The sequence below is a fragment of the Pseudomonas sp. URMO17WK12:I9 genome (assembly GCF_900230165.1).
In the GTDB taxonomy this organism is placed as follows: domain Bacteria; phylum Pseudomonadota; class Gammaproteobacteria; order Pseudomonadales; family Pseudomonadaceae; genus Aquipseudomonas; species Aquipseudomonas fulva.
This window is the reverse complement of the sequence record NZ_OCMQ01000001.1, coordinates 1-84,251: the sequence shown is the minus strand read 5'-3', so window position 1 is coordinate 84,251 and position 84,251 is coordinate 1. Positions and strand designations below refer to the sequence as shown.

Here is an 84,251-nt window from a genome sequence, read left to right as displayed (position 1 = left end):
ATCGCCAATGCCGACGGCAGCTTCAGCATCGACCTGAACCCCGCTCAGGCCAATGGCGAACTGCTGGATGTGGTGGCCATCGCCGACGATGTGTCGTCACTGCCCGCTCAAATCACCGCCCCCGATATCACAGCGCCTGCCTCCCCCGCGGAGCTGGCGGTGAGCGCCGACGGCACCGTGGTCACGGGCCGCGCCGAGCCGGGTAGCACCGTGCGTATTCTGGCCGCTGACGGCACCGAGCTGGGCTCGGCGGTCGTCGGCGCTACCGGCGTGTTCAGCATCACCTTGAACCCGGCTCAGGTAGACGGCGAAGTGCTGCAAGCCACTGCCACCGATGCCGCAGGCAATGCATCCCAGGCCAGTTCGGTCACCGCACCGGATATCGATGGCGGTGGCGATACAACGCCGCCTGAAGCGGCTTCCAACCTGGTCGTGGGTGTGGCGGGTACTCAGTTGAGCGGTCGCGGTGAAGCCGGAGCTACCGTCCAAGTGCGTAATGCGGCCGGTGACCTGATTGCAACAGGCACCGTGGCCGCCGATGGCACCTTCACTGTCAACCTGGACCCCGCCGTCAAGGACGGCAGCGACCTGCAGGTCACGCTCACCGATGCCGCGGGGAACGTGTCCCAGCCCGCGACCGTTACCTCCCCTGACCTGATTGCCCCGGCGCAGCCAACCGACCTGGCCTTGGCTGGCGGCGTGACCCTGACCGGTCGCGGTGAAGCGGGTGCCATCGTGCAGGTCCGTACCGCAACCGGTACCGTGATCGGCTCGGCAATCGTGGGTGACGACGGCCTGTTCACGGTCACCCTCTCTCCTGCCCAGGCCAACGGCCAGGCGCTGGACGTGCGCCTGGTAGACGCAGCTGGCAACACGTCTGACCCGTTGCAGTTCGATGCCCCGGACATCACCCCACCCGAAGCCGTGACCAATCTTCTGGTCGGCCAAGGGGGGACCGCACTCAGTGGTCGTGGCGAAGCCGGTGCCACAGTTGAAGTGCGTGACATCGATGGCAATCTGCTAGGTCGCGGCGTAGTCACCGCCAACGGCACATTCCTGGTAAACCTCGACCCTGCCGCGCAGGCCGGTGAGCAACTGAGGCTGATTCAGGTAGACCCCAGCGGCAATGCTTCTATCCCCGTGACAATCGCGGTGCCGGCGACCAATCCACCCGCCAGCCCTGCTGAGCTGGCACTGTCCGAAGACGGTACCGCCCTCACCGGCACCGCCCCGGCAGGCACTCGGGTGGAAGTGCGCGGGGCGGACGGTGCGTTGCTTGGCAGCGCAGTCGCAGGCCCTGACGGCAGCTTCACCGTCGAGCTGGCACCCGCACAAGCCAACGGCGAATTGCTCGATGTGGTCGCGATCGACAGTGCAGGGCTTTCTTCCCTGCCCACCCAGATCATCGCCCCGGACATCACTGCGCCTGCAACGCCAAGCGAACTGGCCATCAATGCCGACGGCACGGTGCTCAGCGGACGTGGCGAACCCGGCAGCACCGTGCGTGTGCTGGCTGCCGATGGCACCACGGTATTGGGCAGCGCAGTGGTCGGCGCCACTGGCCGCTTCAGCATCACATTGAACCCGCCACAGGTCGACGGCGAGGTCTTGCAGGTCACGGCCACCGACGCAGCGGGCAACACCTCTGCTGGGGGTAATGTCACCGCGCCGGATATCGATGCCGTGGACAACACCCCGCCTGCACCTGCCACGGGCCTGACCATCAACCTTGCCGGCGCGCAACTGAACGGGCGCGGTGAAGCTGGCGCTACGGTGCAGGTACGCGATGGCCAAGGCAATCTGCTGGCCAGCGGAACCGTCAATGCCGACGGCACCTTCCAGCTCAACCTGGACCCTGCGGTCAAGGACGGCAGCACCCTGCAAGTCGTGCTCACCGATGCCGCCGGCAACGCCTCCACCCCCGCCACCGTGGTCAGCCCCGACCTGCTGGCGCCCGCCCAGCCAACCGAGCTTGCCCTTGAAGGCGGCATCACGCTTACCGGTCGTGGCGAGCCTGGCGCAACGGTGCAAGTACGCACCGCTGGTGGGGCCGTGATCGGCACCGGCCTGGTGGATGCAAACGGCAACTTCAGTCTCATCCTGGCACCCGCGCAGGCCAACGGCGAAGCACTCGATGTACGCCTGGTGGACGCCGCCGGCAACGCCTCGACCCCGCTGCAGTTCGAAGCACCGGACATCACGCCGCCGGCTGCGGTAAGCAATGTCGTGGTGGGCAACGCCGGCTTGACCGTGGCCGGTCGAGGCGAAGCGGGCGCGCGCGTGGAAGTGCGCGATGCGACCGGCACTGTGATCGGCAGCAGCACCGTGAGTGGCAACGGGACCTTCCTGCTCGAACTCAACCCACCCGCCCAGCCCGGCGCACGCCTGAATCTCGTGCAGACCGACCCCAGCGGCAATGCGTCCGAACCGCTGCTGTTCGACGTCCCCCTTGTTCCGGCCCCGGCCAGCCCGAGCGGTCTGGTGGTGGCCGACGACGGCACCAGCATCAGCGGCACGGCCCCGGCAGGCAGCCAGGTGCAGGTACGTGATGCCGATGGCAACGTAGTCGGCAGTGTGGTGGTAGGTGCCGGTGGCACGTTCACCGTGGTGCTCAACCCGGCTCAGGCCAACGGCGAACTGCTCGACGTGGTGGCCATCGATGGCGCAGCAAACGCCTCCCTGCCTGTGCAGGTGACGGCGCCGGACATCACGCCACCAGCCATCCCCGGCGAGTTGCAAGTCAATGGCGACGGCAGCGTGGTCACGGGGCGCGCCGAAGCAGGCAGCACCGTGCGTGTGCTGGCCGCTGACGGGGTCACTGTGCTGGGGTCAGCCGTGGTGGGTGCAACCGGTGTCTTCAGCATCACCCTGAATCCGCCACAGGTCGACGGCGAGGTCTTGCAGGTCAATGCCACCGATGCCGCCGGCAATGCCTCGTTGCCAGGCTCGGTCACTGCGCCTGTGATTGACAACGGGGGCGACACCACGCCGCCACAACCTGCCACCGACCTTGTGATCAGTGCCAATGGCGCCACCGTTTCCGGGCGCGGCGAAGTCGGCACCACCGTGCAAGTGCGCAATGATCAGGGGCAGCTGCTGGCAAGCGGCACGGTACAAGCCGACGGTACCTTCGTGGTGCAGTTGCAGACGCCGGTGATTGACGGCTCGGCGCTCCAGGTCACCCTTACCGATGCAGCGGGCAACGTCTCGGCGCCAAGCTCGCTGGCCGCGCCTGACCAGGTGGCGCCGCTGCAGCCTGCCAATCTGGCGCTGGAAAACGGCGTGACCTTGAGCGGTACTGCCGAGGCCGGCGCGCGCGTTGAAGTGCGCGACGCCGCTGGCACCCTGATCGGTAGCGCCATCGCCCAGCCCGGCGGCACCTTCAACCTCACACTCGACCCGCCGCAGGCCAACGGTCAGGCCCTGTCCGTGACCGTGACCGACGCTGCGGGTAACAGCTCGGTGCCGCTGGGCTATGTCGCCCCCGACATCACGCCGCCAGTGCCGGTCAGCAACGTGCAAGCAGGTGCGGGAAGCCTCGCCGTCGCAGGCAGGGGTGAACCGGGCGCCACCGTACAGGTGCGCAATGATGAGGGCCTGGTCATCGGCACGGGGACTGTCGCGGTCAACGGCACCTTCGTCGTCAACCTCGATGCGCCGCTGGCGGCCGGCCAGGCCATCTCGCTGGTGCAGACCGACGCAGCTGGCAATACCTCCACGGTGATAGACGTCACCGTTTCGCAAGCCCCTGTACCGGCCAGCCCGACCGATATCGTGGTGGCTGGGGACGGCACCTCGGTCAGTGGCACCGCACCGGGCAACGCTCAGGTTGAAGTACGCGATGCCCAGGGCAATGTCATCGGCACCGTTCAGGCCAACCCTGACGGCAGCTTCACCGTGGGGATCACACCGGCCCAGGCGAACGGCGAAACCCTGGATGTGGTCGCCGTCGACGGCGACGGCACCCCCTCGCTGCCCGTGCAGATCGTCGCTCCCGACATCACGGCCCCCAATGAACCTACCGAGCTGCAGTTGAACACCAATGGCAGCGTATTGACCGGACGGGGCGAGGCAGGAGCCACGGTGCAGGTCACCGATGCCGATGGCAACGTGCTCGGCACGGCTCAAATCGGTGCCAACGGCGTTATCAGCGTGCAGCTGACGCCACCACAAACCGATGGCCAGACCCTGGAAGTCACCGTGCGCGATGGCGCCGGCAACACCTCCAGCGCCACCCTCACGGCGCCTGATCTGGACGGCCCGCTGCAGCCTTCTGCGTTGGCCATCGACACGGCGGGTATCCACCTCACCGGCGTGGGTCAGGTCGGCTCGATCATCACCGTCCGCGACGCAGACGGCGCTGTGTTGGGCAGCGCAACCGTGGGCGCTGACGGACGCTTCGACGTCACCCTGTCCGCTGCCCAGCGCAACGGCGAAAGCTTGAGCGTGGAAGCCACCGACAACCTGGGCAACAGCGCAGGGCCTGTACCCTTCACGGCGCCGGATACCACGCCACCTCAGCAGGTTACCGATGCGGTCATCAACGGCGCAGGCAGCGCGGTGAGCGGTACTGGCGAAGCCGGCGCCACGGTGACCGTACGCGCGCCGAACGGCGCCGTGCTGGGCTTCGCCCAGGTAGGCGGCAATGGCGCCTTCTCGGTCACGCTCGACCCCGCGCAGACCAATGGCCAAGTGCTGAGTGTCGAACAGCGTGATGCTGCCGGCAACCTGTCCCAAGCCGTCGATCTGACTGCACCGGACAACGAACCGCCTGCCCTACCCGGCACCCTGCTGGTATCAGCCGATGGCACCCTCGTGACCGGCACGGGCGAGCCTGGCGCACAAGTCACGGTGACCGGTGTGGCTGGCATCGTGCTGGGCACTGCCGAGGTTCAAGCCGATGGCAATTTCAGCGTCACCCTGGTACCCGCGCAGCTCGGTGGCCAGGACCTGTCGATCATACAGACCGACCCTGCCGGCAACCCGTCCCCTGCGGGCACCGTGACGGCGCCCGACCTCGCACCGCCTCTGGCGGCTGTTGGCCTCTCGCTCAATGACGCCGGGAACGTACTGAGCGGTCAAGGTGAGGCCGGGACCACTGTCGAGGTGCGCGATGCCGCTGGCAATGTGCTGGGCAGCGTCGAAGTAGGGGTAGATGGCAACTTCGAAGTCCCTCTCACCCCAGCGCAAACCAATGGCGAAGTGCTGTCGGTGATCCTCATCGACGCACAGGGCAACCTGTCGCCTGCAACCACGCTCACGGCTGACGACAGCACACCACCGGCAACCGCTACGGGTCTTGTCATCACCCCGGGCGGCACTGCCATCCAGGGCGTTGGCGAGCCCGGCGCCACGGTGGAAGTACGGGGCGCTGGCGGCGCCGTGCTGGGCAGTATCCTGGTGCCTGAGGGTGGTAATTTCACCGTACCCGTGTCACCTGCGCAGCTCGATGGCCAGGTGCTGGATGTCGTACTGATCGACGGCGCCGGCAACGCCTCCTCGCCAGGACGGGTCACCGCGCCGGACATCACCCCACCTGCGCAACCCACCGGCGTGGTGGTCAGCGAAGACGGCACCACTGTGACCGGTAACGCGCCTGGCGCCCAGACCGTCACGGTACGCGACAGTGCCGGCGGTGAAGTCACTGTCCCGGTAGACGCCGACGGCGGCTTCAGCGTGACGCTGCCCACCGCGCAAAACAATGGGGAGACCGTCACCGTCGTGGTCACCGACCCGACCGGCAATGCATCGGCGCCGATCAGCGTGACAGCACCGGACAACACCGATCCGCTGCCAGCTACCAACGTCAGTGTGAGCCCCGATGGTACGACGGTCGGCGGCACGGCCGAACCTGGCAGCACGGTGGTCATCCGCAACCCGGATGGCTCCGAGCGCGGCAGTGATACGGCCGGCCCGGACGGCACCTTCGTGATCCCGGTCGACCCGCCCCTGAGCACGGGCGAAACGGTCGACGTGGTCGTGATCGACCCGTCCGGCAACGCCTCCACCGACGTGCAGCTGCAGGGCCCGACCGGTAACGAAGTGGCGGCCCCTAGCAACCTGGCGATCAGCGAAGACGGCTTCCTCCTGACCGGCCAGGGCACCGTCGGTACCTTGATTACCGTGACATCCGCCGGTACCACATTGGGCACGGCGACGGTTGGCACCGACGGCATCTTCCGCGTGTTCTTCCTCAATGCCCAGCTCAATGCGCAGAAATTGCAGGTCACCGCGCGAGCCACGGCAGGCGGCCAACCCTCGGTGCCAGCCACCGTGGTTGCCGAAGACACCACGCCGCCTGATGCACCGACAGGCGTGGCCATCGACCGTATCGGCAGCACCTTGACCGGCCAGGGGGAAGTGGGCGCTACCGTGCGTGTCAGCGATAGCTTGGGCAACTTCCTGGGCAGCGCGACCGTAGGCAGCAATGGCTTGTTCACGGTCAACTTCGTCCCGGCAGTGGCCAACGCCCAGAACCTCATCGTGACCCAGGCGGACGCGGCCGGTAATGTGTCATTGGCTGCGACCTTGCAGGCCCCCGATCTGCAGGCGCCTCTGGCTGCCAACAACCTGAGCTTGAACAACGCAGCCACGGTCGTCACCGGCCAGGGTGAAGCCGGGGCGCTGGTGACGATTCGCGATGCCAGCGGCGCGGTACTGGCCACCGGCACCGTCAACCAGAGTGGCCAGTTCCAGATCACCCTGCCCAGTGCCCAGACCACCGGCAGCGCGCTGCAGGTCACCCTCAGCGACGTAGCCGGCAACGTGTCGGCGCCGGCCAGCCTCGCGACCCCAGACCGCACACCGCCAGCGGCAGTGATCGACGCGCAGTTGAGCGGCGATGGCCGGCAGCTGTCCGGCAGCGGTGAACCCGGCGCCACCGTGCAGGTGCGCAACGCTTCCGGCACCGTGCTGGGAACCGCGACGGTGGGTGTGGATGGCCGCTTTACCGTGGTGTTCGATACGCCCCAGGCCAATGGCCAGGCCATCGGCGTCACCCAGGTCGATGCCGCCGGCAATACCTCGGTCGCCGTCAACCTCACCACGCCAGACCTCACGCCCCCTGCCGCCCTGACCAACGTGGTGCTTAACAACAACGGCCTGACCCTGACCGGCTTGGGCGAAGCAGGCGCCACCGTCAGCGTGCGCGGGGTCGACGGCACTATCCTCGGTACAGGACTGGTCGCGGCCAATGGCAGCTTTACCCTGACCCTGAACAGCGCCCAGCTCAACGCGCAGCGCCTGAGCGTCACCCAGACCGATGCGGGCAACAACACATCGGTGGCGGTTGCCGTGACTGCGCCGGACTTCACCGCCCCCGACGCGCCGGTCAACCTGCTGCTCGCCCCGTCGGGCCTGCAGATGACCGGCAGCGCCGAAGCAAACAGCACGGTGACCGTGCGTGACGACGCCGGCAACGTGCTGGGCACGGCAGTCGCCGCCGCCAATGGTACCTTCCAGGTAACCCTCAACGCGCCCCAAACCAACGGGCAGGCCCTGCAGGTGACCGCCACCGACGCTGCCGGCAACGTTTCGACCGCTGCGCCCTATACCGCAGCGGACAGCACGCCGCCAGCCGCCGTCAGCAACCTGGCCGTGTCCGCCGACGGCGCAAGCCTGGTGGGTAGCGGTGAGGCCGGTGCCACAGTGCGCGTCAGTGCAGCCGATGGCAGCCTGTTGGGCACAGCAGTGGTCGCAGCCGACGGTCGCTTCAACGTCAGCCTCAGCCCTGCGGCACTGGTGGGTGAAACCTTGAGCGTGGTGCAAGCCGACGCAGCACAGAACGTCTCGCCTGCCCAATCGATCAACGCCCCTGGGCCTTTGGCACCGGCAACCCCGGCAGACTTGGTCCTGGCCGCCGACGGCCTGTCGGTCTCGGGAACGGCAGCCAGCGGCACCACCGTCAACGTGTACGGCACCAATGGGCAACTCCTGGGCAGCAGCCCGGTGGCCAATGACGGCAGTTTCACGGTCAACCTTGGCAGCCCGCAGGCCAACGGCGAAGTGCTGCTGATCGCCGCTACTGGCACCGACGGCGCGGTATCGCTACCTGCCACGCTGCAGGCGCCGGATACCACGGCGCCGCTGCTGTTCACCGGCCTGGTGCTGTCTGGCGACGGCCTGGTCGTGACCGGCCGCGGCGAACCGGGCGCTACCGTGACCATCACTGGCGAAGGTGGTGTCGAACTCGGCACCGCCGTGGTCGATGCCGCTGGCAACTTCAGCGCCACGCTGGCCACGGCACAACTGGACGGCGAGCTGCTCAATGCCAGCCAGGCCGATGTGGCCGGTAACGAATCGAACAGCGTCAGCCTTACCGCGCCAGACCGCACCGCGCCAACACCTGCACAGGACTTGGCCTTCGCTGGCGGTGGCAGCCTGCTCAACGGGACAGGCGAGCCAGGCGTCACCGTGCGGGTGATCGCTGCCGACGGCAGTGTGCTGGGCACCGACACCGTGCGTGTCGATGGCACCTTCCAGGTCAACCTCTCTGCGCCTCAGGCCAACGGGCAACAGGTGCAGGTGCTGCTGACCGACGCCGCCGGCAACCAATCGGGCGCCAGCGTCATCACCGCGCCCGATACCACGCCGCCAACCGCACCGGCAGAGCTGGCGGTTTCCAGTGACGGCGTCACCATCACAGGGCGCGGCGAAGCCGGCGCAGCAGTGACCGTCACCAATGCAGCGGGTGAGGACATCGGCAGCGCCATTGTCGATGCCAGCGGCAACTTCACGCTGACCCTCGACCCGCCGCTCACCAACGCCGAAGTGCTGAGCTTCACCCAGGCCGATGCGGCCGGTAATGTCTCGCCGGTCGCCACCTTGCAAACGCCTGATTTCACCCCACCAGAGCCATTGACGCAGGTAGTGATCAACGCCGATGGCAGCGTGGTCACCGGCTTTGGTGAGTCGGGATCAACGGTAACCGTCAGGGATGCAGCGGGCGTGACGCTGGGTACGGGCACGGTCCTGGCCGACGGCAGCTTCCGTGTGGACCTGTCGCCGGCTCAGATCGATAACCAAGTGCTTTCCGTGCTGCAGGCCGACCCACCCGGCAACGTCAGCGAGGCGGTCACGGTGCAGGCGCCAGACCTGACGCCGCCAGCAGCGGCGACCGAGTTGCGGCTCAATGCGGCCGGCGACACCCTCGGTGGCGTCGGCGAAGTGGGCGCCACCGTGCGGGTGTTCGTGGGCACGACACAGATCGGCACGGGTGTGGTGAACGCCGCAGGCACCTTCACCATCGCCCTGCAAACCCCGCAGCTCAATGGCGAGCGCTTGCAGGTGACCCTGACCGATGCTGCCCAGAACGTCTCGCCGGTCAGCACCCTGACCGCACTGGACATCACGCCCCCTGAAGCAGTGGTGGCGACCATCAACAGCAGCGGCACCCAATTGGTCGGCACAGCCGAAGTCGGGGCGCGCGTGACGGTGCTCAACAGCCAGGGCGATCTGGTAGGCCAGGTTGTCGTCGCCGCTGACGGCCGTTTCGTGGTGGCACTGACGCCGGCACAGATCAACGGTGAAGTGCTGACCCTCATCGCCCAGGACGCCACCGGCAACCCATCGCCGGGGGTGCAATTGCAAGCGCCTGACCTCACCCCACCGGTGCAGCCGGGCGACCTGGTGCTCGATGCCACCGGCCAGACCCTCACCGGCACGGCCGAAGCCGGCACCACCATCAGCGTGCGCGGGCCGGACGGTGTCGAAGTCGGCACTGTGCAGGTGGCGGCGGGCGGTGCCTTCACGATCGCCCTGGATCCAGCCCAGGACAACGGCCAGCTTCTGACCGTCGTCTCCATCGACGCAGCAGGCAACACCTCACTCCCGGCCACCTTGCTGGCCCGGGATACCTCGCCGCCCGATGCCGTCACAGACCTGGCGGTGGACAACACCTTCACCGTGATCACGGGCCGTGGCGAGCCAGGCGCAACCGTTACCATCAGCAAAAACGGGACGGTGATCGGTACCGGTGAAGTCAGCGAGGCCGGGACCTTCCAGATCGTCACCAGTCCGCCTGCCGGCTCGGTGGCGTCGCTGGTGGTCTACCAGACCGATGCGGCGGCCAATACGTCTGCCAGCATCACCTTTGTCACGCCGTTGGCACCCCCTCCTGTACCACCTACCAATGTCGTGCTGGCCAGCGATGGCCTGACTTTGTCGGGCAATGCGCCTTCGGGAACAGGCATTCGGGTATATGACGCGGCAGGCAATCAGATTGGTGTCGGCGGCGCCACCTTGAACGGTACGTTCAGCCTGCAACTGACGACTGCACAGCTCAACGGGCAGCAACTGACCGTCACGGCCGTTGCCTTGGTTGGCGGCGAATCGCAGCCGACCTTCGTGGTGGCGGCAGACATCACCCCGCCTGCAAACCCTGTCATCGCCGCGCTGTCGACCAATGGCCTGGTACTGACCGGCACCGGCGAAGCGGGCGCAACCGTGACCGTGCGCAGCGCCGGCAATGCGGTGCTGGGCACCGGGCAGGTCAACGCCGCAGGCGAGTTCAGCATCAACCTCAATGCACCGCAGTTGAATGGCCAGGTGCTGAACGTCAGCCAGACCGACGGGGCGGGCAACGCCTCTGGCAGCACGGCCTTCACCGCGCCTGACCTCCAACCACCGGCTGCGCCGACCAACGTGACGGTCAACGGTGCAGGCACCGTGCTGACCGGCAACGGCGAAGCAGGCGCTACCGTTACCGTGCAAGGCCCAGGTGGCCAGGTCGGTACCGGTGTGGTGCAGGCCAACGGCACCTTCACCATCGCCCTGACCTCGCCGCAGAACGATGGGCAACTGCTGGTGGTGCGCCAGACCGATGCCGCCGGCAACCTGTCCGGCAGCGCCAGTGTGCTCGCACCCGATACTACGCCGCCTGCCGCGCCGATTGCCACCATCAACCCCACCGGCACCGCCGTCAGCGGCTCGGGCCAGGTCGGCAGTACGGTACAAGTGCGCAACGGCGCCGGTACGGTGCTGGGCACCGCCACGGTCGGCAGCAACGGCCTGTTCGTGGTCAGCCTGGCGGCCGCGCAGATCGACAACCAGGCGTTGTCGATCACGCTCACGGACGCGGCAGGCAACGTTTCGACGCCCACCGCGTTGACCGCGCCGGACTTCACCCCGCCAGCGGTCGCCGGCAACCTGCAGGTCAATGCCGACGGTACCAGCCTGACCGGTACCGGCGAGCCCGGCGCCACCGTCACCGTGCGCAGCGCAACCGGCACGGTGCTGCAAACCGGTACCGTGCAGCCTAACGGCAGCTTCACCGTGGCCTTGAACCCACCACAGGACAATGGCCAGCTGCTGTCGATCACCCTGAGCGACCCACGCGGCAACGTGTCGGGCAACGTCACCGTCACCGCGCCCGATGTGGACGCCGATGCGCCGGTCATCGCCAGCGACAACCTGGCGACCGCCGTGGTCAACCTTGCGCCCGTCGTCAGCAGCCGTACCTACCAGGACTCGTTCAGCACCCTGCTGGCGGGCTTCAGCAAGACCTTTACCTGGACAGTGGGAGCAGGCACAACGGCGGATCCAACGCTGACGCTCAACACGGGCAGTGCCCTGGCCCTGCTGGACAACGCCACCTTCACCTTGCAGGTGAAAAATGCCAGCGGCGCCTGGGTGACGCTGGCGACCGGTAACAGCCAGGGCTTGCTCGACCTGGTATTGCTGCCGCTGGGCCAAGGCCTGCGCGTGGACATTGGCGAGCTGCGTGCCGGTGACTACCGGCTGACCGTGGGCAGCGGCGGTATCGGCCTGCTGACCACGGTCAACACCACGTTGCAGGTCGATACCACCAGCCTGACCCAGTTCACCGGTACGGGCGCAGCGACGTCCGGCAACGTCGTCACCGATGTGGGTATCGACGGCACGACCGATGCGCGTGGGCCGGACAGCGACGCGGTGCTGCAAGTGCTCAAGGGCGGGAGCTACGTGACCGCTGGCAGCGCTACCACCGTGCAGGGCCAGTACGGGACCCTGGTAATACGGGGCGATGGCAGCTACACCTATACCCCCAACGGCAGCCCGAGCAGCGTCGGCAAGGTGGATGTGTTCAGCTATCAGCTGGTGCATCCGAACGGCAAGTCCGACACGGCCAACCTGTACGTGCGCATCGACAGCCCACAAGCCACCGAGGTGTGGAGCAACACCAACTATGCAGCGCCCGCCACCGTAGTGGACGCGGTGAATGACGTCGACAACACCAACATCAGCCTGGTGAACCTGCAAACCAGCAGCACCACCACGTTCTCACCGCTGTCCTTGCCGGTGCTCGGTACCCGCTCGGCCACGTACACCACTACCGTGGCAGCCAACACCACCGCTGATGTACAGGTAGTGCTCAATTCTGCCAACCTGCTGACCCTGCTCAACGGCACCACGCTCGAGCTGCTCAAGCTCAACCCGGCCACAGGGCAGTACGTGACGGTGCAGACCGTCGGCGGTGGTTCACTGGTCACTCTGCTGGGCGGGGGAGCGGGCTACACCTTCCAGAACCAGGGCGCCGGCACCTACCACGTGCGGGTCACCGCAGGCGGCATTGGACTACTCAGCTCGCTGACCACCACGGTCAATGCCACGGCCACTCACCTCAATGAGTTCGTGGTAGGCAGCTATACGCCGGTCACCGGCAACCTGCTGACCGACGGCGCGGGCGCCGACAACCTGGGCTCGCCCCTGACGGTGCTGAGCGTGCTGACGGCGGCGAACACCTTCACCATCCCGGGCTACAACGGGGCCATCGTCCAGGGCAGCTACGGGACCTTGGTGGTGCAGGCCGATGGCAGCTACGCCTATACCCTCGATGCCGGCCTCAGTTCGTCGGTGATCGGGCAACAAGAGGTGTTCACTTACGAGCTGACCCACCCCAACGGCACTACCGACACCGCCACGCTCACCATCAACCTCGACCCGGTCACAGGCTTTGCCGCCACCGCTGCGATCATGGCGGACACCGGTGACGAGGGCGCGGCGCTGGCCGGTGTCGCCACGGTCGCTGCCAGTGAGGTGATCGCCGGCACCGATGGCGATGACACGCTGGTGGCCAGTGCCGGTAGCGCGGTCACGCTCGACGGAGGCGCCGGTAACGATACTCTGGTGATCAGCGACCAGGGCTTTGCCAGCCTCAACGGGGGAAGCGGTAGCGACACGCTGCTCTGGAATGGCGGTGATGCCAGCATCGACCTGGGCAACCTGGTCGGTCGGGTGCACGAGATCGACACCATCGACCTCAACGACACCAGCGCAGTGACTCTCACATTGACCCTGGCCGACGTGGTGGCGGTTACCGACAGCGCCAGCGACACGCTGATCATCAAGGGGGATGACAGTGACTCGGTTCACATGACCGACACCTGGAGCAAGGTGGGGAACCAAACTGCCGACGGTATCGACTATAACCAGTACACGGCTCAGGAGGATCCGAGTCACCATTTGTGGGTGCAAAGCGGTATCCATGTGGTCTGAGGCCGCTGCAAACCCGCCGGGTACATCCCCGGGGGCAAGGACGATGATCAGCAGTAAGGACACTCTGTGAAACCAAGCAGTACGCTGTCACCGTGGTTGCTGGGAGCCTTCGGGCTCCTGGTCTTGAATTTTCAACCGGCGGCCCAGGCCGCCGATGACATAGACCCCGCATTACGCCAGATCGGGCCGTCCCTGCTCAGGGACGCGCCTGAAGCGGTACCGGCAAGGCCTGCCGTGGGCATGGCCCCGGTAGCCGGCGCGCAGGCCTTGGGGTTGTCCGAGGCCGTGTTGCAGGCCGCGCAATGGCACCCCAGCATCGCCGAGGCCATCGGTAACCTGTACAAGCAAGGCGAAGGTATCAACGTCGCCCGTGCAGGTTATTACCCGCATATCTCCGGTGGGCTGCGTACCGGCTATGACACCGGGTACGGCGGTGACCGCAGCAGCCAGGCCATCAACCTGTCGCTCAAGCAGATGCTGTACGACTTCGGCAAGGTCGATCATGCGGTCAGCGCTGCCCAGGCCGCAGCCGCCCGGGCCCAGGCCAATATTTTGCTGGTGGTCGATGACCTGGCCCGCGACACGGCCTATGCCTGGATCGAAACGCGCCGCTATGAGCAGCTGATCGGCATTGCCCGTGACCAGATCCGCGGGGTGGGCGACATTGCCAACATGGCTCGCCAGCGCAGCGACATGGGCGCCAGCACCCGCTCTGACGTGGTCCAGGCAGAATCGCGGGTACAAAGCGCCCGCGCCGTGCTGGAGGAATACAGCGCCCAGTACGAGCGCTGGCGCTCGACCCTGGCGGCCTTGCTCGGACGTGCCACGCCGGTCTCTCTGGACGAACGACCGCCTCAGGAACTGGCCCAGGCCTGCAAGCGCCCGAGTCAGGGCGACGAGCGCCTGCCAGCGGTACTGATGGCGCTTGCCCAACGTGCCCAGGGCCAGGCCGAACTGGCCCAGGCCAAGGCCGAGGCCTACCCCACCGTGTCGTTGCAGCCGCAGGTCAACCATTACCTGGACAACGACTACAACCGTGACAACTCGCGCCTGGACCGTACCCAGGCCGGTATCTACCTCAACGTGGAGGTACCCATCTACCAGGGCGGCTCCATCAGTGCCCGCAGCCGCGCGGCCGGCTATGCCCTGACGGCCGCCGATTCGGCCGAGGATGCCGCGCGCCTGCAGGCCCGTCGCGGCCTGGCCGAGGCCACCGCACAAACAGCGGGCCTGGGGCGCCGCCTGAACTCGCTCGAGGCCCGCCAGGACAGCATCCAGGAAGCGCGAATGCTTTATGGCCGCCAGTACCTGGACCTGGGCACGCGCCCCCTGCTCGACTTGCTCAATGCCGAGCAGGAAATCTACCAGTCGCGCTTCGAACTGGCCGGCACCCGTTCCGACCTGCTGCGTCTGGACGTGGACTGCCTCTACAACACGGGCGCCCTGCGGGCGGCCTTCGGCCTCGAGGGGCGTAACCTGCAAGGTGTGGAGATTCAGCCATGAGCGATCCGGTCAATGTGACGCTGCCCGAACCGGCCCAGGCCCCGGCGCCTGCCACCAGCGCGCGCGCTGACCTCGGCCCTTGGCTGGAGGTGATGCTGCAGGTCGCGCACCATTATCGTCTGGACGTGTCACCCCAGCGCATCCGCCTGGCCGCCGATGAGGATGCCCGCCCCCTGGACGAAATCCTGCGCCACATGGCCCGACAAGCCGGCCTGGCCTTGCGCTTCGTGCGTTTCGACGCAAAAGGCTTGCGGCAATGGCGCACGCCGCTGGTGTTGGAGCTCGATGACGGCCAACTGGCGGTGGTCGAGTCGGTGACCCAGGAGGACGACCTGGCGGTGGTCTTCGCAGGCGATCAAGGGCTGACCTCGCGCCTGCCCCGCGATGCGCTGCAAGGCAGGATCACCCGCGTTGCACTGCTGCGCCCCGCACGGCCACTGCGCGATGTGCGCACCGATGACTACACCGCCCCGTACGACCGGCACTGGTTCGCCCGTATCGTACTGCGCGATCTGCGCCCGTACGGGCAAGTGATGATCGCCTCACTGGTCGCCAACGTACTGGCGCTGGCCGGGGTGCTGTTCTCGATGCAGGTCTACGACCGCGTGATTCCGGCTGAATCACTGCCGACCTTGTATGTGCTGTTTGGCGGCGTGGTGCTGGCGTTGGTGTTCGACTTCAGCATGCGCCTGCTGCGTCTCAAGGTCACCGACCTGTTGGGCAAGCGGGCCGACCTGCGCGTCAGCGACCTGGTCTATGGCCACGCCCTGCGCCTGCGCAACTCGGTGCGGCCCAAGTCCACCGGCTCGTTCATTTCGCAGTTGCGCGAGCTGGAGTCGATCCGCGACCTGATCACCTCCAGCACCGCGACGGCACTGGCCGACCTGCCCTTCTTCCTGCTGTTCCTGTTCGTGTTCTGGCTGATCGGCGGCGTGCTGGTGTTCGTGCCGATCGTGGCCCTGGTGGCGATGGTGGTGCCGGGCTTGCTCGCGCAGCGGCGCCTGGCACGGTTGGCCAATGCCTCGATGCGTGAGTCCTCGTTGCGCAATGCCATGCTGGTCGAGAGCATCCAGGGCCTGGACGAGATCAAGGCCCTGCAAGCCGAAGCGCGTTTCGAGCGGCAATGGAACCAGTACAACGCCGCCTGCGCCCACACCAACCTGCGCCTGCGCACCCTCACCAACGGGCTGGTGGCCTGGACGCAGAATGTGCAAGGGGCCGTATTCGCCGTGGTCATCGTGATCGGCGCGCCCATGGTGATCGCCGGCGACCTGACCACCGGCAGCCTGGTGGCCGCCTCCATGCTGGCCTCGCGCATGATGGCGCCGCTGGCCCAACTGACCCATGTACTGACCCGCTGGCAGCAGGCCAAGGTGGCCCTGCAAGGGCTGGACAAGCTGATGCAGTCGCCAGTGGACCACCCCGAAGGCGAGGCACGGGTGCACATGCCTGCCCTGCGTGGTGAATACCGCTTGCGCCAGGCCACCTTCCGCTACAGCGAAGAGGCGCCGCCTGTGCTCAACATCGCGCAGCTGGACATTCGCTCGGGCGAGCGCATTGCCGTGCTCGGCCGCAACGGCGCTGGCAAGTCGACCTTGCTGCAGGCGCTGGCCGGTAGCATGGACCTGATGCAGGGGGAGGTGAGCCTGGACGGTATCGCCATGGCGCACCTGGACCCGGCCGACCTGCGCCGTGACGTGGGCTTGCTGGCCCAGTACGCCAGGCTGTTCCACGGCACCCTGCGCGAGAACCTGACCCTGGGCGCCGGCCAGGCCAGCGATCAGGAGCTGGTGGCGGCGCTGTCGGCCACCGGTGCGCTGGACTTCGTGCGTCGCCTGCCCAAAGGCATGGATCACCTGATCCTCGAAGGCGGCCTGGGCCTGTCCGGTGGGCAGCGCCAGGCCCTGGTGCTGTCGCGGCTGCTGGTGCGTCAGCCGCAGGTGCTGCTGCTGGACGAGCCCACCGCTTCGCTCGATGACATCACCGAGCGCCGGTTGCTGGATAACCTGGATCGCTTCTGCCAGGGCCGCACCTTGGTGATCGCCACCCACCGGTTGAGCGTGCTGCAGCGGGTGGACCGCATCCTGGTGCTCGACGGCGGCCGTATCGTGATCGACGACGCACGCGACGCCGCGTTGGCCAAACTGCAAGGAGCGCAGGCATGAGCAACCATGAACTTCCCGCCTCTTACCTCGATGGTCAGGATGACCAGGCGGTGTTTCGGGCTGGGCGCCTGATCACCCTGTGCGCGGTGATGCTGGCGGCATTCCTGGCCTGGGCGGCCTGGTTCGAGGTGACCGAGGTGTCCACCGGCACGGGCAAGGTCATCCCCAGCTCCCGTGAGCAGGTGATCCAGTCGTTCGAAGGTGGGATCGTCGCGCAGATGAGCGTGGCCGAAGGAGATCTGGTCGAGCGCGGCCAGGTCCTGGCCCAGCTCGATCCGACCAAGACATCATCAAGCGTGGGCGAAAGCGAAGCCAAGTACCGCGCCGCCAAGGCCAGCCAGGCGCGCCTGCAGGCAGAGGTCACGGGCAAGCCGTTGAAATTCCCGGCTAGTCTGCGCGAGTCGCCCGAGCTGATCGAGGCGGAGACGGCGCTGTACACCACCCGCCGCCGTGGTCTTGAGCAGACGCTGGCCGGTATCGAGGACTCGCTGCGGCTGGTGCGCAGCGAGCTCAAGATCACCGAAAACCTGGCGAAGATGGGCGCTTCCAGCCGCGTCGAGGTCATCCGCCTGAACCGCCAGCGCTCGGAACTGGAGCTCAAGGCCACCGAGGCACGCTCGGAGTATCTGGTGCGGGCCAGGGAGGAACTGGCCAAGGCCAGTGCCGAGGCCGACAGCCTGTCGGAGGTAATCCGTGGCCGCAGCGACTCATTGACGCGCCTGACCTTGCGCTCGCCGGTGCGGGGTATCGTCAAGGACATCGAGGTCAACACCCTGGGCGGTGTGGTGCAGCCAGGTGGCCAGGTGATGAAGATCGTGCCGATGGATGAGCGCCTGCTGATCGAGACCCGCATCGCGCCACGGGACATTGCCTTCATTCACCCCGATCAGGCCGCCAAAGTGAAGATCAGCGCCTACGACTACTCGGTGTATGGCGGCTTGGACGGCAAGGTGGTGGGGATTTCGCCGGATACTCTGCAAGACGAGGTCAAACCTGAAATCTACTATTACCGGGTGTTCATTCGCACCGAACAGGACAGCCTGCAGAACAAGGCCGGCAAGCAGTTTGCAATCGTGCCAGGGATGATCGCCACGGTGGATATTCGCACCGGGGAGAAGACGATACTCGACTACCTCATCAAACCCCTGAACCGAGCCAAGGAAGCCTTGCGCGAGCGTTAGCGCAAGCGCCCCTAAAGCCTTTACGGAACAGGCCGATAACCTGTCATCCCCTGTTCCCCACCGAAGGTCACCATGGCCAAGCAAAATGCCCGCGCGGACGCGTTGTCCCTGCTGTTGTTCACCCTGCGCAGCGGCAAGCTGATGGCAATCAACCTGCTCAAGGTCAGCGAAATCATTCCGTGCCCGGCGCTGACCAAGCTTCCCGAGTCCCACCCGCATGTCAAAGGCGTGGCGACCTTGCGCGGGCATCCGCTGTCGGTGATCGACCTGTCCCGCGCCATTGGCGAGCAACCGCTGGCCGACCCCAACGGCGGGTGTTTGATCGTCACCGAGATCAGCCGCTCACGCCAGGGCCTGCACGTGCAAGCGGTCAGCCGCATCGTGCACTGCCTGAGCACCGACATCAAACCGCCGCCGTACGGTGCGGGCAAACAGTCGTTCATCACGGGCGTCACCCGCGTGGACAACACCTTGGTGCAGGTGCTCGACATCGAGAAGGTCATTCACGGCATCGCCCCGCCCCCCGTCGAATTGCCCGCCAGTGGCCTGAGCGTCGAGGACGCCAGCCTGCTGGCTGCCGCCAACATCCTGGTGGTCGACGACAGCAACGTCGCCCTGCAACAGTCGGTGCATACCCTGCGCAACCTGGGGATCGAATGCCGCACCGCCCGCAGTGCCAAGGACGCCATCGGCATTCTGCTGGAGCTGCAAGGCACGGCGCAGGAGATCAATGTCATCGTCTCGGACATCGAGATGAGCGAGATGGACGGCTATGCCTTCACCCGCAGCCTGCGCGAAAGCCCGGATTTCCAGCACGTGTATGTGCTGCTGCACACCTCGCTGGACAGCGCCATGAGCAGCGAAAAGGCGACCCAGGCCGGGGCCAATGCCATCTTGACCAAGTTCTCGTCCCCGGAGTTGACCGACTGCCTGGTGGTGGCGGCGCGGGCGGTGGTCTTCGCCGAGCGCTGACCTGCCCACACGGCAGCGGGTTTGCCCCTCGGACTGACTGGGGCATACTTCCATACCCCTTTCGCAACCAACAGGAAGCCACGCATGAAACGTATCAGCCTCATCCTGATCAGTTGCGCCCTGTTCAGCGGCCTCGTCCAGGCTTCCAGCAACCAGGCCTGGAACGAGCACCGCCAGCAAATGCTCAAGGCCTGCCTGGCTGCCAGCCAGTTCAAGAACGCCCATGCCCGTAGCAAGCCCGCCGAATTCGACGACCAGACCGGCATGAGCGCCCTGCTGGTCGAAGGCCTGTACCCGCAAAAGCACATGAAGCAGCGAACCGGTACCGAGTTGTGCCTGTATGACCGCAAGCAACAGCGGGCGTATGTGAGTGAATGGAGCCCGCAAACCAAGTGAGCGATAGCCTGCGTTTCGCCTGCACCGGCTGCGGCAAGTGCTGCAGCGGCCACCATGTGCCCCTGACCCTGGCCGAGTCGCAGCGCTGGGCCCGTGACGGCGGGCAGGTGATAGTGCTGTTAGAGGCATTCGTGGTGGACGGCCCTGGCATGCCCCCTGAGCAACGCGAACATGTGCTGTTGCGCTCTCATGCCGTGCCCAGTGCCGACGGCCAGGTCCGGGTGTCGGTGACCTTCGCGGCCTTCAACCCTGGCCGTTGCCGCTACCTGGACGACAACGACCTGTGCGCCATTTACGACCAGCGCCCACTGGTGTGCAGGATCTATCCGGTTGAAATCAACCCGCACATTCCCTTGCGGCCCGAGAGCAAGGATTGCCCACCCGAGGCCTGGCAACAGGGGCCTGAGCTGATTCACGGCACACAGCTGGTCGATGCCGAGTTGCAGGCGCTGGTGCAGGCCTCTCGGCAGGCAGACAGGGAAGACATTGCGGCCAAGGTGGCGGTCTGCCAAGCACTGGGCATGACCACCAGCGCGCTCAAGGGCAACGGCTTCACGGCCTACCTGCCTGACATGCAGGCATTTGCCACAGCCCTTGCAGAGCATCCTCAGGACACAGGGGGGTCTTGGGCTCTGCATGTCGAAGACGCTGTATTGCAGGCCCAGTTACAGGCACTTGGGGTGCAGGTGACTGACCAGCCACCGGTTTATTACGCCTTTATCGGGTTCTAGGGGCAGGACGGGTGATGTTGGCTTGAACACCGTCAGCCCGTTTTACCCGGTCAGGGGCGCCGCTGCGGCTGTAGTGGCCTACGCAGTGGCCGTGCCACACAGCTTCGCGACTCACAAGGTTCGGTGATCCTTTCACAGGGTGTGTTCACACCGCCCACTGAGCGCCTTGTCTTTCGTCACGCTACAAGGCTCTAAACCGGGCATTTCAACGACAATCTGCGCCATTCCAGCCCCGATACTTACCTTTTACGCAACAGTGCTTATCCAACTTCGCTCTGTTTAAACTGCCTTCACACGACTAACTTTACCCCTGTCCTCATTAGCACTTGCACCGCAAGAAGGTAGTTAGAAATGTCCAACAGTATGGGTATTGCCAGCGTGTTCGTCCTGTCGTCCCTGTTGTTGTCCCCCCTGGCCATGGCCGAAGAGTCGCCTGCATTCGTGGCCCGCAACGCCGAGTTCGCAGCGGCCCATCAGGACGCCCGCGAAACAGTGACCGCCCAGCATGCCGAGACGGTCAAAGCCTCGCAGCAGACAGCGTCCAAAGCGGTTGTCGATACCGACGCCGACAGCTGAGCCTACGCCTCGGCGCGTTCAACATGCGCCATGGGATTCATCTGTTTCAATATGTTAGCCTCTAAAAAGCCGCTGCCCTATCAGCGGCTTTTTTTCGTATGCGCTGGGTTTTCCCCTGGCAGATTCGTCATGCAACAAGCATGACCATCTCCTACAACAAGCACTGCCCCGCCTACCGATCAAGGAGTCAATACCGGTGTCTTTCGCGTTTCGCTTCACCCCGCTTTTCATTGCGCTCAGTGCAAGTATTCCCGTCACGGCCCAGGCCACCGATGACAATGCCGAGGGTTTCATAGCGGGTTCGTCGTTGAACCTGCACCTGCGCAATGCTTATTTCAACCGCGACTCCCACAATCAGGGTGCACGCGATACGCGGGAATGGGGTCAAGGGGCAGTGGCGCGCTTCGAATCCGGTTACACGCCAGGCATTGTCGGTTTCGGTCTCGACGCGCACGCCATGCTGGGGGTTAAGCTGGACGGTGGCGGTGGTCATGCAGGCACCAGCATTCTGCCTACACATGTGAAAGGCGACGGCGAACTGGGCGCTGCCCCGCATTCGTTTTCCACAGCAGGCGCGGCGCTCAAGCTCAAGGCGCTGGATACCGAGTTCAAGGCCGGCGACCTGTTCTTGACCAACCCCGTGATCGCCGGTGGCGAAACCCGCATGCTGCCGCAGACGTTCCGGGGTATCAGCCTGATCAACACCAGCGTCGAGGGGCTGCTGCTTGAGGGTGGCAAGGTCAGTTTCACCAAGCCCTACAACCAAAGCGGCCACCGCCGTATCGATACCTACTATGGCTCGCTGGATGAGCGCGGCAAGAGCAAGCACCTGAGCTGGGCGGGCGCAGCCTGGAGCGGTACACCCAACATCACTACCAGCGTGTATGCGGCCGAACTGAAGGACATCTGGAACCAGTACTACGCCGACTTCGACTACACCTACGTGGTCAACGAGCAGGTCAGCCTCAACCCTGGCGCCCACTTTTATCACACGCAAGACACAGGCCGGGCCTTGCTGGGCAGCATCGACAACAATACCTACAGCCTTCACCTGACACTCAATGCGGGCGCCCATACCGTGACGGCCGCCTATCAGCGGGTCAACGGCGATACCCCGTTCGACTACATCAACCTCGGTGACAGCGTCTACCTGGACAACTCGCGCATGTATTCGGACTTCAACGCGCCGAACGAGCGGTCCTGGAAACTTCAGTACGGGTACGACTTCGCCGGCCTCGACTTGCCCGGCTTGAGCGCATCGCTGTCTTACTCGCGGGGCAAGGCCGACCTGACCAAGGCCGCCCAGGGCAACAGCCACTACGATTACTACCGGGCCGATGGCAAGGATGCCCAGCACTGGGAACGCGACCTGGACATCAAGTACGTGTTCCAGGAAGGCGACCTCAAAGACCTCTCGGTACTGGTACGGTATGCCACGCACCGCGGCGGCCAGGGCTACGCCTCGATTGACGGCAACAGCAACAACGACGAGATGCGCGTGATTGTCGACTATCCCTTGAACGTGTTCTGACAGTCACTGCAATCACTGGCTGATCAGCGCGGCAGGGGAACCCCTGCCGCACGGTAATTCCGTCGGGCGAACTTGTCCGACAATCTTCACTTGCCTAGAATGTCGCCGCCGCAAATGGCCCCCAGCAGTCGCGACCATGCCTACCTCACCGTTACGCCTCCCCCCTTCCCGGTCGCACCCCGAACTTGCTCTCGTGCTGGGCAGTTGCCTGGCCGTGTTCGCCATCGTGGCCATCGTCAGCTACTTGCTGATGCGCGAGCGTGAAAGCGTGGAGCAATCGGCCGTACGCTCGGCCAACAACATCGTGCAATTGATCGAAAGTGACATTTTGCGCAATGTCGAGCTTTACGATCAGGCCCTGCAAAGGCTGATCTGGGCGGTAGGCCGCAAGGAGCTGCCCTCCGTACCCGGCCCCCTGCGCCAGCGGCTGCTGTTCGATGACACCTTCGCCGACCGCAAGCGTGGGGATGTACTGTGGCTGAACAGCAACGGTGACGTGGTAGGCGATTCGACCAGCAGCGTACCGCGCAAGGCCAACTTCCGGGACACAGGCGTGTTCCAGACCCATTTGCACAACCCCAACACCACCCTGCTGGTGGGGCCGCCGTTCAAGGCCCGATTGGGCGACCTGGACTGGTGCACCAGTTTCAGCCGGCGCATCACCGACCCGAACGGTGATTTCGCAGGCATCGCGGCTGGCGCGCTGCGCCTTGGCTACGTTACCGATCTGTTCAAACGCCTGGATATCGGCGCCAACAGCAGCGTGAACCTGCTCAACGTCGAAGGCCAGCTTCTGGCCCGCCAGCCCATGGGCCCCTCCGATCCATCGGTCGGTAGCCAGCATGCCGGCAAACCCAATTTCCAGCGAATACTCGGGCAGCAGAGTGGCAGCTTCGTCGCGGCCTCCGCCGGGGATGACGGCGAGCGCATGTATACCTTTGCCCGCGTGGGCGACTTGCCGCTGATCGTGCTGGTGGTACATGCCACCGACGAGGTGTTCGCGTCCTGGCGCCGTACGGCACTGCTGGTCAGCGTTGCCACCGGGCTGCTGTGTGCGGGCATCATCTGGTTGACCTGGCTGCTCAGTCGCGAGCTGCGTCGCCGTTTCCAGGCTGAACAGCGCCTGGCGACCTTGGCCGCGACCGACAGCCTGACCGGCCTGGCCAACCGCCGGCACCTGGACCAAGTGCTGCGCCTTGAATGGGCACGTGCACAGCGTACGCGCCAACCACTGACGGTGCTGATGGTGGATATGGATCATTTCAAGGCGTTCAATCAGCGCCACGGCCATGCGGGCGGTGACCATGTACTGCGCGAAGTGGCCAAGGCCATCGAGGCCTGTATCCGTCGGCCGGCCGATCTGGCCGCCCGGTATGGCGGGGAGGAATTTCAGGTGGTACTGCCGGAAACCGACGTGGAAGGGGCACGGATGCTGGCGGAACGAATATGCCGCAGCGTCGCACGACTCGCACCTTTTGGTGACGATACCCAACCGGTCACGGTGAGCATCGGTATTGGCAGCCTCAACGCACACACCCAGCAAGACCTTGCAGCCATGCTGGATGGGGCGGATGAAGCGCTCTACCGGGCAAAGGCCAACGGCCGCAACCGGGTAGAAGGCCCGGTCACTTAGGAATGAGCGCGGACCTTGTCACGCAGCGCCTTTACTTCATCATGATTTTGCTGCACGCCTTGGAGCTGACGATCGACCAGGTCCAGGCTGCTTGCTGCGGCAGGGACGTTGAGCTTGACGAGCTTTTCACGGGCTTGACGGTACGCCTTCAGGGCATAGTCCTGGCCACGCTCGGTCTCGTTCATCACCGCCTCGTCATCATGGCTGGTGAAGGCTGTCTTAAGTTCGATCCAGGCACGGTGCAGGTCACCGGTGAAGCTGGTGGACGTCTCCGGGTCACCGCCCAATTTACGGACCTCGTCCTGAAGCTCCTTAACAGCTTTGCCGCAACCAGTGGCGCGCTCGGTCAGGAAGCCTTTGAGGTATTGATTCTTGACGTCTTCTGCCGATTTCAGAAAGCCTTTCTGGCCATCTTTGCTGTATTCGATCAGGTCGTTGAGAATATCGATCACGTCTTTATTGGTATCGCTCATGACTCAAACTCCTTGAGGGTTGATAAGTAGACAGGAGCAGCCTTCGTGCCAGCTTTCCAAAAAAAATAAAGTCTTTTAAATCAGCAGCTTAAAAGATAAAGGCAAATTGCCATGCATCGCGTTCTGCATGATCTGCCTAGGTGGGTCGTGCAGTTTGCAGTATGGTGGGCGTCTTTATGACGAGTACGAAAATGTTCAACCCGGAACGTCTCGAACTGCTGGTGACCCGCAGCATGCCGTTCGGCAAATACCAAGGCAGGATCATTGCCGACCTGCCGGGCGATTACCTGGCGTGGTTTGCGCGCAAGGGCTTTCCCACAGGAGAGCTAGGGGAGTTGCTGGCGTTGATGCATGAGGTCGATCATAACGGCCTGGCTGACCTGCTGGCGCCGTTGCGGCGCAAGCATGGCTGTTGAGCGGGTTGGCCGACCGCGCCCTCACGGGACGGCACGGTGTAGCGCTGACTCCGCTCCCTGTAGGAGCGCCCCGGCAAGGCCGCTCCCACAGTGATCGCGTAATGTCGGAGTTGACGTATTCATCGGATCGCCTTGCACTTCATGTGCAAGCCAGCAAGCCCGATGAACGGCATCCGTAGCCGAGAAGGCTTGCCGCTGAGCAACCCTACCCCTTGGCCGGCGCCACCATCAACTCGACGTTTTCATTCTTCTTGATCAGCGCATACACCACCGCCGTCAGCAAGCTGCCTGCGACAATCGCCAACAGGTACAACGCGGCATGGTTGATGGCGTTCGGGATCAGCAGAACGAACAGGCCACCGTGTGGCGCCATGAGCTTGCAACCAAAGTACATGGACAACGCTCCGGTCAGCGCGCCCCCTGCCAGGCTCGCCGGGATCACTCGAAGCGGGTCCTTGGCGGCGAATGGAATGGCCCCTTCGGAAATGAAGCACAGCCCCAGCGCCAACGCTGCCTTGCCTGCCTCCCGCTCGCTCTGGGCGAATTTGCGCCTGGCCAGGAACGTGGCAAGGCCCAGGCCGATCGGCGGCACCATGCCAGCGGCCATGGTGGCCGCCATCGGGGCATAGCTCGAAGAGGCCAGCAACCCTACCGAGAACGCATAGGCGGCCTTGTTGATCGGCCCGCCGAGGTCGATGCACATCATGCCACCGAGCAGCAGCCCCAGCAGGATCGCGTTGGTAGTGCCCATGCTGTCGAGAAACCGCGTAAGGCCTTCAAGCATGGCCGCCACGGGCTGCCCCACCACGTAGATCATCACCAGCCCGGTGAACAGGCTCGCCAGCAAAGGAATGATCAGGATCGGTTTGAGCGCCTCCAGGCTGGTGGGCAGCTTCGCCCAGCGGGCAATGGCCTTGGCGCTGTAGCCGGCCAGAAAGCCTGCCACGATGCCGCCAATGAAGCCGGCGCCCAGGGTGCTGGCCAGCAGACCGCCGATCATGCCTGGGGCCAACCCTGGCCGATCAGCGATGGACCAGGCGATATAGCCTGCCAGCAGTGGCACCATCAGTTTGAACGCCGCTTCGCCGCCGATCTGCATCAGCGCAGCCGGTAGCGTCCCCGCTTCCTTGTAAGCTTCGATGCCGAACACGAACGACAAGGCGATCAGCAGGCCCCCGGCCACGACCATGGGCAGCATGAACGAGACACCGGTCAGCAGGTGCTTGTAGACGCCGGTCTTTTCGCCCTTGCTGGCGGCGGCGCTGGCCGAAGCAGCCCCACCCTCCTCCACCTTGGCTTCGGCCAGCGCCTTGTCCAGGGTGGCGCGGGCCTGCTTGAGCGCAATGCCAGTACCGCAGCGGTAGATGCGCTTGCCCGCAAAGCGCGCGGCGGGCACCTCGATGTCAGCGGCCAGCAGCACCACGTCGGCCGCTGCGATGGCTTCGGCCGAAAGCGGGTTGCGTGCCCCGACCGAGCCTTGGGTTTCAACGGTGAGCTGGTACCCCATCTGCTGCGCGGCCTGTTGCAGGGCTTCGGCCGCCATGAAGGTGTGGGCGACGCCAGTCGGGCACGCAGTGACTGCAACGATACGCACTTCATCGCGGGTAGCGACATCCGGTGCTACGGCCGTCAGCGGCTGCGCATTGGCGGCTGCTTCGTCGAGAAAGCCTTCGCGGTCAGCCAATGCCTGGGACGGCGTGCTCTGATACACACGCTTGCCGACAAAACGGCTCAGGTCCACCGGGCCGGTGCTGACCACCAGCACCCAGTCGGCGGCAGCGATCTGTGCTGCGTCGAGCTGTCGTTCGGGATGCTCGGCATCCTGCACCTCGACCTGGGTGGTCCAGCCACGGCGCTGGGCCGCAGCCGCCAGCAGGCGAGCGCTGAGTACGCTCGATACCTGGCCATTGGGGCAGGCGGTGAGAATGACAATGTTCATTGGCAACCCTCTTGTTGTTCTGTCAGGCTCACGGCGGCTTGCAGGCGGGCCAACTGGTCATGGTCATTGATGCCGAAACCCACCTGGGTGACGGCCTGTGCGGCGATGGCGGTGGCGCGGGCCAAGGTGCGCGACGCGGCCTCACCCTGCAACAGCCCGTGGACCATGCCGGCCACGAGAGAGTCCCCGGCACCGACCGTGCTGGCCACGTTCACCTTGGGCGGTACCGCCACCAGGGTGAAGTTCCGGGCGAACCAGCGCACCCCGTGCTCGCCGGCCGACACCACCACATGCTCGACGCCCTCGTCCAGTAGCTGGCGGGCAGCCAGTCGCTGTTGGCCGACATCGTCCACGGGCGTGCCCAGGGCTTCGCCCAATTCTTCGGTATTGGGCTTGACCAGCCATGGCAGGCTTTGCAGACCGACGCGCAGCGCCTGGCCGCTGGTGTCGAGCGCCACTTTCAAACCCATCGCCTTGAGTTCATCGAGCAAGTCACCAAACCATTGAGGGCTGATCCCGCGTGGCAGGCTGCCAGCAACGACCACGGCATCGTGCCCCGGCGCGTGCTGGCGCAACAGGCGCAGCAAGGCATCGCAAGCGGCCGCGTCCACTTCCGGGCCCAAACCGTTGATGTCGGTGACGCGGCCATCGGCCTCGACCAGCTTGAGGTTGCTGCGGGTTTCCCCAGGCACGCGCACGAAGCAATCGCAGAAGCCGCGCCAGTCGATCAGCGCTTCGAACGCCGGCAGGTTGTCCTGCCCGAGAAAGCCACTGACGGTCACGCTATGGCCCAGGTCGGCCAGCACCTGGGCGACGTTCAGGCCCTTGCCAGCCGCGTGACTGTGCTGGGCCTGGCTGCGGTTGACGTGACCGGGGCGCAGGCTGTCGAGCCCGATGGTGATGTCCACGGCGGGGTTAAGGGTCAGGGTCAGGATCTTGGCCATTCAATAACGCTCCACCAGCGCGCGAACCGCGGCGGCGCTGTCTTGTTGCAAGGCCTCACGCGCCAAGGCGCGGGCTGTACGGGAATCGGCCTGGCGCACCAGGGCCTTGACTTCGGCAACGCTGCGCGATGCCACGCTCAGCTCGTCCACTTCAAGCCCCAGCAGCACCGCGACGGCCTGCGGGTCAGCCGCCAGTTCGCCGCACACTCCCACCCACTTGCCATGGGCGTGGGCGGCGCGCACCGTCATGTCGATCAGGCTGAGGACCGAAGGGTGCAGCCCATCGGCCTGGGCGGACAGGCTGGGGTGGCCACGGTCGATGGCCAGGGTGTATTGGGTCAGGTCATTGGTGCCGATGCTGAAGAAGTCCACCTCGCGCGCCAGTTGCGGCGCCAGCAGGGCTGCCGAGGGCACCTCGACCATGATGCCCACCTGCAGGTCTGCCACGGGTATTTCCGTGCGCAGGCGCTCGACCATCGCACGGGCCTCGCGCCACTCGTGCATCTGCCCGACCATGGGGAACATGATGCGCAAAGGGCGTTGATCGGCGGCGCGCAGCAGGGCCCGCAGTTGGTCTTCCATCACCTGCGGGCGCTGCAGGGTCAGACGCACGCCGCGCACGCCGAGGAACGGGTTCTCTTCTGCGGCGATCGGCCAGTACGGCAGCGGTTTGTCGCCGCCTACGTCCAGGGTTCGCACCACCAGCGGGCGCCCGTCCAGGCCATCGAGCACGCGGCGGTACTCGGCTTCTTGGGTGGCCACATCCGGCGCCTGAGAGTGGGCCATGAAAATCAGTTCGGTGCGCAACAGGCCGACGCCTTCGGCCCCCTGCTCCACCACCTTGTCGATACCGCTGCTTTCACCGATGTTGGCGAAGACCTCAATGGCATGGCCATCACGGGTCACTGCCGGGTCGAAACGGTTGGCCCAGGCGGCTTGCAGACGCTGCTCGCGCACGTCACGCTCGGCCAGGGCACGCTGCAGCTCTTCGGCTGGCGGCGCGACGTTGACCACACCGCGTTGGCCGTCGAGCAGCAGCGGTGTGCCATTCTCGAGCAGCAGCACGCCGGGGCCTGCTCCGACTACGGCAGGAATACCCAGCGCCCGGGCGACGATGGCGCTGTGCGCGGTGGCGCCACCCTGGGCTGTAACAATACCGGCAACCCGCGCCGGGTCGAGCCTGGCGACATCGGAGGGTCCAACCTCGCTCATCACCAGCACGTAAGGTTGGTCAGGCTCGCTCTGCGTCTGGACGCCGCACAGCTGGGCCAATACGCGGCGACCCACATCGCGCAGGTCAGCGGCCCGTTCGGCCAGCAACGCGTCGTGCAGCGCTTCTTGCTGGCTGGCCGCTGATTCGATCACCGCCATCCACGCGGCGGCGGCACTTTCCCCTTGGGCCAGGCGCTGCTCGACGTCGTCGGTCAGGGCCGGGTCGGCCAGCATTTCCTGATGGGTGACGAAAATCTCGCCGATGGCCGCGTCGCTGCGCTGCACCAGCACCTGAAGGTCGGCACTGACGGTAGCCACGGCCTTGGTCAGTTTGTATCGTTCCTGATCGTACGACTCGCCGCGCAGCGGGTAGTCGAACGTGCGTTCGGTCACAACGTGGGCAGGGCCGCATGCGATACCTGGGGCAGCGCCCACACCCTGCACGCGGCTGCCGGCCGCCGGCGCCTTCGCCGTTTCGACTGCTGGCTGCGCAGGGGCCTCTGCAACAAGCGGCAGCGCTTCCACCTCCTCACCCAAACCCTGCTCGATGGCTGCCAGCAACGCAGGCAGGGCATCGGCGGCGATAGCAGGCTCGGCCACCAGCTCCAGTTCCTGGCCGCGGCGCGCGCCAAGGCTCAACAGCTTGCTCAGGCTTTTCACCGACACGCCAGGCTGACCGCTGTCGACCACGCGGACGCGAATGTCGCCCTCGAAACGTTTGGCCAGCTGCGCCAGCACCTTGGCTGGGCGAGCATGCAGGCCGTGGGCGTTGGCCAGCAGGATGCGCGCGCTCGGCCAGTCGGCAGGCGCCTCGCCGCCGAGCACTTCGAGCACGGCGCGGCTGCTGGTAGCCTGGTAAAGCATCTGCCCACGGCCTTCGATCAACACTTCGCACAACCGTTCGAGCAAGGCCTGGTGGGCAGCCCCCAGGCTGGCCAGGCAGAACAGACCCGTCAGGGGTTGATCGCGGTAGCGCACAGGTTGTGCCGGGGTGACGAAGGCCAGCCCTGGCTGGCGAACCTGACGTTCGCTGTGCAGCCACCACAAACCCTCTCCCAGCGGCAGCGGCTCTGCCTGTTGCAGTACGGCAGCAAAGCCGCTGTCCACGCAGTTGGCGCGCTGCAACAAGCGCGCACCGCGCCAGGCCAGCTCATCGAAATCTTCGGCTGGAAGGTTCAAGGCGACCAACTGCGCATCGAGCGCCAACTCCTGCGGTGCACCCTGCAGCAGTTTGAGCAAGGCCTCGGCCGAGCCCGCACGGCGCAGGGCCTCGGCCAGATCGGTTTCGCCCAGGGCGCGGGTCAGTAATTGCAGCAGGCGCAAGTGCTCGTCAGAGCGCGCAGCGATACCAATGGCCAAGTACACAATCTGCCCATCGCCCCAGTCCACACCCTCGGGAAACTGCAACAGACGCACGCCTGTGGTGTGCACCAGGTCGCGGGTCTGCGGCGTACCGTGAGGGATGGCGATGCCCTGGCCAAGGAACGTGGAACCTTGCGCCTCGCGGTCCTGCAACCCTTGCAGGTAGCCCTCGGCGACCAGTCCGTCGGCGACCAGGCGATCCGCCAGCAGGCGCAATGCGTGCGCCTTGTCGGGGGCCGTCTGGCCCATGGCTATCTGCTCCTTGGCGAGCTCGAGCATGACCTTCTCCCTTTGCAGTTCCCGGATGGGTACTGGAGTATTGTTGTGAAATTCACGGAAATGGCCAGTTCAACCGCCTTGCACAGGGGGCAGCAGATGCAGAAAATCAGGAGGCTGAAACGTTTAATCTGACCAGGCGGCCACGTTACTCGATAATCTGCTGATGAAAAAGCCCCATCCTGTCGGACAATTGCGACAATGGTCGCCTGCGCTCGCTGGGGTATCAGGGTCAAACTGCCTGGTCATCGCCCATAGCCAGCTTTGGTCATAACAAGGAAAACTCGGTGAAACTCAGCGATATCGCCCGTCTGGCCGGTGTGTCCGTCACCACCGCCAGTTACGTCATCAATGGCAAGGCCGAACAGCAACGCATCAGCAACAGCACCGTGGAGCGCGTGCAGGCGGTGGTGCAGGCCCATGGCTTCACGCCCAACCCCCAGGCCGCTGGTTTGCGCAGCCGGCACACCCGTACGCTCGGCTTCATTCTCCCGGACCTTGAGAACCCCAGCTATGCGCGTATTGCCAAGCGCCTTGAGCAAGGCGCCCGGGCCCGGGGCTATCAGTTGCTGATCGCCAGCAGTGACGACCAGCCCGACAGCGAACGCCAGTTGCAGCAGCTGTTCCGGGCACGCCGCTGCGATGCCTTGTTCGTCGCCAGCTGCCTACCGCCGCAAGACCAGAGCTACCGCGAACTGCAAGACAAGGGCCTGCCGGTCATCGCCATCGACCGCGGCCTGGACCCCCGGTATTTTTGCTCGGTGATCAGCGATGACCATGATGCCAGTCGTCGTCTGGCGGCCAGCCTGTTGAGCACCGCGCCAAGCAGCATCGCCTTGATCGGCGCACGCCCTGAACTGTCGGTCAGCCAGGCCCGCGCCGGTGGTTTCGACGATGCGCTGCAGGGCTTTGCCGGTGAGGTGCGCCGCTACCAGGGCGAAGCGTTCAGCCGAGAGTGCGGGCAGCGGCTCATGCAGCAATTGATCGATGAGCTGGGCCACCTGCCCGATGCCTTGATCACCACCTCGTACGTGCTCCTGCAGGGGGTGTTCGACGCGCTGCACGCCCAGCCCATCGAATCGCGCCGGTTGCAGCTGGGCACTTTCGGCGACAACCAACTGCTCGATTTCTTGCCGCTGCCGGTCAATGCCATGGCCCAGCGTCATGGTGACATGGCCGCCAAGGCACTGGAGCTGGCACTTGCCGCAATCGAAGACAAACGCTATGAACCCGGCGTGCATGCGGTAGCGCGTACCTTCAAGCAGCGAATCGACGCGCCATGAACCTGCGCCTGATCGACACCCACACGCACCTGGACTTCCCTGACTTCGACGCCGACCGCCCGAGCCTGATGGCCCGCGCAAGCGCGCGAGGCGTCGAGCGAATGGTGGTGCTGGGGGTTCATCAGGCCAACTTTCAGCGGGTATGGGACCTGGCCTGCAGCGACTCGCGCCTGGCGGCGGCGCTTGGCCTGCACCCGGTCTATCTTGAAGAGCATCAACCCAGCCACATCGAGCAGTTGCGTGCCTGGTTGGAGCGCTTGCGTGGCGACGGCCGTCTGTGTGCGGTGGGCGAGTTCGGACTGGATTACTACCTGCCTGAACTGGACAAGGTCCGTCAGCAACGGTTGTTCGAGGCACAGTTGCAAATGGCGTGCGATTTCCAGTTACCGGCCCTGCTGCACGTACGCCGCAGCCACGCCCAGGTGATTGCCGCCCTCAAGCGCTACAGGCCGATGCGGGCGGGTATCATCCATGCGTTCGCCGGCAGTTACGAAGAGGCACGTGAGTACATCAAGCTAGGCTTTCGGCTTGGGCTGGGCGGCGCGGCGACCTGGCCCCAGGCCGTGCGGCTGCGCCGTACGGTTGCCCGCTTACCGCTCGACAGCGTGGTGCTGGAGACCGACGCACCGGACATGGCGCCGGTCATGCATCCTGGGGTGCGCAACAGTCCCGAGCACCTGCCAGACATCGCACACTCGCTGGCCGAGTCGATGGGCGTGCCCGTCGAGCAATTGGCCGAAGCGAGCACGCGCAACGCCTGCGAGCTGTTTGGTTGGCAAGCCCTGGGCTGACTCGCACAGGCCCGGCCTACGTGGTCAGGCCAACACGGTCCACAACGCGAAAGCGGCATACCACAGCACACCACAACGCAGCACCAGGTCCCACAGGCTGTCCAGGCGCCGCGCCCCACCTTCATTGTCGCCGGCAGTGCCGGCATGACTGCCGTCATCTGCAATGCGCCCGATGCGGGCCACCAGGTGCGCGGCGCTGATATGCCAGTTCAACAGTTCGTGCAACATTTCGCGGGCAACGGCGACGAAGTTGCCGACCAAAGCAAAGCTCAATGCCACCACCCTGACCGGCACCCAGTCCATGAGGTGGCGAAGCTGCTCGGCACGTTGCTGGAGTGCGGGTCGCTGACTGTGCGCTTGGCACAACGCCAGAAGGCGGTAAGCTAGCGCGACGGCCGGGCCCAGTAGGAAGTACCAGAAGATGACGGCGAAAAAACCCTGATAGGCCTCCCACAGCAGCCTGCTTTGCAGGCGTTCGCGCAGGCTGCGTGGCCCATCGGCCACGACCCCCAGGTCACGTGCGGCCACGTGCAGCGCGGCCTGTTCATCGCCCCTGTGCCAGGCGTCACGCAAAGGCCCGAGGGAAGCCTTGGCATCGCCACGCCCCAGGCTATAGACCAGCACCAGAAGATGCACTGGCAAGGCCAGCAGGCCGTAGGCAACGGGCTCAAGCACATGCAACAGCAGTGACAGCACCACCACCGGCGCCAGCACCACAGCGGCCAGCACCCACCCTGCAGGCAGCCCACCTCTGCGCTCAAGGCGCGCCAGTTCGCCAAGGAAGAAACCGTCACGCTGGACCAGATGGCGCAAGCCCGAAAACTTCTCGAACCACAGCACCAGGATCAATACCAGAAAACTCATACTTCAGCCCTCATTGCGCTGTAACGCCTGGCGGTACCGCTCCCAGTCGAAGGCAGGGCCGGGGTCGGTCTTGCGCTGGGGGGCGATGTCGCTGTGCCCTTGAATACGCTCGGGGGTAATGGCCGGCCAGGCCTTACGGATGTGACGCGTCAAGCGGTCGAGGGTCAGGTACTGCGCCTCGGTATAGGGTATCTGGTCAGTGCCCTCGAGCTCGATGCCGATCGAGAAGTCGTTGCATCCCTCACGGCCGTCGAAACAGGAGACGCCCGCATGCCAGGCGCGGTCGTGCAACGAGACGAACTGGGTCACCGCGCCTCCACGCTCGATGAACAGGTGCGCAGATACCTTCAGGTGCTCGATGGTGGCGAAATAGGGGTGTGCGTTCGGATCGAGCCGGTTCTGGAAGAACGCCTGGACGTAACCGCCGCCGAAGTTGGCCGGCGGCAAGCTGATGTTGTGAAGCACCAGCAGAGAAATGTGCTCACCTTGCGGGCGAACATTGAAATTCGGTGAGGGGCAGTGGGTGATTCCGTCTCCGTGGAACCAGCCAGTGGCACGGTCCAATTGCATGGGGCCTGTCCTGAAAAGTGCTGCACAGAGCGTCAGTATGCCCTGCCGCCGCTGTCGTTGACACGGTAATCGTCACAAAGCGGCCTGCCCGCTCCTGCGTAAAGTCTCTATGACCGCTTCCAGGGCGCGCTCGAATAAAGGGCCGTCATCCAGTACGCGGACAGTGCCGGCTTCCAGGGCCTGGTCAAGGCCGGCGCCACTCCACTCCCGCACTTTCATGCCGCTGCGATTGGCAAAGACGAGCTTGTCGCAGCTGTCCAGGCGAGCCACTAACTTGCAGCGCTGGATGCCACCGTCATCGGACACTTCAATCCAGGTGCCCATGCGCAAGCGTTGCACCTTCTGCGAGACCTTGCCCTGCTCACCGGCCGGTTGCAGCCCAGGCCCGTCTGCCTCTTCGGCCAACGTCACCAGGATGTCCTGGGTAACCAGGATGTCGTCCTCGTCTATCTCGGCGTCACCTGCATAAGCACGTAGGTGCAGTTGTTGGAGTTTGCGGAAAAATTCACGGGTCACCAGCGAATCGGTGCCAACACTGGCCAGCCCATCGCGCAGTGACTTGAGCAACGGCGGTACCTGATGCATCAGGACCTGCGGCGCAAGCGATGGCATCACACTGGCCAGCAACGTATCGAGGGTCTGCAGAGCATTGCGCCAGCCCAGAGAGGTTTCTCCGTGCCTGAGCCAGGCCAGCATCATGACCTGGCTCCAGTTGTTGCTCAGCATCTGTACCACTGCCTGCGGCCACACACGTCCGCGCAGACGCTGGCTGAGCACCTGTTGCACCTGTCGCCTGGCGAGCGAGGCATTGGCCCGCCCTTCTTCGGCGTCCCGAGTGCGCTGCTCGAACAGCTCGGTACGCCGCCGTTCATGCTGGGTCTGCCCGAGAAAGTCCTCGAGCAGCTCACCGAACAGACGCGAGTCTTCGGCAAAATCGATGAGCAAGCGCTGAACCACATGTTCTGCGCGCAGTTGCAAGGCATCACCCTGCCCTTGCTCGCCCGGGTCGCAGCCGAGCCCCGCCGCCGCCAATTCGTTGAGCAGCCGTCGGGCGGGATGGCTGGCGCGGCTGAGCAGCCCCCTGTCCAGCAGCGCCACCTTGAGCAGCGGGATCTGCAGGCGCGCCAGCACTGCTCGCAGGCAAATGGGCAGATTGTCATCACTTGCAATGAACCTGAACACCTGCTCGATCAGGTTGATCATGTCTTCGTCGTCACCGCCAATGAAGCGGCGGGTACCGCTACGCACGCTGATGGTCAGCAGCAACTGCTCCAGTTGCTGGCCAAGGACGAAGTCATCAGCCGCGCCGGGCTCCGGCACATAGTGCTGCAGGTGTGAAAGCAACCGCAGCAGATCGGCCCTGCTGACCTGCTGGGCGCCGGCCGGTGCACCCAGGCGAGGCGCCAACACCCCACGTGTCGATCGCAGAAGCGGCTGCAGGGAGGCGAACAAGGCCTCGCCTGCGGTATCGTCGGCCGCTTCAGGCTCATGATAGGAACGCTCGTCCGGCTCCGCCAGCAAGCAACTGTCTCCAGCTCGTCGGCAAGGCGTCGGTGGCAGCTGCCCCAGCACACCTGCCGCAATCAGTACCCTGTTGGCTTCGCCATAGATGACTTGCGCGTCGCACAGCACGTACCGTTCGAACAGCTTGAGCAGCACCAGCTTTACGCGCGGTCCTACACCCAGGCTTTGCCCGGCTTCGAGAAAGCAGCGGCACAGGGCAATAGGGTTCAGGGGGTTGCACTGCTCAGGCACATGACGTTCGAGCAGCGTCTGCAAGCGCAGGCCCAGTTGCTGCAAGGCGACGCCATCACGGGCCTTCACTCTGGCAACCATCGCTTCCACCGCTACTGCGCGCTCGGACTGACCGGGGGTAGAAGACAAGGCGTGAACGATGGTTGCCGGGGCACGTTCAGGCTCAGGCTCGACCAAGCGCGCGAAGGCTTCATGGACGGTATCGAGAAACAGCCGCTCGATGCTCTTGCGTTTGAGCCGCAAGTCGCGCATGGCTTCGAAATACAGGTGCTGAGCGAACCGGTCAGCGGCCTTGTCCGCCATTTCGAACAGCGTATCGTCGGCATTGTCGAACAGCGCCTGCAAACCCTGACGCAGCTGCAAGGCGGCCTGATCGCGCACCTGCAGCAGCGCAATGGGCAGACTCGAAGGGGGCGTGCGCCGTCCATGTTCAGCCGCCGCCAAGGGCACTACCTTGCCCTCTTTGTGCATCCTGTACTCCTTGCAGGGTGTCGGGCCCAGATACGGCCGATTTCGCCAATAGCATGACGCCAAATATCAGACAGCATTATCGGGAATAATTCCTTTTACTGCCAGATACGTTTCCCTTGGTAAGTCTTGACCCTGAATAGGCAGTGGTTGCTCAACCCGCTGCGTCATGGCAACCGACCACCGGCTGTACACACCTGCGCCCTGCCCTATAATCGCGGGCATCTCGCTTGTGGAGCCAACCATGCCTAACCTACGCCTTGCCGACCTCACCGCCGAAATCGAAGCCAACGTGCGCCGCGCGTTGCTGGAGGACATCGGTAGCGGCGACATCACCGCCCAGCTCATCCCGGCCGAGCGGCTGGCCAAGGCAACGATCATTACTCGCGAAGGGTGTGTGGTAGCCGGTACGGCTTGGGTCGATGCGGTGTTTCGTCAACTCGACCCACGCGTAGCCGTGCACTGGCAGGTGGTCGACGGCGATCGCGCCCAGCCCAACCAGCCGCTGTTTCATCTGGAAGGCCCGGCGCGGGCGCTGCTCAGCGGCGAGCGCAGTGCGCTCAATTTCCTGCAGATGCTGTCCGGGGTTGCCACGCGTGCGCGCACATTGGCGGATCTGGTCGAAGGCACGCAGGTACGGTTGCTGGACACCCGCAAGACTTTGCCTGGCTTGCGCCTGGCGCAAAAATACGCAGTGACCTGTGGCGGCTGCTACAACCACCGCATAGGCCTGTATGACGCTTTCCTGATCAAGGAAAACCATATTGCAGCCTGTGGTGGCGTCGCTGAAGCGGTACACGCCGCCCACCGCATCGCCCCCGGCAAGCCGGTGGAAATCGAGGTGGAAAGCATGGAGGAATTGCATCAGGCGCTGAGCGCTGGCGCCGACATCATCATGCTCGATGAGCTGACGCTCGATGAGATGAAGCAAGCCGTCGGCATCACAGCCGGCAAGGCGAAGCTGGAGGCCAGCGGCGGCGTCAGCGAAACGACCCTGCGGGCCATTGCCGAAACCGGTGTGGATTACATCTCGATAGGTTCGATGACCAAGGATGTGCGAGCGGTCGACCTGTCGATGCGCCTTAGCTTGTAACACGGGGCCGCCAGGCGGCCCCGATCGAAGGATCAGAACGAGGCGTTGGCCAGGCCGTCCAGATAGCGCTCGACGTCCAGCGCAGCCATGCAGCCCGCACCGGCCGAGGTGATGGCCTGACGGTAGACATGGTCGGCCACGTCACCTGCGGCGAATACGCCCGCGACGTTGGTGGCAGTGGCGTTGCCTTCACGGCCGCCGCTGACCACCAGGTAGCCGTCCTTGAGGGTCAGCTGGCCTTCGAACAGCGAGGTATTCGGGGTGTGGCCGATGGCGATGAACACGCCGTCTACCTTGATCTCGTCGCTGCTGCCATCGTTGTTCTTCAAGCGCGCGCCGGTCACACCCATGTTGTCGCCCAGGACTTCATCCAGGGTAGCGTTCAGCTTGAGCTCGATCTTGCCTTCGGCAACGCGGGCATGCAGCTTGTCGATCAGGATCTTCTCGGCGCGGAAGGTATCGCGGCGGTGCACCAGGGTTACCTTGCTGGCGATGTTGGCCAGGTACAGCGCCTCTTCAACGGCCGTGTTGCCGCCGCCAACCACCGCGACCGGCTTGTTGCGGTAGAAGAAGCCATCGCAGGTGGCGCAGGCCGATACACCCTTGCCCATGAACGCTTCTTCCGACGGCAGGCCCAGGTAACGAGCGCTGGCGCCAGTGGCCACGATCAGGGCGTCGCAGGTGTAGGTGCCGCTGTCGCCGGTCAACGTGAACGGCTTGTTGGCCAGGTCTACGGCGTTGATGTGGTCGAAGACGATTTCAGTTTCGAAACGCTCGGCGTGTTCCTGCATGCGTTGCATCAGTGCAGGGCCGGTCAGGCCGTGCGGGTCGCCCGGCCAGTTGTCGACTTCGGTGGTGGTGGTCAACTGGCCACCGGCCTGCATGCCAGTGATCAGCAGCGGCTTGAGGTTGGCACGGGCCGCGTAGACCGCTGCGCTGTAACCGGCAGGGCCGGAGCCCAGAATGATGACGCGCGAATGACGTGCTTCGGACATGTCGAACTCCTGTCGAGCGGGCTGTAAGGGCCAGCTGTGCAAATGAAGTAGGGCCTACACCACGGGCAGGCCTGTGACGCTGAAATATGAGCGCACTGTAGCGAGGTGGCAAAGAGTAAGGAAATATCCTTAGACAATCCACCTCATAGCCATCGTCTATGCGCGTCTTTGCGTTGGCAGGGTCGAACCTTGGCTTTTGTTACCGCCGGTTTCACCCAGATGGCGCAGCTTCCGCATCACCCCGAAACTCGGTAATGTCTGCCGACTACCTTTTCTGCGGAGTGATACATGCAAGCCCCCGTTCTTTCCGGGCCGCAGTACCTGCGCGAAGGCCTGAAGCTGATCCTGAGCCCTGGCCTGCGCTTGTTCGTGCTGCTGCCGCTGACCATCAACCTGCTGCTGTTCGGTGGTCTCATCTATTTTGCCGGCCACCAGTTCAGCCAGTGGCTGGACGCGCTGGTGCCCACGCTGCCAAGCTGGCTGAGCTTCCTGACCTACATCCTCTGGCCCTTGTTCGTGGTGCTGCTGGTGTTGATGGTGTTCTTCACCTTCACCCTGGTGGCCAACATCATCGCGGCGCCGTTCAATGGCTTCTTGGCTGAAAAGGTGGAAGTGGTGGTGCGCGGCGACGATCATTTCCCGGCCTTCAGCTGGGCAGAGCTGCTGGCGATGATCCCCCGCACACTGGGCCGCGAAATGCGCAAGCTCGGCTACTTCCTGCCACGCGCCACGGCCTTGTTCATCCTGTCGTTGATCCCGGTGGTCAACGTGGTCGCCGCGCCGCTTTGGCTGATTTTCGGCGTATGGATGATGGCCATCCAGTACATCGACTACCCGGCCGACAACAACAAGATGAGCTGGCAAGACATGCTCGCCTGGCTGCGGGAGAAGCGCTGGCAGTCCCTGGGCTTTGGCGGGGTGACCTACCTGGCGTTGCTGATCCCGGGGGTGAACGTGGTGATGATGCCGGCGGCGGTGGCGGGGGCGACGTTGTTCTGGGTGCGCGAGAACGGCAATGCGCGGGTCGTGAACACACCTACGCATCGAGCCTGAGCCTGCCCCAGGCGTAACCCTACCCCATCTACAGGAGCAGACCATGAACCGCTTCAGCCCCGCCAAACTAAAGCTGTCGAAATGGACCGCAACGCAGCCGGTAAACCGTGAAAAGCACTTCCTGGTCACCGACCTGGAGCATGACGAAGCGGGCGTGCTGCTGCGCGTGGAACTGCAGGCGGTGCACAGTGGGCGCAGCGAGTGGCTGGATTGGCGGGTGCTGCGCGACGCCCAGGTGTGGGCGATGGGCTGGCGGTGAGCGCGTAAACCGGCCGCGTGCCTTTCAGGCAGCGGCTAACCTTGTACGTCTCCAAGCAGACGGCTGCGTGTCGCTTGGTTCAGGGTCACCACTGGCCTGCAAAACTGCCCAGCATCACTGCCCCAGGCGGCTGGAGAACTGCCCCACCACATCCACCACCCGCCTGGCCCCTTCCTGGATTTCCTCGATCACGCTTCCGGTCTGGTCCGCCAGCGCGCGGCCTTCTTCGGCCTGACGCTTGCTGGTGTCGATGATCGACACCGCAGCCTGGGCCAACTGCTCGTTTTGCTGCACCACACGGGCTATTTCCTCGGTAGCCGTACTGGTGCGCGAGGCCAGTTGACGCACCTCATCGGCCACCACCGCAAAGCCCCGCCCCTGCTCGCCAGCGCGGGCGGCTTCGATGGCGGCGTTGAGCGCCAGCAGGTTGGTCTGCCCGGCGATATCGCTGATGGTCTTGATGATCGAACCAATGACCCGCGACTGGGTGTCCAGCGCCTGGATGCCGTCGGCAGCCTGAAGCATCGAGGCTTCCAGCCCGCGCATGACGCTGACGCTCTGCCCGACCACCTCGGTGGCCCGGCGGGCGCTGGTGTCCGTTTCCCGCGAGGTGTTGTAGGCAACGTCCGCCGCCTGGGCCACTGCTTGCTCCTGGTTCACCTGTTCGGTGATGACCGTGGCGAACTTGACCACTTTGTAGAGCTCATCGTGGGCGTTGAAGATCGGGTTGTAGGACGCTTCCAGCCAGATTACCCGGCCGTGAGCATCGATCCGCCGAAAGCGCTCGGCAATGTATTCACCGCGACGAAGCTTGTCCCAGAATGCCTGGTAGCCCGGTGCATTGACCTCGGCAGGTTCGCAGAACATACGGTGGTGCTTGCCACGGATTTGATCCAGCCGGTACCCCACTGCCGACAGGAAGCGTTCGTTGGCGGTCAGGATCATGCCATCGAGGTCGAACTCGATGACCGCCGTCGAGCGCATCAACGCCTTGATCAGGCTCTCGTGCTCGCGGGAGGTGACGATGGTGCGGGTCAGGTCGCTCGAATGCAGGGTGAAATACTTGATGCGCCCGTCGCTACCCTTCACAGGTTGCAGGATCGTACGCAGCCAGGCTTCCTGGCCGTCCCCGCGCAGCAGGCGAAACGCGCCATTGAAATGCTCGCCCCGGCTGATGGCATTTTTCATGCGCTGGTGAAAATCCAGCGACTTGACGTGGGCAGGCACGATGTCTTCGATGTTGCGCCCAAGCAATTGGTCGGTCCTATACAGCATCTCGGTTTCGAAATTGCCATTGACCAGTTCGATCCGACCGGCCGGATCGAGTTGCAGCACCAGCATTTCGCTGTCAAGGCTGCTCTTGATCTGGTCGATGATCATCAGTTCTTCACGCAACTGCCGGATTTCTTGCTTGAGCTTGTTGTTGAACATCACCGCTCTCCTGGAGCGTGGGGGCGAATGCAACTGCATCGGCGGGGAACTGCGCCTCTTGAGTGCAGCCTCGATGAATATTCGTGCGCGTCATCGGCCGTCGTGAGCCATGCATCATGCAGGCGTCACCTCGCCGTCATACCCCGGCAATGCAGCAAGTGGATAGTCAGTTCATGAACACACCTGCTCTGCACATCTGCCTCGTCAGCGACACCTTCGCCCCGCACATCAACGGCGTGGCCTGCATTCTTTTGAACCTGAGCGAAGGGCTGCGCCTGCGTGGCCATCAGGTCAGCGTCGTCCGCCCTCGCCAGCCAGGGGAGCAGGCTTCGAGCCACAACCCTGGCGTGAGACTGTGGCGCGACTGGCCACTGCCCGGCTACCCGGGGTTGCAACGGAGTAGGGTGTCCCTGCATACGCTAACAAGGCACTGGCGCCGGCAACGGCCTGATGTCATCTACATCGCCACTGAAGGCCCCGTGGGGCTGAGCGCATTGCGCACCGCTCGGCGGTTAGGGATCGCCGTTGTCAGCGGATTGCATACCCACGTTGCGCACCCTTCAGGGCAATACGGCATGGGCGTGGTAGCACGCCTGCTAAGCCTTTACCTGCGCTGGTTTCATCACCGGGCCGTCTTGACCCTCGTGCCCAGCTTGAACCAACAGCGTTGGCTCGAGCGCCGCGGCTTCGAGCGGCTGGTGCACATGGAGCGCGGCGTAGATGCGGAGCTGTTCAACCCGGCTCGTCGCAGCCAGGCGCTGCGCGAACGCTGGGGGCTGGGCCACGATGATATCGCCGTCCTGCATGTGGGACGGTTGGCACCGGAGAAAAACCTGGGGCTTTTGCAAAGCTGTTTCGAAGCTCTGCAGCGGGCTCTGCCACAGCGAAGATTACGCCTGATCCTGGTGGGGGACGGGCCACTGCGGGGGAAGCTGCTGCAGCAGGTCCCCGAGGCTGTCTTATGCGGGGTCCAGCGAGGCGAACAACTGGCCGAGCACTATGCCAGCAGTGATCTGTTTCTGTTTCCGAGCCTGACCGAGACGTTTGGCAATGTGGTGCTCGAAGCCATGGCGTCAGGGTTGGCGGTGGTCGCTTATGACCAGGCAACGGCCGCGCAGCACATCGGCCATGGCCACAATGGTGCGCTGGCCATGCCAGGCGACGTGGCAGCATTCATCGATGCTGCTTGCTGGCTGCTGCAAGACAGCGAGACCCTGCGGCGGGTGAGGCTCAATGCGCGGCAGCATGCCAGCCATCAGGGGTGGTCGAAAATCGTCGATCAGTTCGAAGCGCACCTGCTCAGCGCCTCACTGAGCACTCATGGGCGCCAAGCTACCTCGATGCAGCCACTGCCGCCGCTGTGAAGCCACCGCCGCGGCCAAGGCGAGCACCCGGTGCGTGATTAGCCAAGGGCCTTCTCGATGGCCTGGACCACCGCAGGATCATCCGGCGCCGTGCGTGGGGAGAAGCGCGCCAATACCCGCCCGTCCTTGCCCACCAGGAATTTCTCGAAATTCCAGGTGATGTCCCCCGGAAACTCCGCGCCCTCGCCCGCCAGAAGGCGATACATCGAGTGACGCTGGGGCCCATTCACATCGAGCTTGGCGCTCAGCGGAAAGCTCACGCCATAGTTCACGCGGCAGAACGCCTGGATCTGCGCTTCGCTGCCCGGCTCCTGCCCTGCGAACTGATTGCAGGGCAGGCCAAGGACCGTGAAACCTTTGTCCTTGTACGTTTGGTAGAGCTGCTCAAGCGCCGCGTACTGAGGTGTCAGGCCGCACTTGGAGGCCACGTTGACCACCAGCACTACCTGCCCCTTGTACGGTTTCAAGGACAGATCGCCACCGTCAAGCGCGTTCAACTTCAGGTCGTGAAATGCACTCATGCTGTAATCCCCTTTTCAGGTCGCCGACGGCACCTGGGCAAATTGCGCCCACTAAAAAGGCGTTCGTTCAAGCCGTCGCCTTCCTTGGGAAGGCAGGGCGGCTTGCCCGAACGCCTGGCGACTTTCTGAGCTTAGCGCAGAAAGATCAGTGGTGATGGCCACCTTCACCGTGGATGTGACGGTGAGCAATTTCTTCTTCGCTGGCGTCACGCACGTTAACGACCTTGACCTGGAAGTTCAGGCGCTGGCCGGCCAGTGGGTGGTTGCCATCGACGGTCACGTCGTCGCCGTCCACGTCACGGATGGTCACGATCTGCATCTGGCCATCGGGGGCCGATGCGTGGAACTGCATGCCCACTTCCAGCTCGTCGACGCCTTCGAACAGGCTGCGGTTCAGGGTGCTGACCAGCTCGGCCAGGTATTCGCCGTAGGCGTCTTCAGGCTCGATGGAAACGGTCAGCTCGTCGCCGGCCTGCTTGCCTTCCAGGGCCTTTTCCAGGCCTGGGATGATGTTGCCGGCACCTTGCAGGTAAACCAGCGGCGCGCCACCGGCGGAGCTGTCGATGGTCTCCCCGGCGTCGTTAGTCAGGGTATAGTCGATGGAGACAGCCTTGTTGGCGGCGATCAGCATGGGGCAAGACCTTTTGCAAAAGAATGTAGAACGCACAAGTGTAACCAAGCCATCGCCCGATTGCGAACCTCGCCTGGATCCGCCCATGTCCATCAGTCGGATCATCGGTTTTTCCCAGGATGCCGAAGGCCACTGGTTCGTCCAGTTGAGCTGTGGCCACACCCAGCACCTGCGCCACGTGCCGCCCTGGCAACTGCGCCCATGGGTGCTCGACCCCGAACAGCGTGCGCAGCGCATCGGCCAGGCGTTCCCGTGCGGTTGGTGCGCACAGGGTCCCGATAGCGCTACCCTTGATCGCTGATCCCTTGCACCGCTTATTTCGAGAAGCACGCATGCAGACTTTTTTCATCGCACCAACCGACTTTGGCGTCGGCCTTACGTCCATCAGCCTGGGCCTTGTGCGCACGCTGGAGCGCGCCGGCCTGAAAGTGGGCTTCTTCAAGCCTGTTGCCCAGCCCCACCCAGGCGACACCGGCCCGGAGCGCTCCACCGAGCTGATCGCACGTACCCATGGCATCATGCCGCCGACGCCGTTGAGCCTTGCCCAGGTCGAACGGATGCTGGGCGATGGCCAGCTGGACGAACTGCTCGAGTCGATCGTTCGCTTGTACCAGCAGGCGTGTGTGGGCAACGACGTGGTCGTGGTCGAGGGCATGGTCCCTACCCGTCACGCCAGCTACGCAGCACGCGTAAACCTGCACCTTGCCAAGAGCCTGGATGCCGAAGTGATCCTGGTATCTGCCGCCGAACAGGAAGTGCTCAGTGAACTGTCCGGCAGGGTCGAGCTACAGGCCCAGCTGTTCGGAGGTCCGCGCGACCCCAAGGTGCTGGGCGTGATTCTGAACAAGGTGCGCACCGACCAGAGCATGGAGCAATTCTCGACGCGCCTGCGTGAGCACTCGCCGCTGCTGCGCGGCGATGACTTCCGCTTGATCGGCTGCATTCCCTATCAACCAGAGCTCAACGCCCCGCGCACGCGCGATGTGGCAGAGCTGCTCGGGGCCCAGGTCCTCAATGCCGGTGACTACGAACAGCGGCGCATGACCAAGATCATCATCTGCGCCCGCACGGTGGCCAACACCGTACCGCTGCTGACATCCGGGACCTTGGTGGTGACGCCCGGCGATCGCGACGACATCATCCTTGCCGTGAGCCTGGCAGCCATCAACGGCGTGCCGTTGGCAGGCCTGCTGCTGACCAGCGACAGCAAGCCCGATGCGCGTATCCTGGGGCTGTGCCGCGGAGCGCTGCAGGCCGGGTTGCCGATCCTGTCGGTCAGCACAGGGTCCTACGACACCGCAAACCAGCTCAATGCCCTGAACCGGGAAATCCCGGTCGATGACCGCGAGCGTGCCGAGTTCATCACCGACTTCGTGGCCAGCCACCTCGACGGCGCCTGGTTGAGCCAGCGCTGCGGCGCGCCGCGCGAGATGCGCCTGTCGCCAGCCGTGTTCCGCTATCAACTGATCCAGCGCGCGCAGCAGGCCAACAAACGTATCGTCCTGCCCGAAGGTGCCGAGCCGCTGCTGGTGCAGGCAGCGGCCATCTGCCAGGCTCGCGGCATTGCCCGCTGCGTGCTGCTCGCCAAGCCTGAAGCGGTCGATGCCGTGGCCCGCGCACAGGGCATCACCCTGCCCGAAGGGTTGGAAGTTTTGGACCCGGACCTGATCCGCCAGCGCTATGTCGAGCCCATGGTGGCGCTGCGCAAAAGCAAGAACCTCAACGCACCGATGGCCGAGCAACAGCTCGAAGACCCGGTGGTCATCGGCACCATGATGCTAGCCCTGGATGAAGTCGATGGCCTGGTCTCGGGCCTGGTGCACTCGACGGCCAACACCATCCGCCCTGCATTGCAGTTGATCAAGACCGCACCGGGCGCCAGCCTGGTCTCTTCGGTCTTCTTCATGTTGTTCCCGGACCAAGTGCTGGTCTACGGCGACTGCGTGATGAACCCCCACCCCAATGCCGCCGAACTCGCCGAGATCGCGCGCCAGAGCGCTGCATCGGCGCTCACCTTCGGTATCACGCCACGGGTAGCGATGATCAGCTATTCGAGCGATTCGGCAAGCGACGAGGAAGTGGAAAAGGTGCGCGAGGCCACACGCATGGCCAGGGATGGCGGCGAGCAACTGATGATCGACGGGCCGCTGCAATACGATGCGGCCGTGAACCCTGCCGTTGCACGCGACCTGGCGCCGGGCAGTCAGGTGGCCGGCCGCGCCACGGTGTTCGTGTTTCCGGACCTGAACACCGGCAATACCACGCACAAGGCGGTGCAGCGCAGCACCGACGGCGTGAGCCTAGGGCCCATGCTGCAGGGGCTGCGCAAGCCAGTGAACGATCTACCGCGCGGGGCGCAGGTCGATGACATCGTGCACACCATTGCCCTGACCGCCATCCAGGCGAGCGAAGTGCGCTGAATGCGGGGGGCCATCAAGCGCCCCCCCAACTCGGTCAGGGATACTGCTGAACCTGGCCTTGCTGCTGGTCGTATTGCTGGCCAGGGATAGGCTTGAGGTTCACTTCCACGCGGCGATTCTGCGCGCGGCCATTGGCATCGGCGTTGCTGGCGATGGGTTGATCCGGGCCCATGCCACGCACGGTGACCCGCGAGGCGTCCACACCCTGGGAGGTCAGGTAGCTGCTGACTGCCTGGGCACGGCGCTGGGACAGGTCCATGTTGTGCTGGCGGCTACCGGTGCTGTCGGTGAAGCCCACCACTTCGATGTTGTTCTGGTTGAACTGCTTGAACGAGCCGGCCAGGTTGTTCAGCGGCGCGTAGAAGCTCGGCGAGATGTCGGCCGAGTCAGTGGCGAAGGTGATGTTGCCGGGCATGATCAGTTTGATCTGATCGCCCTGGCGCTGAACCTCGACACCGGTATTGGCCATTTTCGCGCGCAGTTCGGCTTCCTGCTTGTCGGCGTAGTAGCCGTAGCCGGCCGCCGCGGCGCCAATGGCCGCAGCGCCGATCAGTGCGCCCTTGCCACGGTGGTTGTGATCGATCGCGGCGCCGGCCACGGCACCGGCCAGGGCACCCAGGCCACCGTACTTGGCGGTCTTGCTCATGCCGCCGCCATCTTGCCCCTGGTTCTCATAGGGGTTCTGCCCCGCACAGCCGGTCATCAGGGCAGCAGTGGTTGCGACGATAATCAGGCGACGCATGGTGAACATGGGCAAGCTCCTCGTATTGATCATGTAGGCCGTAGGTCTGGAACGGCTCTATGTCAGGCTTGGAGTGTCTTGCCGGGTGAAAATTCCGCACCCGCCTGCGCATTTCTGCACCGCCCTGCTCACTCCTCAGGGCAAGTACAACCGGAATAGGCCGCCTCCAAGCGCACCCCCGTTGGAGATGTCGATGCGGCCCTGTACGCCGCCGCTTTCATGCAAGGCCGCAATACGCGCAGCGAAATACAAGCCAAGGCCCGTGCTACCACTGGTGGAGTCGATGCCCTGGATGTATTCCTGTTGCCGTTCGATCATGCGCGCCGGGTAGCCGGGCCCGTCATCGTTGATGCAGATGACCAGTTGGTTGTCTGCCTCTTCGATGGTAATCAGCAGGGCCTTTTCGGCGAACCGCGTGGCATTGGTGATGACGTTGGTCACCACCGAGGCCACCAGTTCGCGGTCGAAGAAGCCCAGGGGATTATCGGTATCGATGCGCCAGTTCGCCTCGATGGCATTGTGTTGCAGCACTTCTTCATGGGCCGCCAACTGCGCTTCGATGAAGTCGTCGAGTTCGTGGTAGTCCGGGCACACCGGCAGTTGATTAACGCCGAGCTTGTACAAGCCCAGCAACTGCACCAGCATGCCATTAAGGTGCCGGAACTCATGTTCCATCACCCCCTGTTCCGCGCCACCGCGCAGCTCTTCAGGCAAGCGCTGGACCCACTGGCTGTGGGACTGGATCAGTGCCGAGAGCGAATTCTTCAGGTCGTGCACGGTGGAGGCGATCACCGTGGAAAAATCCAGCCCCTGATTATCAAGATTCATGCGCCGAACACCCGGGTATGCAGTTTGCGGTAGCGGTCATAGCGATTATCGCTGGCGGGGATACCGGCCACGCTCGTCAAGGCGTCGCGGCACTCCTGCATGATCGCAGGCTGAGGATTCTCTCCGCCAATGCGCAGCAGCGCCTGGGCGGTATTGAGGGCGATACTGATGTTCCTGGGCTGCAGGCCCAACGCTTTACGGAACAGCTGCAACGCCTCGCCGAGCTGACCTCCCTGGTAACTGCGCACGCCCTGACGATTGAGCGTGACGGCTTCGGTAATGGCGTTCAGCACGCTGGGGTCATCCGTCAGCTGGCCTACTCGTTCCATGACCTTGGGGTCGTCGCCATAACTCTCCACACAGCTTCTGAGCACGCCGATGGCCGCGGCATCCTGCCCCGATGCCTGTAATTGCCGAGCAACGGTCAGGGCCGCATCGACCGAGAAGAACTGGTTCATCTTTTCCAGGCGCTGGACGGCCTGGTCGGTCAGCTTGGCAGCGGTCTCCGGGTCACCGGCCTGCTGCAGGCTGGCGGCTTTCATCATGCGGGCACGCACTTGAAGGCCCTGGTCTTCCGGGTTTTCCTTGGCCACTTCGCTGAGCGTGGTGTTGATCTCGACCCGGGTGCGCGCGTCCAGGCCAAAGCCTGCATTGCGGCTCATCAACGCCTGCACCAGGCCCAGGTTATTCTCGGCGTCCTTGTAGCGTGAGCTCTGCCCTTGATTCACGGCATGCCGGAACGCCTTGGACGCGCTGTCGAAGTCTTCGTTGGCCAACGCCAGCTTGCCCAGCTTCGATTGGCGCCGAACCGATAACGGCGAGAGGCGCACGGCCTCTTCCAACAGCCCTTGGGCGCGCTTGGTTTCGCCTTGCGCCTCCAGCACATCGGCCATGCCATCGTAGAGACTGGGCATGATCGGGAAGGCCTTGAGCGCCTGCTCGTAGACGGCCTGGGCCTGGGCAAGCTGCCCGCGCTTGTGCATCAAGCTGCCCAATGCCGCGTACACCCAGGGCTGCGGGCGGCTGGCGAGAATGGCCTTGAGAAACTTCTCGAGTTCTTCGAAGCGGTTGAGGTTGCGCAGCGCATCGGCCCGGTAGCGCAGGCACAGCGGCGCCAGGCGCGGGTCGCGCTTGCACAGCTCGGCGCAGGCTGCCAGCACTTCACCAGGGCGATTGCGGTCCAGCGCCTGGAGGATCGGCTTTAGCAGTGCCTTGCGTTGGTAGAGTTTTTCCACCCGCTGGGCAAGGCCTACCCGGTTGAAGGGCTTGGTCAGGTAGGCGTCGGGCTCGTGCTCGATGGCGCTGAGCACAATGGCCTGGCTGCTTTCGGCGGTGACCATGATGAACACGCATTCGTGGCTGATGTGCTTGTCGATGATCAGGTCTTCGAGCACCTGCTGGCCGTTTTTCTTGCCATCGCCCAAGTGAAAGTCTTGCAGGATGCAGTCATAACGCTTCTGGGCGCACATGCGCAGCGCCTGCTCGCCACTGTCGGCGGTGTCCACGTCGCGAACGCCCAGCTCGCGCAGCATGGAGCGGGTCGACGTGCGAAAGTCGGTGAAGTCGTCAACGATCAGAAAACTCTTTTGCCCGAACTGCAGCATCAACACGACCTGCCCTGGAAGAAATGGAAAGATGGCACGAGGCGAACCACCGAACGCTGTATCGGCAGGCGGTCGGAAAAGATAAGCGAGGTGTACGCGCCACTTGCAAGATGGCATCAGGCCAGCATTTTAGCTACCCGCCGCACGCCCTGCCACTCTCACTCCAGCAAGCCAAGCGCCTTGGCCCTGGCCACGGCTTGGGTGCGGCGCTCGACCCCCAGCTTGCTGTTGATGTGGCTGGCGTGCGTCTTGACCGTGTGCAGCGAAATGAACAGCCGCTCGCTGATCTGCTGGTTCGACCAGCCCTGGGCGATCAGCTCCAGCACTGCCCGCTCGCGGCTACTGAGCGCATCAGCACTGGCGCTGGTGCATGGCAAGCCGGGCAAGCGCTCGAGCAACTGGGCCCGAACTGGACAGTTTTCGCTGCTCTGGACCTGCTCGCGCAGCCACTGCGGGTAGCGTTGCAGCAGCTCCTGAAACGGCTGCAACACACCGCCCCTGGCCGCCTGCAGCAGTGTCGGCAGCAAGCGTGCTGCCTGCGCCTGATGCCCCTGATCCAGGTGCAAGGCGATCAAGGGGCACAAGGCGCTGACCGTCAACATCATGCCCCCACAACCCTGGCCGCGCTCGGCAAGCTGTTCAAGGTTGCGCGCCGCCTCTGCTTCACGCCCCTGAATGCGGTCGAGCGCGGCTTGCTGCAAAGCGACATGGCAGGGCAACAACGGGTGAAATTCGGGCGCCAGTGCCGCCTGCGCGCCGCCGTAGGTCTGCCCCAGGCGCGACAGCCAGGATTCGGCGAGGTCCATGCGCCCTTGCGCGAGCCAGAGCTCGCATTTGACCAGGGTGATCATCGCCAGGTAGTACACCGGGGGCACATCCCAGATATGCATCAGACGTTCGGCTTCGGCGAGTTCCGTGAACGCCTCGGCAAAGCGCCCTTCCCGGCCGTCGAGCATGGCAATCACGCAATGACCGATGAGCACACTGATGTCGCGGCAGGCACGTGCCTCGCCCAGGCCACCACGCAGCCGAGCAAGCCCCTGCTCCGGGCACAGGTGTGCGACCAGCAGATACCCTTCGTACAAGGTCAGCCGCGCCCGGATCGCATACAACCGCTGTGCGGACAACCCGTGCAAACGCTGTAGCCCTTCGCGCACTTCGCCCAGTGCACGCACAACCTCGCCTCGGGCGTGCAATACCCGGGCCCTGTCATAGTGGGCCAAGGCCTCGAACAATGGGTTGCCCACGCGCTGCGCCAGCTCCAGCGCTTCTCGGTTCCAACCGCGCGCACGCCAGAAGTCGCCCTCGGCGATTGCCAGGTTCGACAATGTCGACAGGCACACCAGGCGCTGGCCATACCGTTTGCAGGGCAGGCTCTGCAGTGCTTCGGTGCAGCAAGTCAGGGTGCGTTCACGATCGCCTCGGCCTCTGGCGATCACGCCGCTCAGTGCCAGCCACTGGGCGAGCATGGACTTCTGGGCAGTGGCAGAAGGCGCCGGCAGAAAGCGCCCCAGATGGCTTGCCAGTTCCTCGGCAGCGTCGAGCTGGCACGCCAGGCCAAGGGCCCAGCTGTACAACACGATCAGGCGCGGTGTGCTGACCAGCAGGCTGTCAGGCAGGTCCATTTTCCAACGCAGCAACATGGCGACGTTCTGCTCGGCCAGCAACTGCTCTTCGGACAGGCTTTGCACGAGGTCGGCCGCCGCGTTCAGGTCGCCCCCGCGCAACGCCTGCTCCACCGCCTCATCCAGCAAGCCTTGGGCCTGGAACCAGCAAGAGGCACGCAGGTGCCGCTCGGTCAAAGGCTCGCGTGCCTGGCGGCTGCGAAGCAGATCGGAGAACAGGTGGTGGTAGCGAAACCACCGGCCATGCTCATCCAGTGGCACCAGAAACACCTGGTGCGATTGCAGAAAATCCAGGATTGCGTTGCTGTCCTGTTGCAGCCGTACCGCGTCGCATAGAGGCGCGCAGAAGCGTTCCAGGCACGCCGTCTCGTCGAGAAAGCGCTGCACAGGCGCAGGCAGTATGTCGATCACTTCTTCGAGCAGATAATCGCGGATCAGGCCTTCGCCACCGTGCAACGCCTGGGGCAGAACGTTTTCATCGCTCGACTCGCTGGCGGCCAACTGCCAGAAACGCAGCCCGGCCACCCAGCCATCGCTGCGCTGGATGAGGTTGTCCAGCGCTTGGCCACGCAGGCCAGTGGGCCTGCGCCCCAGCACCGCCAGCGACTCCTCGGCGGTCAGTCGCAGGTCCTGCTCGTTCAGTTCGGCCAATTGCCGGCAGAGGCGAAGGCGTGCCAGGTGCCAGTCCGGGCGCTGACGACTGGTCACCAGCAACACAAGGCCTGCGGGCAAGTGGTTCAGGAAGAATTGCAGGCAGTGGTCCAGGACGGGCCCCTGGGCAAGGTGGTAATCGTCCAGCACCACCAGCAAGGGCGACTCACTGCGCAGGTTCAGCGCCAACGCGTCGAGCACCGTGCCAAGCCACGGCTCGAACGCGAACGGCTGGTGGCGCTGGCGCATCTTCAACAGCGCCATCGCCTGCCCATCCATGGCTGGGCAGTGCTGCTGCAACCCGTCGAGCAGACGCTCCAGAAAGCGCCCGGGATCGGCATCTCGCTGGCTCAAGCCCAACCACAGCGTGCGCCAGTGGGCAGGCAGCGTCTCGCAGAACTCGATGGCCAGTGAACTCTTGCCGAAGCCCGCGGGCGCACTGATCAGCAGCAACCGCCCGCCCAGCCCGGCTTGCAGGCGCTGGCACAGACGCTGACGCGGGACATGGCCGTCGGGCAAGGGCGGTCGAAAGAAATGCTCGTCCATCAGGCCCACGGCCTGGCTGGTGCATCCATGCGTACGGGACAGATCTGTCATGGCCGGCTCGTTCTGGGTGGAAAAATACGGCGTAAGGGTGGTTGCGAGACTAGCGGTTAACGCCCTGCATTTGAAGTTGGCGGGGAGACTGCGTCGGAAAAAGACTACGACAAAAAGCAACAGCGCCGGTCGACGCAGGCTGGGATGGGGGCTTTGGCGGGGTATTCAGACGGTTTATCGCACCGGCCTGGCGCATCTGCTGGGACTGGCACCCTTGCATGGGCGCGATGGGGCCACCGAGCGTGGCCCCATCATTTTATGGCTTCGCTGTCAGCGGATGCCCGACTGACGCAAGGCCGCAGGCTGGAAGTCGGCCTTGCTGGCAGTAAAGTTGAAGTTGTAGGCACGCTTTTCTTCGTTCTTCATGCCCAAGGCCAGGTAGCGCCCCGATTGCAGGTCATAGATGGCTTCCAGGGTGATCCATGGTACCTCGACGTTGTAGTACGGCTGCGAATGGGCTTCAGAGACGCGCCACAGCTGGTTGCGCCCGTCATACTGGTCGATCACGGCAGCTTGCCAGGTGTCTTCGTCGATGTAGAAGTCACGCTTGGCGTAGATATGTCGCTGGCCGGGCTTGAGTGTGGCCACCACATGCCAGACGCGGCGCAGCTCGTAGCGGGCCAGGTCCTGGTTGATGTGCCCTGCCTTGATGATGTCGGCGTACTTGAGCTTCGGGTCGTCGAGCTTGAAGGCGTTGGAGGCGATGTACAGCTCCTTTTTGCCTTCGAGCTTCCAGTCATAGCGGTCCGGAGCGCCGTTGAACATGTCCAGGTTATCGGAGGTGCGCAGGCCGTCGGCAGCCGTCCCCGGGCCGTCGTACGACACCTGCGGCGCCTGACGTACGCGGCGTTGGCCGGCGTTGTAGATCCATGCCTTGCGCGGTTCCTTGACCTGGTCGAGGGTTTCGTGAACGAGCAGCACGGTGCCTGCAAGGCGTGCCGGCGCGGTCACTTCCTGCTTGAAGTAGAACAGGATGTTGCCTGGATTGTTGGGGTCGTAGTCTTTCATCCGATCACGGAACACGAACTGATCAGAGAAAGACACCGGGTTGAAGGAACCATTCTGCTGCGGGGTCGCCTGGATGACCTGGCGGCTCACACTGCCACCGCGGTAGCGAGTGATGTGGTTCCAGATCACTTCCAGCCCATTCTGTGGGATGGGGAACGGCACTGCCGTGCGGAAGTTGTTCAGGCCGTTACCACCTTCCACCAGGGTTGCCTGGGTGGCGTTTTCCTTGATTGCAGCGAACACCTCGGCCGGTACCGTTGACCCACGGTGCGTCTTGTAGACAGGCAACTTGTAGGTGTCCGGGTAGCGCTTGAGCATGGCCATCTGGCCTGGAGACAGTTTGTCCTTGTACTGGTCGGCGTTCTGCGCGGTGATGGTGAACAGCGGTTGCTCGGTACCGTAGGGGTCGGCGAGGAAACCTTTGCCATCGACGCTGCCGGCCGTCTTCGAAAGCGGCTGCCAGGGCCCGATGGAGCCATCGGCGTTGCCGGCCTTTTCTGCGCCCATGGGGGTCAGGGTGTTGCCCAATTTGGCCGCTTCGCCGGCCGGTACTGCCGCCATCACGCTGGTTGCCAGCAGGGACAGGCCCAGCACACCGGCTTGCAGCAGACTTCTGGTGTTGTTCATGTCGTGTCGTCCTGGATCCGTATGCTTAGAAGTTCACGCCGAAGCTGAGGGCGAGGAAGTCGCGGTCATCCACGGTGCTGTACTTGCCGTCGAAGAAATTGGTGTACGACAGGCTGGCGGTGTAGGTGTTCTGGTACTCGGCATCGAGCCCCAGGCTGACGGCCTTGCGGCCCTCCTCGAAGTTGCCGCCTGGGCCTGGCGAGTAACCGGAGACGTCATGAGACCAGGCCACGCTCGGCTTGAGGTTGACGCCTGCGAACACATCGTTGTAGTCCCAGATGACCCGGGCGCGGTAGCCCCACGAGGTGCTGGTGGTGTAGCCGTCGTTCTCGCACTTGCGGTTCAGGTTGGCCGTCGAGGCACCGGCACCTGCGCCAGCAATGGTGCTGGTGTTGAGCGCCTGGCAGGTATTGGCCCCACCGGTGGCGGGCAACGGGCCAGGGCCGAACACCGGATCGCGGCCGTAGCGTGTGTCGTAGGCGCTTTCCAGGCCGCCCACATGGGTCACGCCCAGCTCGCCCACCACGGTCATGCGGCTGGCGCCCATCACCTGGTCGAAGAAGTGGGTCAGGGTGGTCTGGAACTGAGTGACTTCCTTGCGCCGGTAGCCATGCAGGTCCTGACCAGGCACGCCATCGAGCAGCGACGCGTTGCTCAAGGCGCCGCCCAGCGGGCGCACACCGGCGAACAGGATGTCGGTGGTGTTGAGCTGCACAGGTGCGTTGGGGCGGTAGCTGATTTCACCGCTCCAGGCGGTGCCGGTGGGCAGCGTGGTGGAGAAGCTCAGGCCATACAGGCGAATGTCTTCGGGGTACTCGACGAAGTACTTGGAGTTGCCAGCCACGATCAACGGTGCCAGTGCACGCAACTGCGCTGGAAGGGCCGGGATGGCGGAGAAGACCGAAGGCGATGCGCCGGTTGCGCTGAAGATCGGCGCACGGCTGTGGTAGTTCATGAAGTAGGCGCCAAACTCGGTGTCCAGCGGTTCGAACATGTAGCGCATGGCCACGCCGAACTGACCGCTGTCACGGGCATCGCGGTCGCCGCCACGGCGCACCATCACCCCTTCTTCGTTGATGTTGACGCCGCGGGTGGCCAGGAACTGGCGAGCGGCGGCAGGCACGGTACGGCTGCTGTTGAGCACGCGCAGGTTGTCGGTGCAGCCGTCGGCAATGATGTCTGGCTGTGAGAAGAAGGTGCCGCAGTTGTCGACGACGGTCTGGTCCCACTCGAGCTGGTAGAAGGCCTCGGCCGACAGGTTGTCGGTCAGGCTCTGGGACACATAGAACATGTTGACCGGAATCAGGCCTTCCTTGATCTCGGCCCCAGGCCGGCGAAACGCCGACACGTCGATCGGGTTGATGGCATTGATGCCGCTGCCGATGAAGGTGCTCTCGCCCCAGCTGACCACTTGCTTGCCCAGGCGCACCGAGCCCGGCTGATCGCCGATGGAGTAGTTGTGGTAGACGAAGGCGTCGAGCAGCTCGGCACCCGAGGACTTGGCCCCTTCCTTGCGGTTGGAGTCGCTGATGTCCTTGAACCGCCGGCCCTCGTCCTTGAGTTCGAAGTCGTACCAGTACTTGCCGCGCACGAAGATGCCGGTATCGCCGTACTTGAGCTCCAGGTCGTGGATGCCCTTGAAGATCTTGGAGAAGGTCTCGCCCTTCTTGAAGTTGAGGTGGCCGTCGTCGGACGTTTGCGAAAGGCCCTTGCCGCCGTTGTTGACTCCGATCAGGTTGCGGTTGGGGTTGGCCGTGGACCAACTGGCGCCGATGGAGAGCGACGAGTCGAACTGGCCTTCGATTTCACCGATGTTGAAACTGACCGCGAAAGCGGGACTGGCAAGGGTGGACGCCAGGCTTACAGCCATGGGCAACCTGGCCCTGCGCCAGAACGGGTTTGCAGATTTCATCGACGCTACTCCATGTTCTTTTTTGTTATGGCAGTGGTGCTTCAAGGAATGGCCCGAACGACCGGTGTGCAAGCCTGCGCCTGCTCACCCTCCCCTCCCGAAAGCCCCTGGCCCCGACTATAGCCAGCAAGGCACAGGCGCTCGATCCCTCTAAAGTGTGATTTGCGCTCCGTGCCGCCAGGGCGGTGCTGTGTGCTCCGACTGCGCCCCGGCCGTGCCGAAGAATGGCGCATTTGCGCAATTTGGCAAGCACTGCACCGCTCTGGCATGCGGGTTGGCCCGGGACAGATTGCCGCATGCCCGCTTTCACAGGGTGGACAGAAAGGCACTGTTACCGGCCTGCCACTCGATAATGTCCTGGCGGATGCGTTTCTTGTCGAGCTTGCCGACACTGGTCTTGGGAATTTCAGTAACAAGGGCGACCTGACTGGGGATGGCCCACTTATTGATGCGCCCTTGCTCCACGAACGGCTTGAGGTGCTCCTTGAGTGCCTTGGCGTCGATCGCCTGGCCTTCGCGCACCACCACCAGGGCAAAGGGGCGCTCGCCCCACTGCGGGTCGGCAGCCCCGACCACCGCCACTTCCCGCACAGCCGGATGCGCGCTGATCATGTCTTCCAAATCCAGCGAAGACAGCCATTCGCCGCCGGTCTTGATCACATCCTTGATGCGATCGCGGATGTCGATGAAACCCATGCTGTCGAGCGTGGCGACGTCGCCGGTGTGCAGCCAGCCGTTCTCCCACAAGGCCTGGCTCTTTTCCGGCTCTTTGAAATAGCCCTGCGTCAACCATGGCGCGCGCAGCACCAGTTCACCCTGGCTTTCACCGTCGGCGGGCAGGAAACGCCCTTGTGCATCGATGATGGCCGCCTCCACCAGCGGCACCGGTACACCGGCCTTGATGCGGTAACTGATGCGCTCATCTTCGGTGCCGGCCTGCAGCTCGTCGTTGAGGTGCGCGGCACTGATCAACGGGCACGTCTCGGACATGCCATAGGCCGCTGTCAGCTGAATGCCGCGGGCGTAGGCCGCATCGTAGAGCGAACGGTTCAGCGCACTGCCGCCGATGATGATTTTCCAACCGCCGAAATCCACACCTTTGCCGTGAGGGCAGTTGAGCAGCATCTGCAGGATGGTGGGCACGCAGTGGGAGAAGGTGACCCGCTCTTCGCGCCACAGCTTGAGCAGCATCTCGGGCTCGTAACGCCCCGGGTACACCTGCTTGACGCCCAGCATGGTCGCAACGTACGGAATACCCCAGGCATGTACGTGGAACATGGGGGTGATGGGCATGTACACGTCATCGCTACCCAGCAGCCGCACACTGTCAATGCTGCCCATGACCGAGGCTTCGGCCAGCGTATGCAGGACCAGTTGCCGATGGGTGAAATACACCCCCTTGGGGTTGCCCGTGGTGCCTGTGGTGTAGAAGGTGGTGGCGACCGAGTGTTCGTCGAAGTCGGGGAAATCGTACTGCGTGCTCGCGCCAGCCAACAGCTGTTCATACTCGCCAACCAGGTTAGGCAAGGCCGCCTGGGTGTCCGCCCCATCGGTCAGCAGCACGGTGCGCTCGACCGTGGTCAGCTGGCCGGCAATGGACTGGTACAACTCGATGAAGTCGCTGTTGACCAGCACCAGCCGGTCTTCGGCATGATTCATGGTGTAAAGAATCTGGTCGGGCGAGAGGCGCACGTTGATGGTATGCACCACCGCCCCGATCATCGGGATGGCGAACATACACTCAAGGTAGCGGTGGCTGTCCCAGTCCATCACTGCCACGGTGTCACCGGCCTTGACCCCAGCTTCGCTCAGCACGTTGGCCAACTGCGCGATGCGCTGGTTCAACTGGGCGTAGGTCAGCCGCACCTGGTCCCGGTAGACGATCTCACGGGTTTTTTCGTAGCGGCTGGCCGACATCAGCAGGCGCTTGATCAGCAGGGGGTAGGCATAGGCGTCGTCGGCGGGCTTGAGGAGACGGGTCTGCAGCATAAATATCCCTTTTATTGAGGCGAGGGCTTGCAAGGCGTGGCGTCACTGTAGTGTGCGACTGCGCCGGTCAAATCAGCCGAAGGAATGATTTGGCCAATGCAGCCTTAGGCGCCAGGCGTTGACGGGCGGCAAGCAGGGGCTGGACACTGGTCCACAGGCGTCAACCAGACCTTCATCCCCCCTTCTCTGTAACCGGAGCCCATCTATGCCCAGCTCGCGCCACGCCGTTTTTCTCGACCACGACTCCCTGGACCTGGGCGACCTGGACCTGACACCGCTGCATCAGTCGTTCGATTCACTGGCGCTGTTCGCTGCCACGACGCCAGAACAGGTGGCGGAACGTCTTCAGGGTGCTGTTGCGGTGATCAGTAACAAGGTGGTGCTCGACGCCGCCTGCCTCGAAGCGAACCCACAGCTCAAGCTGATCCTGGTGGCCGCCACCGGCACCAACAACGTCGACCTGGCTGCCGCACGGGCGCAAGGCATCACGGTCTGCAACTGCCAGGGCTACGGCACACCTTCGGTGGCCCAGCACACCCTGGGCCTGCTGCTGGCGCTGGCCACGCGCCTGTGTGATTACAACCAGGCGGTGGCCGAGGGGCGATGGGCCAAAGCTAGCCAGTTCTGCCTGTTGGACTATCCAATCGTCGAGCTGGAGGGCAAGACCCTCGGCTTGCTGGGCCATGGCGAACTGGGCGGTGCAGTGGCGCGCCTGGCCGAAGCCTTCGGCATGCGCGTGCTGAGCGGGCAGATTCCAGGCCGGCCGAGCCGTGCCGACCGCCTGCCCCTGGATGAACTGCTGCCACAGGTCGACGCCCTGACCTTGCATTGCCCCCTGAATGAGCACACCCGGCACATGATCGGCGAGCGCGAGCTGGCCTTGCTCAAGCCCGGTGCACTGGTGGTCAATACCGCCCGTGGCGGGCTGATCGATGAACAGGCGCTGGCCGATGCATTGCGCAGCGGCCACCTGGGCGGGGCTGCAACCGACGTATTGAGCGTCGAGCCTCCGGTTGACGGCAACCCCCTGCTCGAACCTGGCATCGAGCGCCTGATCGTTACCCCTCACAGCGCCTGGGGCGCGGTCGAGGCGCGCCAGCGGATCGTGGGCCAACTGGCGGAAAACGCCCAGGCGTACTTTGCCGGGCAGGCACGCCGCGTGGTCGGCTGAGGCGCAAGCGCGGCTCTGCTACACTGCGCGATTTTTCGGAGGCGTCGTCCATGGACCCGCGCAGTGAAGTGTTGCTCCGCCAGGCAGAGCTGTTCCAGGGCCCGCTGCTGATTGCAGGGGCCCCAGCCGATGGCCTGTTGGCTCAACTGCCCCAGGCTCATGCCTGGACCTGGCACGCAGGCGATCACGCCCTGCTCGAAAGCCGCTTTGCCGGCCGCTGCCATTGCGCGGTGGAGCCTCCAGCGGTGGACGTGCCCACTGCCGTGCTGTTTCTTCCCAAGTCGCGCGAGCTGGCGGCCTACCTGCTCACCACCCTGGCCGCACGCCTGCAAGGCGGCACGTTGTATGTGGTGGGTGAAAAGCGCGGGGGGATCGAAAGCGTCGCACGGCACCTCCAGGCATTGGGCAAGCCGCGCAAACTCGACAGCGCCCGGCACTGCCAACTGTGGCAGGTCAGCATCGAGCAGGCGCCGGAGGCAGTCGCGCTGCACACGTTGGCCAAGCAGTTCGAGCTGGTTCTGCCAGAGGGTCCCTTGCAGGTGGTGAGCCTGCCGGGGGTCTTCAGCCACGGCCGCCTCGACCGAGGCACGGCGGTGCTGCTGCGCCACCTGGAGGCGCTGCCCGAAGGTCATGTGCTGGACTTCGGCTGCGGCGCTGGCGTGCTGGGGACGGCAGTGAAGCGGCGCTACCCAGACAGCCGGGTAACGATGCTCGATGTGGATGCCTTCGCCGTGGTCGCCAGCCGTCTGACCCTGGCGGCCAACGGCCTGGAAGCCGACGTCGTGCAAGGTGACGGTATCGATGCAGCACCTTTGGACCTGGACGTGATACTGAGCAACCCGCCGTTTCACACCGGGGTCCATACCGATTACCAGGCATCGGAGAACCTGCTGCAAAAATCTGCCGTTCATCTGCGAAAAGGCGGCCAAATACGCTTGGTAGCCAACACCTTCCTGCGCTACAAACCGATCATCGAAGCAGCGTTGGGCAACTGTCAGGTCCTGGAGGAAGCCGACGGGTTCAGGATCTACCAGGCAACACGCTGATAAAAACAGCGCTTGCCGAAACCGTTTCGCCTAGGCAGAATCCGCACCGTCCTAGGGGAGTAGTCTCCCGCGAGCGCCACGCTCGCCCGGTACGCGTCAACATACTTGGTCCACAGACCATGGCGCGTGCGACCCACCATGCAAACCTGCATGGCCAGGCCTGCACAGACAGGCCCGGGGTTTGACAAGACCTATGACACGCACACCTTACCCGGGGCGGGGAGGTCGTACGTGTCATAGCCGTGTCGACCCGCCCCCGTAGGAATCCTGATGCTGGAATCTCTGCTGGTCCCCACCGCAATCGTTGCCCTGGCCGAAATCGGCGACAAGACGCAGCTGCTCGCGCTCATCCTCGCTGCCCGCTTTCGCAAGCCCTGGCCCATCATTGCCGGCATCGTCGCGGCCACGCTGGCCAACCATGCCGCAGCAGGTGCCGTGGGCGCCTGGTTCGGCAGTTTCTTCAGCGACGCTGCGCTGCATTGGATCCTGGCCGCCAGCTTCACCGCCACGGCCCTGTGGACGCTGGTGCCGGACAAAATGGACGACGACGAAAACCCTGCGCGCCGCTTCGGGCCGTTCCTGACCACGCTGATCGCGTTCTTCCTTGCCGAGATCGGGGACAAGACCCAGGTCGCCACGGTCATGCTGGCTGCGCAGTACCCACACCTGATCATGGTCATCGTCGGTACCACGCTGGGCATGCTGATCGCCAACGTGCCCGTGGTGCTGGCGGGTAATTTCGCCGCCGACAAACTGCCGCTGACGCTGATTCGCCGCCTGGCGGCCGCCGCGTTCTTCGTGCTCGCGATCGTTGCGGTCTACACGGCCATGAAGGCCAGCGGTTGGGTGGGTTGACGCACCGGCGGGCAGACCGGCGCCTTCATGGCGCCAGCTTGCCCACTTGCAGCCGGCCTCAGGGCTTGGCCGCTGCCTGATACAGTGGCATGACTTTGGGAATGGCTGCCTGCAAGGCGGCAATACGGCTGGCCGAGGCCGGGTGCGTACTCATGAACTCCGGTGGCGCCCCTTCCGAGGCCTTGCTCATCTTGTTCCACAGGGTAATGGCCGCGTTCGGGTCGTAGCCTGCACGTGCCGAGAGCTCAAGACCGATCAGGTCTGCTTCGTTCTCGTTGGCCCGGCTGTTGGGCAAGGTCATGGCGTAGTTCACCACGGTGTCGGCCAGCGCCATGCTGTCCTGACCCAGGCCGAAGATGGCGCCGGCCCCCTGGCGCGCCATTTCCACGCCGTAGGCCTTGGACATGGCTTCACGGCTGTGCTCGCGCAAGGCGTGGGCGATTTCGTGACCCACGACGGCCGCGATCTCGGCGTCGTTGAGCTTGAGCTGATCGATCAGGCCCGTGTAGACGATGATCTTGCCGCCTGGTCCGCAGTTGGCATTGAGCTCATCGCTCTTGATCACGTTGACCTCCCACTTCCACTGCGCAGCGTCCGGCCGGAACTGGGGCGCTTGGGCAATCAATCGGTTGGCAATGGCCTGTACGCGCCTGGCATCGGCACTGGATTTGTCGAGCAAGCCTTTGCTGGACGCCTCGCCCAGGGTCTGCTGGTACGACTGGGCGTACATCGTGTTGACCTCGTCCGGCGACAGCATGCTGAACATGTACTGCTTGCGCTCAACGCCCACTGCACCGCCGCTGGTGGTGTTCACCCCTTGGCAGCCGGCGAGCAGGATGCCAGCGCTCAATAGGCTGATGACAAAAGACTTACGCATGGAAACACTCCTTTTTACATGCGCCGTATCCTAGGATGACTCATGGGTAGGCCGCCATAGCCGCAGGGAAGATTTTGCACACCCGTGCCCTCTGCGCGGCGCGCCACAAAGCATGGACAGGCACTCAGGCCGGGGTGAGGCACTCGGGAGCGTCCAGTTTCGGGTCGTTCACGAAAGGCGCCAGTGCCCGCTCGCGCAACGTCACCGAGGGGCTGGCCAGCAATTCCTGCAAACGGATCAGCGGCGTTTGCGGATCCAGCCAGGCAGCCTGCCCTGCCTCATCCAGAATCAGGGGCCTGCGTTGGTTCATCGCCGCCTGGGTGACCACGGCGCAACTGAGCCAGACCTGCTCCTGTACGGCATAAGCCTCCCACACAGCGGCGAAATACAGCGATGCCCCCTCCCCCGGGGTCAGCCAGAAGGGCCGTTTGCGCACACTGCCCCGCCACTCATAGAACCCGTTGGCCGGTATCAGGCAGCGTCGTTGGCGAAACGCTTCGCGAAACATCGGCTGCTCGGCCAGCGTTTCGGCGCGGGCGTGCGCGGGAGTGCGGGAAAGGTCGGTGAGCCACGGCGGCGTCAGCCCCCAGCGTGCCTTGGCCACTTGCAGCTGCCCATCCAGCTGGCGCTGGATAAGGACAGTATTGCCGGGCGAAATATTCCACTGGGCGGGTTGCCCGGCGGGAAAGCCAGGCAGGTTGGCCAATGCCTGGGACCAGCGGAACAGGGCGTAACGTCCACACATGAGGTAATTCTGAACCTAGCAGATCAAGGTACCGGGGAAGCTCTCCGGCTCGTCGCCAACCAGTGGCTGGGCGTCATTGTACGCATCGATCAACTGCCGTGCGTATTCGGCCTGCTCATCGGCCACCGACAAGCCCAGCAGACCGTGCAGAGGCAATTCGCCGGTCGCCCCGACAAGATCGCGGCCCACCAGGTGCGCCTGCACCCCTTCGCTGGCAAGCATACCGGCCAGCATCTCAGCCTCGAGCAGGCTTTCAGGTTCGTAGATACGCCTCATCACGCATCGTCCTCACGTCTGACATCGAGCATCCATTCGTCGTCATGCACCTGCAGCACGAACACGATCGGCCGGCAGCACACCTGACAGTCTTCGGTGTAGACCTGATCGCCGCCGGACAGATCGACGTAGGTTTCCACCCGTTCGCCACAATAAGGGCAATCGTAGAACTCTGTTTCCAGCATCAGGGCCTCCACGACGAGTTATGCGTATAATTGCCGCTCTGTTTACAGGGCCACGTGCGTCCGAGCCGTTTTTCGGAGCCTGCCCGTACTTCATTATTACCCTAGCCGTTTCCAACAAGAGAGCATGATGGGCGAATTCGATGCCATCCGACCATACGACGACGCTGAGGTCCCTGGAGTTCTGGCACGCTTGCTCAGCGACCCGGCATTCCTCGATATCCTGACTCATTTCCGCTTCCCGCGCGCAGCCGGTGCCTTTGGCTGGCTGCTGAAACCGCTGATTGCCCGGCGCCTGCGCCAGGAGTTCGCTGGCGTGACCTGTGTATCGACCCTGCAGGACAAGGTCGAGCACTACGTTGATCGCACCATCGACCGCGCCACCGATGGCGTGACCTATTCGGGTGTGGAGCAGCTCAAGGCCGGCACGGCTTATCTGTTCCTGGCCAATCACCGTGACATCGTCATGGACCCGGCATTCGTCAACTACGCGGTGTACCACGCCGGCCTGCCCACCCCGCGCATCGCCATCGGCGACAACCTGCTGCAAAAACCCTTCGTCAGCGACCTCATGCGGCTCAACAAGAGCTTCATCGTGCACCGCTCGATCACCGGCCGTCGCGAGAAACTGGCCGCCTACCAGCTACTGTCGGCCTATATCAGTCACTCCATCATCAACGACAGCACCTCCATCTGGATCGCCCAGGCCGAAGGCCGGGCCAAGGATGGCGACGACCGCACCGATTCGGCCATCCTCAAGATGTTCCACATGAGCCGCAAGGACGAGGCATTCGGCGCGGTCATCCAGAGCCTGAACCTGACGCCGGTATCGATCAGCTACGAATACGACCCCTGCGACCAGGCCAAGGCCCGTGAGTTGTACATCCGCGCCACCACCGGTACTTACCAGAAGGCGCCGGGAGAGGACGATCACAGCATCGCCAAGGGCATTACCGGCTACAAGGGCCGCGTGCACATCAACTTTGCACCGCCAGTGACCCAGTACTACGAGGACACCAAGCAGCTGGCAGCGGAAATCGACCGGCAGATCCTCGGCGGTTATCGACTGTTCCCCGTGCATTACCTGGCCTATGCGATGTGGGCCGAGCAGGATGACACGCTGCAGGTGCCAAGCGCCGAGCAGGTGTTCCCAGCCGATGAACTGGCCAAGGCCAAGGAAGAATGGCAGCGCCGTCTGGATGCCTGCCCTGAAGAGCAGCGGCCTTACCTGGTGTTGCAATACGCGACGCCGGTGCGCAATCAGTATCAGGTCAGGCAGCAGGCACCGCTTGCTTGAGCATCAAGGGGGCGCTGTTGAACGCGAGCCTCGCGTTCGGCCTGAGCCCCCGATTGTGCTCAGGCCCAGGTGCTGACCCACGACAGCACCAGCGCAATGGCCAGGCAGGCGAAGCCCAGGCTGTAGCGCTGCCTGGGCACCCACCCAGCGAATCGCGCAAACGTCCTCGGCTGCGCCCCCAACCCTAGCCGTGCATCGGCCGCCTCACGCCTGGCGCTGTGCAACAGCAGGCCGCCCGGACACGTCAGCAGCAAGGCCAGCACATTGATGAGCTTGGTGGGATGGGCGGCAATCAGCCCCCAGAGCATGTGCATGGACATCGCGTTACCTCGCGTAGACCTGAACAAAAGCCAGCATTCTACCCAAGCCACCTGGCACTGCCTGCACGGCGGCGACCGGGTGTCATTTAATTTCATCTGTCATCGGTTCGTCATCAGAACAGGCCACCCTGTCGTCCTTCCTCGAACCGGAGCTCGTTCATGCTGCATGCCGAAAACCAGGACCGCCTCTACCTCGTTGCCCAGAGTGATGAGCAACAGGCGCTCATCGATGGTTTGGCCATCAATGTCCAAGACCGCCAATGGCTGGTCTACTGCGCCTTGGGCGGGCATGCCCATGAGCACTGGCCCGAGGTGGACACCCAGACCGGGATCAGCCTGCTGGACCTGCGCATCGCGACGGCATGATACCGGCACGCGGCATGAAAAAACCGCTGGCCGTCACCGGGCAGCGGTTTGAGTGAAGCATTGAACGTTACTGCGCCAGCACCTGACCGATGCTTGGGTCCTTGAACAACCGGGTCAGTGCGTCGCTCAACACATCGCTGACCAACTGGGTGTTGGTGTCCTGGTTTGGCGCCATGCCAAAGCGCTGATCCAGCGAAGCGCCATAGCGACCGGTGTAGCGGCGGCCGTTGTTGGCGACGTCAGCACGGAAGGTAGCGCCAATGGTGGCTTCGGTCACGTACAGCTTGTCCTTGGGCGACTGGTACTTCAGCTCGGCCAGGGTAACGGTCAACTGGGGCGCGTTGCCTGCGGTGGTGGGCGTGAAGCCCAGCAGGCGCACGGCAGCCTCGGCCTGGGCCTGCAGCTTGGGCACCACCTGGTTGCCGCTGACACTGATGGTGCTGGTTTCCGGGTACATGCCACCGCGGGTGCCCAGCGACGGTGAAGGCCTGCCGTCTACCACTCGCACCACCACCGGCTGGCCCTGCCCCACCGGGGTGAGTTGCGCCGTGAGCTTGGGCTGCGGATTGAGTTGTTGCGGGCTGTGGGCACAACCGACCAGGCTGAGGCTGGCTACGGTGATCAAACCGAACAACAGTCGTTGCAACATGCGCGATTCTCCAGAAAATGCGGCGATGGCGCACAGTATACCCAGCGGCAAGGGCCTGGCTACAAGCGGCTTGCACCGCTTGCGCCCGGTAGGCCCGGGGTTGTCACAAACGCTTAACCGGCGACACTTAAGGTGGCAGCACGTTCACCTGCACAGGACATCTGCCATGGCCTCGCTTTTGCACCTGCTGTTGCCTGCTCCTCGCCACACCGCCTACGCCCTGCTCGACGCGAATGGCACGTGCCTGGCCTTCAAGCATTGCTCGCAAGCACCCGAGGGCGATGGCTGGGTGCAGGTGCAAGAGGTGCAGCTTGCCTGGCTGGGTCATGCACTGCCGGACGATGCCCGGGTTTGCAAGCCGACAAGTCGTCGTTGGCACCAACGCATCCTGGCTGCCTGAAAAACCCCGCAATAAAACCGCGAAATGGCGACATTTCTGGCTGCGACATCGCTATAATCTCCCCCCGATTATAAGGACGTCTCCTGATCGGGCCCCGCATCCGCCGTCTGACCACGGCAAATCTACCCGCCTCGCCCACAGAGAGCCTTCCACTCAGGTCTTGCATCGGCTGTCGTGCCTGCTTCCATGGCCGTCACACTGCAAAGAACGTGTGGGTTGCCATCGCGCAGTCCCCTTTTGAGGTTCACGTCTCCAAAAGAGCGTGAAAAAACGGTTTTCACTACTTCACAAGAGTGTGGCGAGCAAATGAACAATCTGGCATGTGCAAAAGCGGCAGGTGTGTCCCCTACAGCCCTGAACAGGCGGCAAATGGCCCCAAGCTGGATGCGTGTCTGAGCGGCTTGCGTAGCGCATCCGACGGTCGTTGACCATAAGTCGAATTGCCGCACCTGGGGCAAACAGGGTTCAATAGGCGAACCCAAAGACTGGTTGGCGGTGTCCGCGGACGTTGCATGAACTGCGAAAAGTCGGACATGGCGATCCTGGAGAACCCGGTGATCCTGTGCTGTCAATTAGGTAGCTGTAGATTGTGGAGACGCGTTAAATGGCGCAGAACGAATCGGTTGATGTAGTACTGGTAGGCGCAGGCATCATGAGTGCCACCCTGGCCGTACTGCTCAAGGAGCTCGACCCGACCCTGAAACTCGAAGTGGTCGAGGCGATGGATTCCGGGGCCGCAGAGAGTTCCAACCCCTGGAACAACGCAGGCACCGGCCACGCCGGCTTGTGCGAGCTGAACTACACGCCCCAGGCCGCTGATGGCAGCATCGACATCAAGAAGGCCGTGCACATCAATACCCAGTTCGAGGTGTCTCGCCAGTTCTGGGCCTACTTGAGCAAGAAAGGCAACTTCGGCCCGGCGCGGGCGTTCATCAACCCGGTACCGCACCTGAGCTACGTCGAGGGTGACAAGGGCATCGCCTTCCTGAAAAAGCGCTATGAACTGCTCAAGCAGCATCACGCCTTTGCCGAGATGGAGTACACCGACGACAAGGCCGTGATGAACGAGTGGATGCCGCTGATGATGCCGGGCCGCCCGGCTGACCAGCACATTGCCGCCACCCGGGTGCTCAAGGGGACCGACGTCAATTTCGGGGCCCTGACCAACAAACTGCTCAAGTTGCTGGGCGACGCGCCCGACGCGCAGGTCAAGTATTGCAAGAAGGTCGTGGGCCTGCGTCGCAACGGCGCCGGCTGGACGGTCAGCATCAAGGACGTCAACAGCGGCGGCAGCCGCGAAGTGGACGCCCGTTTCGTGTTTCTCGGCGCCGGCGGCGCTGCCCTGCCGCTGCTGCAGGCCTCCGGCATCCCGGAAAGCAAGGGCTTTGGCGGCTTCCCGGTCAGTGGCCAGTGGCTGCGTTGCGACAATCCGGAAATCGTCAGTCAGCATCAGGCCAAGGTCTACAGCCAGGCCGCCGTTGGCGCGCCGCCCATGTCCGTGCCGCACCTGGACACGCGCGTGGTCGACGGCAAGAAATCCCTGCTGTTCGGGCCGTATGCCGGCTTTACCACCAAGTTCCTCAAGCACGGTTCGCTGCTGGACCTGCCCCTGTCGGTACGCCTGGGCAACCTTGGCCCGATGCTGGCGGTGGCCCGAGACAACATGGACCTGACCAAGTATCTGGTCAGTGAGGTGATGCAGTCGATGGAGCAGCGCCTGGAATCCCTGCGCCGCTTCTACCCCGAGGCCAAGGCCGAAGACTGGCGCCTGGAAGTGGCTGGCCAGCGTGTGCAGATCATCAAGAAGGACCCGAAGAAAGGCGGCGTTCTACAGTTCGGTACCGAGTTGGTGTCTGCCCAGGACGGCAGCCTGGCGGCGCTGCTGGGCGCATCGCCTGGTGCTTCGGTGACGGTCTCGATCATGCTGGAACTGATCGAGCGCTGCTTCCCGGAGCAGGCAAAAGGTGCCTGGGCAGCCAAGCTCAAGGAGATCTTCCCGGCGCGCGAGAAGACCCTGGCCACCGACGCTGCGCTTTACCAGAAGATCAGCGCCGACAACGATGCGGCACTGGATCTGGTGCAAAGCAGCCCGGCAGCCAAGCATTACGCCTAAGCCGCCCGGCCAGTGAAAAACGCCCCTCGGGGCGTTTTTTCATGCCCGTGAGCGGGCGTTTTCGATGATTTCGATGTACTCCTCGCCATTGCGCTGATCGGCGATCTGCTCGGCGAACGTCTTGCCGTGCTCGTCCTTGCCATCGAGGTCCAAGCCTGCTTCGACGAAGAAGCCAACGAAACGCCGGAAGTCATCCACGCGCAAGCCGCGGTAAGCCTTTACCAGCTTGTGCAGCGAGGGCGAGGTGACCTCATCGGCGGGCTCGAACTGGAGAAACGCCTTGATGTAGTCGTCGCTGATTTCGTCACCGATTACCTGTTTCTTGTCTTTACGCATTGCCGACTCCAACTGGACCATCACGATGTTCAAAGGGCGGCAGTGTACCTTCCGCCACGCGCGAGCCTCAACGCGTACGTACGGTGCCGGTGTGCAGGTCCGCCCAGATGTGCCCGTTGGCATAGGTGAGAAACTGCACATACAGGGTCTCGTTGCGCAGCAGGTCCATGATGACCCGGTAATCGCTGAGCGGGTAATTCAAGCTCAGCGTGCGTGTCTTCTCGTCGTACAGCGGCTTTTTCAGGCTCTTGGCCGCCTCGCCGTCGAAGGTCAGCAGCACCTGGGTGATGCTGGCCGCCTTGCTCAGAGGCTTGCCTTTGAGGCGCACCTGCAAGGAAGAGGTGATCGGAATGGGTTGCTGGTCCGATTGGCGCTGGGCGCCGACCACCACGGTGTAGTCGGTGACCTGAAGGAGCTGCTGGGCGGTGGGCGCTGCCTGGCGCAGGGACTGGTCGTCGGGCGGCAAGAATTGGCTGTGCACCGGCGCGGCAGCCAGGGGCAGGCTGACTGCCAGCAGGAACGGGATGAACGCACGCATGTGAGGCTCCTTGGCTTGAAGGAGCACTCTAGCATGCTGCACGCGGGCGGCAGGCAGGCTGCGCTCAGAGCCCTTTGACGGCGAAGATGCCGTTGGCGTTGCGCCAGTAGCCCTTGTAGTCCATGCCATAGCCGAAGATGTAACGATCGATGCACGGCAAGCCCACGTAGTTGGCCTTGAGGTCCGGGCTGGCCTTGCGGTCGTGGTCCTTGTCGATCAGCACGGCCGTGTGCACGGCGCGGGCGCCGGCATGCTTGCAGAAGTCGATGATAGCGCTGAGGGTGTGGCCCTCGTCGAGAATGTCATCGACAATCAGCACATCGCGGTCGATGAACGAGACTTCCGGCTTGGCCTTCCAGAACAGCTCGCCGCCACTGGTCTGGTTGCGGTAACGGGTGGCGTGCAGGTACGAGGCTTCCAGCGGGAACTGCAGGTGGGTCAACAGCTTGCCAGCAAAGATCAGGCCGCCGTTCATCACGCAGAACACCACGGGGTTCTTGTCGTGCAGTTCTTGGCAGATCTGCTCGCCGACCTTGGCGATGGCCGCTTCGACTTCGGCTTCGGTGTACAGGCAGTCTGCTTCACGCATGACTTGACGGATATGCTCGAGATCGGCGGACATGGCGCTCTCCAGGAGGTGCATTTTGGAAAAGCGGGCAAAGGTACGCATCCGCTCGTCACAGATCAAGCGTTTATGGACTAACGTGCAAAATGATCAGACGACAGCACAGGCTGAATAGATTAATCTAGCGCGGTTTTTTTGCCCGCCTTTCGGAGCCCCCCCTATGCCCACTCGTGAGATCCGCCATCCGCTGATCCGCCACAAGCTCGGCCTGATGCGCCGTGCTGATATCAGCACCAAGAATTTTCGCGAACTTGCCCAGGAAGTCGGCGCCCTGTTGACGTATGAGGCCACCCAGGACCTGCCACTGGAAACCTACGAAATCGACGGCTGGTGCGGCAAGGTTGCCGTGGAAAAGATCGCCGGCAAGAAGATCACGGTCGTGCCAATCCTGCGCGCAGGCATCGGCATGCTCGACGGCGTGCTCAGCCTGGTGCCGGGTGCCAAGGTCAGCGCGGTGGGCGTGGCCCGCAACGAAGAGACGCTTGAGGCCCACACTTACCTGGAAAAGCTCGCGCCGGACATCAATCAGCGCCTGGCACTGATCATCGATCCGATGCTGGCCACCGGCGCCTCGATGGTCGCCACCATCGACCTGCTGAAAAAGGCCGGTTGCCGGGAAATCCGCGCCATGGTCCTGGTTGCTGCCCCAGAGGGCATTGACGTGGTACACAAGGCCCACCCGGATGTGCAGATCTACACGGCCTCCATCGACCAGCGCCTGAACGAACATGGCTACATCGTCCCAGGCCTGGGTGATGCCGGCGACAAGATCTTCGGCACCAAGCAAAAGGACGCCTGACCATGCAGGACGGCTACAACGACCCGCTCTGGCGTCAGGTCGTTTCAGGCGCGCAGATGCTCTTCGTGGCATTTGGCGCGCTGGTGCTGATGCCCTTGATTACCGGCCTGGACCCTAACGTCGCGCTGTTCACCGCAGGCCTTGGCACCTTGCTGTTTCAGCTGGTGACCGGGCGTCAGGTGCCGGTCTTCCTGGCATCGAGCTTTGCCTTCATCACCCCGATCATTCTCGCCAAGGGCCAGTTCGGTCTGGCAGAAACCATGGGTGGCGTCATGGCCGCCGGGTTCGTCTACACCTTCATGGGCCTGATGGTGAAGATCAAGGGCACAGGCTTCATCGACCGTATGCTGCCCCCGGTGGTGATCGGCCCGGTGATCATCTCCATCGGCCTGGCCATGGCACCGATCGCGGCCAACATGGCGATGGGCAAGGCTGGCGATGGTAGCGTGCTGCTGCCCTACAGCACCGCCATGCTGATTTCCATGCCGGCCCTGCTGACGACGCTGATCGTGGCCGTGTTCGGCAAAGGCATCTTCCGCCTGGTGCCGATCATCGCCGGCGTGCTGGTGGGTTTTGCCCTGTCGTTCGCTTTCGGGGTGGTCGACACGGCGAAGATTGCAGCGGCGCCCTGGCTGGAATTGCCCAACTTCACCGCCCCTGCCTTCAACTGGCAGGCCATCCTGTTCATCGTGCCCGTGGCCTTGGCGCCGGCCATCGAGCATATCGGCGGGGTCATCGCGGTGGGCAGCGTGACGGGACGGGACTACCTGAAGACACCGGGCCTGCACCGCACGCTGCTGGGTGACGGCATCGCCACGACGGCAGCCGGCCTGTTCGGCGGACCGCCCAACACTACCTACGCCGAGGTGACCGGCGCGGTGATGCTGACCAAGAACTACAACCCGAAGATCATGACCTGGGCTGCGGTGTTCGCCATCACCCTGGCCTTCATCGGCAAGTTCGGCGCCCTGCTGCAGAGCATTCCGGTGCCTGTGATGGGTGGCATCCTCTGTCTGCTGTTCGGCTCGATCGCAGCCGTCGGGCTCAATACCATGATCCGCCACAAGGTCGACCTCGCCGAAGCGCGGAACCTGGTGATCGTGTCGGTGACCCTGGTATTCGGTATCGGCGGCGTGCTGGTCGGCAGCGGTGACGGTCCCGACGACTGGGGCCTGAAGGGCATCGCGTTGTGCGCCATCGTGGCGATCGCGCTCAACCTCATCCTGCCAGGCAACGATGCCTGGAAGCACAAGCAGCAGGATGATCAGTTGCCTTGACGCCTGAGTCGCCTGGTCTGGCGCCGTCCTCGACGGGGCCAGACCAGGCGGGCCATCAAGCGTTTTCGCAGAGCTTGGCCAGCACCCTCACCCATTCCGGGTGTTCGTTCATGCAGGGCACCAGCACCAGCTCCTGACCACCGGCTTCGACGAATTGCTCGCTGCCGCGCATGCCGATTTCCTCGAGCGTCTCGATGCAGTCAGCCACGAAGGCCGGGCACATCACCAGCAACTTCTTCACCCCGGCCTGGGCGATTTCGTCCAGCCGCGCTTCGGTATAGGGTTCGATCCACTTGTCCCGGCCCAGCCGCGACTGGAAGGAGACCGACCACTTGCCCGCTGGTATGCCCAGCTTCGTCGCGAACGCCCTGGCCGTAGCCAGGCACTGCCCGCGGTAACACACGGCACGCACTTGGGCGCTGGCACCTTCGCAGCACTCGGGCGCTCGCAGGTCATGCCTCGTACCGCTGGGGAAGAGTTTCTTCAAATGGCGTTCGGGCAAGCCATGGAAGCTGAGCAGCAGGTGGTCATAGTCCTGCTCCAAATAGGGCCGGGCACTGGCGACCAATGCGTCGATGTAGTCTGGATCATCGTAGAACGGTTGCAGCACGCGCATCTGCAGCGGCAGTTGCTGCTCGGTGATGGTCTGCCGGGCGAGCTCCACGACGGTCGTTACTGTGCTGTCGGCAAATTGTGGGTACAGGGGCGCCAGGGTGACCTTGCGTATACCCTGCGCCGCAAGCCGCTCCAGTACCTGGGGCAAGGCTGGCTCACCGTAGCGCATGGCGATTTCCACCGGCCCGTGAGGCCAGTGATCGACCATGGCCGCTTGCAGGCGACGGGTAAGCACCACCAGCGGCGAGCCCTCGTCCCACCAGATCGAGGCATAGGCGTGGGCGGACTGCTCGGGACGCTTGATCAGTATCAACGACACCAACAGGCGCCGGATGGGCCAGGGCAAGTCGACCACATAGGGGTCCATGAGAAACTGATTGAGGTAGCGGCGAACATCGGCTACCGACGTGGAGGCCGGTGAACCCAGGTTGACCAGCAGCAAAGCGTGATCGGTCATGCAGCATCCTATGTCAGAGGCGGCTGGACAAATTGCCCAGCGCCGATTGCAGATCGTTGAAGCGGAACGTGAACCCGGCTGCCAGCAACCGCGTGGGGTAGGCGCGCTGGCCACCGAGCAGCAGGTTCGACATCTCGCCCAGGCCAGCTTTCAGCAGCAACCCAGGCAGGGGTATCACGGCAGGTCGGTGCAGCGCCCTGCCCAGCTGCTTGGCAAATTCACGGTTACGCACAGGCTCAGGTGCACAGGCATTGTAAGGGCCGCTGGCGTCGGTGCGCTGCAAGAGAAAATCAATCAGGGCGATCTGGTCGTCTATGTGGATCCAGGGCATCCACTGCCGACCGTTGCCTATCGGCCCACCTAATCCCAACTTGAAGGGCAAGCGCAGGCGAGACAGGAAGCCGCCGTCGCTGGCCAGCACCAGCCCTGTACGCACCAGCACCACCCGAATGCCCTGCGCTTGTGCACGGCACGCCGTTTCCTCCCAGGCGATGCACAGTTGGCTGGCGAAGTCTTCGACCACCGGCGGGGCGTCTTCGGTCAACTCACGTTCGCCGCCGTCACCGTACCATCCCACGGCCGAACCTGAGATCAGCACGCCCGGACGCTGCTCACGCCTGCCCAGCCATGCCAGCAATTGCTCCGTAAGGGCGATGCGGCTTGACCACAGCAGGTTGCGCCGAGAGGCCGTCCAGGGTCGATCGGCAATCGGCGCACCGGCCAGATTCACCACGGCATCAATGGGGTCGGCCGCTTCCAGTTCATTGAGCTCGGCAATGCCTCTGACACCGTCGCCGCAAAGCGTCGCCACCGCCTCGGGACGTCGACTCCACACGGTGAGCCGATGCCCTTGAGCAAGCCAGTGACGGCACAAGTGCCGGCCTATCAATCCGGTGCCGCCTGTCAGCAGGATGTGCATGGCAGTGTCCTCATGGAATAAGGCAGTGGTCTATTTTTAACATCAAGGCACTTTCTAGCGCCCATGCTCTCCGATAAACATAGGCCAACCAATCGTTACTTGCGGAATATACTTATACATATTTTTATGATTGTACAGGTTTGCCTGACAGCGTAATCTGCGCATAGCAAGGTTTTAAGAGGCCATCATGACCATACCTATTGCCATCATCGGGGCTGGCATTGCCGGCCTGTCAGCCGCCCAGGCACTGCAGAGCGCCGGGCAGACCGTGCACCTTTTCGACAAGGGCCATGGCAGCGGCGGGCGCATGGCCAGCAAACGCAGCGAAGCCGGTGCACTGGACTTGGGGGCGCAGTATTTCACCGCCCGTGACCGCCGCTTCGTCGAAGAACTGCAGCACTGGGTAGCCGCCGGCTGGGCGGCGCAGTGGAAACCACAGCTGTACAACTACCGCGACGGGTCACTCACCCCCTCCCCCGATGAACAGACCCGCTGGGTGGGCGTGCCACGCATGAGCGCCATCACCCGCGGCCTGCTCAAGGACATGACCGTAAGCTTCGCCTGCCGTATTACCGAGGTCTTTCGCGGCAAGGACTACTGGCACCTGCAGGACACCGAGGGCTGCAGCCATGGTCCATTCCGCCGTGTGGTGGTTGCCGTACCGGCGCCACAGGCAACGCCCCTGCTGGCAGCCACGCCAAAGCTCGCAGCCGTGGCCGCCGGGGTGCAGATGGAGCCAACCTGGGCGGTGGCGCTGGGCTTTAAGGCCCCTCTGGATACGCCCATGCAAGGCTGCTTCGTCCAGGAAAGCCCGCTTGACTGGCTGGCACGCAACCGCAGCAAGCCGGGGCGCGACGAGACGCTGGACACGTGGGTACTGCACGCCACTTCCAACTGGAGCCGACAACACATCGACCTGTCCAAGGACGACGTCGTCGAGCACCTGCGCGGCGAGTTCGCCGAACTGGTCGGTTGCGCCGTGCCTGAGCCCGCGTTTGCCCTGGCCCACCGCTGGTTGTACGCCCGCCCCGGCAGCCATCACGAATTCGGCGCCCTGGCCGATGCCGACCAAGGGTTATATGCCTGCGGGGACTGGTGCCTGTCCGGACGGGTGGAAGGTGCCTGGTTGAGTGGACAAGAGGCCGCGCGCCGTTTACTTGAACACTTGGACTGATCGGCTATCTACACCTTAAGGGTTCGCACCGGACCCACTATGTGCTGGAATATTCCTGTACATGACTGATAAGTTGTACAGGTTTACGGAGGCAGCTATGCACGACCCTGCAGTTCACCACAAGCCGCGCATCGCTATCAGTGCCTGCCTGACCGGGCATAACGTGCGTTACAACGGTGGGCACAAGTCCTCGGACCTGTGCCGCACCCAACTGGAAGAACATTTCGAATGGACGACGGTGTGCCCAGAAATGGCCATTGGCCTGGGTGTACCGCGCGATCCAATCCGGCTGGTGGGCGACCCTGAACATCCTGAAGTCGTGGGCACGCGCAACCCTGACCTGGACTATACGGGTCCGCTGCGTGATTACGGTAAACAGATGGCCGCCGAACTTGATGATGTTTGCGGCTACATCTTCATGCAGAAGTCGCCCTCGTGCGGTCTTGAGCGTGTCAAGGTCTACCAGGACAATGGTCACCCGGCCATCAACCGCGGTCGCGGCGCCTATGCGCAGGCTTTTTGCGAGCTAAGGCCAGACCTGCCGGTCGAAGAGGAAGGCCGCCTGCACGACCCTGTGCTGCGCGAAAACTTCATCAGCCGCGTGTACGCGTACGCCGATTGGCAACATCTGCTTGAGCAAGGCTTGAGTCGCCATGCGCTGCTGGCTTTCCACTCCCGCTACAAGTACCTGCTGATGGCGAACAACCCGCAGGCTTATCGCACCTTGGGGCGCATGCTCGGCAGCATGAGCAAGGACGACGATACGGCCGTTGTCGCCCCCCGCTATTTCTCGGAGCTGATGCAGGCTTTGCGCCGCTGTGCCAGCCGTGGCACACACGGCAATGTGTTGCAGCATCTGAGCGGCTACTTCAAAAACGCCCTGACCCCTGCCGACAAAGCCGAGCTGCAGACGTTGATCGGACAGTACCAGCAAGGGGTCGTGCCTTTGATCGTACCGCTGACCCTGCTCAAGCATCATCTGCGCAACCACCCTGACCCCTACCTGCTGCAACAAGCCTACTTGCAGCCTCATCCTGAACGCCTGGGACTACGTAATGCGGTCTGAGATTCTTCTACCAATTGGTGAGCTGGCCCGGCGCACGGGCGTCAACCCGGTCACCCTGCGCGCATGGGAGCGGCGCTACGGGCTGCTCAAGCCACAGCGCACACCCAAGGGGCATCGACTGTACCCGGTCGAACAGGTCGAGAGAGTGGAAGCGATCCTGGCCTGGTTGCAGCGTGGTGCATCGGTCAGCCAGGTGGGGGATTTGCTGGACAAGCCACTCAGCACCCCACCCACCGGGGATTGGCAAACCCGTCAGTTCCAGATGCTCGAAGCCATCGCCAACTTGTCGCAACGGGCGCTGGATCATCAGTTGAACCAGGCCATGGCGCTCTACCCTGCCGTCACGTTATGCGAGCAGTTGCTGCTGCCTTTGCTGGACCTGCTGGAACTGCGCTGGCGCAATTACTTCAACGCCCGGCTTGAGCAGGTGTTCTTCCATACGTGGTTGCGCAGCAAACTGGGCGCGCGGGTGTATCACGACAATCAGCTGCTACAGGGCCCACCGGTTCTGCTTGCCGAAGACAGTGACCGAGGCTTCGACCCTGGCCTGTGGCTCTGCGCATGGCTGTTCACCAGCAATGGCTTTGCGGTGGAAATCCTCGAGCAAGCCGTGGCCGGTGCGCAGTTGCAGAGTGCAGCTGCGGCCTTGAAGCCGCGCGCGGTGCTCCTGAACCTCGGCCCGCGCATCGACACCCGCGCGTTGCAGCGCACGCTCCAGAACCTGCAGCTGCCCACCCTTGCCGGGGGAGCCTTGCTGGCGCTGCATCAGGCCCAACTGGGCTCGCTCGACCTGCCTCACCTGCACACCTTCGATACCCCTCAAGCGGCCTTGCAGTTACTGCAAGGCCTGTGACTGCCAGCCTGGAGAGATTCCGATTTCATGCATTTGACCTGGCTTCGCAGTGACCTACGCGTTACCGACAACACCGCCCTGAGCGCCGCCAGTGAACGTGGCCCAACCCTGGCCCTGTGGCTTATCAGCCCTGGTCAATGGCAGGCCCATGACGATGCGGCCTGCAAAGTGGATTTCTGGCTACGCAACCTGCGCGAGGTGCGCCAGTCGCTTGATGCGCTCAACATCCCATTGCTCATACGCACGATAGACACCTGGGATGATGCGCCTCAGGCTGTGCTCGACGTCTGCCGGAAGCATCATGTCCAGAGCGTTCACTGGAACGAGGAATACGGCATCAACGAGGCCCGCCGCGACACGGCCACGCGCCAATTGCTCGAAGCCTCCGAGGTTCAGGTTCACAGCCACCTCGACCAGCTCCTGTTCCGGCCCGGAACGGTGCTGACCCGCAGTGGCGGCTACTTCCAGGTGTTCGGCCAATTCAAGAAAAACTGCCTGGAACACTTGCACCGCAGCCTGCCCTCAATGGCCTCACCGGTTAAACGTCAAGCCCCGACATCAATCAAGAGCGACCCGATTGCGCACCATGTCGACCCCTTCGAAAAGCCCGCAGACGCGCTGCGCAAGCATTGGCCTGCTGGCGAGCAGGAGGCTCAGGCAAGGCTTGCCCGATTCACCGACGAGGTCATCGACGATTACGAGACGTTGCGTGATCTTCCTGCTCGCGAGGGCACCAGTCAGCTGTCAGCCTACCTTGCAGCGGGGGTCATCTCACCCCGCCAATGCCTGCATGCCGCGCTGGCCCACAACCGAGGCGAGTTCGACAGCGGCAGCAGCGGCGTCCAGACCTGGATCAACGAGCTGCTCTGGCGCGAATTCTACAAGCACATCTTGACGGGCTATCCCCAGGTGTCTCGGCATCGTGCCTTCCGTGCGCACACCGAGGCGTTGCCGTGGCGTAAGGCACCCAAGGAATTCGAAGCCTGGCAGCAGGGCCGAACCGGCTTCCCGATCATTGATGCGGCCATGCGCCAGATGCTGGCCACCGGCTGGATGCACAACCGGCTACGCATGCTGACCGCCATGTTCCTGAGCAAGAACCTGTTGATCGACTGGCGGCTGGGGGAACGTCACTTCATGCGCCATCTGATCGACGGCGATCTGGCGGCCAATAACGGCGGCTGGCAGTGGAGCGCATCCACCGGCACCGACTCGGTCCCCTACTTCAGGATCTTCAACCCCGTGTCGCAGTCCCAACGTTTTGACCCCAAGGGCCGCTTCATTCGTCAGTGGGTACCTGAATTGCAGGGCATTGACGACAAAAATATCCACGACCCCGGAAAATGCCACGGCTTGATTGATGCTAACCTCTATCCCACTCCTATCGTCGATCTTCACAGTAGTCGACAGCGGGCGCTCCAGGCTTTCAAGGAGTTGCCCCGCTAGTCGTGTATAGAGGGCAATGCCGTGGGTGGCTCACGCAGTTTTTGGGTTACGGGCGCAACGGATGGGCTGGGCCTGGCACTGGTCCGCAATCTTTTAGCTAATGGGCAGCGGGTCGCCGCCAGTGCAGGTGCAAGCGAGGAACTCGATCGCTTGTGCTTGCACCATGGCGATCGCTTGCTGCGGCTTCCAGGCCAGTTACATCAGCAGCCCGATGCTGACGAGGCAGGCCGCATGATCGGCGACGCCTGGGGCTCATTGGATGGCTTGATCCTGAATGCCGCCACCTGTGATTACGTGCTCCCTGGTACCTCGGACAGCGAGTTGTTCGAGCATCTGATCACCACCAACCTTCAGGCGGCACAGCACTGCCTCGAGTACGCCACGCCCTTGCTGGCCAAGGGCGATACGCCCCAGATAATGGCGGTTTTCAGCCGCTACTCCGCCACGCAGCTCTACGCGCCGACGCAGTTTCCTGCCGGCTGGAACAACGCCGTGCAGTGGGTAAGGGAGCAGCGTTCATCGTTGCTCGCCAACGGCATAGCGCTGACAGTGGTAGCGCCGCAGTCCCTGAAAAACCCTGTGACGGCTGCCAGCGCGGTGCCGGAAGACTGGACCGCCGACACAGCGGCGCTGGAGCTTCTGGCGCGCTTGCCTGCACGTGAGCCTGAGCTGGTGCTCGAGACGCTGAACCCGTCGAATCTCTGGCCGCTGCCGCAGCACTAGCTGCGAGGCTCAACACACCGTGCAGTCATGCAGTGCAGCGTGCTCAGGACGTGAAACGTTCCACGTCTTGAGAGGTATGCCACAGCACCGGAAGGATATCCATCAACGCGCGTGGATCGCCGCTGGTCCAGAACCGCGTTGGCCGAGCCGGGCCGGGTGCCAGCAGATCAGCACCCGCGAGCAGGCGTTCGAGTTGGCGCGCCACGGCTGCGCCCGTATCGATGACGGCCACGTGGGACGGCACCGTTTCAGCCAGCAAGGGTTTCAGGAACGGATAATGCGTGCAGCCCAGTATCAAGGTATCGCAGCCCGCCGCCAGAAGCGGTTCAACGTACCTGCCCAGCAACGTGCGTAACACCGGGCTGTTCAGGTCTCCCGTTTCGATCAGTTCGACAAGCCCGGGGCAAGGCTGGGTGATCACCTGCACGTTGCTGGCAAAGCGATCGAGCAAGGCGGCGAACTTGGCACTTTGCAAGGTTCCGGTCGTGGCCAGCACGCCGACTATCCCTGAACGGGTGGCCGCTGCGGCAGGCTTGACCGCCGGCTCCATGCCCACGATCAGCCAGTGAGGATAGTGCGCGCGCAGATCAGCCACCGCAGCCACGGTAGCCGTGTTGCAGGCCAGTACCATGGCCTTGGCGCCTTGTTGATGCAAGAAGGCGGCGATGTGGCGGCAGCGTTCACGAATGTAGTCCGGGGACTTTTCCCCGTACGGCACATGGCCACAATCCGCGAGGTAGTGGAGCGTTTCGTTGGGCAAGCGTTGACGAATCTCGGCAAGCACCGACAGCCCCCCCACCCCGGAGTCCATCACCCCGACCGGCCCCTCGCGCTCAGCCATCGCGCTTGCCACACACCGCGCAGCCAGGGTCGCGTTTGACCCGCAACTCACGGATGCGCGTGCCCAAGGCGTCGATCAGCAACAGTCGCCCTACCAAGGGTTCGCCAAAGCCGGCCAGCAGCTTCATGGCCTCCAGCGCCTGCAAGCTGCCCACCAGACCCACCAAGGGGCCGATCACGCCAGCCTCGCTGCAGGTCAGCTCGGCCTCGCTGCCATGGCCATACAGGCAGTGATAGCAGGGGCTGTAGTCCCGGCGCGGGTCGAACACCGACAGCTGGCCTTCCAGGCGTATTGCGGCGCCACTGACCAAGGGCTTCGCGGCCGCCACGCAGGCCGCGTTGACCGCCTCACGTGTACCGAAGTTATCCGAGCAGTCCAGGACCAGGTCCACTGCCGATACGGCAGCGGCCAGTGAGTCTTCATCCAGCGCCTGGCGGTGGGCGACCAGGTCGATTTCCGGGTTGATCGCCTGCAAACGTTGCAGGGCCGAGTCGACCTTGCTCATGCCCACGCTGGCACTGTCATGGATGACCTGGCGCTGCAGGTTCGTCAGGTCGACCGTATCGAAATCCGCCAGGTGCAGCTCGCCAACGCCGGCAGCTGCCAGATACAGCGCCACAGGCGAGCCCAGGCCACCGAGTCCGACGATCAGGGCCTTGCTCTGCTTGAGGCGCAGCTGGCCGTCGATGTCGATCTGGGACAGCAATACCTGCCGACTGTAGCGCAGCAGCTCCTGGTCGCTCAGCATGGCAAGCGCCCCACGGTGATGCGCTGGTGACCGCCCAGGTCGATGCGGCTGCCCACCTCGACAAAGCCGTTTTCCCGCAACAGCACCTGGACGGCATCAGCCTGGTCGTAACCATGCTCGAGCAGAAGCCAACCGCCAGGGGTGAGGTGGCTCGGCGCCTGGGCGGCGATGACCCGCAGGTCGTCAAGACCGTCGACCCCGGCTACCAGCGCGCTGCTGGGCTCGAAGCGCACGTCACCGTCGACCAGATGCGGGTCTGAAGCCGCGATGTAGGGTGGGTTACTGACGATCAGGTCGAAGCGCTCGTCGGCAAGCCCCTCAAGCCAGTGGCTGACCTGGATGCGGACGTTGGCCAGGCCAAGCCGCTGGCGATTGCGCTCGGCCAACGCGGCGGCCTCGGGCACGCGATCCACCGCCGTTACCTGCCACGCCGGTCGCTCGCTGGCCAGCGCCAGGGCAATTGCACCGGTGCCGGTCCCCAGGTCGAGCACCCTGGCCGGCAGCGCAGGCTGCAACTCCAGTGCCGTCTCGACCAGCAGTTCGGTGTCCGGGCGCGGGATGAGCGTATGCGGGGCCACTTCCAGATCGATCTTCCAGAAGCCCTGCTGGCCCAGGATATAGGCCACAGGCTCCCCTTCCCTGCGCCGCTGCAGGTAGCCGGCGTAGGTCTGGGCAGCTTCGCTGCTGACGATGCGCTCTGGCCATGTGTGCAAATAACTGCGCGACTTGCCAAGCGCCGCCGCCAGCAGCAGCTCGGCATCCAGGCGCTCGGTAGGCGAGTCGGGTAACTGCGCGTTGCGCAGCAGGCTGGCGATGATGGTCATCAGTCCCCCAGTGCAGCCAGTTGGTCGGCCTGGTATTCGGCCAGCAGGGGCTCGATCACCGCATCGACCCCACCGGCCAGCACGTCGTCCAGCGAGTACAAGGTCAGGTTGATGCGATGGTCCGTGACCCGACCCTGTGGATAATTGTAGGTGCGGATGCGTTCGGAGCGATCCCCGGAGCCCACCAGCAGTTTGCGCTCACTGGCGATGGCGTTCTGAGCGGCGCTGGTCTGCATGTCGTTCAACTTCGCCGATAACCAGGACAAGGCGCGCGCACGGTTCTTGTGCTGGGAACGCTCTTCCTGGCATTCGACGACAATGCCTGTGGGCAAGTGCGTGATGCGGATGGCCGAGTCGGTCTTGTTCACGTGCTGACCGCCCGCGCCGGACGCGCGGTAGGTGTCCACGCGCAAGTCGGCTGGGTTGATCTCGATGGCCGCTTGTTCATCCGGCTCCGGCAAAACCGCCACGGTGCAGGCCGAGGTGTGGATGCGGCCCTGGGATTCGGTTTCAGGGACGCGCTGTACACGGTGCGCGCCGGACTCGAACTTGAGCTTGCCGTACACGTTCTCGCCCTCGACGCGGGCGATGATTTCCTTGTACCCGCCGTGCTCGCCTTCGTTCTCGGAAAGGATCTCCAGCCGCCAGCCGCGCTTTTCCGCGTAGCGCGAATACATGCGAAACAGATCGCCCGAAAAGATCGCCGCTTCGTCGCCACCCGTTCCAGCGCGAATCTCGAGAAACACGTTGCGCCCGTCGTTGGGGTCCTTGGGCAGCAACATGCGCTGCAGTTGCGACTCCAACGCCACCAACTGGTCCTTGGCCTCACGCACTTCCTCCACGGCCATTTCACGCATGTCCGGGTCGCTGTCCTTGAGCAGCGCCTGGGCGCTTTCAAGATCATCCTGGACCTTGCGCCATTGCTGATAGGCCGTGTGCACCGGCTCGACTTCGGCATATTCGCGGGAATAGGCGCGAAAACGTGTCTGGTCGGAAATGACCTCGGCATCACCGAGCAAGGCGGTGAGTTCTTCGAAGCGGTCTTGGAGAATGTCCAGTTTATTGAGCAGCGACGCTTTCATTGCAGGGATTTGTCCGTGGAGCCCTCGTCGAGGGCAAAGAGTTCCTGGGCCATGGCCAGCGCATCGAGGCGGCCCTCGGCCGAGAGCTTTTTCAGCTGCACGCTGGGCGCATGCAGGAGCTTGTTGGTCAGGCCGCGCGCCAATTGGGCCAATACGTCTTCAGGGTTGCCACCATTGGCCAGCAAGCGCTGGGCCTTTTGCAGTTCTTCATCGCGCAGTCGCTCGCTTTGCTGGCGGTAGGCCCGGAGCACATCGACAGCGGCCAGCTCTCGCAGGCGCACCATGAAATCCTCGGCCCCCACCGCCACCAGTTCTTCGGCGGCCTGGGCAGCGCCCTGGCGGCTCTTGAGGTTTTCGGCAACCACGTCATGCAGGTCGTCGACGGTATACAGGTACACATCGTCGAGCTCGCCCACTTCGGTCTCGATGTCGCGCGGGACGGCGATATCGACCATGAAGATGGGTTTGTGTCGGCGCTGCTTGAGGGCGCTTTCGACGGCGCCCTTGCCCAGAATCGGCAACTGGCTGGCGGTGGAGCTGATGACGATATCGCTGTTGGCGAGTTCCTGGGGGATATCGGCGAGCAGCACGGCATGTGCGCCGAACTGTTCGGCCAGGGTGCTGGCGCGCTCGAGCGTACGGTTGGCCACCACGATGCGGCGTACGCCCTGCTCGTGCAGGTGGCGAGCGACCAGGGTGATGGTCTCGCCGGCGCCGATCAGCAGTGCCTGGCTGCGGGCGAGGTCGCTGAAGATCTGTTTGGCCAGACTGACGGCCGCGAAAGCGACCGACACGGGGTTTTCGCCGATGGCGGTGTCGGTACGGACCTGTTTGGCGGCGCTGAACGTGGCCTGGAACAGGCGCCCGAGCAGCGGCCCGACGGTGCCGGCCTCGCGGGCAACGGCATAGGCGGATTTCATCTGGCCGAGGATCTGCGGTTCGCCGAGCACCAGTGAGTCGAGGCCGGAGGCGACGCGCATCATGTGCCGGACGGCGTCGTGTTCTTCATGCACGTAGGCGCTGGCACGCAGTTCGTCGAGGCTGAGGCGGTGATAGTCGGCCAGCCACTGGAGCACGGCATCGGCCGACAGTTGGTCCTGCTCGATGTAGAGCTCGCTGCGGTTGCAGGTGGACAGGATTGCTGCCTCGCGACTGGTGGTGAGGCGGCAGAGCTGCTGCAGGGCGTCCACCAGCTGCTCCGGGGTAAACGCCACGCGCTCGCGTACGTCTACCGAGGCAGTCTTATGGTTGATACCAAGTGCAAGAAAGGCCATGCAAGATCGCTGGTTGTGACAGGAAGCCGATAATTGTCCTCTTTCGCAGGTTGCAGGACAACCACCGTTCGCTATCGAGGCGATAGTGTGGCGGGGTCGAGGTGATCTTGCCGATACGCTGTGGACTTCCGGCGCTGGCCTCCAAGGTTGTAGTTATTCAGCTATTACCCGCCCCTTGATGGGGCGCTCAAGGCGACAGTACGCGCGCCTGACTTGCACCGAGCTACAACTTCTTCACGTTCAAGGTCGCTATCGGGCCTTGCGCTGCGTACGTGCTTCCAACACAACCTCTCATGACTCTTGAGTTCAATACTGACTCCCCCTTACTCCATAGCGTTTAATCTTGCTTTTGATCTTGCTTTTGATCTTGCTTTTGATCTTGATCTTGATCTTGCTTTTGATCTTCGCGACTTCAGAAGGCCGAACGCAGGTCTTGCGGAGGGAGGTGACAGGCATGGATGCCTGTCAAGCGCTGGGCCCCAGGATGGGGCCT

General features: G+C 63.8%; 66 protein-coding genes, 1 pseudogene and 1 riboswitch. Of the genes and pseudogenes, 33 read left to right on the top strand and 34 right to left on the bottom strand.

Annotated elements, in window-relative coordinates; all coding sequences use genetic code 11:
- From CRP40_RS00335 to CRP40_RS00290, 10 genes are all read left to right on the top strand, one after another.
- On the top strand, positions 1 to 13,473 hold a 13,473-nt coding region (locus CRP40_RS00335; protein ID WP_239930188.1), incomplete at its 5' end, for a BapA/Bap/LapF family large adhesin.
- A 66-nt stretch (positions 13,474 to 13,539) separates the two neighbouring features.
- Positions 13,540 to 14,976 carry a TolC family outer membrane protein gene (locus CRP40_RS00330; protein ID WP_027916570.1) on the top strand — a complete coding sequence of 479 codons (1,437 nt, stop codon included), beginning with the start codon at positions 13,540 to 13,542 and terminating at the stop codon, positions 14,974 to 14,976.
- Positions 14,973 to 17,141: a type I secretion system permease/ATPase gene (locus CRP40_RS00325; protein ID WP_027916571.1), complete on the top strand. Its 2,169-nt coding sequence runs from the start codon at positions 14,973 to 14,975 to the stop codon at positions 17,139 to 17,141. The genes CRP40_RS00330 and CRP40_RS00325 overlap by 4 nt, the downstream gene beginning before the upstream one ends.
- The gene (locus CRP40_RS00320; protein ID WP_023534727.1) at positions 17,138 to 18,322 is read left to right on the top strand and encodes an HlyD family type I secretion periplasmic adaptor subunit; all 1,185 of its coding nucleotides are present in this window, start codon (positions 17,138 to 17,140) and stop codon (positions 18,320 to 18,322) included. The genes CRP40_RS00325 and CRP40_RS00320 overlap by 4 nt, the downstream gene beginning before the upstream one ends.
- 72 nt (positions 18,323 to 18,394) lie before the next feature.
- Positions 18,395 to 19,294, top strand: coding sequence for a chemotaxis protein (locus CRP40_RS00315; RefSeq protein WP_027916572.1), 900 nt, complete (start codon positions 18,395 to 18,397; stop codon positions 19,292 to 19,294).
- Between the two features lie 84 nt (positions 19,295 to 19,378).
- Positions 19,379 to 19,690, top strand: a complete 312-nt coding sequence (locus CRP40_RS00310; protein WP_027916573.1) for a hypothetical protein — start codon at positions 19,379 to 19,381, stop codon at positions 19,688 to 19,690.
- Complete coding sequence (locus CRP40_RS00305; protein WP_027916574.1) at positions 19,687 to 20,421, top strand: YkgJ family cysteine cluster protein; 735 nt, start codon at positions 19,687 to 19,689, stop codon at positions 20,419 to 20,421. Before CRP40_RS00310 ends, CRP40_RS00305 begins: the two co-directional genes overlap by 4 nt.
- Positions 20,422 to 20,772: 351 nt before the next feature.
- Positions 20,773 to 20,997 carry a hypothetical protein gene (locus CRP40_RS00300; RefSeq protein WP_027916575.1) on the top strand — a complete coding sequence of 75 codons (225 nt, stop codon included), beginning with the start codon at positions 20,773 to 20,775 and terminating at the stop codon, positions 20,995 to 20,997.
- A gap of 196 nt (positions 20,998 to 21,193) precedes the next feature.
- The gene (locus tag CRP40_RS00295; RefSeq protein ID WP_027916576.1) at positions 21,194 to 22,528 is read left to right on the top strand and encodes an OprD family porin; all 1,335 of its coding nucleotides are present in this window, start codon (positions 21,194 to 21,196) and stop codon (positions 22,526 to 22,528) included.
- Positions 22,529 to 22,664: 136 nt separating this feature from the next.
- Positions 22,665 to 24,161: a diguanylate cyclase gene (locus tag CRP40_RS00290; protein ID WP_027916577.1), complete on the top strand. Its 1,497-nt coding sequence runs from the start codon at positions 22,665 to 22,667 to the stop codon at positions 24,159 to 24,161.
- Here CRP40_RS00290 and CRP40_RS00285 read toward each other — a convergent pair.
- On the bottom strand, positions 24,158 to 24,634 hold the full coding sequence (locus CRP40_RS00285; protein ID WP_027916578.1) for a PA2169 family four-helix-bundle protein: 477 nt from the start codon (positions 24,632 to 24,634) through the stop codon (positions 24,158 to 24,160). The genes CRP40_RS00290 and CRP40_RS00285 overlap by 4 nt on opposite strands.
- A gap of 191 nt (positions 24,635 to 24,825) precedes the next feature.
- On the opposite strand from CRP40_RS00285, the gene CRP40_RS00280 reads away from it, so the two are divergent.
- Complete coding sequence (locus CRP40_RS00280) at positions 24,826 to 25,050, top strand: DUF3820 family protein (protein WP_027916579.1); 225 nt, start codon at positions 24,826 to 24,828, stop codon at positions 25,048 to 25,050.
- Positions 25,051 to 25,255: 205 nt separating this feature from the next.
- Here CRP40_RS00280 and CRP40_RS00275 read toward each other — a convergent pair whose 3' ends face one another.
- From CRP40_RS00275 to ptsP, 3 genes are read right to left on the bottom strand one after another with little or no spacing between them, the layout of a single operon-like run.
- Positions 25,256 to 26,989: a PTS fructose-like transporter subunit IIB gene (locus CRP40_RS00275; RefSeq protein ID WP_027916580.1), complete on the bottom strand. Its 1,734-nt coding sequence runs from the start codon at positions 26,987 to 26,989 to the stop codon at positions 25,256 to 25,258.
- Positions 26,986 to 27,933, bottom strand: coding sequence for a 1-phosphofructokinase (gene pfkB / locus CRP40_RS00270; protein ID WP_027916581.1), 948 nt, complete (start codon positions 27,931 to 27,933; stop codon positions 26,986 to 26,988). The genes CRP40_RS00275 and pfkB overlap by 4 nt, the downstream gene beginning before the upstream one ends.
- Positions 27,934 to 30,786 (bottom strand): phosphoenolpyruvate--protein phosphotransferase, encoded by a 2,853-nt coding sequence (gene ptsP / locus CRP40_RS00265; RefSeq protein WP_027916582.1) that lies wholly within the window; start codon positions 30,784 to 30,786, stop codon positions 27,934 to 27,936.
- A 284-nt stretch (positions 30,787 to 31,070) separates the two neighbouring features.
- Between ptsP and cra the strand changes: the two genes are divergently transcribed.
- A complete protein-coding gene (cra, locus tag CRP40_RS00260; protein ID WP_023534675.1) occupies positions 31,071 to 32,066 on the top strand; it encodes a catabolite repressor/activator in 996 nt (331 codons plus the stop codon).
- Positions 32,067 to 32,068: 2 nt separating this feature from the next.
- Entirely contained in the window at positions 32,069 to 32,857 is a 789-nt protein-coding gene (locus CRP40_RS00255) for a TatD family hydrolase (protein ID WP_027916583.1), read from the top strand.
- Between the two features lie 24 nt (positions 32,858 to 32,881).
- Here CRP40_RS00255 and ampE read toward each other — a convergent pair whose 3' ends face one another.
- From ampE to CRP40_RS00240, 3 genes are all read right to left on the bottom strand, one after another.
- The gene (gene ampE / locus CRP40_RS00250) at positions 32,882 to 33,721 is read right to left on the bottom strand and encodes a regulatory signaling modulator protein AmpE (protein ID WP_027916584.1); all 840 of its coding nucleotides are present in this window, start codon (positions 33,719 to 33,721) and stop codon (positions 32,882 to 32,884) included.
- A 3-nt stretch (positions 33,722 to 33,724) separates the two neighbouring features.
- Positions 33,725 to 34,291 (bottom strand): 1,6-anhydro-N-acetylmuramyl-L-alanine amidase AmpD, encoded by a 567-nt coding sequence (gene ampD / locus CRP40_RS00245; protein ID WP_027916585.1) that lies wholly within the window; start codon positions 34,289 to 34,291, stop codon positions 33,725 to 33,727.
- Between the two features lie 72 nt (positions 34,292 to 34,363).
- On the bottom strand, positions 34,364 to 36,517 hold the full coding sequence (locus CRP40_RS00240; protein WP_027916586.1) for a DUF1631 domain-containing protein: 2,154 nt from the start codon (positions 36,515 to 36,517) through the stop codon (positions 34,364 to 34,366).
- Between the two features lie 241 nt (positions 36,518 to 36,758).
- On the opposite strand from CRP40_RS00240, the gene nadC reads away from it, so the two are divergent.
- Positions 36,759 to 37,607: a carboxylating nicotinate-nucleotide diphosphorylase gene (nadC, locus tag CRP40_RS00235; protein ID WP_027916587.1), complete on the top strand. Its 849-nt coding sequence runs from the start codon at positions 36,759 to 36,761 to the stop codon at positions 37,605 to 37,607.
- Between the two features lie 32 nt (positions 37,608 to 37,639).
- On the opposite strand, the gene trxB is transcribed toward nadC, so the two are convergent.
- Positions 37,640 to 38,602, bottom strand: coding sequence for a thioredoxin-disulfide reductase (trxB, locus tag CRP40_RS00230; protein WP_027916588.1), 963 nt, complete (start codon positions 38,600 to 38,602; stop codon positions 37,640 to 37,642).
- Between the two features lie 288 nt (positions 38,603 to 38,890).
- Here trxB and cysZ point away from each other — a divergent pair, with 288 nt between their 5' ends.
- Together cysZ and CRP40_RS00220 are read left to right on the top strand one after the other, a co-directional pair.
- Positions 38,891 to 39,655, top strand: coding sequence for a sulfate transporter CysZ (gene cysZ / locus CRP40_RS00225; protein WP_027916589.1), 765 nt, complete (start codon positions 38,891 to 38,893; stop codon positions 39,653 to 39,655).
- Positions 39,656 to 39,698: 43 nt separating this feature from the next.
- Positions 39,699 to 39,914, top strand: coding sequence for a TIGR02450 family Trp-rich protein (locus tag CRP40_RS00220; RefSeq protein ID WP_023534670.1), 216 nt, complete (start codon positions 39,699 to 39,701; stop codon positions 39,912 to 39,914).
- 114 nt (positions 39,915 to 40,028) lie between these two features.
- On the opposite strand, the gene CRP40_RS00215 is transcribed toward CRP40_RS00220, so the two are convergent.
- Positions 40,029 to 41,345, bottom strand: a complete 1,317-nt coding sequence (locus tag CRP40_RS00215) for a PAS domain-containing methyl-accepting chemotaxis protein (protein ID WP_027916590.1) — start codon at positions 41,343 to 41,345, stop codon at positions 40,029 to 40,031.
- 173 nt (positions 41,346 to 41,518) lie between these two features.
- On the opposite strand from CRP40_RS00215, the gene CRP40_RS00210 reads away from it, so the two are divergent.
- Positions 41,519 to 42,709, top strand: a complete 1,191-nt coding sequence (locus CRP40_RS00210; RefSeq protein ID WP_027916591.1) for a glycosyltransferase family 1 protein — start codon at positions 41,519 to 41,521, stop codon at positions 42,707 to 42,709.
- Positions 42,710 to 42,747: 38 nt separating this feature from the next.
- Here CRP40_RS00210 and CRP40_RS00205 read toward each other — a convergent pair whose 3' ends face one another.
- Together CRP40_RS00205 and CRP40_RS00200 are read right to left on the bottom strand one after the other, a co-directional pair.
- Positions 42,748 to 43,230 carry a glutathione peroxidase gene (locus CRP40_RS00205; protein WP_027916592.1) on the bottom strand — a complete coding sequence of 161 codons (483 nt, stop codon included), beginning with the start codon at positions 43,228 to 43,230 and terminating at the stop codon, positions 42,748 to 42,750.
- 145 nt (positions 43,231 to 43,375) lie between these two features.
- Complete coding sequence (locus CRP40_RS00200) at positions 43,376 to 43,861, bottom strand: peptidylprolyl isomerase (protein ID WP_027916593.1); 486 nt, start codon at positions 43,859 to 43,861, stop codon at positions 43,376 to 43,378.
- Between CRP40_RS00200 and CRP40_RS00195 the strand changes: the two genes are divergently transcribed.
- On the top strand, positions 43,860 to 44,162 hold the full coding sequence (locus tag CRP40_RS00195) for a DUF3565 domain-containing protein (RefSeq protein WP_027916594.1): 303 nt from the start codon (positions 43,860 to 43,862) through the stop codon (positions 44,160 to 44,162). The genes CRP40_RS00200 and CRP40_RS00195 overlap by 2 nt on opposite strands.
- A gap of 31 nt (positions 44,163 to 44,193) precedes the next feature.
- Positions 44,194 to 46,281: a phosphate acetyltransferase gene (pta, locus tag CRP40_RS00190; protein ID WP_027916595.1), complete on the top strand. Its 2,088-nt coding sequence runs from the start codon at positions 44,194 to 44,196 to the stop codon at positions 46,279 to 46,281.
- A 34-nt stretch (positions 46,282 to 46,315) separates the two neighbouring features.
- On the opposite strand, the gene CRP40_RS00185 is transcribed toward pta, so the two are convergent.
- From CRP40_RS00185 to CRP40_RS00155, 7 genes are all read right to left on the bottom strand, one after another.
- A complete protein-coding gene (locus tag CRP40_RS00185) occupies positions 46,316 to 47,032 on the bottom strand; it encodes an OmpA family protein (protein WP_027916596.1) in 717 nt (238 codons plus the stop codon).
- A 126-nt stretch (positions 47,033 to 47,158) separates the two neighbouring features.
- Positions 47,159 to 47,851: a HAMP domain-containing sensor histidine kinase gene (locus tag CRP40_RS00180; protein WP_027916597.1), complete on the bottom strand. Its 693-nt coding sequence runs from the start codon at positions 47,849 to 47,851 to the stop codon at positions 47,159 to 47,161.
- Positions 47,848 to 49,455, bottom strand: coding sequence for a tetratricopeptide repeat-containing response regulator (locus CRP40_RS00175; RefSeq protein WP_027916598.1), 1,608 nt, complete (start codon positions 49,453 to 49,455; stop codon positions 47,848 to 47,850). The genes CRP40_RS00180 and CRP40_RS00175 overlap by 4 nt, the downstream gene beginning before the upstream one ends.
- A gap of 158 nt (positions 49,456 to 49,613) precedes the next feature.
- Complete coding sequence (locus tag CRP40_RS00170) at positions 49,614 to 52,328, bottom strand: LuxR C-terminal-related transcriptional regulator (protein ID WP_027916599.1); 2,715 nt, start codon at positions 52,326 to 52,328, stop codon at positions 49,614 to 49,616.
- 270 nt (positions 52,329 to 52,598) lie between these two features.
- Positions 52,599 to 53,963 carry a DUF1329 domain-containing protein gene (locus CRP40_RS00165; protein ID WP_027916600.1) on the bottom strand — a complete coding sequence of 455 codons (1,365 nt, stop codon included), beginning with the start codon at positions 53,961 to 53,963 and terminating at the stop codon, positions 52,599 to 52,601.
- A 25-nt stretch (positions 53,964 to 53,988) separates the two neighbouring features.
- Positions 53,989 to 55,875, bottom strand: coding sequence for a DUF1302 domain-containing protein (locus tag CRP40_RS00160; protein WP_027916601.1), 1,887 nt, complete (start codon positions 55,873 to 55,875; stop codon positions 53,989 to 53,991).
- Positions 55,876 to 56,181: 306 nt separating this feature from the next.
- Entirely contained in the window at positions 56,182 to 57,864 is a 1,683-nt protein-coding gene (locus CRP40_RS00155) for a fatty acid--CoA ligase (RefSeq protein ID WP_027916602.1), read from the bottom strand.
- A gap of 205 nt (positions 57,865 to 58,069) precedes the next feature.
- On the opposite strand from CRP40_RS00155, the gene CRP40_RS00150 reads away from it, so the two are divergent.
- The 3 genes from CRP40_RS00150 to CRP40_RS00140 all read left to right on the top strand — a co-directional run bounded on the left by CRP40_RS00150 (position 58,070) and on the right by CRP40_RS00140 (position 60,936).
- Positions 58,070 to 59,035, top strand: a complete 966-nt coding sequence (locus tag CRP40_RS00150; protein ID WP_027916603.1) for a 2-hydroxyacid dehydrogenase — start codon at positions 58,070 to 58,072, stop codon at positions 59,033 to 59,035.
- A gap of 50 nt (positions 59,036 to 59,085) precedes the next feature.
- Positions 59,086 to 60,081, top strand: a complete 996-nt coding sequence (locus CRP40_RS00145) for a class I SAM-dependent methyltransferase (RefSeq protein WP_027916604.1) — start codon at positions 59,086 to 59,088, stop codon at positions 60,079 to 60,081.
- Positions 60,082 to 60,123: 42 nt separating this feature from the next.
- Positions 60,124 to 60,263, top strand: a riboswitch (yybP-ykoY riboswitch).
- 88 nt (positions 60,264 to 60,351) lie between these two features.
- Positions 60,352 to 60,936, top strand: coding sequence for a TMEM165/GDT1 family protein (locus tag CRP40_RS00140; RefSeq protein WP_023534668.1), 585 nt, complete (start codon positions 60,352 to 60,354; stop codon positions 60,934 to 60,936).
- 58 nt (positions 60,937 to 60,994) lie between these two features.
- Here CRP40_RS00140 and CRP40_RS00135 read toward each other — a convergent pair whose 3' ends face one another.
- The 4 genes from CRP40_RS00135 to CRP40_RS00120 all read right to left on the bottom strand — a co-directional run bounded on the left by CRP40_RS00135 (position 60,995) and on the right by CRP40_RS00120 (position 63,019).
- Complete coding sequence (locus tag CRP40_RS00135) at positions 60,995 to 61,813, bottom strand: M48 family metallopeptidase (RefSeq protein WP_023534677.1); 819 nt, start codon at positions 61,811 to 61,813, stop codon at positions 60,995 to 60,997.
- A 124-nt stretch (positions 61,814 to 61,937) separates the two neighbouring features.
- Positions 61,938 to 62,558 carry an SOS response-associated peptidase gene (locus CRP40_RS00130; protein WP_027916605.1) on the bottom strand — a complete coding sequence of 207 codons (621 nt, stop codon included), beginning with the start codon at positions 62,556 to 62,558 and terminating at the stop codon, positions 61,938 to 61,940.
- 15 nt (positions 62,559 to 62,573) lie between these two features.
- A complete protein-coding gene (locus CRP40_RS00125; RefSeq protein WP_027916606.1) occupies positions 62,574 to 62,834 on the bottom strand; it encodes a DUF2007 domain-containing protein in 261 nt (86 codons plus the stop codon).
- Positions 62,834 to 63,019: a CPXCG motif-containing cysteine-rich protein gene (locus CRP40_RS00120; protein WP_023534664.1), complete on the bottom strand. Its 186-nt coding sequence runs from the start codon at positions 63,017 to 63,019 to the stop codon at positions 62,834 to 62,836. The genes CRP40_RS00125 and CRP40_RS00120 overlap by 1 nt, the downstream gene beginning before the upstream one ends.
- Before the next feature lie 127 nt (positions 63,020 to 63,146).
- Between CRP40_RS00120 and CRP40_RS00115 the strand changes: the two genes are divergently transcribed.
- Complete coding sequence (locus tag CRP40_RS00115; RefSeq protein WP_027916607.1) at positions 63,147 to 64,313, top strand: 1-acyl-sn-glycerol-3-phosphate acyltransferase; 1,167 nt, start codon at positions 63,147 to 63,149, stop codon at positions 64,311 to 64,313.
- Positions 64,314 to 64,372: 59 nt separating this feature from the next.
- Here CRP40_RS00115 and CRP40_RS00110 read toward each other — a convergent pair whose 3' ends face one another.
- On the bottom strand, positions 64,373 to 64,633 hold the full coding sequence (locus CRP40_RS00110) for a hypothetical protein (protein ID WP_027916608.1): 261 nt from the start codon (positions 64,631 to 64,633) through the stop codon (positions 64,373 to 64,375).
- Between the two features lie 159 nt (positions 64,634 to 64,792).
- On the opposite strand from CRP40_RS00110, the gene CRP40_RS00105 reads away from it, so the two are divergent.
- Positions 64,793 to 64,999 carry a hypothetical protein gene (locus CRP40_RS00105; RefSeq protein ID WP_027916609.1) on the top strand — a complete coding sequence of 69 codons (207 nt, stop codon included), beginning with the start codon at positions 64,793 to 64,795 and terminating at the stop codon, positions 64,997 to 64,999.
- 67 nt (positions 65,000 to 65,066) lie between these two features.
- Here CRP40_RS00105 and CRP40_RS00100 read toward each other — a convergent pair whose 3' ends face one another.
- A complete protein-coding gene (locus CRP40_RS00100; RefSeq protein ID WP_023534676.1) occupies positions 65,067 to 65,648 on the bottom strand; it encodes a YajG family lipoprotein in 582 nt (193 codons plus the stop codon).
- 166 nt (positions 65,649 to 65,814) lie between these two features.
- Between CRP40_RS00100 and CRP40_RS00095 the strand changes: the two genes are divergently transcribed.
- Both CRP40_RS00095 and mqo read left to right on the top strand, forming a co-directional pair.
- Positions 65,815 to 66,048 carry a hypothetical protein gene (locus CRP40_RS00095; protein WP_027916610.1) on the top strand — a complete coding sequence of 78 codons (234 nt, stop codon included), beginning with the start codon at positions 65,815 to 65,817 and terminating at the stop codon, positions 66,046 to 66,048.
- A gap of 604 nt (positions 66,049 to 66,652) precedes the next feature.
- Positions 66,653 to 68,161, top strand: a complete 1,509-nt coding sequence (mqo, locus tag CRP40_RS00090; protein WP_023534698.1) for a malate dehydrogenase (quinone) — start codon at positions 66,653 to 66,655, stop codon at positions 68,159 to 68,161.
- 39 nt (positions 68,162 to 68,200) lie between these two features.
- On the opposite strand, the gene CRP40_RS00085 is transcribed toward mqo, so the two are convergent.
- From CRP40_RS00085 to CRP40_RS00075, 3 genes are all read right to left on the bottom strand, one after another.
- Positions 68,201 to 68,497, bottom strand: a complete 297-nt coding sequence (locus CRP40_RS00085; RefSeq protein ID WP_027916611.1) for a PA4642 family protein — start codon at positions 68,495 to 68,497, stop codon at positions 68,201 to 68,203.
- 67 nt (positions 68,498 to 68,564) lie between these two features.
- Positions 68,565 to 69,035, bottom strand: a complete 471-nt coding sequence (locus CRP40_RS00080; RefSeq protein WP_027916612.1) for a hypothetical protein — start codon at positions 69,033 to 69,035, stop codon at positions 68,565 to 68,567.
- Between the two features lie 64 nt (positions 69,036 to 69,099).
- On the bottom strand, positions 69,100 to 69,657 hold the full coding sequence (locus CRP40_RS00075) for a hypoxanthine-guanine phosphoribosyltransferase (RefSeq protein ID WP_027916613.1): 558 nt from the start codon (positions 69,655 to 69,657) through the stop codon (positions 69,100 to 69,102).
- 163 nt (positions 69,658 to 69,820) lie between these two features.
- Between CRP40_RS00075 and upp the strand changes: the two genes are divergently transcribed.
- Both upp and CRP40_RS00065 read left to right on the top strand, forming a co-directional pair.
- Positions 69,821 to 70,459: a uracil phosphoribosyltransferase gene (upp, locus tag CRP40_RS00070; RefSeq protein ID WP_027916614.1), complete on the top strand. Its 639-nt coding sequence runs from the start codon at positions 69,821 to 69,823 to the stop codon at positions 70,457 to 70,459.
- A gap of 2 nt (positions 70,460 to 70,461) precedes the next feature.
- Positions 70,462 to 71,736: a uracil-xanthine permease family protein gene (locus CRP40_RS00065; protein WP_023534705.1), complete on the top strand. Its 1,275-nt coding sequence runs from the start codon at positions 70,462 to 70,464 to the stop codon at positions 71,734 to 71,736.
- A gap of 55 nt (positions 71,737 to 71,791) precedes the next feature.
- On the opposite strand, the gene hemH is transcribed toward CRP40_RS00065, so the two are convergent.
- Together hemH and CRP40_RS00055 are read right to left on the bottom strand one after the other, a co-directional pair.
- Positions 71,792 to 72,808 (bottom strand): ferrochelatase, encoded by a 1,017-nt coding sequence (gene hemH / locus CRP40_RS00060; protein ID WP_027916615.1) that lies wholly within the window; start codon positions 72,806 to 72,808, stop codon positions 71,792 to 71,794.
- A gap of 13 nt (positions 72,809 to 72,821) precedes the next feature.
- Positions 72,822 to 73,727: a TIGR01777 family oxidoreductase gene (locus CRP40_RS00055; RefSeq protein WP_027916616.1), complete on the bottom strand. Its 906-nt coding sequence runs from the start codon at positions 73,725 to 73,727 to the stop codon at positions 72,822 to 72,824.
- A gap of 187 nt (positions 73,728 to 73,914) precedes the next feature.
- On the opposite strand from CRP40_RS00055, the gene CRP40_RS00050 reads away from it, so the two are divergent.
- The 5 genes and pseudogenes from CRP40_RS00050 to CRP40_RS00030 all read left to right on the top strand — a co-directional run bounded on the left by CRP40_RS00050 (position 73,915) and on the right by CRP40_RS00030 (position 78,989).
- Entirely contained in the window at positions 73,915 to 74,901 is a 987-nt protein-coding gene (locus tag CRP40_RS00050) for an NAD(P)/FAD-dependent oxidoreductase (protein WP_027916617.1), read from the top strand.
- A gap of 97 nt (positions 74,902 to 74,998) precedes the next feature.
- The gene (locus CRP40_RS00045; RefSeq protein ID WP_027916618.1) at positions 74,999 to 75,967 is read left to right on the top strand and encodes a DUF523 and DUF1722 domain-containing protein; all 969 of its coding nucleotides are present in this window, start codon (positions 74,999 to 75,001) and stop codon (positions 75,965 to 75,967) included.
- A pseudogene (locus CRP40_RS00040) lies at positions 75,957 to 76,857 on the top strand (MerR family transcriptional regulator). Before CRP40_RS00045 ends, CRP40_RS00040 begins: the two are co-directional and overlap by 11 nt.
- Entirely contained in the window at positions 76,848 to 78,266 is a 1,419-nt protein-coding gene (phrB, locus tag CRP40_RS00035) for a deoxyribodipyrimidine photo-lyase (protein WP_027916619.1), read from the top strand. The pseudogene CRP40_RS00040 and the gene phrB overlap by 10 nt, the downstream one beginning before the upstream one ends.
- Before the next feature lie 21 nt (positions 78,267 to 78,287).
- Complete coding sequence (locus CRP40_RS00030) at positions 78,288 to 78,989, top strand: SDR family oxidoreductase (protein ID WP_033695226.1); 702 nt, start codon at positions 78,288 to 78,290, stop codon at positions 78,987 to 78,989.
- 43 nt (positions 78,990 to 79,032) lie between these two features.
- Here CRP40_RS00030 and murI read toward each other — a convergent pair whose 3' ends face one another.
- The 5 genes from murI to hemA are packed head-to-tail and all read right to left on the bottom strand — an operon-like array spanning position 79,033 to position 83,758.
- Entirely contained in the window at positions 79,033 to 79,830 is a 798-nt protein-coding gene (murI, locus tag CRP40_RS00025; RefSeq protein ID WP_027916621.1) for a glutamate racemase, read from the bottom strand.
- Positions 79,823 to 80,578, bottom strand: a complete 756-nt coding sequence (locus CRP40_RS00020) for a molybdopterin-synthase adenylyltransferase MoeB (protein WP_027916622.1) — start codon at positions 80,576 to 80,578, stop codon at positions 79,823 to 79,825. The genes murI and CRP40_RS00020 overlap by 8 nt, the downstream gene beginning before the upstream one ends.
- Positions 80,572 to 81,402, bottom strand: coding sequence for a peptide chain release factor N(5)-glutamine methyltransferase (gene prmC / locus CRP40_RS00015; RefSeq protein ID WP_027916623.1), 831 nt, complete (start codon positions 81,400 to 81,402; stop codon positions 80,572 to 80,574). The genes CRP40_RS00020 and prmC overlap by 7 nt, the downstream gene beginning before the upstream one ends.
- Entirely contained in the window at positions 81,402 to 82,484 is a 1,083-nt protein-coding gene (gene prfA, locus CRP40_RS00010) for a peptide chain release factor 1 (RefSeq protein ID WP_027916624.1), read from the bottom strand. The genes prmC and prfA overlap by 1 nt, the downstream gene beginning before the upstream one ends.
- Positions 82,481 to 83,758, bottom strand: a complete 1,278-nt coding sequence (gene hemA / locus CRP40_RS00005) for a glutamyl-tRNA reductase (RefSeq protein ID WP_027916625.1) — start codon at positions 83,756 to 83,758, stop codon at positions 82,481 to 82,483. Before hemA ends, prfA begins: the two co-directional genes overlap by 4 nt.
- Positions 83,759 to 84,251 lie beyond the last annotated feature (493 nt).

Bases quoted from the DNA above. Each gene is read 5' to 3' on its own strand.
- hemH (WP_027916615.1), bottom strand. From the start codon at position 72,808: ATGACCGATCACGCTTTGCTGCTGGTCAACCTGGGTTCACCGGCCTCC.
- CRP40_RS00200 (WP_027916593.1), bottom strand. From the start codon at position 43,861: ATGCTGATCGCCGCCAACAAGGCTGTCTCCATCGACTATACCCTGACT.
- upp (WP_027916614.1), top strand. From the start codon at position 69,821: ATGCCCACTCGTGAGATCCGCCATCCGCTGATCCGCCACAAGCTCGGC.
- CRP40_RS00075 (WP_027916613.1), bottom strand. From the start codon at position 69,657: ATGTCCGCCGATCTCGAGCATATCCGTCAAGTCATGCGTGAAGCAGAC.
- CRP40_RS00195 (WP_027916594.1), top strand. From the start codon at position 43,860: ATGGGGCAAGACCTTTTGCAAAAGAATGTAGAACGCACAAGTGTAACC.
- CRP40_RS00205 (WP_027916592.1), bottom strand. From the start codon at position 43,230: ATGAGTGCATTTCACGACCTGAAGTTGAACGCGCTTGACGGTGGCGAT.
- pta (WP_027916595.1), top strand. From the start codon at position 44,194: ATGCAGACTTTTTTCATCGCACCAACCGACTTTGGCGTCGGCCTTACG.
- CRP40_RS00165 (WP_027916600.1), bottom strand. From the start codon at position 53,963: ATGAACAACACCAGAAGTCTGCTGCAAGCCGGTGTGCTGGGCCTGTCC.
- CRP40_RS00100 (WP_023534676.1), bottom strand. From the start codon at position 65,648: ATGTTGCAACGACTGTTGTTCGGTTTGATCACCGTAGCCAGCCTCAGC.
- cysZ (WP_027916589.1), top strand. From the start codon at position 38,891: ATGCAAGCCCCCGTTCTTTCCGGGCCGCAGTACCTGCGCGAAGGCCTG.
- CRP40_RS00310 (WP_027916573.1), top strand. From the start codon at position 19,379: ATGAAACGTATCAGCCTCATCCTGATCAGTTGCGCCCTGTTCAGCGGC.
- CRP40_RS00215 (WP_027916590.1), bottom strand. From the start codon at position 41,345: ATGTTCAACAACAAGCTCAAGCAAGAAATCCGGCAGTTGCGTGAAGAA.
- ampD (WP_027916585.1), bottom strand. From the start codon at position 34,291: ATGCAATTGGACCGTGCCACTGGCTGGTTCCACGGAGACGGAATCACC.
- CRP40_RS00125 (WP_027916606.1), bottom strand. From the start codon at position 62,834: ATGAGGCGTATCTACGAACCTGAAAGCCTGCTCGAGGCTGAGATGCTG.
- phrB (WP_027916619.1), top strand. From the start codon at position 76,848: ATGCATTTGACCTGGCTTCGCAGTGACCTACGCGTTACCGACAACACC.
- hemA (WP_027916625.1), bottom strand. From the start codon at position 83,758: ATGGCCTTTCTTGCACTTGGTATCAACCATAAGACTGCCTCGGTAGAC.
- prmC (WP_027916623.1), bottom strand. From the start codon at position 81,402: ATGACCATCATCGCCAGCCTGCTGCGCAACGCGCAGTTACCCGACTCG.
- CRP40_RS00160 (WP_027916601.1), bottom strand. From the start codon at position 55,875: ATGAAATCTGCAAACCCGTTCTGGCGCAGGGCCAGGTTGCCCATGGCT.
- CRP40_RS00325 (WP_027916571.1), top strand. From the start codon at position 14,973: ATGAGCGATCCGGTCAATGTGACGCTGCCCGAACCGGCCCAGGCCCCG.
- mqo (WP_023534698.1), top strand. From the start codon at position 66,653: ATGGCGCAGAACGAATCGGTTGATGTAGTACTGGTAGGCGCAGGCATC.
- CRP40_RS00145 (WP_027916604.1), top strand. From the start codon at position 59,086: ATGGACCCGCGCAGTGAAGTGTTGCTCCGCCAGGCAGAGCTGTTCCAG.
- CRP40_RS00300 (WP_027916575.1), top strand. From the start codon at position 20,773: ATGTCCAACAGTATGGGTATTGCCAGCGTGTTCGTCCTGTCGTCCCTG.
- CRP40_RS00080 (WP_027916612.1), bottom strand. From the start codon at position 69,035: ATGCGTGCGTTCATCCCGTTCCTGCTGGCAGTCAGCCTGCCCCTGGCT.
- CRP40_RS00020 (WP_027916622.1), bottom strand. From the start codon at position 80,578: ATGCTGAGCGACCAGGAGCTGCTGCGCTACAGTCGGCAGGTATTGCTG.
- CRP40_RS00220 (WP_023534670.1), top strand. From the start codon at position 39,699: ATGAACCGCTTCAGCCCCGCCAAACTAAAGCTGTCGAAATGGACCGCA.
- CRP40_RS00280 (WP_027916579.1), top strand. From the start codon at position 24,826: ATGTTCAACCCGGAACGTCTCGAACTGCTGGTGACCCGCAGCATGCCG.
- CRP40_RS00170 (WP_027916599.1), bottom strand. From the start codon at position 52,328: ATGACAGATCTGTCCCGTACGCATGGATGCACCAGCCAGGCCGTGGGC.
- CRP40_RS00140 (WP_023534668.1), top strand. From the start codon at position 60,352: ATGCTGGAATCTCTGCTGGTCCCCACCGCAATCGTTGCCCTGGCCGAA.
- CRP40_RS00180 (WP_027916597.1), bottom strand. From the start codon at position 47,851: ATGAATCTTGATAATCAGGGGCTGGATTTTTCCACGGTGATCGCCTCC.
- CRP40_RS00185 (WP_027916596.1), bottom strand. From the start codon at position 47,032: ATGTTCACCATGCGTCGCCTGATTATCGTCGCAACCACTGCTGCCCTG.
- pfkB (WP_027916581.1), bottom strand. From the start codon at position 27,933: ATGGCCAAGATCCTGACCCTGACCCTTAACCCCGCCGTGGACATCACC.
- trxB (WP_027916588.1), bottom strand. From the start codon at position 38,602: ATGTCCGAAGCACGTCATTCGCGCGTCATCATTCTGGGCTCCGGCCCT.
- CRP40_RS00135 (WP_023534677.1), bottom strand. From the start codon at position 61,813: ATGCGTAAGTCTTTTGTCATCAGCCTATTGAGCGCTGGCATCCTGCTC.
- CRP40_RS00055 (WP_027916616.1), bottom strand. From the start codon at position 73,727: ATGCACATCCTGCTGACAGGCGGCACCGGATTGATAGGCCGGCACTTG.
- CRP40_RS00150 (WP_027916603.1), top strand. From the start codon at position 58,070: ATGCCCAGCTCGCGCCACGCCGTTTTTCTCGACCACGACTCCCTGGAC.
- CRP40_RS00130 (WP_027916605.1), bottom strand. From the start codon at position 62,558: ATGTGTGGACGTTACGCCCTGTTCCGCTGGTCCCAGGCATTGGCCAAC.
- CRP40_RS00290 (WP_027916577.1), top strand. From the start codon at position 22,665: ATGCCTACCTCACCGTTACGCCTCCCCCCTTCCCGGTCGCACCCCGAA.
- CRP40_RS00095 (WP_027916610.1), top strand. From the start codon at position 65,815: ATGGCCTCGCTTTTGCACCTGCTGTTGCCTGCTCCTCGCCACACCGCC.
- CRP40_RS00115 (WP_027916607.1), top strand. From the start codon at position 63,147: ATGGGCGAATTCGATGCCATCCGACCATACGACGACGCTGAGGTCCCT.
- CRP40_RS00320 (WP_023534727.1), top strand. From the start codon at position 17,138: ATGAGCAACCATGAACTTCCCGCCTCTTACCTCGATGGTCAGGATGAC.
- CRP40_RS00065 (WP_023534705.1), top strand. From the start codon at position 70,462: ATGCAGGACGGCTACAACGACCCGCTCTGGCGTCAGGTCGTTTCAGGC.
- CRP40_RS00285 (WP_027916578.1), bottom strand. From the start codon at position 24,634: ATGAGCGATACCAATAAAGACGTGATCGATATTCTCAACGACCTGATC.
- CRP40_RS00155 (WP_027916602.1), bottom strand. From the start codon at position 57,864: ATGCTGCAGACCCGTCTCCTCAAGCCCGCCGACGACGCCTATGCCTAC.
- CRP40_RS00105 (WP_027916609.1), top strand. From the start codon at position 64,793: ATGCTGCATGCCGAAAACCAGGACCGCCTCTACCTCGTTGCCCAGAGT.
- CRP40_RS00240 (WP_027916586.1), bottom strand. From the start codon at position 36,517: ATGCACAAAGAGGGCAAGGTAGTGCCCTTGGCGGCGGCTGAACATGGA.
- CRP40_RS00085 (WP_027916611.1), bottom strand. From the start codon at position 68,497: ATGCGTAAAGACAAGAAACAGGTAATCGGTGACGAAATCAGCGACGAC.
- CRP40_RS00275 (WP_027916580.1), bottom strand. From the start codon at position 26,989: ATGAACATTGTCATTCTCACCGCCTGCCCCAATGGCCAGGTATCGAGC.
- CRP40_RS00045 (WP_027916618.1), top strand. From the start codon at position 74,999: ATGCACGACCCTGCAGTTCACCACAAGCCGCGCATCGCTATCAGTGCC.
- CRP40_RS00175 (WP_027916598.1), bottom strand. From the start codon at position 49,455: ATGCTGCAGTTCGGGCAAAAGAGTTTTCTGATCGTTGACGACTTCACC.
- ampE (WP_027916584.1), bottom strand. From the start codon at position 33,721: ATGAGTTTTCTGGTATTGATCCTGGTGCTGTGGTTCGAGAAGTTTTCG.
- nadC (WP_027916587.1), top strand. From the start codon at position 36,759: ATGCCTAACCTACGCCTTGCCGACCTCACCGCCGAAATCGAAGCCAAC.
- ptsP (WP_027916582.1), bottom strand. From the start codon at position 30,786: ATGCTCGAGCTCGCCAAGGAGCAGATAGCCATGGGCCAGACGGCCCCC.
- prfA (WP_027916624.1), bottom strand. From the start codon at position 82,484: ATGAAAGCGTCGCTGCTCAATAAACTGGACATTCTCCAAGACCGCTTC.
- CRP40_RS00110 (WP_027916608.1), bottom strand. From the start codon at position 64,633: ATGTCCATGCACATGCTCTGGGGGCTGATTGCCGCCCATCCCACCAAG.
- CRP40_RS00210 (WP_027916591.1), top strand. From the start codon at position 41,519: ATGAACACACCTGCTCTGCACATCTGCCTCGTCAGCGACACCTTCGCC.
- murI (WP_027916621.1), bottom strand. From the start codon at position 79,830: ATGGCTGAGCGCGAGGGGCCGGTCGGGGTGATGGACTCCGGGGTGGGG.
- CRP40_RS00120 (WP_023534664.1), bottom strand. From the start codon at position 63,019: ATGCTGGAAACAGAGTTCTACGATTGCCCTTATTGTGGCGAACGGGTG.
- CRP40_RS00315 (WP_027916572.1), top strand. From the start codon at position 18,395: ATGGCCAAGCAAAATGCCCGCGCGGACGCGTTGTCCCTGCTGTTGTTC.
- CRP40_RS00050 (WP_027916617.1), top strand. From the start codon at position 73,915: ATGACCATACCTATTGCCATCATCGGGGCTGGCATTGCCGGCCTGTCA.